Source organism: Streptomyces litmocidini (assembly GCF_014649755.1).
Lineage (GTDB): Bacteria > Actinomycetota > Actinomycetes > Streptomycetales > Streptomycetaceae > Streptomyces > Streptomyces litmocidini.
Window position 1 is genome coordinate 114,121 of record NZ_BMTQ01000011.1, and the last position, 113,606, is coordinate 227,726.

At 72.7% G+C, this 113,606-nt stretch carries 101 protein-coding genes, 4 tRNA genes and 3 pseudogenes (2 of these 108 only partly in view); 45 read left to right on the plus strand and 63 right to left on the minus strand.

Annotated elements, in window-relative coordinates; all coding sequences use genetic code 11:
• The 3 genes from IE180_RS23185 to IE180_RS23195 all read left to right on the plus strand — a co-directional run.
• On the plus strand, positions 1 to 1,098 hold the 3' portion of the coding sequence (locus IE180_RS23185; RefSeq protein ID WP_190158868.1) for an MFS transporter. It extends 450 nt beyond the left edge of the window; 1,098 of the gene's 1,548 nt are visible here — the last part of the coding sequence; the start codon falls outside the window, past its left edge; it ends in the stop codon at positions 1,096 to 1,098.
• A gap of 134 nt (positions 1,099 to 1,232) precedes the next feature.
• A complete protein-coding gene (locus IE180_RS23190; protein WP_190158869.1) occupies positions 1,233 to 1,721 on the plus strand; it encodes a MarR family winged helix-turn-helix transcriptional regulator in 489 nt (162 codons plus the stop codon).
• Positions 1,718 to 2,164: a MarR family winged helix-turn-helix transcriptional regulator gene (locus IE180_RS23195; RefSeq protein ID WP_190158870.1), complete on the plus strand. Its 447-nt coding sequence runs from the start codon at positions 1,718 to 1,720 to the stop codon at positions 2,162 to 2,164. The genes IE180_RS23190 and IE180_RS23195 overlap by 4 nt, the downstream gene beginning before the upstream one ends.
• Positions 2,165 to 2,243: 79 nt before the next feature.
• Here IE180_RS23195 and IE180_RS23200 read toward each other — a convergent pair whose 3' ends face one another.
• Positions 2,244 to 2,432: a DUF397 domain-containing protein gene (locus IE180_RS23200; RefSeq protein WP_190158871.1), complete on the minus strand. Its 189-nt coding sequence runs from the start codon at positions 2,430 to 2,432 to the stop codon at positions 2,244 to 2,246.
• Positions 2,429 to 3,277 carry a helix-turn-helix domain-containing protein gene (locus IE180_RS23205; protein WP_229860777.1) on the minus strand — a complete coding sequence of 283 codons (849 nt, stop codon included), beginning with the start codon at positions 3,275 to 3,277 and terminating at the stop codon, positions 2,429 to 2,431. Before IE180_RS23205 ends, IE180_RS23200 begins: the two co-directional genes overlap by 4 nt.
• 103 nt (positions 3,278 to 3,380) lie before the next feature.
• Between IE180_RS23205 and IE180_RS23210 the strand changes: the two are divergent.
• Positions 3,381 to 3,854, plus strand: a pseudogene (locus IE180_RS23210) (ATP-binding protein); the annotation flags it as partial.
• Positions 3,855 to 3,872: 18 nt separating this feature from the next.
• Here IE180_RS23210 and IE180_RS23215 read toward each other — a convergent pair.
• The 6 genes from IE180_RS23215 to IE180_RS23240 all read right to left on the minus strand — a co-directional run bounded on the left by IE180_RS23215 (position 3,873) and on the right by IE180_RS23240 (position 10,279).
• Positions 3,873 to 4,301 (minus strand): MarR family winged helix-turn-helix transcriptional regulator, encoded by a 429-nt coding sequence (locus tag IE180_RS23215; RefSeq protein WP_190158872.1) that lies wholly within the window; start codon positions 4,299 to 4,301, stop codon positions 3,873 to 3,875.
• Positions 4,301 to 4,717, minus strand: coding sequence for an SRPBCC family protein (locus IE180_RS23220; protein WP_190158873.1), 417 nt, complete (start codon positions 4,715 to 4,717; stop codon positions 4,301 to 4,303). The genes IE180_RS23215 and IE180_RS23220 overlap by 1 nt, the downstream gene beginning before the upstream one ends.
• Positions 4,718 to 5,130: 413 nt before the next feature.
• A complete protein-coding gene (locus IE180_RS23225; RefSeq protein WP_190158874.1) occupies positions 5,131 to 5,499 on the minus strand; it encodes a VOC family protein in 369 nt (122 codons plus the stop codon).
• A gap of 10 nt (positions 5,500 to 5,509) precedes the next feature.
• Entirely contained in the window at positions 5,510 to 6,457 is a 948-nt protein-coding gene (locus tag IE180_RS23230; RefSeq protein WP_190158875.1) for a cellulose-binding protein, read from the minus strand.
• Between the two features lie 131 nt (positions 6,458 to 6,588).
• A complete protein-coding gene (locus IE180_RS23235; RefSeq protein ID WP_190158876.1) occupies positions 6,589 to 9,273 on the minus strand; it encodes an SUKH-4 family immunity protein in 2,685 nt (894 codons plus the stop codon).
• 7 nt (positions 9,274 to 9,280) lie between these two features.
• Positions 9,281 to 10,279 carry an SMI1/KNR4 family protein gene (locus IE180_RS23240; protein ID WP_190158877.1) on the minus strand — a complete coding sequence of 333 codons (999 nt, stop codon included), beginning with the start codon at positions 10,277 to 10,279 and terminating at the stop codon, positions 9,281 to 9,283.
• 278 nt (positions 10,280 to 10,557) lie between these two features.
• Between IE180_RS23240 and IE180_RS23245 the strand changes: the two genes are divergently transcribed.
• Both IE180_RS23245 and IE180_RS23250 read left to right on the plus strand, forming a co-directional pair.
• Positions 10,558 to 11,070 (plus strand): YwqJ-related putative deaminase, encoded by a 513-nt coding sequence (locus tag IE180_RS23245; RefSeq protein WP_190158878.1) that lies wholly within the window; start codon positions 10,558 to 10,560, stop codon positions 11,068 to 11,070.
• Positions 11,071 to 11,079: 9 nt separating this feature from the next.
• The gene (locus IE180_RS23250; protein ID WP_190158879.1) at positions 11,080 to 11,571 is read left to right on the plus strand and encodes an SUKH-3 domain-containing protein; all 492 of its coding nucleotides are present in this window, start codon (positions 11,080 to 11,082) and stop codon (positions 11,569 to 11,571) included.
• On the opposite strand, the gene IE180_RS23255 is transcribed toward IE180_RS23250, so the two are convergent.
• Entirely contained in the window at positions 11,568 to 12,902 is a 1,335-nt protein-coding gene (locus IE180_RS23255) for a sensor histidine kinase (protein ID WP_190158880.1), read from the minus strand. The two genes, IE180_RS23250 and IE180_RS23255, sit on opposite strands and share 4 nt — an antisense overlap.
• A gap of 91 nt (positions 12,903 to 12,993) precedes the next feature.
• On the opposite strand from IE180_RS23255, the pseudogene IE180_RS23260 reads away from it, so the two are divergent.
• The 7 genes and pseudogenes from IE180_RS23260 to IE180_RS23290 form a co-directional block, all read left to right on the plus strand.
• Positions 12,994 to 13,692, plus strand: a pseudogene (locus tag IE180_RS23260) (hypothetical protein); the annotation flags it as partial.
• Between the two features lie 28 nt (positions 13,693 to 13,720).
• Positions 13,721 to 13,792: transfer RNA gene (locus IE180_RS23265), tRNA-Gln, on the plus strand.
• 110 nt (positions 13,793 to 13,902) lie between these two features.
• Positions 13,903 to 15,357: a bifunctional UDP-N-acetylglucosamine diphosphorylase/glucosamine-1-phosphate N-acetyltransferase GlmU gene (gene glmU / locus IE180_RS23270; protein ID WP_190158881.1), complete on the plus strand. Its 1,455-nt coding sequence runs from the start codon at positions 13,903 to 13,905 to the stop codon at positions 15,355 to 15,357.
• A 121-nt stretch (positions 15,358 to 15,478) separates the two neighbouring features.
• Positions 15,479 to 16,453 (plus strand): ribose-phosphate diphosphokinase, encoded by a 975-nt coding sequence (locus IE180_RS23275; RefSeq protein WP_015034148.1) that lies wholly within the window; start codon positions 15,479 to 15,481, stop codon positions 16,451 to 16,453.
• 241 nt (positions 16,454 to 16,694) lie between these two features.
• A complete protein-coding gene (locus IE180_RS23280) occupies positions 16,695 to 17,279 on the plus strand; it encodes a 50S ribosomal protein L25/general stress protein Ctc (RefSeq protein ID WP_190158992.1) in 585 nt (194 codons plus the stop codon).
• A 91-nt stretch (positions 17,280 to 17,370) separates the two neighbouring features.
• On the plus strand, positions 17,371 to 17,967 hold the full coding sequence (pth, locus tag IE180_RS23285; protein WP_190158882.1) for an aminoacyl-tRNA hydrolase: 597 nt from the start codon (positions 17,371 to 17,373) through the stop codon (positions 17,965 to 17,967).
• A 40-nt stretch (positions 17,968 to 18,007) separates the two neighbouring features.
• The gene (locus IE180_RS23290; RefSeq protein ID WP_190158883.1) at positions 18,008 to 18,451 is read left to right on the plus strand and encodes a hypothetical protein; all 444 of its coding nucleotides are present in this window, start codon (positions 18,008 to 18,010) and stop codon (positions 18,449 to 18,451) included.
• Between the two features lie 159 nt (positions 18,452 to 18,610).
• On the opposite strand, the gene ppc is transcribed toward IE180_RS23290, so the two are convergent.
• Positions 18,611 to 21,340, minus strand: a complete 2,730-nt coding sequence (ppc, locus tag IE180_RS23295) for a phosphoenolpyruvate carboxylase (protein WP_190158884.1) — start codon at positions 21,338 to 21,340, stop codon at positions 18,611 to 18,613.
• Between the two features lie 239 nt (positions 21,341 to 21,579).
• On the opposite strand from ppc, the gene IE180_RS23300 reads away from it, so the two are divergent.
• The 4 genes from IE180_RS23300 (at position 21,580) to IE180_RS23315 (ending at position 27,145) form a co-directional block, all read left to right on the plus strand.
• Complete coding sequence (locus IE180_RS23300) at positions 21,580 to 22,560, plus strand: acyl-CoA desaturase (RefSeq protein ID WP_229860781.1); 981 nt, start codon at positions 21,580 to 21,582, stop codon at positions 22,558 to 22,560.
• The gene (locus IE180_RS23305) at positions 22,560 to 23,249 is read left to right on the plus strand and encodes a TetR/AcrR family transcriptional regulator (RefSeq protein WP_190158994.1); all 690 of its coding nucleotides are present in this window, start codon (positions 22,560 to 22,562) and stop codon (positions 23,247 to 23,249) included. The genes IE180_RS23300 and IE180_RS23305 overlap by 1 nt, the downstream gene beginning before the upstream one ends.
• 335 nt (positions 23,250 to 23,584) lie before the next feature.
• Positions 23,585 to 25,240 (plus strand): FG-GAP repeat domain-containing protein, encoded by a 1,656-nt coding sequence (locus IE180_RS23310; protein WP_190158885.1) that lies wholly within the window; start codon positions 23,585 to 23,587, stop codon positions 25,238 to 25,240.
• A gap of 204 nt (positions 25,241 to 25,444) precedes the next feature.
• Positions 25,445 to 27,145: an FG-GAP-like repeat-containing protein gene (locus IE180_RS23315; protein ID WP_229860793.1), complete on the plus strand. Its 1,701-nt coding sequence runs from the start codon at positions 25,445 to 25,447 to the stop codon at positions 27,143 to 27,145.
• A gap of 69 nt (positions 27,146 to 27,214) precedes the next feature.
• Here IE180_RS23315 and IE180_RS23320 read toward each other — a convergent pair whose 3' ends face one another.
• The gene (locus tag IE180_RS23320; protein ID WP_190158886.1) at positions 27,215 to 28,048 is read right to left on the minus strand and encodes a trans-aconitate 2-methyltransferase; all 834 of its coding nucleotides are present in this window, start codon (positions 28,046 to 28,048) and stop codon (positions 27,215 to 27,217) included.
• Positions 28,049 to 28,211: 163 nt separating this feature from the next.
• On the opposite strand from IE180_RS23320, the gene IE180_RS23325 reads away from it, so the two are divergent.
• Positions 28,212 to 28,709 carry a MarR family winged helix-turn-helix transcriptional regulator gene (locus IE180_RS23325; RefSeq protein ID WP_017241145.1) on the plus strand — a complete coding sequence of 166 codons (498 nt, stop codon included), beginning with the start codon at positions 28,212 to 28,214 and terminating at the stop codon, positions 28,707 to 28,709.
• Here IE180_RS23325 and IE180_RS23330 read toward each other — a convergent pair.
• From IE180_RS23330 to IE180_RS23370, 9 genes are all read right to left on the minus strand, one after another.
• On the minus strand, positions 28,668 to 29,471 hold the full coding sequence (locus tag IE180_RS23330) for a response regulator transcription factor (RefSeq protein WP_190158887.1): 804 nt from the start codon (positions 29,469 to 29,471) through the stop codon (positions 28,668 to 28,670). The genes IE180_RS23325 and IE180_RS23330 overlap by 42 nt on opposite strands.
• Before the next feature lie 242 nt (positions 29,472 to 29,713).
• Entirely contained in the window at positions 29,714 to 30,859 is a 1,146-nt protein-coding gene (gene galK / locus IE180_RS23335; RefSeq protein WP_190158888.1) for a galactokinase, read from the minus strand.
• Complete coding sequence (galE, locus tag IE180_RS23340) at positions 30,856 to 31,848, minus strand: UDP-glucose 4-epimerase GalE (RefSeq protein ID WP_190158889.1); 993 nt, start codon at positions 31,846 to 31,848, stop codon at positions 30,856 to 30,858. Before galE ends, galK begins: the two co-directional genes overlap by 4 nt.
• Complete coding sequence (gene galT / locus IE180_RS23345; protein ID WP_190158890.1) at positions 31,845 to 32,888, minus strand: galactose-1-phosphate uridylyltransferase; 1,044 nt, start codon at positions 32,886 to 32,888, stop codon at positions 31,845 to 31,847. Before galT ends, galE begins: the two co-directional genes overlap by 4 nt.
• A gap of 130 nt (positions 32,889 to 33,018) precedes the next feature.
• A complete protein-coding gene (locus tag IE180_RS23350; RefSeq protein WP_190158996.1) occupies positions 33,019 to 33,702 on the minus strand; it encodes a helix-turn-helix transcriptional regulator in 684 nt (227 codons plus the stop codon).
• A gap of 142 nt (positions 33,703 to 33,844) precedes the next feature.
• Positions 33,845 to 35,677, minus strand: coding sequence for an outer membrane protein assembly factor BamB family protein (locus tag IE180_RS23355; protein WP_190158891.1), 1,833 nt, complete (start codon positions 35,675 to 35,677; stop codon positions 33,845 to 33,847).
• Between the two features lie 13 nt (positions 35,678 to 35,690).
• A complete protein-coding gene (locus IE180_RS23360) occupies positions 35,691 to 37,538 on the minus strand; it encodes an outer membrane protein assembly factor BamB family protein (protein WP_190158892.1) in 1,848 nt (615 codons plus the stop codon).
• Positions 37,539 to 37,676: 138 nt separating this feature from the next.
• Complete coding sequence (locus IE180_RS23365; protein ID WP_190158893.1) at positions 37,677 to 39,482, minus strand: ABC-F family ATP-binding cassette domain-containing protein; 1,806 nt, start codon at positions 39,480 to 39,482, stop codon at positions 37,677 to 37,679.
• A gap of 271 nt (positions 39,483 to 39,753) precedes the next feature.
• Positions 39,754 to 41,046, minus strand: coding sequence for an acyltransferase family protein (locus IE180_RS23370; protein WP_190158894.1), 1,293 nt, complete (start codon positions 41,044 to 41,046; stop codon positions 39,754 to 39,756).
• A gap of 271 nt (positions 41,047 to 41,317) precedes the next feature.
• On the opposite strand from IE180_RS23370, the gene IE180_RS23375 reads away from it, so the two are divergent.
• The gene (locus tag IE180_RS23375; RefSeq protein WP_190158895.1) at positions 41,318 to 42,295 is read left to right on the plus strand and encodes a hypothetical protein; all 978 of its coding nucleotides are present in this window, start codon (positions 41,318 to 41,320) and stop codon (positions 42,293 to 42,295) included.
• 33 nt (positions 42,296 to 42,328) lie between these two features.
• On the opposite strand, the gene IE180_RS23380 is transcribed toward IE180_RS23375, so the two are convergent.
• The 6 genes from IE180_RS23380 to rsmI all read right to left on the minus strand — a co-directional run bounded on the left by IE180_RS23380 (position 42,329) and on the right by rsmI (position 47,986).
• Positions 42,329 to 43,234 (minus strand): 4-(cytidine 5'-diphospho)-2-C-methyl-D-erythritol kinase, encoded by a 906-nt coding sequence (locus tag IE180_RS23380; protein WP_190158896.1) that lies wholly within the window; start codon positions 43,232 to 43,234, stop codon positions 42,329 to 42,331.
• Positions 43,231 to 44,127 (minus strand): 16S rRNA (adenine(1518)-N(6)/adenine(1519)-N(6))-dimethyltransferase RsmA, encoded by an 897-nt coding sequence (gene rsmA / locus IE180_RS23385; protein ID WP_190158897.1) that lies wholly within the window; start codon positions 44,125 to 44,127, stop codon positions 43,231 to 43,233. Before rsmA ends, IE180_RS23380 begins: the two co-directional genes overlap by 4 nt.
• A 120-nt stretch (positions 44,128 to 44,247) precedes the next feature.
• Positions 44,248 to 45,558 (minus strand): resuscitation-promoting factor, encoded by a 1,311-nt coding sequence (locus IE180_RS23390; protein WP_190158898.1) that lies wholly within the window; start codon positions 45,556 to 45,558, stop codon positions 44,248 to 44,250.
• Between the two features lie 72 nt (positions 45,559 to 45,630).
• Positions 45,631 to 46,500 (minus strand): TatD family hydrolase, encoded by an 870-nt coding sequence (locus IE180_RS23395; protein ID WP_190158899.1) that lies wholly within the window; start codon positions 46,498 to 46,500, stop codon positions 45,631 to 45,633.
• 40 nt (positions 46,501 to 46,540) lie between these two features.
• The gene (locus IE180_RS23400; RefSeq protein WP_190158900.1) at positions 46,541 to 46,960 is read right to left on the minus strand and encodes a hypothetical protein; all 420 of its coding nucleotides are present in this window, start codon (positions 46,958 to 46,960) and stop codon (positions 46,541 to 46,543) included.
• Between the two features lie 138 nt (positions 46,961 to 47,098).
• A complete protein-coding gene (gene rsmI / locus IE180_RS23405; protein WP_190158901.1) occupies positions 47,099 to 47,986 on the minus strand; it encodes a 16S rRNA (cytidine(1402)-2'-O)-methyltransferase in 888 nt (295 codons plus the stop codon).
• 52 nt (positions 47,987 to 48,038) lie between these two features.
• Between rsmI and IE180_RS23410 the strand changes: the two genes are divergently transcribed.
• From IE180_RS23410 to IE180_RS23430, 5 genes are all read left to right on the plus strand, one after another.
• Entirely contained in the window at positions 48,039 to 49,793 is a 1,755-nt protein-coding gene (locus tag IE180_RS23410; protein ID WP_373302813.1) for a dolichyl-phosphate-mannose--protein mannosyltransferase, read from the plus strand.
• A gap of 128 nt (positions 49,794 to 49,921) precedes the next feature.
• Positions 49,922 to 51,262, plus strand: coding sequence for a PLL family lectin (locus IE180_RS23415; protein ID WP_190158902.1), 1,341 nt, complete (start codon positions 49,922 to 49,924; stop codon positions 51,260 to 51,262).
• Positions 51,263 to 51,358: 96 nt separating this feature from the next.
• Complete coding sequence (locus IE180_RS23420; RefSeq protein ID WP_190158903.1) at positions 51,359 to 53,002, plus strand: penicillin-binding transpeptidase domain-containing protein; 1,644 nt, start codon at positions 51,359 to 51,361, stop codon at positions 53,000 to 53,002.
• Positions 53,003 to 53,055: 53 nt separating this feature from the next.
• The gene (locus IE180_RS23425) at positions 53,056 to 53,544 is read left to right on the plus strand and encodes a YbaK/EbsC family protein (RefSeq protein WP_190158904.1); all 489 of its coding nucleotides are present in this window, start codon (positions 53,056 to 53,058) and stop codon (positions 53,542 to 53,544) included.
• Positions 53,541 to 54,386, plus strand: a complete 846-nt coding sequence (locus IE180_RS23430) for an EamA family transporter (protein WP_190158905.1) — start codon at positions 53,541 to 53,543, stop codon at positions 54,384 to 54,386. Before IE180_RS23425 ends, IE180_RS23430 begins: the two co-directional genes overlap by 4 nt.
• 114 nt (positions 54,387 to 54,500) lie before the next feature.
• Here IE180_RS23430 and IE180_RS23435 read toward each other — a convergent pair whose 3' ends face one another.
• Positions 54,501 to 55,286, minus strand: coding sequence for an SDR family NAD(P)-dependent oxidoreductase (locus IE180_RS23435; RefSeq protein WP_190158906.1), 786 nt, complete (start codon positions 55,284 to 55,286; stop codon positions 54,501 to 54,503).
• 95 nt (positions 55,287 to 55,381) lie between these two features.
• On the opposite strand from IE180_RS23435, the gene IE180_RS23440 reads away from it, so the two are divergent.
• Positions 55,382 to 55,999 carry a LysE family translocator gene (locus IE180_RS23440; RefSeq protein WP_190158907.1) on the plus strand — a complete coding sequence of 206 codons (618 nt, stop codon included), beginning with the start codon at positions 55,382 to 55,384 and terminating at the stop codon, positions 55,997 to 55,999.
• A gap of 28 nt (positions 56,000 to 56,027) precedes the next feature.
• Here IE180_RS23440 and IE180_RS23445 read toward each other — a convergent pair whose 3' ends face one another.
• The 5 genes from IE180_RS23445 to IE180_RS23465 all read right to left on the minus strand — a co-directional run bounded on the left by IE180_RS23445 (position 56,028) and on the right by IE180_RS23465 (position 60,630).
• The gene (locus IE180_RS23445) at positions 56,028 to 56,549 is read right to left on the minus strand and encodes a YbaK/EbsC family protein (protein WP_229860783.1); all 522 of its coding nucleotides are present in this window, start codon (positions 56,547 to 56,549) and stop codon (positions 56,028 to 56,030) included.
• A 52-nt stretch (positions 56,550 to 56,601) separates the two neighbouring features.
• Positions 56,602 to 57,768 carry a serine hydrolase domain-containing protein gene (locus IE180_RS23450; RefSeq protein WP_229860795.1) on the minus strand — a complete coding sequence of 389 codons (1,167 nt, stop codon included), beginning with the start codon at positions 57,766 to 57,768 and terminating at the stop codon, positions 56,602 to 56,604.
• Positions 57,769 to 58,092: 324 nt separating this feature from the next.
• Entirely contained in the window at positions 58,093 to 58,842 is a 750-nt protein-coding gene (locus IE180_RS23455; RefSeq protein WP_190158909.1) for an energy-coupling factor ABC transporter ATP-binding protein, read from the minus strand.
• Entirely contained in the window at positions 58,839 to 59,603 is a 765-nt protein-coding gene (cbiQ, locus tag IE180_RS23460) for a cobalt ECF transporter T component CbiQ (protein ID WP_190158910.1), read from the minus strand. Before cbiQ ends, IE180_RS23455 begins: the two co-directional genes overlap by 4 nt.
• Before the next feature lies 1 nt (position 59,604).
• Positions 59,605 to 60,630 (minus strand): energy-coupling factor ABC transporter permease, encoded by a 1,026-nt coding sequence (locus IE180_RS23465; RefSeq protein WP_190158911.1) that lies wholly within the window; start codon positions 60,628 to 60,630, stop codon positions 59,605 to 59,607.
• A 167-nt stretch (positions 60,631 to 60,797) separates the two neighbouring features.
• On the opposite strand from IE180_RS23465, the gene IE180_RS23470 reads away from it, so the two are divergent.
• A complete protein-coding gene (locus IE180_RS23470) occupies positions 60,798 to 61,160 on the plus strand; it encodes an SsgA family sporulation/cell division regulator (RefSeq protein ID WP_190158912.1) in 363 nt (120 codons plus the stop codon).
• Positions 61,161 to 61,182: 22 nt separating this feature from the next.
• On the opposite strand, the gene IE180_RS23475 is transcribed toward IE180_RS23470, so the two are convergent.
• Both IE180_RS23475 and IE180_RS23480 read right to left on the minus strand, forming a co-directional pair.
• Positions 61,183 to 63,378, minus strand: a complete 2,196-nt coding sequence (locus tag IE180_RS23475; protein WP_190158913.1) for an MMPL family transporter — start codon at positions 63,376 to 63,378, stop codon at positions 61,183 to 61,185.
• A 99-nt stretch (positions 63,379 to 63,477) separates the two neighbouring features.
• Positions 63,478 to 64,050, minus strand: a complete 573-nt coding sequence (locus IE180_RS23480; protein WP_190158914.1) for a TetR/AcrR family transcriptional regulator — start codon at positions 64,048 to 64,050, stop codon at positions 63,478 to 63,480.
• Between the two features lie 152 nt (positions 64,051 to 64,202).
• On the opposite strand from IE180_RS23480, the gene IE180_RS23485 reads away from it, so the two are divergent.
• A complete protein-coding gene (locus IE180_RS23485) occupies positions 64,203 to 67,529 on the plus strand; it encodes a S41 family peptidase (protein WP_190158915.1) in 3,327 nt (1,108 codons plus the stop codon).
• Here the strand turns inward: IE180_RS23485 and IE180_RS23490 are convergent.
• The 5 genes from IE180_RS23490 to IE180_RS23510 form a co-directional block, all read right to left on the minus strand.
• Entirely contained in the window at positions 67,445 to 67,999 is a 555-nt protein-coding gene (locus IE180_RS23490; RefSeq protein WP_190158916.1) for a GNAT family N-acetyltransferase, read from the minus strand. The two genes, IE180_RS23485 and IE180_RS23490, sit on opposite strands and share 85 nt — an antisense overlap.
• 135 nt (positions 68,000 to 68,134) lie before the next feature.
• A complete protein-coding gene (locus tag IE180_RS23495) occupies positions 68,135 to 68,320 on the minus strand; it encodes a hypothetical protein (protein WP_190158917.1) in 186 nt (61 codons plus the stop codon).
• A 110-nt stretch (positions 68,321 to 68,430) separates the two neighbouring features.
• Entirely contained in the window at positions 68,431 to 69,321 is an 891-nt protein-coding gene (locus tag IE180_RS23500) for an SDR family oxidoreductase (protein ID WP_190158918.1), read from the minus strand.
• A complete protein-coding gene (locus tag IE180_RS23505) occupies positions 69,318 to 70,241 on the minus strand; it encodes an alpha/beta fold hydrolase (protein ID WP_373302814.1) in 924 nt (307 codons plus the stop codon). Before IE180_RS23505 ends, IE180_RS23500 begins: the two co-directional genes overlap by 4 nt.
• Entirely contained in the window at positions 70,238 to 71,761 is a 1,524-nt protein-coding gene (locus IE180_RS23510) for a flavin-containing monooxygenase (protein ID WP_190158919.1), read from the minus strand. The genes IE180_RS23505 and IE180_RS23510 overlap by 4 nt, the downstream gene beginning before the upstream one ends.
• Before the next feature lie 235 nt (positions 71,762 to 71,996).
• Here IE180_RS23510 and IE180_RS23515 point away from each other — a divergent pair, with 235 nt between their 5' ends.
• Positions 71,997 to 72,626, plus strand: a complete 630-nt coding sequence (locus IE180_RS23515) for a MerR family transcriptional regulator (RefSeq protein WP_190159000.1) — start codon at positions 71,997 to 71,999, stop codon at positions 72,624 to 72,626.
• Positions 72,627 to 72,897: 271 nt separating this feature from the next.
• On the opposite strand, the gene IE180_RS23520 is transcribed toward IE180_RS23515, so the two are convergent.
• Positions 72,898 to 73,701: an exodeoxyribonuclease III gene (locus tag IE180_RS23520; protein ID WP_190158920.1), complete on the minus strand. Its 804-nt coding sequence runs from the start codon at positions 73,699 to 73,701 to the stop codon at positions 72,898 to 72,900.
• 50 nt (positions 73,702 to 73,751) lie between these two features.
• Between IE180_RS23520 and IE180_RS23525 the strand changes: the two genes are divergently transcribed.
• Positions 73,752 to 74,243, plus strand: a complete 492-nt coding sequence (locus IE180_RS23525; protein ID WP_190158921.1) for a GNAT family N-acetyltransferase — start codon at positions 73,752 to 73,754, stop codon at positions 74,241 to 74,243.
• Positions 74,244 to 74,333: 90 nt separating this feature from the next.
• On the opposite strand, the gene IE180_RS23530 is transcribed toward IE180_RS23525, so the two are convergent.
• The 7 genes from IE180_RS23530 to galU form a co-directional block, all read right to left on the minus strand.
• Positions 74,334 to 74,407 (minus strand) — tRNA-Ala (locus IE180_RS23530).
• A gap of 94 nt (positions 74,408 to 74,501) precedes the next feature.
• Positions 74,502 to 75,536, minus strand: coding sequence for a divisome protein SepX/GlpR (gene sepX, locus IE180_RS23535; protein WP_190158922.1), 1,035 nt, complete (start codon positions 75,534 to 75,536; stop codon positions 74,502 to 74,504).
• A gap of 136 nt (positions 75,537 to 75,672) precedes the next feature.
• A complete protein-coding gene (locus IE180_RS23540; protein WP_093878802.1) occupies positions 75,673 to 76,266 on the minus strand; it encodes a GNAT family N-acetyltransferase in 594 nt (197 codons plus the stop codon).
• Between the two features lie 14 nt (positions 76,267 to 76,280).
• Entirely contained in the window at positions 76,281 to 76,751 is a 471-nt protein-coding gene (locus IE180_RS23545; protein ID WP_190159001.1) for a MogA/MoaB family molybdenum cofactor biosynthesis protein, read from the minus strand.
• Between the two features lie 92 nt (positions 76,752 to 76,843).
• Positions 76,844 to 77,329, minus strand: a complete 486-nt coding sequence (gene moaC, locus IE180_RS23550) for a cyclic pyranopterin monophosphate synthase MoaC (RefSeq protein WP_190158923.1) — start codon at positions 77,327 to 77,329, stop codon at positions 76,844 to 76,846.
• A 59-nt stretch (positions 77,330 to 77,388) separates the two neighbouring features.
• On the minus strand, positions 77,389 to 78,657 hold the full coding sequence (gene glp / locus IE180_RS23555) for a molybdotransferase-like divisome protein Glp (RefSeq protein WP_190159002.1): 1,269 nt from the start codon (positions 78,655 to 78,657) through the stop codon (positions 77,389 to 77,391).
• Positions 78,658 to 78,802: 145 nt separating this feature from the next.
• A complete protein-coding gene (gene galU, locus IE180_RS23560; protein WP_190158924.1) occupies positions 78,803 to 79,714 on the minus strand; it encodes a UTP--glucose-1-phosphate uridylyltransferase GalU in 912 nt (303 codons plus the stop codon).
• A gap of 104 nt (positions 79,715 to 79,818) precedes the next feature.
• On the opposite strand from galU, the gene IE180_RS23565 reads away from it, so the two are divergent.
• A complete protein-coding gene (locus tag IE180_RS23565; protein ID WP_190158925.1) occupies positions 79,819 to 80,406 on the plus strand; it encodes a 5-formyltetrahydrofolate cyclo-ligase in 588 nt (195 codons plus the stop codon).
• On the opposite strand, the gene IE180_RS23570 is transcribed toward IE180_RS23565, so the two are convergent.
• On the minus strand, positions 80,403 to 83,150 hold the full coding sequence (locus IE180_RS23570) for a penicillin acylase family protein (protein ID WP_190158926.1): 2,748 nt from the start codon (positions 83,148 to 83,150) through the stop codon (positions 80,403 to 80,405). The two genes, IE180_RS23565 and IE180_RS23570, sit on opposite strands and share 4 nt — an antisense overlap.
• Positions 83,151 to 83,364: 214 nt before the next feature.
• Here IE180_RS23570 and IE180_RS23575 point away from each other — a divergent pair, with 214 nt between their 5' ends.
• The 6 genes from IE180_RS23575 (at position 83,365) to mscL (ending at position 89,443) form a co-directional block, all read left to right on the plus strand.
• Positions 83,365 to 85,011 carry a potassium/proton antiporter gene (locus IE180_RS23575; RefSeq protein ID WP_229860797.1) on the plus strand — a complete coding sequence of 549 codons (1,647 nt, stop codon included), beginning with the start codon at positions 83,365 to 83,367 and terminating at the stop codon, positions 85,009 to 85,011.
• Positions 85,012 to 85,269: 258 nt separating this feature from the next.
• On the plus strand, positions 85,270 to 86,550 hold the full coding sequence (locus IE180_RS23580; protein ID WP_190158927.1) for an MFS transporter: 1,281 nt from the start codon (positions 85,270 to 85,272) through the stop codon (positions 86,548 to 86,550).
• Between the two features lie 68 nt (positions 86,551 to 86,618).
• Positions 86,619 to 86,948 (plus strand): FmdB family zinc ribbon protein, encoded by a 330-nt coding sequence (locus IE180_RS23585; protein WP_190158928.1) that lies wholly within the window; start codon positions 86,619 to 86,621, stop codon positions 86,946 to 86,948.
• A 229-nt stretch (positions 86,949 to 87,177) separates the two neighbouring features.
• A complete protein-coding gene (locus IE180_RS23590) occupies positions 87,178 to 88,023 on the plus strand; it encodes an S-methyl-5'-thioadenosine phosphorylase (RefSeq protein WP_190158929.1) in 846 nt (281 codons plus the stop codon).
• A gap of 238 nt (positions 88,024 to 88,261) precedes the next feature.
• Positions 88,262 to 88,798: an RcpC/CpaB family pilus assembly protein gene (locus IE180_RS23595; protein WP_190158930.1), complete on the plus strand. Its 537-nt coding sequence runs from the start codon at positions 88,262 to 88,264 to the stop codon at positions 88,796 to 88,798.
• 72 nt (positions 88,799 to 88,870) lie between these two features.
• Complete coding sequence (gene mscL, locus IE180_RS23600) at positions 88,871 to 89,443, plus strand: large conductance mechanosensitive channel protein MscL (RefSeq protein WP_190158931.1); 573 nt, start codon at positions 88,871 to 88,873, stop codon at positions 89,441 to 89,443.
• Positions 89,444 to 89,459: 16 nt separating this feature from the next.
• Here the strand turns inward: mscL and IE180_RS23605 are convergent, their stop codons facing one another.
• Genes IE180_RS23605 through IE180_RS23630 form a run of 6 tightly spaced genes read right to left on the minus strand, consistent with a single transcriptional unit; the run spans position 89,460 to position 94,884 of the window.
• On the minus strand, positions 89,460 to 89,675 hold the full coding sequence (locus IE180_RS23605) for a hypothetical protein (protein ID WP_190158932.1): 216 nt from the start codon (positions 89,673 to 89,675) through the stop codon (positions 89,460 to 89,462).
• Between the two features lie 42 nt (positions 89,676 to 89,717).
• Positions 89,718 to 90,158 (minus strand): hypothetical protein, encoded by a 441-nt coding sequence (locus tag IE180_RS23610; RefSeq protein WP_190158933.1) that lies wholly within the window; start codon positions 90,156 to 90,158, stop codon positions 89,718 to 89,720.
• Positions 90,155 to 90,808: a QcrA and Rieske domain-containing protein gene (locus IE180_RS23615; RefSeq protein WP_190158934.1), complete on the minus strand. Its 654-nt coding sequence runs from the start codon at positions 90,806 to 90,808 to the stop codon at positions 90,155 to 90,157. The genes IE180_RS23610 and IE180_RS23615 overlap by 4 nt, the downstream gene beginning before the upstream one ends.
• A complete protein-coding gene (locus IE180_RS23620; RefSeq protein WP_190158935.1) occupies positions 90,805 to 91,404 on the minus strand; it encodes a 4Fe-4S dicluster domain-containing protein in 600 nt (199 codons plus the stop codon). Before IE180_RS23620 ends, IE180_RS23615 begins: the two co-directional genes overlap by 4 nt.
• A 7-nt stretch (positions 91,405 to 91,411) precedes the next feature.
• Positions 91,412 to 93,736, minus strand: coding sequence for a molybdopterin oxidoreductase family protein (locus IE180_RS23625; protein WP_190158936.1), 2,325 nt, complete (start codon positions 93,734 to 93,736; stop codon positions 91,412 to 91,414).
• Positions 93,733 to 94,884 (minus strand): MFS transporter, encoded by a 1,152-nt coding sequence (locus IE180_RS23630; RefSeq protein WP_190158937.1) that lies wholly within the window; start codon positions 94,882 to 94,884, stop codon positions 93,733 to 93,735. The genes IE180_RS23625 and IE180_RS23630 overlap by 4 nt, the downstream gene beginning before the upstream one ends.
• Positions 94,885 to 95,223: 339 nt before the next feature.
• On the opposite strand from IE180_RS23630, the gene IE180_RS23635 reads away from it, so the two are divergent.
• The 4 genes from IE180_RS23635 to IE180_RS37235 all read left to right on the plus strand — a co-directional run bounded on the left by IE180_RS23635 (position 95,224) and on the right by IE180_RS37235 (position 98,963).
• Entirely contained in the window at positions 95,224 to 96,402 is a 1,179-nt protein-coding gene (locus tag IE180_RS23635; RefSeq protein ID WP_190158938.1) for a low temperature requirement protein A, read from the plus strand.
• Positions 96,403 to 96,723: 321 nt separating this feature from the next.
• On the plus strand, positions 96,724 to 97,800 hold the full coding sequence (locus IE180_RS23640; RefSeq protein WP_190158939.1) for a P1 family peptidase: 1,077 nt from the start codon (positions 96,724 to 96,726) through the stop codon (positions 97,798 to 97,800).
• A gap of 73 nt (positions 97,801 to 97,873) precedes the next feature.
• Positions 97,874 to 98,716, plus strand: a complete 843-nt coding sequence (locus IE180_RS23645; RefSeq protein WP_229860786.1) for a DUF6227 family protein — start codon at positions 97,874 to 97,876, stop codon at positions 98,714 to 98,716.
• Between the two features lie 118 nt (positions 98,717 to 98,834).
• Positions 98,835 to 98,963: a hypothetical protein gene (locus tag IE180_RS37235; RefSeq protein WP_268255487.1), complete on the plus strand. Its 129-nt coding sequence runs from the start codon at positions 98,835 to 98,837 to the stop codon at positions 98,961 to 98,963.
• 65 nt (positions 98,964 to 99,028) lie between these two features.
• On the opposite strand, the gene IE180_RS23650 is transcribed toward IE180_RS37235, so the two are convergent.
• Positions 99,029 to 100,558: an MFS transporter gene (locus tag IE180_RS23650; protein ID WP_190158941.1), complete on the minus strand. Its 1,530-nt coding sequence runs from the start codon at positions 100,556 to 100,558 to the stop codon at positions 99,029 to 99,031.
• Between the two features lie 62 nt (positions 100,559 to 100,620).
• On the opposite strand from IE180_RS23650, the gene IE180_RS23655 reads away from it, so the two are divergent.
• Positions 100,621 to 101,580 (plus strand): helix-turn-helix transcriptional regulator, encoded by a 960-nt coding sequence (locus IE180_RS23655; protein WP_190158942.1) that lies wholly within the window; start codon positions 100,621 to 100,623, stop codon positions 101,578 to 101,580.
• 262 nt (positions 101,581 to 101,842) lie between these two features.
• Here the strand turns inward: IE180_RS23655 and IE180_RS23660 are convergent, their stop codons facing one another.
• Both IE180_RS23660 and IE180_RS23665 read right to left on the minus strand, forming a co-directional pair.
• Positions 101,843 to 102,844: a sigma-70 family RNA polymerase sigma factor gene (locus IE180_RS23660; protein WP_190158943.1), complete on the minus strand. Its 1,002-nt coding sequence runs from the start codon at positions 102,842 to 102,844 to the stop codon at positions 101,843 to 101,845.
• Positions 102,845 to 103,111: 267 nt separating this feature from the next.
• A complete protein-coding gene (locus IE180_RS23665; protein WP_190158944.1) occupies positions 103,112 to 103,954 on the minus strand; it encodes a dioxygenase family protein in 843 nt (280 codons plus the stop codon).
• An 81-nt stretch (positions 103,955 to 104,035) separates the two neighbouring features.
• Here IE180_RS23665 and IE180_RS23670 point away from each other — a divergent pair, with 81 nt between their 5' ends.
• Entirely contained in the window at positions 104,036 to 104,542 is a 507-nt protein-coding gene (locus IE180_RS23670; RefSeq protein WP_190158945.1) for a MarR family winged helix-turn-helix transcriptional regulator, read from the plus strand.
• A 136-nt stretch (positions 104,543 to 104,678) separates the two neighbouring features.
• On the opposite strand, the gene IE180_RS23675 is transcribed toward IE180_RS23670, so the two are convergent.
• Together IE180_RS23675 and IE180_RS23680 are read right to left on the minus strand one after the other, a co-directional pair.
• Positions 104,679 to 106,214: an MFS transporter gene (locus tag IE180_RS23675; RefSeq protein WP_190158946.1), complete on the minus strand. Its 1,536-nt coding sequence runs from the start codon at positions 106,212 to 106,214 to the stop codon at positions 104,679 to 104,681.
• A gap of 82 nt (positions 106,215 to 106,296) precedes the next feature.
• Complete coding sequence (locus IE180_RS23680) at positions 106,297 to 106,959, minus strand: TetR/AcrR family transcriptional regulator (RefSeq protein ID WP_190158947.1); 663 nt, start codon at positions 106,957 to 106,959, stop codon at positions 106,297 to 106,299.
• Between the two features lie 264 nt (positions 106,960 to 107,223).
• Here IE180_RS23680 and IE180_RS23685 point away from each other — a divergent pair, with 264 nt between their 5' ends.
• Positions 107,224 to 108,507: a M6 family metalloprotease domain-containing protein gene (locus IE180_RS23685; RefSeq protein ID WP_190158948.1), complete on the plus strand. Its 1,284-nt coding sequence runs from the start codon at positions 107,224 to 107,226 to the stop codon at positions 108,505 to 108,507.
• Between the two features lie 145 nt (positions 108,508 to 108,652).
• Here IE180_RS23685 and IE180_RS23690 read toward each other — a convergent pair whose 3' ends face one another.
• Positions 108,653 to 110,299, minus strand: coding sequence for a class I adenylate-forming enzyme family protein (locus IE180_RS23690; RefSeq protein WP_190158949.1), 1,647 nt, complete (start codon positions 110,297 to 110,299; stop codon positions 108,653 to 108,655).
• Between the two features lie 289 nt (positions 110,300 to 110,588).
• Between IE180_RS23690 and IE180_RS23695 the strand changes: the two genes are divergently transcribed.
• Positions 110,589 to 110,661 (plus strand) — tRNA-Arg (locus IE180_RS23695).
• 194 nt (positions 110,662 to 110,855) lie between these two features.
• Here the strand turns inward: IE180_RS23695 and IE180_RS23700 are convergent.
• Complete coding sequence (locus tag IE180_RS23700) at positions 110,856 to 111,440, minus strand: SUKH-4 family immunity protein (RefSeq protein ID WP_190158950.1); 585 nt, start codon at positions 111,438 to 111,440, stop codon at positions 110,856 to 110,858.
• A gap of 416 nt (positions 111,441 to 111,856) precedes the next feature.
• Here IE180_RS23700 and IE180_RS23705 point away from each other — a divergent pair.
• Positions 111,857 to 111,919, plus strand: a tRNA-Ser gene (locus IE180_RS23705).
• A 71-nt stretch (positions 111,920 to 111,990) separates the two neighbouring features.
• Here the strand turns inward: IE180_RS23705 and IE180_RS23710 are convergent.
• Positions 111,991 to 112,389 (minus strand): annotated as a pseudogene (locus IE180_RS23710) (tyrosine-type recombinase/integrase); the annotation flags it as partial.
• Between the two features lie 967 nt (positions 112,390 to 113,356).
• Positions 113,357 to 113,606, minus strand: partial view of an antibiotic biosynthesis monooxygenase family protein gene (locus tag IE180_RS23715; RefSeq protein ID WP_190158951.1) — the 3' portion only. The gene runs 44 nt beyond the window's last position; the window shows 250 of its 294 coding nt (coding positions 45-294); the start codon falls outside the window, past its right edge — the gene reads right to left on this strand; its stop codon occupies positions 113,357 to 113,359.

The following is a 113,606-nucleotide window of genomic DNA, read 5'->3' on the forward strand; positions in this document are numbered from 1 at the left end:
CGCCCCAAGATCCAGGCGAGGCTGTCCTCCGTGTGGGCCGCCTCCTCCGTCGCGGGCCCGGCCCTCGGCGGCCTCCTCGCCGGCTACGCCGACTGGCGCTGGATCTTCCTCGTCAACGTGCCCGTCGGCCTGGTCGCCCTCTGGCTCGTCGGCCGCCACCTGCTGGAACCCGCCCGCACCGCACCCCGCGCACGCGTACGGATCGACTGGGCCGGGGCACTCGCGATCTTCGCCACCGGCGCCGCGCTCATCACCGCGCTCGTCCAGGGCGGCGTCGCCTGGCCCTGGCTCTCCGCCCCGTCCCTCGGCCTCCTCGGCGGGGCCGCCGTCCTCGCCGCCCTGACCGTCGCCGTCGAACGGCGCGCGGCCGAACCGATCATCCCCGGCTGGGTCTGGCGCCGCCGCACGATAGCCGCCGTCAACCTCGCCCTCGGGGCCCTCGGCCTGCTCATGGTCGCCCCGACGGTCTTCCTGCCCACGTACGCGCAGTCCGTCCTCGGCCTCGGCCCGATCGCCGCCGGCTTCGTCCTGTCCTCATGGACCCTGAGCTGGCCCGTCAGCGCCGCGCTCTCGAACCGGGTCTACACCCGCATCGGCTTCCGCCTCACCGCGATCCTGGGCATCTCGCTCGCCCTGCTCCTGCTGCTCGCGTTCCCGTTCCTGCCGTTCCCCGGCGAACCCTGGCAGCCCGCGCTCCTGATGCTGCTCCTCGGCGGGGCCCTGGGCCTCTTCCAACTGCCCCTGATCGTCGGCGTGCAGTCGACCGTCCCGTACGGGGAACGCGGCACCACCACCGCGTCCGTCCTCTTCTGCCGCCAGGTCGGCCAGAGCGTCGGCGCGGCGCTCTTCGGCGCCGTCGCGAACGGCGTCCTGGCCGCCCGCCTCGGCGCCGACACGGACCTCGACTCCCTGGCCCGCTCCCTGGACGCCACCGACGGGACCCGCCGGGCGGTGGACGCGGCGGTGGACTGGGTCTACCTGGGCGCGGCGGCAGCGGCGGCCCTCGCCCTCCTGACCCTCCTGACCGTCGCCCCCCGCCGCTTCCCGGTGCTGAAGGAGGAGGAGCAGGGGGCGCCTCGCCAGGACCCGGCCGACTGAGCAGACGCCCGTCCGCCGGGATCCCGGTCCCGAAGGCCGCCGTCGATTCCGGCCCGCGCCTCGCGCGCCCCCTCCCGCCGCACCCCTCCAGAAAATAGTAGCCATGTACATAGTAGCCATGTACCGTATTCGTCATGAGCTCAGCAGCCGAGAGCGCCACCGCCGGTTTCCTGGTCTGGCGCCTGTCGATGAAGTGGCGGGTGGCCGTCGACCGGGCCCTCGCGCCCCTGGGAATGACCCACGCGCAGTACGCCGTGATGGCCTCGCTGCACGGCATGGCCCGCTCCGGACAGCGGCCCAGCCAGCGGCAGCTCGCCGACCACACGGGGCTCGAAGCGCTCTACGTGTCCAAGCTGGCCCGCGCCCTGGAGACCTCGGGGCTCGTCGCCCGCACCCGGGACCCTGACGACCCGCGCGCGATGCGACTCGAACTCACGGAGCAGGGCCGGGACGTGACCGGCCGCGCCATCGAGGTCATCCAGTCGCTGCTGGACCAGCTCCTGGAGCCACTGGGTGGACAACACGGCCCGCGCGCGGACCGGTTCACCCGCGAGCTGGCCACCCTGCTCGACGTGCCTCTTGATCCGACCCGCACCGACGAGAACGAGAAGGAGCAGTCATGACCACCACCGCCTGCACCACCGACGGCCGCGTCATCGCCCTCGCCCACCACGCCGCCCGCGCGGTCCTGGAGAGCGTGCTGACCCGACACGACACCACCTTCCAGCAGAGCGTGACCCTCAAGGCCGTCTCCCTGGCGGGCGGCTCCGTCACCCCGGACCGTCTCGTCACCGACGTCGTCCACTCGTTGAAGACCGAGGAGCCGGCCGTACGGGAGGTAGTCGACGGGCTGACGGCGGCGCGCCTGCTGGAGACGGACCCGGCCGACGCGTCCCGGCTCCGCCTCACGCCCGCCGGACAGGAACTGCTCGACACCACGACCGCCGAGACCGCCGGGATCACCGCCCGCCTCTACGCCGGCATCCCCGCCGAGGACCTGGCCGTCGCGGGCCGCGTCCTGACCCTGGTCACCGAGCGCGCGAACGCGGAACTGGCGCGCGCCTGACGCACCACCGCCCGACCGGAGGGCCCTGCTCGTCCGACGCGGACGAGCAGGGCCCTGCCGCGTACAACGGCGGGCTGTACTACTCCGCCGAGGCGAGCCCGACGAACCCGGCCCACGCCTCGCGCGAGACCCGCAGGCCCGGCCGGGCCACGTCCTTGGAGTCCCGGATGTGGACGGTTCCCGCGCCGGTGGCGACCTCGATGCACTGGCCGCCCTCACCACCGCTGTAGCTGCTCTTGAACCAGGCGAGGGATTCCGTGCTGTTCATAGCTCTCCCAACAACTTCTCGATGAACTCCAGTGACTCCCGCGGGGTGAGAGCCTGCGACCGGATGATCCCATAGCGGGCAGCAGCGAGAACGGCCTGCTTGGGGTCGGTCTCCAGGGCACTGGTGCCCTGGACTTCGGTGTAGACGAACCTCTTCCCGTCCTCACGGGTGACGACGGTGAACGGTCCGTCCCCACCCGCGTTCTCCGCACAGTCGAGCGGCATGACCTGGAGCTCAACGTTTCTCCTCTGACCGATGAGGAGAAGCTGTTCCAACTGCCCGCGCAGCACCTCTCTGCCGCCGAACTTCCGCCGCAGCACCGATTCGCACATGACGAAGCTCAGCAGCGGCGCAGGCCGCCGTTCAAAGATGTCCTGCCGGGCGATACGAGCGGTGACTCGCTGTTCAATGGTTTCCGCGTCGAGCGGCGGACGTCGGTTGCCCACCGTCGTCCGCATGTAGTCCTCGGTCTGCAGCAAGCCGTTGACCACCAAGGTGTCGTACGCGAGCAGTTCTATCGACTGCTTCTCCAGCTGCGCCATCCCCTGGAAGAACGCCGGGTACTGCGCCCGCTCCAACTGGTCCTTCCAGACCGTCAGCAGCCCACCCGCCTCCAGCACCTCGTCCGCCCGGTCGATCGCCCTCGGTGGCGGGATCCTGCGGCCCTGTTCGAACGAGGCGATCGTCGACGCGGAGTAGCCCAGCCGCTTGCCCAGCTCCTCCCGTTCCATCTTCGCCCGCAGCCGCAGGGTCTTCAGGCTCTGCCCGAACGCCGCCACCACGCCCTGGCCGGACTTGTCCGCCGCCGCGGGCTCCGGAACCCCGTTCGCCTGCTCTTCCGTCACCGCGCCCCACCCCTCGTACCGGCACCGACTCCCCGCGTACAAGACCGTCGCGTCAGTGCGTCACCACTGGTCACGCTACGCCACCAAGAGGAGCGTGGGAGGCATGACGAGCAACAACGACAGCACCACCGGCACCACCCAACCCGTGGGTGTCTCCCCTTACTTGAGCAGCCGGATCTTCACCCTGCGGTTCACCTCGACCGCCCGGGGCGCCCGGCTCGCCCGGCGGCTGGTCGCCGTCCGGCTGGACGAGTGGGGCGTGCCGTACGGGACGGAGGCGCACGAGACCGTCGTGCTGGTCGCGGCCGAACTGGCGGCGAACGCGGTGCGGCACGGGCACGTGCCGGGGCGGGACTTCCAGTTGCTCCTGCGGGTCGCGGACGGGCCCCGGCCGGTGGCGCGGGTCGAGGTGAGCGACACGCGGGCGGAGCGCGTGCCGCCCCGGCCCGGCCGCCTTCCGGAGCGGGGGCTAGCGGAAGGGGGCCGGGGGCTGCTGCTCGTCGAGGCGCTCGCCGACCGGTGGGGGTGGTGTCCGAGGCTCCGGGCGCCGGGGAAGACGGTGTGGGCGGAGTGCGCCCTCGCCCGGGGGGCCGGTTCAGGGTTCGGGGTGGGCCAGGCGGCCCAGCAGGGCGATCGCCTCCTCGACGGGCACCGGCTGGAAGAACTCCGCGTCGACGCGTTCGACCGCCGCGATCGCGCGGGGGGCCAGGGCGGCGCCGGCGCCGGTGACGCGCAGTCGCTTGGCGCGGGTGTCCGCCGGGTCGACCTCGCGCTCGACGAGTCCCTTCTGTTCCAGGGTGCGCAGGACCTGGGAGGTCATCTTGACGTCGGTGCCGGCCTGGCGGGCGAGGGCGAGCTGGTTGGGGTGCTCGCCCCGGGTGTTGAGCCACCAGGCGCAGGCGAGCAGGACGAACTGCACGTGGGTGAGGCCGAGGGGGGCCAGGGCGGCGGCGATGTCGCGCTGCCAGCGCAGCGTGGCGTGCCAGAGGAGGAATCCGGGGCTCCGGCCGGTGTCGAGGGCCATCAGCGCCGGGCCAGTTCGATCAGCGCGGCCATGGTGTCGGGCCAGTCGGCGGTGATGCCCGGGCCGATCTGCGGGCCGGCCTCGTCGGCGCCGGCGCCGGTGATCTCCATGCGGTAGACCACCCGCACGCGGTCCCGGCCGACCGGGTCGATCCGGTGGAGGGTGCGCAGCAGCAGATCGCCGAAGCGGGCCTCGTCGACGAAGAGTTCACCCTCGACGACCTCGGCGACGCGCAGTTCCACCGGGTCGTCCCCGGGCGGTGTCATCGTGATCCGCGCGCCCTTCTCGAACGGGCCGTCGATCTCGATCTTCTCGATCTCGGCGTTCCAGGCGCCCCAGTTCTCGACGTCGGCCCAGAGCCGCCAGATCGCCTCGGGGGTGGCGGTGGTCTCTACGCCGTGCTCGTACTTCCACATGCGGGCCTCCTCGACCAGATGATGTGTCCATAGATTATCTCTGCAAAGACTAAATGTCGAGCATCCCGCGCCTCCGCGCCGCCCCCCACGACGGCACCACCGCGAGCAGCTCGCCGATCGCGCCCGCCCGCGGCGCCGTCCGCGCCCCCGCACACCGCCCCACGAGCCCGCCCGCCAGGGCTCCCAGCCCCGCACCACGAAGCGGAAGGTCGCCGTCATCCGGGCGAGGAGCAGGGCCCGGCCGGGGTCCTCGCCCTGCAGACCGGGCTCGGCCCGGGTGCGGTCCCGCAGCACCTCGTGGCGCTGCGGGACGCCGGCCTGGCGACCCCGCACCGCCACCGATGCGAGGTGGACCACCGGGCGAGCGAACTCGGCCGGACGCTGCCCGGGCGGACCTCCCGGGGGCGGGATCCTCAGGCAGCCGGGGCCGTCAGGCAGAACGGGTGGCCCGCCGGGTCCAGGAGCACCCGCCACCGGTCCGGGCGGGGCTGGACGTCCGGAACGGTCGCGCCCCACTCCACGAGGCGAGCCGTGGCCCCGTCCAGGTCGTCGACCTCGAAGTCGAGGTGCAGCTGCTGCGGGACCTCCTGGCCCGGCCAGGACGGGGGGCGGTAGCCGTCGACGCGCTGGAAGCCGAGGAAGAAGCCGTCCGCGCCGCGCAGCCCCGCGAACGCGTCGTCGGACCGGTCGGCGAGCGGGATGCCGGTGGCCCGGTGGTAGAAGGTCGCCAGGGCCATGGGGTCGGCGCAGTCGAGCGTGACCGCCGCCATCTTCATGATCATGGGTGGGAGCCTAGGCGGCACCCTCGGAGTCCCCGGACCCCTCGGAACCCCCGGATCCCCCGTCGTCCTTAGGCTCGGTCTTCTCCCCGGCCCGTTCCGGCGCGGACGGGCGGCCCGTCAGCGCCGCCAGCGAATTGCGGATGTGCTCCATGTGGGAGTGGATCTCGTCCCGGGCATCCTCGTGCTCCCGCAGCACCCGCTCCGTCTCGCGCTCGATCCGCTCCGCCTTCATCCTGGCCTCGGCGAGCAGCTCCGCCGCGCGGGCCTCGGCGTCCTCCTGGCCGTGCCGGGCCTGCTCCTCCGTCTCGGCCAGGGCCCGCTGCGTCTCCGCCAGCCCCGCCTGCGCCACCGCGACCTGCTCCTCGTGCCGGGCGTCCAGGGCCGCCGCCTCCGCCTCGGCCGCACGCTCCGCCTCGGCCCGCGCGGTCCGCTGTTCCTCCCGCTGCTCCGCGAGCAGCGCCTCCGCCCGGCGCCCGGTCTCCTCGAAGAACTCCCGCGCGGCCTCCCGGGCGCCCTCGGCGTCCCGGCGGGCGATCGCCACCATCTCCTCGGCCCGCGCGCGGGCCTCCTCCAGGGCCGCCAGGGCCGCCGCGTCCGCCGCCGCCCTGACCTCCTCCGCGTACGCCCCGGCGGCCTCCGCCGCCTCCCGGGCCGCCCGCTCGGCGGCCTCCGCGAGGGCCTGCGCCTCCGCCTCGGCGCCCCGCACGAGCCGCTCGTCCTCCTGCTCGGCCAGCTCCAGGATCTTCCGCGCGCTCTCGCCGAGGGACTCGTACCGGTGCGGGACGAGCTGCTTGACGGCCAGACGGAGCCCGGCGAGCTCCGTCTCCATCTCCTTCATGAGGACCGTCAGTCGCGCCGCCCGCTCCCAGGCCCCGTCGCGCTCCCGCTCCAGTGCGGCGACATGGCGGTCGACCTGCTCGGGGCGGTACCCGCGCCCCCGCCCGACGGCGAAACTCATCCCTGACGCCCCTTCTCCCTGGCTCCGACCCGTAAAGCCCGACCCGTAAAGAATGCGACATCAGAACGGACAAAAGGCGCCCAACGCGGCCACGCGCCGAGCGCCCTTCGTCACATCCGATCCGTCTGCGCCTACAGCAGACCGTCCCACATCTGCTCGAGCAACACCGACCACCAGTTCTCCGGCGACGACAGCGCCGCCGGATCCAGCATCGCCAGCTGCGCCTGGAAATCGACCGTCCAGCGACCCGCCTGCTCCGGGTTCAACCCGAACCGCAGCCGCCACATCCGGCCGAGCAGCGCCATCGACCGCGCGAACTCCGGCAGCCCCGTGTTCACGAACTGCGGCGGCACCGACTGCCCGCCCGGACCGGCCTCCACCGGCACCGCCACGATGTGCGCCGTCCCGTACTGGACACAGATCGCCCGGCCGAAGTCCGAACCGAGCACCAGGTACGAGCTCGCGTCCGGCGCCGCCTGCACCTGCCGCTGCACCGCCAGCTCCGCCAGCGTCGGCACCACCGGCACCGCGGGCTGCGCCCAGAAGAACGGACCGAAGTCCGCCGGAAGCCCCGCCCACACCAACGTGCGCGCCACGATCTCCGGCACGCCCTGCCGGGACACCGCCCGCTGGTCGAAGCGGAGGATGCCCGGACCGAACGCGCCCGCCAGCTCCTGCGCGATCCCCTCCGGGGGGACCGGCGGCGCCGGCTGCACCTGCGGCAACGGCGCCCGCACCGGGGCCGGACGCGCCGGGCCGTCCGCGACCTGGTGCAACTCGCCCTGATGGGTCAGGAGTTGACGCATGCCCTGCTGCCGGCCCGCATGATCACGGCCGTACGGGGCGATGCTCGTGATCCGCGCCTGCGGCCACGTCTCCCGGATCATCCGCGCGCAGTAACCACCCGGCAGATCACAGGACTCCAGCTCCGTGTGGAGTTCGAGCACCTGCTGCGGCGGCACGTTCAGCGCACGCAGCTCGTGCAGGATCTGCCACTCCGGATGCGGGGTGCCCGGCGCCGAACGCCGGATGATCTGCGCCTCCGAACCGTCCGGCGCCCGATACCGCAGCACCGCCTGATAGCCGGGGCCGACCGTCGGCTGACCCGTCGGATGCGGATAGCCGTACGCCGGAGGAACAGGAGCCCCCGGCACGGGCGCCCCCGGCACGGGACCGTGCGCGGGCGGCGGCGTGTGACCGCCGACCGGCGGCGCCGGAGCGGGCGGGGGCGGCGGAGTCCCCAGACCACCCGGACCGGGGTGCGCCAGCATCGTCGCGGCGTGCGCGACGCCGCCCGCGGGCGTGCCACCCGGCACGCCCGGCGGCGGCGGAGGCGGAGGCGGCGCGCCCGGACCGCCCTGGTTCGGACGCGCCAGCATCGTCGCCGCGTGGTGCACCGGCTGCGGCGGCGTCACGGGACCCGGAGCGGCCGGCGGAGGCGGCGGACCGGGCGGACCCGGCTGCGCGGGAGCTCCGGGCGGGCCGGGCGGCTGGAGCCCCTCCGGCCCGAGCTGCGACACCAGCTGCGTGGGGATGTACGCGTTGCCGCCCGATGAGGCCCCGGGCACACCCGGGGCTCCCGGCGGCGGAGGCGGCGTCGGACCCCGCCCGGCCTTCGGCGGCAGGGCGGCCTTGCTCGTCGCGACGTCCGCGATGTCCCCGGCACCCGGCGCCGAGGGCGCGGGCGGCGGCAGCGGCGGCGCACCCGGACCCGCCTGCGCCGGGGCCGGCGAAGACCCCGGCGCGGGCGGCGACGGCGGGACGGACGGAACCGCGCCCGGGGCCGGCGCCGCCGGATCCAGACGGGGGGCGATCGCGGTCGGCGGCAGCGCGCTGCCGCCCTTCATCAGGGCGGTCGGCGCGTCCGCGCCCACCGACGGCGGCGGGGCGTCCTCGTCGTCCGTCCCCGACAGCGGCGGCGCGAAGACGGTCGCGGGCAGCGGCACCGCCCCGTCCGCACCGCCGGAACTCGCGTTCGCGTCCACCCACGGACCGGACGGCGCGGGAGGGGGCGTGGCGGCGGACGGAGCCGGGGGCGCGACCGGCGGCGCGGGCGGCGCCGGAGGGCTCGACGCGGCCGGGCCCGACGCCGGGACACCGTCCATCGCCGTCGGCTCGTACGCGTCGGCGTCCCGGACAGGAGCCGGGGCGGACCCGGCGGCCGGGGCGGACCCGACGGCCGCCGGTGCGGACTCCGCGGCCGGAACCGGAGCCGTCGCGGCCTCCGAAGACTCCCCGGCCCCCGACCCGGTCACCGCCCCCGACGCCGACGCCGACCCCGCCACAGACCCCGCCACCGACGCCGACGAGTCCGTCGAGACGGAGGAAGCGGAAGAAGCCACCGAAGCCGAAGGCCCCTCCACCCCCACCCCGTCCGACACGTCGTCCACCGGCGCCGACGCACTCACCCCCTCCTGCGAGGCGTGCGACTCCTCCCTCGGCAACCCGATCTTGTCCGCCGCGTCCTGCAGCCACTCCGGCGGACTCAACAGGAACGACGTCTGGTTCAGATCGATCCGCGCCGCCGGCACCGCCGCCTGCGCCGGAACCTCGTCCGTCGCCCCGTACTCCTCCTCGTACCGCCGGATCACCTCACCCACCGGCAACCCCGGCCACAACGTCGCCTCACCGCTGTCCCGCGCGATCACCAGCCGCTGACGCCCGCCGTCCGACGTCGGACCGCCCTCGCGGTCCTCCGCCCACACCACGAACCCCAGCTCGAACTCCCGCACCCGCACCTCACGGTGCTGATAACCCGGCAGATCACCGTTGATCCATTCCTCGGCGCGCTCCTGCGCCTGCGCGAACGTCACCACAGCCAGCTCACTCCCCCACCGGGACCACGGGCACGGCACGCGCGAAGCCGCCGTCCACCATCAGGTTCGCCACCGTCTCCAGCTCCGGCGGATTGCCCGCCAGACGCCCGAGGAACGCGTCGAAGTCCGCACCGCACGGCAGCAGCAACCGCTCCACCCGCTCGCTCACCGTCCACCCGGCCGCCACCTCGCCGGAATCCCGCGCGTCGTCGTACGCGCAGAACCACACCGAACCGACCGCCGCACCCCGCACCTTCAACGCGATCAGACCGCCCTGGACGAAAGCGACGCCCAGGTAGTCCTTCGTCAGATGGTCACGCAGACACTTGTTGACGTAGACGAGGTCATTGACCCCCGCCTCCTCCCGCACCGTGAAGAACGGCTGGTCCACCAGCACACCCAGCTCCGCGTCGAGCGCCGCCCCCACCGGAGCACACCCGCCCGCCGCCTTCAGGAACGAGCGGTACGCCCCCGGCAGCCGATAGCCGAGATCCTCCTCGACACCCTGGAGCTGCGGCTCCGACACCGACACCCGGCCCTTCGGCAGCCCGAAGTGCACCGGCCGGGTCTCCTGCAGCGGACGCGTCCCCCGCTTCGACTGGTCCACCGCCGCCGTCGCCACCCCACCGTGATGCCGGAGCAACGCCTTCACCTCGACGGGCACCAGCTCCATCCGCCGCGAACCCACCACGTGATGCCACGTCCAGCCGTGCGGAGTCGCCACCGACGGAATCGTGTCCCACAACTCATGACCCGTCGCCGCCAGCGCCGCGTTCGCCGACACGTAGTCCGTCAGCCGCAGCTCGTCGACACCGAAACCCTCCGGCGGATCGGCGATCTCCGCCGCCGCTCGCGCGTACGGCGAGAAATCCGGGTAACCACGCTCGTCCACCCGCACCCCTCTCGGGTGACGGGACGCACGGACCGGATCCGGGAAATGCACGACCTGCCCGGCGTAGGCCGCGTTCGGTGGCGCGGTGTCCTGCCCGAGCCGACCTGTCGTCATGGCGGTTGCCCCCTGCATGGCGTCACTGACTGCTTGCTACCGACAGCCGACGACTGCGGCCGACTGATGCCGCACAGCCTATGCGCTGCCACAAGAGGCCGAACCGGACCCGAACCCTCCGCGACCCAGAGTCACCAACTGTCACGACCCCATGACAGGCACACCATGATTCCGACACACCGAAGGCGCGTTTCGCCGCCCCAGCTTCCCCATATGGCTCCCTATTTGGCAGGCTGTCCACGCAACTCGGGGGATTGCAGGAGGGGAAGACCAGCACCATGCACACAGCAACGACGCCCACACAGGGTGACCCACGCCTCAACTGGAGCAGCAGCGCCGAAACCACGCGCGCACCCTCCCTGCGACACCGCCGCGACGGAATCCTCCCCACCGTGGGAGCCGCCCTCTCCGTCCGCGGCGAAACCCTCACGTGCACCGCGGGCCGCGGCGACCGGCCCCCCGCCCTGCACCCCCTCGTCCAGGACTTCCTCGACACCCTCACCAGCAGCCAACGGGAACGCTTCACCGGCCGCTGCCCCGAAGCCATCCTGCTCTCCCGGCACCTCACCGCCACCGAGAACAACCGCTCCAAGCGCGCCCAACGCAAACCACTCACCCACGGCGAAGCCCGCCGCTCCCTCAAACAGGCCAAACTCACCGCCCGCCGCATCCGCGAGGACGGCGACCCCCTCCACGGCAGCTACGCCGCACCCTGCCGCTCCTGCACGGCCATGCTCGCCCACTTCGGCGTCCGCGCCGTCGACCCCACCACACCCGCCGAGAACGGCTGACCCCACCCCATGCCCGACCACCTCAACACCACCCGCTTCCCGGTCAACGTCGACGCCGCCCTCCGCGAAGCCGGCTGGCAACCCGGCCGCTGGGACATCAAACTCGCCGAAGAATGGGCCGACACCCTGCGCGCCCACATCTCCCCCGCCGGCCACCGGCACAGCGTCTTCCCCGCCGCCGTCGAAGCCTGGGCCGAATTCGGCGGCCTGCGGATCACCGCACCCGGCCACGGCCGGCAGATAGCACCCGCGGCCGTCCGCTTCGACCCCCTCGCCGGACTCCACCTCTCCCGCACCCTCGCCGACCTCGGCCGCGCCCTCGACACCGAGATCGCCCCCCTCGGCGAAGAAGGCGACCACCAGGCCGTCCTCGCCATGGACGTCGAAGGCCGCGTCTACAGCCTCGACCACGCGGGCGACTGGTACCTCGGCAAGGACATCGACGCGGCCCTGTCGACCCTGATCACAGGCGCACAACCCACCCGCCTCACGGCCGGCTAATCGACCCGCCGCTCGACCGACCGCTCGACCGACCGCTCGACCGGCGGGGCCGGCAGCACCGCCGACACCCTGAAACCACCCGCGTCCGTCGGCCCCGACACGAACACGCCCCCGAGCCGCACGACCCGCTCACGCATCCCCACCAGCCCGTTCCCCCCGCTCGGCAACCCCACACCGGCCACCGCCGCGTCCGAAGGACCGTTCTCCACCTGCATCGCGACCTCGGCCTCCCGATGCGCCAGACGCACCACGACCTCCGCACCCGCCGCGTGCTTGTGGACGTTCGTCAACGCCTCCTGCACCACCCGGTACGCCGTCCGCTCCACCTCCGGCGCATACGGACGCGCCTCCCCCCTCACCACCAGCTCCACCACCGTCCCCGCCAGCCGCGACTGCTCGCACAACGCCTCCAGGGCGTCCAGACACGGCCCGTCCTCGGCAGCGGCCTCAGCGGCGGCGGCAGCGGCCCGCCCGACGGCGGCGAGGGGCACGGCAACGGGAGCCGCGGGAACGGCCCCCTCCCGAAGCACCCCCAGCATCTCCCGCAACTCCGTCAGGGCCTGCCGCCCCATGTCCCCCACCAGCGCCGCGTTCCTCACCGCCTTCTGCGGATCCTTCAACGCCACCGCCTGCAACGCCGCCGCGTGCACCACCATCAACGACACCCGGTGCGCCACCACGTCGTGCATCTCCCGCGCGATCCGCGTCCGCTCCTCCTGCCGCGCCCACTGCGCCCGCTGCTCCGCCCGGTCGGCCAGCAACGACAGCTCCTGCTCCAAACTGTCCGCCCGCTCCCGCAGGCTCTCCATCAGCCGACGCCGCGCCCCTATGTACAGACCGAAGAGCACCGGCGGAGCGTTGAGCCCGAGCGTCATGAAGAGCGAGACGCTCGGCACGTACCAGCCACTCGGATCGATGTCCTGAGCGACGTCCTGCCGCATCCGCACCACGGTCACGACGAACACCGCGAGCGTCGACATCCCCGCCAGCACGGCCGTGATCCGCCGGGGCACCTCGGAGGCGGCGAGCGTGTACAGCCCGACGATCCCCATCAGGAAACCCATCTCGGCCGGCGCGACGGCGATCGACACCAGCACCACGGCGATGGGCCGGCGACGCCGCACGAGCAGCACGGACCCCACGAGCAGCCCGAACAGCACCCCCAGCGGCACCGGCAACGAAGCCTTGCCGGCGAACCCGACGCCCTCGACGGCACACTCCAGCGCGGACACCAGCGCGAGCACCCCGTCGAACACGGCACTCCGCCGTCTCCCCCACCACCACCAAGTCCCGACGCCCGCGGCGTCCCGGTCTGCCCCCGTTGTGGTCATACCCACCACCCTACGGGCGGCCCCTGCCGTCAATGCGATGAACACCAGTCCCTCGAACAGTTGAATCGTTCTGATCTTCGACCCGGACGTCCGCATGACGAAGCGCCCGAACGCGAAGGACGACCTCCGCGCCCGCGCGAGGGAACTCCGCCTCCAGGGCATGACCTATGACCAGATCCAGGTCGAGCCGGGCTGCTCGAAGAGTTCGATCTCGCTGTGGGTCCGGGACCTGCCGAAGCCGGAACGGAAGCGGACCCGGGAGGAGGCGTCGGAGATCGCGCGGCGGGGTCGGGAGGTCACCCTGCGCCGCCGCGAGGAGGAGCGCCAGGCGGTCAAACGCGCGGCGGCCGAAGAGATCGGGGCGATGCCGGAGCGCGAACTCTTCCTGCTGGGCGCAGGCCTCTACTGGGCGGAGGGCACGAAGGGCAAGCCGCATGCCCGTCGGGAACGCGTGACGTTCGTGAATAGCGATCCAGGGATGATCCGGGTCTTCAGCGCTCGGCTCGACCTCCTCGGCATCGGGCCAGACCGTCGGAGGTACTACGTGATGATCCACGAGACCGCCGACGCAGCCGGAGCCGAGCAGTACCGGGGTGATCTCGTCGGCGCCGACTCGTCGGCATTTGGCAAGACGACCCTCAAGCGCCACAACCCGCGAACCAACCGGAAGAACGTGAATGGTGGCCACCACGGCTGCCTGGCAATCCGGATCCTCGGCAGTGCCGATCTGTACCGTCGCATCGAGGGGGCCTGGTACGGCATAGTAGGGGCGGCCGAGTCGACGGACTGAGCAATTGTCCGTTTCGCGGCATAAGCCATCCCCTGTGGTGTAATTGGCAACACGGGTCACTTTGGATGATTTATTCCAGGTTCGAGTCCTGGCAGGGGAGCAACCTCGGTTCGGGTCCTGACCATCGCGGTCAGGACCCGCACTCATGTCCGCCCCCCTGCCCCCCGGTATCCTTCGTGCGTCCACCACCCAAAGCCGAAGGGCATTCCCGTGAGCGCCAACCGCCCGGCAGCCGTCGTCGTCCTCGCAGCGGGTGAGGGCACCCGCATGAAGTCGAAGACCCCCAAGGTCCTGCACGAGATCGCCGGGCGTTCGCTCGTCGGGCACGTCGTGTCCGCCGCCCGGGAGCTGGAGCCCGAGCACCTCGTCGTGGTCGTCGGGCACGCCCGTGAGCAGGTGAAGGGGCACCTCGACGCCCACTACGCCGGGACCCGGACCGCCGTCCAGGAGGAGCAGAACGGGACCGGGCACGCCGTGCGGATGGCTCTGGAGGAGCTGGGGGAGGCGCCGGACGGGACCGTGGTCGTCGTCTGTGGCGACACCCCGCTGCTGTCCGGGGAGACCCTCCGCGCCCTCGCCGACACGCACGCCGCCGACGGCAACGCCGTGACCGTGCTGACGGCCGAGGTTCCGGACTCCACGGGGTACGGGCGGATCGTGCGGGACGCCGGGGGTGCCGTGACCGAGATCGTCGAGCACAAGGACGCCTCCGTCGAGCAGCTCGCGATCCGCGAGATCAACTCGGGTGTCTTCGCGTTCGACGGGAAGCTGCTGGCCGAGGCGATCGGGCAGTTGCGGACGGACAACAGTCAGGGTGAGGAGTACCTCACGGACGTGCTGTCGATCCTGCGCGGGGCGGGTCACCGGGTCGGTGCCTCCGTGGCCGGCGACCACCGCGAGATCCTCGGGATCAACAACCGGGTGCAGCTCGCGGAGGCCCGTGGTCTGCTGAACCAGCGTCTCCTCGAGCGGGCGATGATGGCCGGTGTCACGGTGGTGGACCCCGCTTCCGTCCTCGTGGACGTGACCGTGACCTTCGAGGCCGACGCGGTGATCCTGCCGGGTACGCAGTTGCACGGTGCGACGCACATCGCCGAGGACGCCGTGGTGGGGCCGAACACGCGTCTGACGGACGTCACCGTGGGCAGGGGTGCCCGGGTGGACAACTCGGTCGCCTTCTCGGCCTCCGTCGGCGAGGGCGCTTCGGTGGGTCCGTACGCGTACCTGCGTCCGGGGACGAACCTCGGGAAGAAGTCGAAGGCCGGTACGTACGTCGAGATGAAGAACGCGACGATCGGTGAGGGCACGAAGGTGCCGCACCTGTCGTACGTGGGTGACGCGACGATCGGCGAGTACTCGAACATCGGTGCGGCGAGCGTGTTCGTGAACTACGACGGTGAGGCGAAGCACCACACCACGATCGGGTCTCACTGCCGTACGGGTTCGGACAACATGTTTGTGGCTCCCATCACCATCGGGGACGGGGCCTACACCGCCGCGGGGTCCGTGATCACGAAGGACGTGCCGGCCGGTTCGCTCGCCGTGGCCCGGGGCCAGCAGCGGAATATCGAGGGTTGGGTGGCCCGGAAGCGGCCCGGCAGCGCTGCCGCGCAGGCCGCTCAGGCCGCTCAGGCCGCCGCTGGGGAGTCCGCCGGCGAAAGCTGACCGGAAACAGGTGCGTCGAACTCGGCGTACCGTGATACGTGCACACAAATTCGGCTGGCACGCACATGCGCTCGACGGGCGTGGGACCGCGGCCAGAGAACACGTCTGAGGAGACAGTGCTGTGACCGGGATCAAGACGACCGGCGAGAAGAAGTTGATGCTCTTCTCCGGCCGCGCCCACCCCGAGCTGGCCGAGGAGGTCGCGCACCAGCTGGGTGTCGGTCTCGTTCCCACCAAGGCGTTCGACTTCGCCAACGGTGAGATCTACGTCCGCTTCCAGGAGTCGGCGCGTGGCGCGGACTGCTTCCTGATCCAGAGCCACACGGCTCCGATCAACAAGTGGATCATGGAGCAGCTGATCATGATCGATGCTCTGAAGCGGGCTTCCGCCCGGAGCATCACCGTGATCATTCCGTCGTACGGCTATGCCCGTCAGGACAAGAAGCACCGTGGTCGTGAGCCGATCTCGGCGCGTCTGGTGGCGGACCTGCTGAAGACGGCGGGTGCGGACCGGATCCTGACCGTGGACCTGCACACGGACCAGATCCAGGGCTTCTTCGACGGTCCGGTGGACCACCTGTCGGCGCTGCCGGTGCTGGCGGACTACGTGGGTGCGAAGGTCGACCGTTCGAAGCTGACGATCGTCTCTCCGGACGCGGGTCGCGTGCGGGTCGCCGACCGCTGGTGCGACCGTCTGGACGCGCCGCTGGCGATCGTGCACAAGCGTCGTGACAAGGACGTCGCCAACCAGGTGACCGTGCACGAGGTCGTCGGTGACGTGAAGGGCCGTGTGTGTGTCCTGGTGGACGACATGGTCGACACGGGCGGCACGATCTGTGCCGCGGCGGACGCGCTGTTCGCGCACGGTGCGGAGGACGTGATCGTGACGGCCACGCACGGCATCCTGTCGGGTCCGGCTGCGGACCGGCTGAAGAACTCCAAGGTCAGCGAGTTCGTGTTCACGGACACGCTGCCGGTGCCGGGTGCGCTGGAGCTGGACAAGATCACGGTGCTGTCGATCGCGCCGACGATCGCGCGTGCGGTGCGCGAGGTGTTCGAGGACGGTTCGGTGACGAGCCTCTTCGAGGAGCACTGAGCCGCACGGAGGTGAGGAAGGGCCGTTTCCCCCGCTCGGGGGGGCGGTCCTTCGTCGTTCCGTCGGGTTGATCCATTTGGGCGGGTGGGGGGCGGCGGGTAGACTGCCGTAGTTGCTCGGCGAGGGAGGCCGGACCCGTGTGGGTCTCGGCGGTCCGTTATCGACGCGCTCTTCGTAGCAGGCCATCGCCAGTCGTGGCCGGGTGACCACCTTTTTCGTCACCTTCTACGAGGAGTGCACCATGTCCGAGGTCAAGCTCGCCGCTTCCGTCCGTACCGAGTTCGGCAAGGGCGCCGCCCGTTCCATCCGTCGTGAGGCCAAGGTTCCCGCCGTCGTCTACGGTCACGGCTCGGACCCGATCCACGTCACCCTCCCGGCCCACGACCTGGGTCTCGCGCTGCGTACGCCGAACGTCCTGCTCTCGCTGGACATCGACGGCACCACCGAGCTGGCGATCCCGAAGGCCGTCCAGCGTGACGCCATCAAGGGCTTCCTGATCCACGTCGACCTGCTCCTCGTGAAGCGCGGCGAGAAGGTCACGGTCGAGATCCCGGTCCAGGCCGAGGGTGAGCTCGCCGCCGGTGGCAACCTGCTGGAGCACGTGCTCGGCACCCTGTCGGTCGAGGCCGAGGCCACCCACCTCCCCGAGGCCGTCACGGTCTCCGTGGAGGGCCTGGAGGCCGGTGCCTCCATCCTCGCCAAGGACATCGCCCTGCCGAAGGGTTCGACCCTGGTGACCGACGCCGACGCGGTCGTCATCCAGGTCCTGGCCGCGCAGGCCGAGGAGCCGGCCGCCGAGGCCGAGACCGAGGGTGCGGAGGCCTGAGCCGTAGGCTCTGTCTGACGTGACGGGGTGACGGGCCGTACGGGCCCGTCACCCCGTTTCTCTTGTACGGATACGAGGAGACCTGACGCACATGACGGACGACGCCAACGCCCCCTGGCTGATCGTCGGCCTCGGCAACCCGGGGCCCGAGTACGCGGGCAACCGCCACAACATCGGTTTCATGGTCGTGGACCTGCTCGCGGAGCGGATCCGCGGCTCGTTCAAGCGGGCGCAGAAGGCGCAGGCTCAGGTCGTCGAGGGCCGGATGGGGCCTCCGGGGCCCGAGAACCGGCGGGTGGTCCTCGCGAAGCCGATGTCGTACATGAACCTCTCGGGCGGTCCGGTGACGGCGCTGCGCGACTTCTACAAGGTGCCGACGGCGCACGTGGTGGCGGTCCACGACGAGTTGGACATCGATTACGGGGTGCTGCGGCTGAAGTTGGGCGGCGGTGACAACGGGCACAACGGTCTGAAGTCGATGACGAAGGCGATGGGTGCCGACTACCACCGGGTGCGGTGCGGGATCGGGCGTCCGCCGGGCCGGATGCAGGTGGCGGACTTCGTGCTGAAGGACTTCTCGTCGGCGGAGCGCAAGGACCTGGGGTGGTTCGTGGACCGGGCTGCGGACGCGGTGGAGTGTCTGGTGGCGGAGGGTCTGGAGCGGGCGCAGTCGGCGTACAACTCGTAGGGCCTGGCGTCGGGAAGGTACGACTGTACGATCGCGGGTCATGACGCACGTCCGTACCGCAGCCATGGCCCTGGTCGCCCTGCTCCTCGTCGTCGCGGGCGCCTGGGCCTCGTGGAACTCCGCCCAGCACGTCCTGCTCGGGAAGGGGCGTGAGCACGGGACGTTGACGGTGACCGACTGCACGGACGAGACGTGCAGCGGGCGTTACGTGCCGGAGGATCCGTCGTCGACGCGCCGGACGTTGTCGATCGCGCGTTCGGTGGCGGCGGAGAAGGGCGTGACGATCCCGGTGGTGGTGAAGCCGGGGACGGGCGAGGGCGTGCGGACGGGCTGGGGCGGGGGGTTGCACGCCTGGCTGCCGCTGGGCGGGGCGTTGTTGCTGGCGGCGCCGTTGGTGGGCGGGGGGATGCGGTTGCCGCGAACGGGGTGGTCGTTGGCGGGGGCCGGGGGTGCGGTGCTGGTGGCGGCGTTCTTCGCGCTCTGAGCCGTTCGGTTCCGGTCGTGGCCGTGGTCGACGGTGTGATCGCGCGGGGCTGGTTCGGCCTGTCCCGCGCGGGTGCGGCCGGGTCGGGTGCCGCTTCCGGGGCACGGCAGAGCCCCCGCCGGTTTCCCGGCGGGGGCTCTGCCGTGCGTGCGGGGGCTGTCAGCCGGTGTTGCGGAGGCCCGCGGCCACGCCGTTGACGGTGAGGAGCAGGGCGCGGGCGAGCAGCGGGTCCGGGTCCTGGCCGCGTTCGGCGTCCGCGCGCTGGCGGGCGAGGAGGGCGACCTGGAGGTAGGAGATCGGGTCCAGGTAGGCGTCGCGGATGGCGAAGGTCTGCTGGAGCACCGGGTTGGAGTCGAGGAGCCGCTCGCCGCCGGTGACCTTGAGGACCTCGGCGACGGTGAGGGCGTGCTCGGCCTCGATGGTGTCGAAGACGTGCTTGAGGTGGTCGGGGACGAGGGTGTCGACGTAGTGGCGGGCGATGCGCAGGTCGGTCTTGGCGAGCGTCATCTCCACGTTGGAGAGGAAGTTGCGGAAGAAGCCCCAGCGTTCGTGCATCTCGCCGAGGACGGCGTCGAGGCCGGCTTCGCGCAGGGCCTTGAGGCCGGAGCCGACGCCGAACCAGCCGGGGACGATCTGGCGGGACTGGGTCCAGCCGAAGACCCACGGGATGGCCCGCAGTCCGTCGAGGGAGACGCCGGAGCCGGGGCGGCGGGAGGGCCGGGAGCCCAGGTGCAGGTCGGCGAGCTGGTCCACCGGTGTCGACGCGAGGAAGTACGTCGGCAGGTCGGGGTCCTCGACGAGGCGGCGGTAGGCGGCGTGGGCGGCGTCGGAGACGACGTCCATGGCCGCGTCCCAGCGGGCGAGGGCCTCGTCGGACTGGCGGGGTGCGGTGTGCAGGGCGGAGGCCTGGAGGGTGGCGGCGACGGTCAGTTCCAGGTTCTCCCTGGCCAGGGAGGGGATGAGGTACTTGTCGGAGATGACCTCGCCCTGTTCGGTCACCTTGATCTCGCCCTCCAGGGTGCCCCAGGGCTGGGCGAGGATGGCGTCGTGGGAGGGGCCGCCGCCGCGGCCGACGGTGCCGCCGCGGCCGTGGAAGAGGCGGAGGCGGACGCCGTAGCGGTGGGCGACGTCGCGGAGCCGGCGCTGGGCGCGGTGGATCTCCCACTGGCTGGTGGTGATGCCGCCGAACTTGGAGGAGTCGGAGTAGCCGAGCATGACCTCCTGGACGTCGCCGCGGAGGGAGACGAGGCGGCGGTAGGAGGGGTCGGCGAGCATGTCGTCGAGGATGACGTCGGCTGCCTTGAGCTCGTCGGTGGTCTCCAGGAGCGGCACGATGCCGATCTTGGCCCAGCCGGCGTGGAGGTCGATCAGGCCGGCCTCGCGGGCGAGGACGGCGGCGGCGAAGACGTCGTCGGCGCCCTGGCACATCGAGATGATGTAGGACTCGATGACCTCGGGGCCGAAGCGTTCGAAGGCTTCCTTGATGGTGTGGAAGACGCCGAGGGTCTTCTCGCCGGCGGCGTCGAGCGGGGCCGGGGTGGGGGCGAGGGGGCGGCGGGAGCGGAGTTCCTTGGCGAGGAGCTTCTGCCGGTAGTCGCGGGGCATGTCCGCGTACCGCCAGGATTCCTCGCCGAGGCGGTCGAAGAGCTGGCCGAGGGCGTGGTGGTGGGCTTCGGCGTGTTCGCGGACGTCCATGGTGGCGAGCTGGAGGCCGAAGGCGGAGAGGGTGCGGATGACCCGGTCCATGCGGCCGTCGGCGAAGAGGGCGCCGCGGTGTTCGCGCAGGGAGGTCTGGATCAGGGTGAGGTCGCGGATGAGGTCGGCGGTGCCGAGGTAGTCGCGGCCTTCCTGGTGGGGGGTGCCGTGGGCGAGGCGCTCGCGGGTGTTGACGAGCTTCTGGCGGATGCAGGTGGCCTTGAGCCGGTAGGGCTCCTCGGCGTTGAGGCGCTTGTAGCGGGGGCTGATCTCCGGGAGGAGGTCCAGGTCGCGCTGGAGGGAGTCCAGGAGTTCCTGGGTGGCTCCGGTGTAGCGGATGGAGTTGGAGAGGAGCCCGCGGAGGAAGTCGATGAGTTCGAGGGCGTCGGTGATGCCGTGTTCGTGCTGGAGGATCAGGACGTCCCAGGTCACCTGGGGGGTGACGTTGGGGTTGCCGTCGCGGTCGCCGCCGATCCAGGTGCCGAAGGTGAGGGGGCGGGTGCCGGAGGGCAGTTCGACGCCGACGCGCTCCAGCTCGGCGGCGAGGTCCTCCAGGACGTCGCCGACGGCGTTCGCGTGCAGCTCGTCGAGGTAGTAGATGGCGTTGCGGGCCTCGTCGGCGGGCTCGGGGCGGACGACCCGGAGTTCGTCGGTCTGCCAGATGAGGTCGATGTTCTCGGCGAGGCGGAGGTCGGTGCGGCGCCGGTCGCCCTGGGTGACGGGGGACTCCAGGAGGGCCGCGATCCGGCGGAGCTTGTTGAGGACGGAGCGGCGGGCGGCCTCGGTGGGGTGCGCGGTGAAGACGGGACGGACGTTGAGGTTCTTGACCGTCTCGCGGACGTGCTCGGGGTCGCCGTCCTTGAGCATGTCGACGGTGCGGGCGAGGAGGCCGCCCTCGGCGGCGCGCTTCTCGCGCAGTTCGCGGCCGCGGTGGACCTGCTCGGTGACGTTGGCGAGGTGGAAGTAGGTGGAGAAGGCGCGCACGAGCTTGGCGGCCGTCTCGAGTTCGACGCCCCGGAGCAGCTCGGCGGCGGCCTCGCCGTCCTCTCGGGTGAGGCGGCGGACCTTCTCGACGAGGTCGAGGAGTTCGTGTCCCTCTTGGCGTACGAGGGTCTCGCCGAGGAGGTCGCCCAGTCGGCGGATGTCGGCGCGCAGCTCGGTGCTGGCGGTGGGGGTCTGGTCGGCACTGCTCACAGGTGCGGCTCCTTGCAGTGTTTGAGCACGTCTGGAGGGGTTTCCGGAGGCTTGCGGACCGCGCTGTCCGACGTCCCCAGGATAGGTGTCCACATGGTGGGCGGTGGGCAGGGGCCTGTTGTGCCCTCTTGCCGCGCGCCACGGCGCTGCCATACTTACGACGCCGTAGGTTACGGATGCGTAGCCACGGATCCGTCCTTCGACGCGTTTCCCTTTCCCCTCACCCCCCAGGGACATCCATGACCATGAGCCCCCAGATGACGTCGGCGCCCGAGGCGCCGGACACCGAGGCGCTGCCTTCCGCCACGCTGGGCGGGGACAGCAAGCGTTCGATCGAGCAGATCACCTTGCTGCTGTTCATCACGGTGCCGTTCCTGGCGCTGCTGGCCGCGGTGCCGCTGGCGTGGGGGTGGGGGGTGAGCTGGCTGGATCTGGGGTTGATGGTGGCGATGTACTACATCGGCTGCCACGGGATCACGATCGGGTTCCACCGGTACTTCACGCACGGTTCCTTCAAGGCGAAGCGGCCGTTGCGGATCGCGCTCGCGATCATGGGGTCGCTGGCCGTGGAGGGGCCGCTGGTGCGCTGGGTGGCGGATCACCGCAAGCACCACAGGTTCTCGGACGCGGAGGGCGATCCGCATTCGCCGTGGCGGTTCGGCGAGACGGTTCCGGCGCTGATGAAGGGCCTGTGGTGGGCGCACATCGGCTGGATGTTCGACGAGGAGCAGACGCCGCAGCAGAAGTACGCGCCCGATCTGATCAAGGATCCGGCGATCCGGGCGATCTCTCGCCAGTTCGTGCTGTGGACGGTCGTGTCGCTGGCGATCCCGCCGCTGGTGGGCGGTCTGGTGACGATGTCGTGGTGGGGCGCGTTCACGGCGTTCTTCTGGGGTTCGCTGGTGCGGGTGGCGTTGTTGCACCACGTGACGTGGTCGATCAACTCGATCTGTCACGCGGTGGGCAAGCGGCCGTTCAAGTCGCGTGACCGTTCGGGCAACGTGTGGTGGCTGGCGGTGCTGTCCTGTGGCGAGTCCTGGCACAACCTGCACCACGCGGACCCGACGTCGGCGCGGCACGGGGTGCTGCGGGGGCAGTTGGACTCCAGTGCGCGGCTGATCCGCTGGTTCGAGCAGCTGGGCTGGGCGACGGATGTGCGCTGGCCGGCGAAGTCCCGCATCGAAGCCCGCCGCCAGGGCGCGTCCGCAGACGCGGCATGATGGAAGACGTGGCGATCGAGGGCAGGACCGGCGGTACTACGGGCGGCGGCGGAGAGCAGAAGCCCCGGCGTGGGCGCCGGGTGCGGATGACGGGCGCGGAACGCCGGGAGCAGTTGCTCGACATCGGTCGCACGCTCTTCGCGGCGAAGGGCTTCGAGGGCACGTCGGTGGAGGAGATCGCGGCGAAGGCCGGGGTCTCCAAGCCGGTGGTGTACGAGCACTTCGGGGGGAAGGAGGGGCTGTACGCCGTCGTGGTCGACCGGGAGATGCGGCAGCTCCTGGACGGGGTGACGGGGGCGCTGACGGCGGGGCATCCGCGGGAGCTCCTGGAGCAGGCGGCGTTCGCGCTGCTCGACTACATCGAGAACTACACGGACGGTTTCCGGATCCTCGTGCGGGATTCGCCGGTGGCGCAGTCGACGGGCACGTTCGCGTCGTTGATCAGTGACATCGCCACGCAGGTGGAGGACATCCTGGGTCTGGAGTTCAAGGCGCGGGGTTTCGATCCGAAGCTGGCGCCGCTGTACGCGCAGGCGCTGGTGGGCAGTGTGGCGCTGACGGGGCAGTGGTGGCTGGACGTCCGCAAGCCGAAGAAGGCGGAGGTCGCGGCGCATCTGGTGAACCTGGCGTGGCACGGGCTCGACGGTCTGGAGCAGAAGCCGCGGCTGATAGGGCACCGCAAGAGCTGAGCGGGCGGGGGCCGGCGGGCCTGGGCCGGGGGCGGCGGCCGGGCGGGTGACGGAGCGGGAAACGACCGGACGGTCGGATTCGGCGAGGTAAACATCTGGTAATCGGCCGCGCCGTGAGTAGACTCGCGTTCAACATCCGGGGGGGTGTTCCGACCGTCCTACGAGGTCGTCTCCGCATGCCTACTGCCCTGCGCTGACGCCGTTCGACGCCTTGTGAACCTCCCCGTTTGGTTCTGTCGAACCTCTGATCCCTGGGGGGGATCTTTTTGTTCTTCCTGCGTTCCAAGCGTGCGCGTCGCCTTGCCGGCTGCACCGCTCTCGCCCTTTCCGCGGGCATGCTCCTCGCGAGCCCGGCGTCCGCCGACTCGCCGGCGCCGCGTCCGGCGGTCGAGAAGCCGGCCGCGGCCGGTGCCGCGTTGCCGAAGCCGATCCTGCCGAAGGCGGACGGTGCCCGGGCCGGGATCGCCGGCGCCGCGGAGGGCGGCACCGCCCTGCGCTCCGACGTGGACGGCGACGGTTACAGCGACGTCCTGTACCGCGGCTACGACGGCGAGGTCTACTCGGTTCCGACCAGCGACGTCGCCGGCTCGATGATCTACCGCGGCGACGGCACCACCGCCTCCGCCAAGGACATCATCCCGATCGGTGACCAGGACCTGAACGGCAGCCGTCCCGAGGTCCTGGTCCTGTCGGCCGACGGTGACCTGACGCTGTACGGCGACACCACCGAGTCCTACGGCGACTTCCGCTGGGCCGGTTCCGGCTGGCACGTCTACAACAAGGTCTTCTCGCCCGGTGACATCAGTGGTGACGGCCGCGCGGACGTGCTGGCCCGGACGCCCTCCGGCGAGCTGTGGGTGTACGTGTCCACCGGCACGTACAACGCCCCGTTCCACGCCCGCCAGAAGGTCGGCAACGGCTGGGGCGCCTACGACCACCTGATCGGTCTCGGCGACAGCGACGGCGACGGCCGGGGCGACTTCCTCGCCCGTACGCCCTCCGGCGTCCTCTTCTACTACGGCAGCACCGGCAGCCCGTACTCGGTGAAGGCGCGCAAGGAGGTCGGTCACGGCTGGGGGGTCTACAACCAGGTCCTCGGCATCGACGACTTCAACGGTGACGGCGTCGGCGACGTCCTCGCCCGTGCCTCCGACGGCACCCTGTGGTCGTACACGGGCACCGGCGGCGGCCACTTCGCCGCCCGCCAGCAGGCGAGCCAGGCCGGCGCCTGGGCAGAAGGCCCCCAGCTGAGCGGCGCGGGCAACGTCCCGGCGTACGGCAAGGAGGGCATGCTCGCCCGCGACAAGGCCGGCACGCTCTTCTGGTACAACACGCGGGAGACCGGCAAGCTGGCCCCCCGTACGCAGATCAGCGACACGGGCGGCTGGGCCGGCGCCACCATCTTCGAGGCCAGCTCGCTGGGCGACGACGGCGTCTCCGACACCCTGGAGATCTACAACGGCCACCTGTACGGCAACAGCACCGACTTCGGCGGCGGCTGGAGCATCTACAACCACCTCGTGGGCGCGGGCGACCTGAGCGGCGACGGTCGCGGCGACCTGCTGGCGCGGGACCGCTCCGGCGTCCTGTACCTGTACCGCGGCAACGCCTACGGCACCGCCGTGGGCGCCCGCGTGAAGGTCGGCGGCGGCTGGGGTGCGTACGACCGCATCGTCGGCGCCGGCGACTTCTCGGGCGACGGTCTGAACGACCTGGTGGCCCGCACCAAGGACGGCTACCTGTACCTGTACCAGGGCACGGGCCAGGCCGGTTACCCGTTCAAGCCGCGCGTGAAGGTCGGCGGCGGGTGGAACGTGTACCCGAAGCTGGTCGCCCCCGGTGACGTCACGGGTGACGGCAAGGCCGACCTGCTCGCGGTGAACTCGGGCGGCGAGCTGTTCCGCTACACCGGCACCGGCGAGGCGGGCTACGCCTTCAAGCCGCGCGTCTCCATCGGCACCGGCTACCAGGTCTACAACGGCCTGTACTAGTCGCAGCGCGTTCCCGGGACGCCCCGCACCGGTTGCCCGGTGCGGGGCGTCCCGCGTCCGTGGGGGCGCGTCACGCCCGGGAGGTATGCTCCCCACACGCCGGGGTGTCCGCCCTTCGTACGCGCTTTCCTCCGTAGCGAGGCGCCGCGGACCCGTTCCCGGTCCGACGACATTCTGATCCCTGGGGGGGATCTCTTGCGTTCTGTGCACTTCTCCCGCGCACGCCTCGGCGCGTGCACCGCGCTCGTGCTCTCCGCGGGCATGCTGCTCGCGACCCCGGCCTCGGCCGGTCAGCCCGGGCCGCGCCCGGCCGCCGAGAAGCCGGCGACCGGCTTCACCGTTCCGCCCCTGAACCGGCCCCTGAGCGGCGCGGCCCGTCAGGATGCCGACGCGACCTCCGGGGTCGGCGCCTCGCCGCAGCTGTCGGACTTCGACGGCGACGGCGGCGGCGACCTGATCTTCCGCGGCGCGGACGGCAAGGTCTACACGTCCACGACCTCCGGCCAGGGCGGTGAGTTCACCTCCGTCACGGAGCCGCCGAAGGACATCGTCCCGATCGGCAACCAGGACGGGAACGCCAGCGGCCCCGAGGTCCTGACGCTGTCCGCGCAGGGCGCGCTCCGGATGTACGCGGACGCCACGCCGACCGGCGGGAGCTACGCCTGGCAGGGCAACGGCTGGAACATCTACAACAAGGTCGTCGCGCCCGGCGACGTGAACGACGACGGCCGGGCGGACCTGGTCGCCCGCGACCTCGACGGCAACCTGTGGCTCTACTACGCCACCGGCGTCCGCACCGCGCCGTTCTCGGCGCGCGTGAAGATCGGCACCGGCTGGAACACCTACGACCAGCTCCTCGGCATCGGCGACGACAACGGGGACGGCTGGGCGGACCTGATCGCCCGCGACACCGCCGGCGTCCTGTGGTTCTACGCCGGCACGGGCGACAAGGCGAAGCCGTTCGCCACCCGCCGGTCGATCGGCACCGGCTGGGGCGTCTACAACCAGGTCCTGCCCGTCGGCGACGACGACGGCGACGGCAACGGCGAGCTGATCGCCCGCGACCTGAAGGGCACGCTCTGGTACTACACGGGCAGGGGCGACGGCACCCTCGCGGCCCGTCAGCAGATCAGTGACCCGGGCGACTGGGCCGGCGTCCCGCAGTTCGGCGGGGCGGGCAACAACCCGGTCACCGGCGCCAAGGACGGCGTCTTCGCGCGGGACACCTCCGGCACGATGTACTGGTACCGCAGCTCGAACACCGGTGGCCTGAGCGCCCGCAGCCAGTCAGGCACGACCGGTGGCTGGAGCGGGGCCAACTTCACGCACCTGTCCACGATGGACCAGGACGCCTCGTCGGACCTCGCGGAGATCTACCAGGGCCGCCTCTACATCGACGGCAAGGACATCGGCGGCGGCTGGGGCGTCTACAACACGATCGTCGGCCCCGGTGACCTGTCCGGCGACGGCAAGGGCGACCTGCTGGCCCGCGACGGCTCCGGCTACCTCTACCTGTACAAGGGCAACGGCTCCGGCACCGCCCTCGCCTCCCGCATCAAGGTCGGCACCGGCTGGGGGATCTACAACAAGATCATCGGCGCGGGTGACTACACGGGCGACGGCCGCACGGACATCGTGGCCCGCACCTCCGGCGGCGACCTGTACCTCTACGCCGGCACCGGCGATCCCGTCACGCCGTTCAAGGCCCGCCAGAACATCGGCACCGGCTGGAACACGTACTCCAAGATCGTCGCCCCCGGCGACCTCGACGCCGACGGCAAGGGCGACCTGCTCGGCGTCACCTCGGGCGGCGACCTCTACCGCTACCTGAACACCTCGCCGGGCAGGTTCACCGCCCGGGTCTCCATCGGCCACGGCTACGGCGTCTACAACAGCATGTCCTGACGGGCCCGCACACGGGGGCGCCCCGCACCGGACCCCTCCGGTGCGGGGCGCCCGCGTCTCCGCCCCCTTTCAGGGTTTCTTGCGGGCGACGGCGAAGATCCGGCGGAAGGGGAAGACCGTGCCGTGCGGGCCGGGCGGGTAGGCCTCGCGCAGGAGCCGGCGGTACTGGGCGAGGAAGGCGTCGACCGCCTCCCGGTCGTCGCCCAGGGTGGTGAGGACGGGCCGCAGGGCGGTGCCCTTGACCCAGTCCAGGACGGGGTCCTCCCCCTGGAGCAGCTGGCAGTACGTGGTCTCCCAGACGTCCGTCTCGCAGCCGAGGTCGGTGAGGCGGGTGAGGTAGTCGGCGGTGTCGAGGACGTGGACGTAGCGGCGGCCCTGGTCGCCGAGGCGGGCCCGCCACTCGGGGGTCTCGCAGAGTTCGCCGAGCAGGGCGTGGCTGGGCGAGGTGAAGTTGCCGGGGACCTGGAAGGCGAGGGTGCCGCCGGGGCGGAGGCCGTCGATCCAGGCGGCGAAGGACTCGGGGTGGTTGGGGACCCATTGGAGGGCGGCGTTGGAGACGATCAGGTCGTAGGGCTCGTCGGGGGTCCAGTGGGCGGCGTCGGCGGGCCGGAAGTCGAGCCAGCCGCCGCCCCGGGTGGTGCCCGCCCAGTCCTTCTCGGCGCGTTCCAGCATGTCGGGCGAGAGGTCGAACCCGGTGATGTGGGCGTCGGTCCACCGGTCGGCGAGGAGGACCGTCACGTTGCCGGGTCCGCAGCCGAGGTCGGCGATGCGGGCGGGGCGCCGCTGGGCGGGCAGCTGCGGTATTCGGGCGAGGAGATCGAGGAACGGGCGGGTGCGGTGGCCGGAGTGTCGGAGGTACTGCTGTGGATCCCAGGTCGGTGCGGCGGTGTCCACGGAATGCATGTTCGAAGCCCCCTTGCTGGCACGAGTTGCCGAAGCGGAACGGAGTTCCGGCGGGGTCCCTTCCCCATAGTCCAGGAAAATATATCTTGATTCCAAGATACTCGACATCGAGAAACTCGAATACAAGAGACTTTATGTCAACAGACCCTCTACACTGATCGTCATGGAGGACGAGGTCGACCGACTGGTCGCAGCATGGCGCCGCGAGCGCCCCGACCTCGACGTGGAACCACTCGAGGTGCTCAGCCGTGTCTCGCGGCTCGCCCGCCACCTCGACCGCGCCCGGCGGCTCGCCTTCTCCGAGCACCAGCTGGAGCCCTGGGAGTTCGACGTCCTCACCTCCCTGCGCCGCGCCGGAGCGCCCTACCAGCTCTCGCCCGGCCAGCTCCTCACCCAGACCCTGGTCACCTCCGGCACCATGACCAACCGCATCGACCGGCTCACCAAGAAGGGCCTCGTCGAGCGGCTCCCCGACCCCAGCGACCGGCGCGGGGTCCTGGTCCGGCTCACCCCCGAGGGCCGCGACCGCGCCGACGAGGCGCTCGCCGGGCTCCTCGCCCAGGAGCGCGCCATCCTGGCCCAGCTCTCCCGCGCCCAGCGCGGCGAGCTGGCCGCGCTGCTACGCCGGCTGACCGCCCCGTTCGACAACATCCCCGGGTAGGGCCCGCCCGGCACCGACCGGCGCCGGCTCCGCCGGGCCCACGCCCGCACGGCGGGCCAGCGCGACCGCCGCGAGCGTCGAGTGCACGCCCAGCTTCCCCAGCACGTTCTGCATGTGCGTCCGGACGGTGTGCGGGGAGAGGAAGAGGCGCTCGGCGACCGCCTTGCGGCCCAGGCCCGCGACCATGCAGCGCAGCACCTCCCGCTCGCGCGGGGTCAGCGACTCCACGAGCCGCTCGCTGTCCGTCCGGTGCCTGCGCGCCTCCGTCAGCTCCCGCAGGACCCCCGTGAGCAGCGCGGGCGGCAGATGCGTCTCGTCCCGCAGCACCCCCCGGACCACCGCGAGCAGCCGCTGCAGCGAGCAGTCCTTCGCGACCCAGCCGGAGGCCCCGGCCTGGAGCGCGAGCGCGGCCCGGCGCGGGTCGTCCCTCTCCGCGAGGACGACCGTGCGGAGCGCGGGCTGCGTCCGCCGTACGCCCACGACCAGGGAGATCCCGTCCACGGCGCCCTCGGCGTCGGCGGACGCCGGGCGGGCCACGGCCGCTCCGGCGGGCCCCGCGCCCAGCTCCGCGTCGACGAGCAGCACGTCGAACCGGCGGCCCTCCGCCGCGCCGCGCTCCAGGCAGCGCAGGGCCGCCGGACCGCTGCCGGCGGCGACGACGTCGACGTCGGGCTCCGCCGCGAGGGCGGCGGCCAGCGATTCGGCGAAGACGCGGTGGTCGTCCACCACCAGGACGCGGATGCGGGCCACGGACACTCCCAAGTGTCGAGGAACGGACCGACGCGGGTACGGCGCCGGAAGCGGGTCCGTCAAGGACACGGCCGCCGCCGTGCGTTGACTGTTGCCCCAGCTCCTGGCGCCGTACCCGACGGGTCTCGCCCCCTGAACGGCACCGGCCCCCACCGGCGCTGCCCCTCAGAGTAGGGGCGGGGCGCCGTGGTGGGGGCCGATTCGCGGAACTGTCCGAAGTCGTGTGATCGCGAGCGGTGGTCCGGGAGGGCCGTTCAGAGGCGGCGCGCGCCCGCCGAGGGGACGGCCGGGAAGATTCCCGGGGTCGCGTACCCGGCCTCGGCGAAGGCCTTCCCGACGGCGGCGGACACCTCCTCCGAGCGTCCGGTCTCCACGAGGACGACGGCGGAGCCGCCGAAGCCGCCGCCGGTCATCCGGGCGCCGAGCGCCCCGGCCGCGTTCGCCGCCTCGACGACGAGGTCCAGCTCCGGGCAGGAGACCCGCAGGTCGTCCCGGAGGGAGGCGTGGCCCTCGGTGAGGACGGCGCCGACCGCGCGGGGGGCCCCGGCGTCGAGCAGCGCGATGGTCCGCTCCACGCGCGCGTTGTCGGAGACGACGTGGCGGACGTACCTCCGGATCGTCCCGTCGCTCAGGCGGTCGAGCGCTTCGGGCAGGTGCGCGGCGCTCACTTCGCGCAGGGTGCGCACGCCGAGCGCCCGCGCGCCCGCTTCGCATCCGGCGCGCCGCTCGGCGTACGCGCCGTCCCCGAGCGCGTGCTTCACGCGGGTGTCGACGACGAGCAGCCGGAGTCCCTCCCCCGCCAGGTCGAAGGGGACCTGACGGTACGAGAGGTCCCGGGTGTCCAGATGGAGGACGTGCCCCTCCTCGGCGCAGGCGGAGGCCATCTGGTCCATGACCCCGCAGGGCACGCCGACGAAGGCGTTCTCGGCGCGCTGGGCGAGCCGGGCGAGCCCGGGGCGGGAGAGGCCGAGCCCGAACAGGTCGTTCAGGGCGAGCGCGGTGACGACCTCCAGGGCCGCCGAGGAGGACAGTCCGGCGCCGGTCGGCACGGTCGAGGCGAGGTGGACGTCGGCCCCGGCGACCGGGTGCCCCGCCTCCCGCAGCGCCCAGACGACGCCGGCGGGGTAGGCCGCCCAGCCGCCGTCGCCGCCGGGTGGCGGCTCCAGGCCCGCGACGTCCAGCTGGACGATCCCGCCGTCGACGTCGGCGGAGTGCAGGCGCAGGACGCCGTCGTCGCGGCGGGAGACGGCGGCGACGGTGGTGTGCGGCAGGGCGAGCGGCAGCACGAAGCCGTCGTTGAAGTCGGTGTACTCCCCGATGAGGTTGACCCGGCCGGGGGCGGCCCAGAGGCCGTCGGGCGCGGTGCCGTACAGCGCCTCGAAGTCGGCGGCGAGGCTCATGCGCCCTCCTCCTCGCGGAGGCGGGCGAAGGCCCAGGCGTCGGCGACGACGTCCGCGAGGTCCGGGCGGGACGGCGTCCAGCCGAGCCGCTCGCGGGCGGCCTCGGCGGAGGCGACGAGGACGGCGGGGTCGCCGGGGCGGCGCGGGGCGGTGACCTCCGGGACCGGGTGGCCGGTGACCTTGCGGACGGTCTCGATCACCTCGCGGACGGAGAAGCCGTTGCCGTTGCCGAGGTTGCAGATCAGGTGCTCGCCGGCCGGGACGGTGTCCGCGGTCATGGCGTCCAGCGCGAGGAGGTGGGCCTCGGCGAGGTCGGCGACGTGGATGTAGTCGCGGACGCAGGTGCCGTCCGGGGTCGGGTAGTCCTCGCCGTACACGGAGATCGCCTCGCGCCGGCCGAGGGCGACCTGGAGGACGAGCGGGATCAGGTGGGACTCGGGCTCGTGGCGCTCGCCGAGCGGGCCGTGGGCCCCGGCGACGTTGAAGTACCGCAACGAGACGGCGGCCAGGCCGTGGGCGGCGCACTCCCCGCCGATCATGTGGTCGACGGCCAGTTTGCTCGCCCCGTACGGGCTGGTGGGGGCGGTGGGCGCGGTCTCGGTGATCGGCACGGTCGCGGGCTCGCCGTAGGTGGCGGCGGTGGAGGAGAAGACCAGCTTGCGGACGCCGGCCGACCGCATGGCGGCGAGCAGGGCCGTGGTGCCGCCGACGTTGTTCTCCCAGTACCTCTCGGGCCGGGCGACGGACTCGCCGACCTGGGAGAAGGCGGCGAAGTGCAGGACGCCGTCGTAGGAGCCGTCGAGCCACCGCGCGGCGTCCTGGACGCGGCCCTCGACGAACTCGGCGCCGGCCGGGACGGCTTCGGGGAAGCCGGTGGAGAGGTCGTCGAGGACGGTGACCCGGTGGCCCCGCTCCAGGAGGTGGGCGGCGACCACGCTGCCCACGTACCCGGCACCTCCGGTCACCAGGTACTTCTTCGTCGTGGTCACTTGCTCGCCACCTCTCGGAGTCGTCGGGCCGCGTCCTCCGGCCGCACGTCGTTCATGAACGCGCCCATGCCGGACTCGGTGCCCGCGAGGAACTTCAGCTTGCCGGAGGCCCGTCGGACGGTGAAGAGCTCCAGGTGCAGTCCGAAGTCCTCGCGCCGCTCGTCCGCGAAGGGCGCCTGGTGCCAGGCGGCGATGTAGGGCGTCGGCGGTTCGTCCGGGCCGAAGATCCGGTCGAAGCGCCTCAAGAGTTCCAGATGGACCTGTGCGCACTCTGTGCGGGCCGCGGCGTCGAGGGCGAGCAGGTCGGGCACCCGGCGCCTGGGGTGGAGGTGGACCTCGTACGGCCAGTGGGCGGCGTACGGCACGAAGGCGATCCAGTGCTCGGTCTCCAGGACCACCCGCTCGCCGTCGGCCCGCTCCCGGGCGACGAGGTCGTCGAAGAGGTTCCGTCCGGTCGCCGCGCGGTGCTCGTCCAGGCGGCGGCGCATGGCGGCCGTCCGGGGCGTGACGTACGGGAAGGCGTAGATCTGGCCGTGCGCGTGGGGCAGGGTGACGCCGATCTCCGCGCCGCGGTTCTCGAAGCAGTAGACCTGCTCGACGCCGGGCAGGGCGGACAGGGCGGCGGTCCGGTCGGTCAGGGCGTCGAGGACGAGCGCGGCGCGTTCCTCGGTGAGGTCGGCGAAGGAGTGCGTGTGGTCGTCGGTGAAGCAGACGACCTCGCAGCGGCCGACGCCGCCGGAGAGGGAGGGGAAGCGGTTCTCGAAGACCGCCACCTCGTAGCTCTCCTCGGGGATCTCGCTCTCGCGGCCCTCCCCGGCGGGGCAGAGCGGGCAGGCGTCGGCCGGGGGGTGGTAGGTGCGGGCCTGCCGGTGCGAGGCGATGGCGACGGTGTCGCCGGTCAGCTCGTCGTAGCGGATCTCGGAGCGGGAGACCACGGGGGTGAGGGGGCGGGGGTCGACGGCGGTGCGGGCGGTGTCGTCGCGCGTGTCGTAGTAGATCAGCTCACGCCCGTCGGCGAGCGTGGTGACGGTCTTCTTCACGGGGAACCCTCCGACAGGACCAAACATAACCACGCACAAAGAATCACATTCGAACATCCCCGTCAATGGCGAAGCGGACCCCGCCCACCGGGGCCCGCCGATGTCACCCCGAAGGGGGAACGGGAAACCCTCAGGAGGAACCGCGCGGCGCCGGCACCGCCCGGTCGAGCAGCCCCGTCCGCGCCGCGAGCGCCGCCGCCTCCAGGCGCGAACCGACCCCCAGCTTCATCAGCACCCGCTGCACGTGCGTCCGCGCCGTGCTCGGCGCGATCCCCATCCCCGCCGCGATCAGCCGGGTGTCCTCGCCCTCCGCGACCCGCACCAGGACCTCCACCTCCCGCTGCGTCAGCAGCCGGAGCAGCCGCTGCGCCTCGTCGTCCGGCTGCGCCGAGGGATGCAACAGCTCCGCGAAGGCCCCCTGGAGCAGCTGCGGCGCCACCGCCGGCTCCCCCGCCCGCGCCTTCACCAGGGCCCGCTCGACGCCCTCGATGCGTTCGTCGTGGCGCACGTACCCCGAGGCCCCGGCCGCGAACGCCGCCGCGATCCCGCGCGGCGACGGCACCGGGCCGAGCACCACGACGGCCACCTGCGGCCGCTCCCGCTTGATCCGTACGACCGGGTCGAAGGTCCCCGGCGCGTCCGGCGTCGCCGTGCCCAGCAGGCAGACCTCCGGCGCCCGGCCCACCACCAGCTCCGCCGCCCCCGCCACCGGCGCGGCCGCCGCGAGCACCCGGTGCCCGCGCAGCTTCAGCGCCGAGGCGAGCGCCTCCGCGAGCAGGCGGTGGTCGTCCACCACCACGAGGCGTACGCCCATCCCGGTCATCCCCCCTCCTCCTGGCCGGCCGGACGCCCCGGCGGCCTGACCCGGCAAGCTACACGCTCCCCCGCCCCGGCCGCCGACATGCGCGAGGGCCCCTCCGGATCACCGGAGGGGCCCTCGGCCGTCTGGCGGGCCGTCAGTGCCCGACGGAGAAGGAGACGAGCAGGTACTCCTTGATGCCGCCCGCCGAGGTCGACTGCCGGGGCTTGCTGACCATCGTCTCCGAGATGAAGAACCGGCCGTCCCGGTAGAGGAGTTCGGCGCCGTTCAGGCTGAAGCTGTTCTCGACGTCGTGGATCGACTTGTCCCCCGGGTTCTCCAGGAGCAGCGTCTCCTTCATCGTGCCGCCGTCGATCGACACGATCCGCCCGCCCTTGTCGTACGGCGGGGCCTTGTAGGCGATGAGGTTCCCGCCGTCCATGCGGAGCGGGACCAGGGTGTACTTGTCACCCGCGTCGGCCTTCTCCGGCACCGTGCGCCCGGTGGCCAGGTCGAAGGCGATGACCTCGTTGGTCTCGTCGCCGTACTCGCCGCTGCTGCCCTCGTGCTCCTCGGTCGGCACGTACAGCCGGCCGTTGCCGACGAGGGCCTGGCTGCAGGACTCGACCTCGGTCGAGCGGCAGCGGGCCGCGTACTGGTCCGCGTCCGCCGTGATCTTCGCCTTCAGCTTCCCGGTCTTCTCGTCGATCGAGAAGAAGTCCGAGATGCCGCTGCCGTCACCGGCGGTGTCGCCGACGTCGGACGCGACGACCAGCGGCTTGGTGGAGACGACCGAGGCGTACTTCGCGCCGGGCGGCATCTGGTACTGCGAGATCGGGGCGCCCGTCGTCGGGTTGAGGTTCTGGATCAGCACCTTCGGGCTGTCGTACTGCCCGCACCTGCGGACCGCGACGAGTCCCTCGCCGCCGCCGTACCCCATGTCGTAGCAGTTCTGGTCGTTGGCCTGCGGCTTCCAGCGCGGGTTGCCGTTGGCGAGGTCGAAGGCGGCGCCGCCGTCGGTGCCGCCGGCCGCCACGGTCGCCCCGCTGAGCGTGACCTCGTTGAACCGCACCTTCTGGTCGCCGGCGGAACCGCCGGTGACCGAGGTCGACCACAGCAGCTTGCCGGTCTTCAGGTCGACCACGCCGACCTCGGTGCACGGCTGGTAGTAGCGCGGCCCCACCCGCTTGGTGGCCTCGAAGAGGATCGGTGCCCTGTCGTCCGCGGTGACGTGGCGCGAGGCGCCGCAGACCTGGCCGGTCAGCGGCAGCGTCCACAGGACGGTGCCCTTGTCCAGGTCGTAGGCGACGAGCGAGTTGACGCCCGGCTTCACGAACGCCTTGTCGGTGATCCAGGAACCGGAGACGTCGGTGATGTCCGCGACCTTCGGCTCCGGCACCTGGAAGGCCAGCTTGGCCCGGGTGTTCGCCGGGGCCTTCTCCTCGCCCCCGCCGCCGAGACCCTTGCCGCCGGTGTCGCCGCCCCCGGAGGAGCCCTGCGAGGTGCCGCCCGTGCCCTTGGCCTCGCCGCCCCCGTCACCGCCGCCGGAGTTGGCGTACCAGATGCCGACGCCGATGATCAGGACCACGGCGACGACCGCCGCGATGACGATCTGGAGCTGCGCCGACAGCTTCTTGCCGCCGCCCGGTGCCGGGGGCGGGGTGGGCTGCTGGTAGCCGCCGTACTGCGGCTGCTGCGGCTGGGTCGGATAGCCGTACGGGGGCTGGCCCGGCTGCTGCGGGGGGTAGCCGCCGTACTGCTGGGGCTGCTGCGGCGCGGTGGGGTGGCCGTACGCCGGGGGCTGCTGCGGGTGGCCGTAGCCCGGATCGGGCTGGGCCGGCTGCTGCGGATAGCCGTAACCCGGATCGGGCTGGGCCGGCTGCTGCGGATAGCCGTAACCCGGCTGCTGCTGCGGCGGCGGAGGCGTCGGGGCGCCGAAGCCGCCCTGGGGGTCCGGCGGTTGGTTCGGCGGCGGGGGTGGCTGCGTCATCGGTCCGTGTACCTCACTTGCTGAAGGCCATCATCGTCTTGACCTGCATCTCGTCCTTGTCGTTGGACGCCGACACACGTCCGCTCGCCACCACGAAGGTGCCGCTGCCGTAGGCGAAGCTCGCGTCGTAGAAGTTGCTCTCGATCTCGGCGGTCGAGGCCGGGTGCTGGAGCAGGATCTTCGGCGCGCCGCCGGTCGGGGCGAGGGTGGCGACGGCGCCGCCCTTGTCGTACGACGGGTCCACGTACAGCAGGACCTGCCCGCCCTCCATGCGCAGCGGGGTCATCGGCTGGTCGCCGGGGGCCTTGGAACGCCACTTGGGCTTGCCGGTGTTCAGGTCGAAGGCGACGACCTCGTTGCCCTTGCCGTAGCCGGTCTCCGTGGCCATGTAGAAGGTGTTCGCGTCGGCCGCGACGCCCGTGCAGCCCGAGAGGTTCTTGCCGAAGATGACGAAGCTGCCGCCGCACGAGGGCGCGAACTTGTCGTTGCCGCCCTGGATCTGGGAACGCAGCTTGCCGTTGGCGTTCAGCGCGAAGACGGACCACTTCTTCTGGTCGCGCTGGGTGGCCGAGACGACCAGCGGGTCGACCGAGTAGACCTTGTCGACCTCCCAGTTCGCCTCCAGCTGGAAGGTGAACCTGGGCTTGCCGGTGGCGGGGTCGACCTCGCCCACCGCCTGGATCTTCTTGGAGGTGCTGCCCGACGGGCAGTCCATGGCGGCGATCAGCTTGCTGCCGCCCGCGTAGGCGAAGGGCTTGCAGCCGCTGTCGGGGCTCTTGAAGAGCTGGTGGCCGTCGGCGAGGGAGAAGCCGTACGCGCTGCTGGAACCGGCGGCGGTGACCGTGTTGCCGCTGATGGCCAGGGTGTTGTCGGAGAAGGCGAAGAAGCCCGTGGCCTTCGGAACGGCCTTCTTCCAGCCGGCCTTGCCCGTCTTGAGGTCGACCTTCTGGAGCTGGGTGCACTTGGCGCCGTCCTTGGCGCTCTCGGCGTACCCGAAGACCATGGTGCCGTCGGCGGCGGGCTGCGGCGGGGCCGCGCACAGCTCGAACGGCAGGTCGACGTGCCACTTGCGCTTGCCGTCGCCCAGGCCGTAGCCGTCGACGCCCTTGTACATCGCCTTGACGACGGTGTCGCCGACGATCCACGGGCCGAAGACGTCGGAGCCGTTGCGGGGCAGGTCGACGTCGTTCTTCAGCAGCCAGTCGACCTTCGCCTCGCCGGCCTGGCGGCCCGCGTTGAGGTCCTCCTCGCCGTTGCCGCCGTCGCCCGTGCCGTCGCCCTGGTCCACCGACTCGGTGGGCTTGGGGGCGCCGGAGGGGGTGGCCGTGGCGGTGGGCTGCGCGACCGGGTCCTTCTCGTCGTCCCCGCCGACGACGGCCCAGGTCGTGACGGCGGCGACCAGGACGGCCGCGGCGGCCACGCCCGCGACGACACCGGTCCGGCCCTTGAACGGACCGCCGCCGGAGGGCGGGGGCGGGGTGGGGGCGCCCTGGTACATGGGCTGGGTCGGGTGGCCGCCGTAGGGGTTCTGCTGCTGACCGTACGGACCGGGCTGCGGCACCTGGCCGGGCTGGCCCTGCTGCGGGTAGCCGTACGGCTGCGGCTGACCGTACGGGCCGGGCTGCCCGTACGGACCGGGCTGCGGGGCCTGGCCCGGCTGCTGCGGATATCCGTACCCCGGCTGCGCGGGCTGTCCGTACGGTCCCGGCGCGGCCGGCGGCGGGGACTGCGGGGCGGGCGGGGTCTGCGGTGCCTGCGGCGGGACCGGCGGGACGGGCGGCATGCCCTGGCCCGGTCCCTGGCCCGGGTCCTGCGGGGCTCCGAAGCCCCCCGGCGGCTGGTTGCTGGGCGGCTGGGTCATCAGCGGTTCCCCCTTGACGTGAACGGGTTTTCTTTCTACCACTCACGCGCTGGCGCAAAAGCGACCGGTCCACCCCTTGTACCCAAGGGAGGACCGGCCTGTGATGCCCTCGTTATGCGTCGCGGATGCGAAGTGCGGCTACGCGTCCTCGGCCAGCTCCAGCCACCGCATCTCCAATTCCTCCCGCTCCCCCGCGAGTTCCCTGAGCTCCGCGTCGAGCTTCGCCACCTTCTCGAAATCGGTGGCGTCGTCGGCGATCTGCGCGTGCAGCTTCGCCTCCTTGTCGGAGAGCCTGTCGAGCTGGCGCTCGACCTTCTGCAGCTCCTTCTTGGCCGCGCGGGCGTCGGCGGCGGAGACGCCCTGCTTCTGCTGCGCGGGCGCGGCGGCGGGTGCCGGGACCGACGCCTCGATCATCTTCCGGCGCCGCTCCAGGTACTCGTCGATGCCGCGCGGCAGCATCCGCAGGGCCTTGTCGCCGAGCAGCGCGAACGTCCGGTCCGTGGTGCGCTCGAGGAAGAACCGGTCGTGGGAGATGACGATCATGGAGCCCGGCCAGCCGTCGAGGAGGTCCTCCAGCTGCGTCAGGGTCTCGATGTCGAGGTCGTTGGTGGGCTCGTCGAGGAAGAGGACGTTCGGCTCGTCCATCAGCAGGCGCAGCAGCTGGAGGCGGCGGCGCTCACCGCCGGAGAGGTCGCCGACCGGCGTCCACTGCTTCTCCTTGGAGAAGCCGAACTGCTCGCAGAGCTGTCCGGCCGTCATCTCGCGGCCCTTGCCGAGGTCGACCCGGTCGCGGATCTGCTGGACGGCCTCCAGGACGCGCAGCGTGGCGGGGAGTTCGGTGACGTCCTGCGAGAGGTAGGCGAGGCGGACGGTCTTGCCGACGACGATCCTTCCGGCGGCCGGCTGCTTCTCGCCCTGGGTGACGGCCGCCTCGGCGAGCGCCCGCAGGAGTGAGGTCTTGCCCGCGCCGTTGACGCCGACGAGACCGATGCGGTCACCGGGCCCGAGCTGCCAGGTGAGGTGCTTGAGCAGCTCCTTGGGGCCGGCGGTGATGCCCACGTCCTCCAGGTCGAAGACCGTCCTGCCGAGGCGGGCGTTGGCGAACTTCATCAGCTCGCTGGTGTCCCGCGGCGGCGGCACGTCGGCGATCAGCTCGTTCGCGGCCTCGATGCGGTAGCGGGGCTTGGAGGTGCGGGCGGGGGCGCCGCGCCGCAGCCAGGCCAGCTCCTTGCGCATCAGGTTCTGCCGCTTGGCCTCCTCCGTGGCCGCGATCCGCTCGCGCTCGGCGCGGGCGAAGACGTAGTCGGAGTAGCCGCCCTCGTACTCGTGCACGGCACCGCGCTGCACGTCCCACATGCGGGTGCAGACCTGGTCGAGGAACCAGCGGTCGTGGGTGACGCAGACGAGCGCCGAGCGGCGGGTCTGGAGGTGGCCGGCGAGCCAGGCGATGCCCTCGACATCGAGGTGGTTGGTGGGCTCGTCGAGGACGATCAGGTCCTGGTCCTCGATGAGGAGCTTGGCGAGCGCGATGCGCCGCCGCTCGCCGCCGGAGAGCGGGCCGATGACCGTGTCGAGGCCCTGCTCGAAGCCGGGCAGGTCGAGTCCGCCGAAGAGGCCGGTGAGCACGTCGCGGATCTTGGCGCTGCCCGCCCACTCGTGGTCGGCCATGACGCCGATGACCTCGTGCCGGATGGTGGCCTTCGGGTCGAGGGAGTCGTGCTGGGTGAGCACCCCGAGGCGGAGGCCGCCGCTGTGGGTGACGCGGCCGGTGTCGGCCTCCTCCAGCTTGGCGAGCATCCGGATGAGGGTGGTCTTGCCGTCGCCGTTGCGTCCGACGACCCCGATCCGGTCCCCCTCGGAGACGCCGAGCGAGACCCCGTCGAGCAGGGCACGGGTGCCGTACACCTTGCTGACGGCCTCGACATTGACCAGGTTGACGGCCACGTTCACTCCTGTACGGGGGATCGATCGACGTCCAAGGGTACGTCGCCGCACTCTCGCCGCCCGACCGGTGGACCCCGCCCCGGATCGCCGTCGAGCCGGTGGCCGGGGCCGTCGTCCACAGCACGGCGGCCCCGCCGGCCGGGGCCGGGTCGCACGGCCACGAGCACGCCGCCGCGACGGTCGCCACGACGGCCTCGTCCTCCCCGGACCGGCCACGGTGCCCACCCCCGACCCGGAGGCCTCGTCGTCCTCCGCGGAGGCCGGGCGGCCGTCATCGCGACCCGATCCGCCCCGCCCGCTCGACGAGCAGCCAGCCCGCCAGGGCCAGGCCGACGGCCGCCGGGGCCGTGACCGGGACGGCGATCAGCGTCGCCGCGTGGCCGTCGAGGAGCCCGCCGAAGCCCGTCAGGGACAGCCCCAGGACGCCGAAGAGGGCGAGGGTGATGCCGAGGGCGGCGAGGGGGCCGCCCTCGCCGGTCGCCGGGGCGGCCGGGACCGGGGCCTCGAAGCGGCGGAAGACGGCGACGAGCAGGGCGGTGAGCAGGCCCGCCGCGAGGAACCTCGGCAGCACCTGGGCCCACCAGGCACCGGAGGCGGGGGCCGGGAGCCCCACGCCGAGGCCGAGCATCGCCCCGTACACGCCGAGCATGGCCGTCAGGTGCCACAGGAACGCCGTCATCGCGATCCCGTTGGCGGCGACCACCGTCCGCCACACCCCGGCACGGGCGACGAGCCGCGCGCCCGGGCCCCTCAGCAGCTCGACCGCGCCGACCAGCCACAGCCCGTGGCAGAGCAGGGCGAGGGTCGGCGGGGCCATGTTCGACACCTTCTCCCCGGGCATGCCCACCATCGACAGCGGGTACGGCCCGAGGGCGACCAGCGCGGTCGCGCCGACGAGGCCCGCGGCGGCGAGCGCGGCCGGGCGGCGGATCATGCCGTCGGCGCGGAGGAAGCCGAGCTGGTGGACGGCGAGCCACACGAAGGCGAAGTTCAGGAACTCGACGAAGGGGACGTCCGCCGCGAACCGCAGCACGTCCACCGCGACCGCGCCGCCGGCGAGCGCGCCGAACGCGCCCCAGCCCCACCGCTCGTGCAGCCGCAGCAGCGGCGGCGTGAAGGCCACCATCGCGAGGTAGATCCCGATGAACCACAGCGGCTGCGTGACGAGCCGCAGCGCGACCCCGGCGAGTCCCCCGTCGGCGCCGGACAGCTGGAGCACCAGCGCGGCCGCGCCCCACACCCCGACGAACACCATCGTCGGCCGCAGCAGCCGCTGGAGCCGGGCCCGCAGGAAGGCCGCGTACCGGGGGCGGGAGCGGTGGGCGAGGGCGTGCGAGAAGCCGCCGACGAAGAAGAACACCGGCATCACCTGGAACGCCCAGGTCACCACCTGGAGCTCCGGCACGACGGCGAGGAGGTTCCCGACCTGCCCGTCGGCGGTGACGGCCGCCATCAGCCAGTGGCCGAGGACGACGACCGCGAGCGAGGCGACCCGGAGCAGGTCGACGTACCGGTCCCGCGACGCCGGCGTGGCGGCGGCGAGTTCACGCGCGCTGATTCCCATGCGGGTACGGTCCCGCGACCTCCCGGTCCGCCGTCAGGGCGCGCATACTCAAACCGGTGGCTGAGTACGGGGGACCGGGCGGCGCGCGGTGCGGAACGGGTTCCGGGCTCCGGCGGTGCGGACGTGGCGCCCCGCCCCGCGCGACGCGCTGCCAACCGGCTCCATGGCGTCGGCCACGCGGGCGACCTCCCGGCCACGGCTGCCGCGCTCCCCGGCCGGTGAACCGCCAGCCTCTCCTCAGACCACCCGCACCCCCCACGAGGAGAAGCCCATGTCGAGACGCCCACGTCTGGTCGCCGTCGCCGTCGCCACCGCGGCCCTCACCCTGCTCGCCGCCGGCCCGGCGTCGGCCGGCGACCCGACCGTGACCCATCCCCGCGTCGTCGCCCACTTCGACTTCGGCCGGGGGGAGACCCCGGAGAACATCGCCCTGGAGCCGGACGGCTCCGCCCTGCTGACCTTCGCCTTCGCCCACAAGGTGGTGCGGGTCGGCAAGGACGGGTCCGGACCGACGGAGATCGCGACCCTCCCCGCGGTGACCGACCCCTCGGGGGCCCTCGTCACGGGCCTCGCCCGCGCCCACGACGGCACCCTGTACGTCGCCTACGTCACCGGCACCGAGGAGGAGAACGGCGTCTGGCGCATCCGCCCCGACGGCGGCGCGCCCCAGCGGGTCGTGAAGGTGCCCGTCGACGGCTTTCCCAACGGCCTCGCCCTCGACGAGAGGTGCGGCACCCTGTACGTCGCCGACTCGGCGCGGGGCGTCGTGTGGACCGCGCCGGTGCCGGACGAGGGCGACGAGGTGGACGCGACGGTCTGGGCCGGCGGCCCGGCCCTCCGGCCGACCGCGGCGCTGCCCTTCGGCGCCAACGGCCTCAAGCTCCACCACGGCGCGGTCTGGGTGTCCAACACCGCCCTCGGCACCCTGCTCCGCATCCCGTTCGAGAAGGACCGCACCGCGGGGGCGATCGAGACCAGGGCGACCGGACTCACCGGGATCGACGACTTCGCCTTCGCGGGGCACGGCGACACGGCCCTCGCCGCGCTGAACACGCCGAGCAAGCTCGAACTCGTCCGGCACGACGGCACCCACAAGACCGTCCTCACCGGCACGGACGGCCTGTCCAACCCGACCTCGGTGGCGGTGCGCGCCAAGACCGTCTACGTGCCCAGCGCGTCCTACTTCGCCCCTGCGGGGCAGAAGGACCCGAACCTCCTCCTGGCCCGCGTCTCCAGGAACAAGCTCTAGGGGACGCCTTGCCGACCGGGCCGGGCTCTCGGGTCAGCCCCGGCCCAGGACGACCGCGCCCGGCGCCGGGGACGTCGCCGTGCGGGCCGTGCGGCAGGTGCCCGAGGCGGTGAGGGCGGCGGCGACCGCGGTCGCCGCCTCCGCGTCCTTCACCAGGAACGCCGTCGTCGGGCCCGAGCCGGAGACCAGGGCCGCGAGGGCGCCCGCGTCGGTGCCGGCCGCCAGGGTCGCGGCGAGCGAGGGCCGCAGGGAGAGCGCCGGGGCCTGGAGGTCGTTGGCGAGGGTGGCGGCGAGCGCGGCGGTGTCGCCGGTCGCCAGGGCCTCCAGGAGGGCCGGCGAAGCGGCCGGCTCGGGGATGTCCACGCCCTCCGCGAGGCGGTCGAACTCGCCGAACACCACGGGGGTCGAGAGCCCGCCGTCGGCGACGGCGAACACCCAGTGGAAGGTGCCGCCGACCGGAAGCCCCGTCAGCCTCTCGCCGCGCCCGGTGCCGAGCGCCGCCCCGCCGACGAGGCTGAACGGCACGTCGGAGCCGAGTTCCGCGCAGATCTCCAGGAGCACGTCCCGGGGCGTGTCGAGGCCCCAGAGCGCGTCGCAGGCGAGCAGCGCGCCCGCCCCGTCCGCGCTGCCGCCGGCCATGCCTCCGGCGACCGGGATGTCCTTCTCGATGTGCAGGTGCACGTCGGGGGCGATGCCGTGCCGGGCGGCGAGCAGCTCGGCGGCGCGCGCGGCCAGGTTGGTGCGGTCCAGCGGCACCTTGTCGGCGTCCGGGCCCTCGCAGGTGACCGTCAGCGCCTCGGCGGGGGTGGCGGTCACCTCGTCGTACAGGGAGACGGCGAGGAAGACGTTCGCCAGGTCGTGGAAGCCGTCGGGGCGGGCCGCGCCGACGGCGAGCTGTGCGTTGACCTTGGCGGGAACCCGTACGGTCACGCCGCTCATGCCGTCGCCTCCGGCGTGTTCACCGGCTTGTTCTCCGCGATCCGCGCGAACTCCTCCACCGTCAGCGACTCGCCCCGCGCCTGCGGCGAGATCCCGGCCTTCACGAGGGCCTCCTCCGCGGCCGCGGGCGAGCCCGCCCAGGTCGCGAGGGCCGCGCGCAGGGTCTTGCGGCGCTGTGCGAAGGCCGCGTCGACGGCCGCGAAGACCTCCTGGCGGCTCGCGGTGGTGGGGAGGGGTTCGGTGCGGCGGACGAGGGAGACGAGACCCGAGTCGACGTTCGGCGCGGGCCAGAAGACGTTGCGGCCGATGGCCCCGGCGCGCTTGACCTCCGCGTACCAGTTGGCCTTGACGGAGGGGACCCCGTACACCTTGTTGCCGGGCTTGGCGGCGAGCCGGTCGGCGACCTCGGCCTGGACCATGACGAGGGTCCGCTCGATGGTCGGGAACCGCTCCAGCATGTGGAGCAGGACGGGCACGGCCACGTTGTACGGCAGGTTCGCGACGAGCGCGGTGGGCGGCGGGCCCGGGAGCTCCTCGACGTGCATGGCGTCGGAGTGGACGAGCGCGAAGCGGTCCTTCTTCTGCGGCATGCGGGCGGCGATGGTGGCCGGGAGCGCGGCGGCGAGGACGTCGTCGATCTCGACGGCCGTCACGCGGTCGGCGGCCTCCAGGAGGGCCAGGGTGAGGGAGCCGAGCCCGGGGCCCACCTCCACGACCACGTCCTCGGGCCGCACCTCGGCCGTGCGGACGATCCGCCGGACGGTGTTGGCGTCGATGACGAAGTTCTGGCCCTTCTGCTTCGTGGGGCGCACGCCGAGGGCGGCGGCCAGCTCACGGATGTCGGCGGGGCCGAGGAGGGCGTCGGGGCTTTCGGGGCCGGTGGTGGTGCTCACCGGTACAGCGTACGGGGCCCCGGTGCGGCCGACCTACGGCTCACCGGTCCGGCCCCGTCCGCCGGCGGGCTCACCGGTCCGGCCCCGTCCGCCGGCGGGCCCACCGGTCCGGCCGCGCGCTCACCGGTACAGCCGGCGGCCGCAGTGGGGCCAGGGGCTCGCGCCCCGCTGCACGTACAGCTTCTTCGCGCGGAACGTCTGCTCGGCGGCGGGCGCGTTCTGGGCGGTGCCGGTGCCGCCGAGGGCGTGCCAGGTGCCGGGGTCGAACTGGTAGAGCCCGCCGTACGTCCCCGAGGGGTCGACCGCGTTCGGGCGGCCGCCGGACTCGCAGGCGGCGAGGGCGCCCCAGTCGAGGCCGTCGGCGCCGGTGACGGAGGCGGGCAGCGGCCGGGTGCCGATCCGCACCTTGCGGCTGACGGGTTCGCGGACGATCTCCTCGCCGGTCCTGCGGGGCCGCTGCGCGACGCCGTTGACCGTGCGCAGGCTGTACGTGACGCGGCGGACGCCCGGGGCGCCCTGCCGTTCGACGACCTCGGTGCCGGCGAAGAGCGCGGGGTCGTGGACCTGCTCGACGGCGTACGGGACGGACTCCTCCCGCACCTGCCGGGAGCCGGTGACGCGCAGCACGTTCACGGTCTGGCCGTCGCGCGGGAAGGAGCCGGCCGGCACGGAGGTGGTGTCCTGTCCGGAGAGCGTGATCCCGGCCTCGGCGAGGGCCTCCCGGACGGTGGCGGCGTTCGTGCGGACGGTCCGCTCGCGCCCGTCGGCCAGGAAGGTGACGGCCCGCTCGGTGCGGACGTCGAGGGCGAGGCCCTGGCGGGAGATCGCGGCGCCGCGGGAGGCCGACAGGTGGGCGCCCTCCGCGCGGACCCCGAGCTGGCGCAGCGCCCCTTCGACGGTCCCGGCGGTCGTCCACACCTGGCGGCGGTGTCCGTCGACGGTGAGGGAGACCGGCCGCCCGTACCGGACGACGACGTCGTCGCCGTCGGCCAGGGCCTGGTGGGGGCCGGGGGCGACGATGTCGTGCTCGCCGACGGCGACGCCCTCGTCGGCGAGGAGCTCGGCGACGTCGTCGGCGAAGGTGTGGAGGGTGCGCGGGACGCCGTCGACGGTGAGCTCGACGGCCTTGTCGTCGGCGACGAAGGCGCTGGTGCCGCCGGCCAGGAAGACGACGACGAGGGCCTGCGGGACGAGCTTCCGCAGTCCTTCCGCGGCGGCTCCGGCGCCCCCGGAAGCCTTGCGGCGGCGGGCGGCGCGGCGGGACCCGGCCCGGGAGCCCTGCCCGGGGACGGCGCCGGGTGCGGGCGCCGCCCCGGGCGCGGGGGCGACGGGGACGACGAGGGGCGCGGTCATGGTCGGCTGCTCGTGCAGGGGCAGCGTGGCGGTCGCCGCCCGCCGTCCGGCCCGGTGACTGCCCTGGGAAGTGCTCACGAGGCCGGGACCCTAGCCCCGGTCCCGGTCACGCTCCACGACGACCCGACTACTCCACGTAACTGTTATGTATCAGTAATCGAAGGCGCGGGCCGTGTTCGCGGCGATCGCCCCGGCCAGCTCGTTCTCCCCCATGCCCCGGACCTCCGCCATGGCCCGGACGGTGACCGGGATCAGGTACGGGGCGTTGGGGCGGCCCCGGAACGGCGCGGGGGTGAGGAAGGGGGCGTCGGTCTCGACGAGGACCAGCTCCAGCGGGGCGACCGCGAGGGCGTCCCGCAGCGGCTGGGCGTTCTTGAAGGTGACGTTGCCGGCGAAGGACATGTAGTAGCCCTTGGCGGCGCAGATCCCGGCCATCTCCGCGTCGCCGGAGTAGCAGTGGAAGACGGTCCGCTCGGGGGCGCCCTCCTCGTCCAGGACGCGCAGCACGTCGGCGTGGGCCTCCCGGTCGTGGATGACGAGGGCCTTGCCGTGCCGCTTGGCGATCTCGATGTGGGCACGGAAGGAACGCTCCTGCGCGGCGACGCCCTCGGGTCCGGTGCGGAAGAAGTCGAGGCCGGTCTCGCCGACCCCCCGGACGTGCGGCAGGGCGGCGAGCCGGTCGATCTCGTTCAGGGCGTCGTCGAGGGCCGCGTCGCCGCCGCCCCGCCGGGCGCCCTGGCGGGACCGGCCGTCGGGGTCGCCGAGGACGATCCTGGGCGCCTCGTTGGGGTGCAGCGCGACGGCCGCGTGCACGTTCTCGTGGGCGGCGGCCGTCTCGGCGGCCCACTGCGAGCCCTTCACGTCGCAGCCGACCTGGACGACCGTGGTCACGCCGACGGCGGCGGCCTTGATCAGCGCCTCCTCGACGGTCCCGGACTGCAGGTCCATGTGGGTGTGCGAGTCCGCGACCTCCACGAGGAGGGGTTCGGGCAGCGGCGGCGGGGCGTCCTTGGCACTCATGGCCCCGATCGTACGAGGACCATGAGTGCCCCCGCGTGGCCTACTGGTGACGCCGGAAGGGGTGGAAGAGGTCCGACAGGTGCCAGTGGTGCGGCACCGGCGGCTTCTCGGGAGCGTCCTCGGTCAGCTCCTGGCCGATGGGACCGGCCGGCGAGACGGGCTTCGTCGCCCGCGCCCCGTGGTGGTGCTTCTCGGTCGCGGCGATCAGGTCGAGCACCGACGACACCTGCCCCGCGCGCATGATGCGGACGACGTGGCCGCCGCAGTTCATGCAGGTGGGACTGGACAGCGGGGACGGTACCCGCTCCCCGTCGGCCTTGTAGACGACGAATTCCTGTCCGGCGGCGTCGACGTGGTGCTCGATGTCGTACGCCTGCTCCCAGCCGTATCCACAGCGCATGCAGGCGAAGGCGTACGCCTCATGGGCGACGGATATGCCGGTGCCGGTGATCTCGCTCATGCCAGCTCCTCTCCACTGATCAGTGGACGCCTTTTCGGGCCGGAGCGCATCAGCGGGGAAGGAACCATGGAAGGCTTTTGGCTCTTCCCTTGCCAAGCGCCCTGGGAAGAGACCCGGCGCCGGTTTCGGCTTTGCCTTTCAGATTAGTCCTTTACCCTTTCCGGGGCCTGATGCGTCCGCGTTCTTTGCCGCGACCACGGCATCGAACACCTCCCGCTTGGGAAGCCCCGCCTCGGCCGCGACGGCGGCGATCGCCTCCTTGCGGCGCTCCCCCGCCTCCTCGCGCACCCGCACCCTGCGCACCAGCTCCTCCGCGTCGAGCTCGGCGGGCCCGGTCTCCGGGGCGCCCTCGACGACGACGGTGATCTCGCCCCGCACGCCCTCCGCGGCCCAGGCGGCGAGCTCGGCCAGCGGGCCGCGCTTGACCTCCTCGTACGTCTTGGTCAGCTCGCGGCAGACGGCGGCCCGGCGCTCGGCGCCGAAGACCTCGGCCATCGCGGCGAGGGTGTCGTCGAGCCGGTGCGGGGCCTCGAAGTACACGAGCGTCCTCCGCTCGTCCGCGACCTCGCGCAGACGTCCGAGCCGCTCGCCGGCCTTCCTCGGCAGGAAGCCCTCGAAGCAGAAGCGGTCCACGGGGAGGCCGGAGAGGGCGAGCGCGGTGAGCACGGCGGACGGGCCGGGCACGGCCGTCACCTTGATGTCCCGCTCGACGGCGGCGGCGACGAGCCGGTAGCCGGGGTCCGAGACGGACGGCATGCCCGCGTCGGTCACCAGCAGCACGCGCGCGCCGCCGGCCAGCGCCTCGACCAGCTCGGGCGTACGGGCGGACTCGTTCCCCTCGAAGTACGAGACGACCCGGCCCGTGGTGTGGATGCCGAGCGCCCGGGTGAGGCCGCGCAGCCTCCGGGTGTCCTCGGCGGCCACGATGTCCGCGCTCTCCAGTTCGGTGGCGAGCCGGGGCGGGGCGTCCGCGATGTCACCGATGGGGGTCCCTGCGAGTACCAGCGTTCCTGTCACACGGAACATCCTCCCAGCCCGGACAGGCGACTCGCACAGGCGCGTTCCCTACGATGGCGCGGTGACCAGTACCGCACCCGAGGCCCTGGAGGGCCAGCACCCCATGGCGGCGCCCGTGGCAGAGCCCTCTTCCTGGCAGCGGAGGCTGCGACGGTTCGGCTACGCGCCGCCGGCCCCGGACACCGCGCCCATCGGGCTGCGCGAGCGGCTCGTCCCCCCGTACACCCGGCCCTCCGCCCGGACGTGGTCGCTGCTCGGCATCGGCCCCGGGCCCGCCGAGCGGCTGTGGCGGCTCCTCGCCTGGGGCGGTCCGCTGCTGGTCACGGCGGTGGCGGGCCTGCTGCGGTTCTGGAACCTGGGCAAGCCGCACGCGGTGATATTCGACGAGACGTACTACGCCAAGGACTCCTGGGCCCTGATCAACCAGGGGTACGAGGGGGCCTGGCCGAAGGACATCGACAAGACGATCCTGAAGGACCCGGGCTCGGTCCTGATCCCGACCGACCCCGGGTACGTCGTCCACCCGCCGATGGGCAAATGGGTGATCGGCGTCGGCGAGAAGCTCTTCGGCTTCGAGCCCTTCGGCTGGCGCTTCATGGTGGCGCTCCTCGGCACGCTCTCCGTGCTGATGCTGTGCCGGATCGGCCGGCGCCTCTTCCGCTCGACGTTCCTCGGCTGTCTGGCGGGCCTGCTGCTCGCCGTCGACGGGCTGCACTTCGTGATGAGCCGCACCGCGCTGCTCGACCAGGTGCTGATGTTCTTCGTGCTCGCCGCCTTCGGCTGTCTCCTGCTCGACCGGGACCGGACGCGGGCGCGGCTCGCGGCGGCGCTGCCGGAGGACGAGGAGGGGGTGCTGCGGCCCGACGCGGAGGTCGCGGAGGCCCTGCGCCTGGGCTGGCGGCCGTGGCGGCTCGCGGCCGGCGTGTCCCTCGGCCTCGCGGCGGCGACCAAGTGGAACGGCCTGTACGTGATGGTCGGCTTCGGCCTGCTGACGGTGCTGTGGGACGTGGGCGCCCGGCGCACGGCGGGCGCGGTCCGCCCGTACGCCTCCGTGGTCAGGAAGGACCTGCTGCCGGCGTTCGTGTCGGTGGTGCCGGTGGCGATCGGGACGTACCTGGCGACCTGGACGGGCTGGCTGGTCAGCGACAAGGGCTACTTCCGCCACTGGGCCGAGGACCACGACAAGCAGGTCGGGGGCGGCACCTGGGGCTGGCTCCCGGACTGGCTGCGCAGTCTCTGGCACTACGAGTCCGAGGTGTACACCTTCCACGTCGGCCTCACCTCGCCGCACACCTACCAGTCGAACCCCTGGTCCTGGATCGTCCTCGGCCGCCCCGTCTCGTACTTCTACGAGTCCCCCGCCCCCGGCACGAAGGGCTGCCCGGCGACCGCGACGGAGAAGTGCGCCCAGGAGGTCCTGGCCCTCGGCACCCCGCTCCTCTGGTGGGCGGCCTGCTTCGCGATCCTGTACGTCCTGTGGCGCTGGGCCTTCCGCCGCGACTGGCGGGCGGGCGCGATCGCCTGCGGCGTCGCGGCCGGCTGGCTCCCCTGGTTCCTTTACCAGGAACGCACCATCTTCCTTTTCTACGCGGTCGTCTTCGTGCCTTTCCTGTGCCTGGCGGTGACCATGATGCTGGGCGCGCTCATCGGCCCCCGCGGTTCATCGGAAAGACGCCGCACATTCGGCGCGGTGGCGGCGGGATGTCTCGTCCTGCTCATCGTCTGGAATTTCATCTACTTCTGGCCCATCTATACCGGCACCCCCATTCCGCTGGACCAGTGGCGGGCCCGGATGTGGCTGGACACCTGGGTGTAGCCCGGCGTCCGGGTCCGAGTCCGGTACAACCTTCCGCGCCGCCACGGAGTCGAACGGGTGCACGGGGAAGCGCCACGGGCGCTTCCCGCAGCACCAGAGGCTCCGCAGCCGGGGCCCGGGAGGTTTTCGTGACACGTGTGCGTACGGCCGTGGTGGCGGCGGCGCTGGTCGCGGCGCTGGCGCCGGTGACGTTCGAGGGGCCGGCGGCGTTCGCCGCGTCCCCCGCGGCGGCGGTCGGAACGGCCGCCGAGGTCGGAACGGCCGCCGAGGCCGGGACGGTCGTCCAGGAGGGCGGCCGGCTGACCGTTCCGGCGGGCGAGGAAGGGCCGGTGACACTGCGGTTCACCGCCATGCTCCCGGCGGGCGTCCAGGGGCCGGTGACCGCCTCCTTCGAACTGGACACCTGGCTGGCGGAGGGCGAGGCGGGCAGCTCGCCGGTGAGCGAGGACGTGATCCGCTCCACCTGCGCGGTCAACGGCGTCCCGTACGGCGCGTGTGCGTGGCACATGCCCTACTTCCCGCCCGAGCTGCCGGACCCGCCCGTCCGCCCCTCCCTCGACCTTCCCGCGGTGCCGGCCGCCGAGACCCTCGCCTACGCCGTCACCCTGGACGCCGACCGGACCGCGGCCGTGCTGGGCCACCCGGACGCTCTCGTCCAGCTGAGGGACGGCACGGGCGCGACCGTGGCCAGGGGCACGCTCGGCCTCGACTTCGTCCCCGGGACGCCCCCCGCGGACCAGCGCGGCGCCCTGCACGCGCGGGACCGGGACGGCGTGCTGTGGCGGTACGAGGGCACGGGCGACGTCTCCCGGCCGTTCGCGACGCGCAAGCGGGTCGGCGGCGGCTGGAACGCCTACACCGCCGTCGTCCCGCTCACGAGCCCCACGGCCGACGGCCGGGGCGACGTCGTCGCCCGCGACAGGGCGGGGGTCCTCTGGTACTACCGGGGCACCGGCAAGCCCTCCGCGCCCTTCGCGCCGCGGCAGCGGGTCGGCGGCGGCTGGAACGTCTACACGGCCCTCGTCGGCGTCGGCGACGGCAGTCTGGCCGCCCGGGACAGGGACGGCGTGCTGTGGCGCTACAAGAAGGAGTACGGCACGCTGTACGGGCCGCGGCAGCGAGTGGGCGGCGGCTGGAACACGTACACCGCCCTGACCATGTCGGGCGCCCGCGACGGGGCTCTGGCCCGGGACGGGGACGGCGCGCTGTGGAAGTACGACTACCGGGGCTCCTATCCCTCCCCGCCCTTCCAGCAGCGCCGGCGCGTCGGCGGCGGGTGGAACACGTACACGGCGATCACGGGCACCGCCGAACTCGGACGTGACGAGAACCCCGACCTCGTCGCACGGGGCGGGGACGGCAGGCTCTGGCTCCACCAGGGCGTGCGCGACCCCCTGTCCGGCCTCGTCCCCGGCTCCTCCCGCTCCCTCGTCGGCGGCGGCTGGAACGTCTACGACCTGATGTTCTGAGCGGTCCGCGTCTGACAGATGTGGCGAAAGTTCCTCGACACGCCTCCACGGCCGCTGATTCACTCGTGGGTCCACCTGGGGAGGGGAGGCGCAGTCATGCGCAGCGGGGCCAAGGTCGCGATCGTCGGGGGCGTGTTCGCCGTCGTGGCGAGCGGCGTCGGATACGGGGGCTACAACCTCTGGAACGGGATCACGGGCGGCGGGACCTCCGTGGACGCCAAGGCCGGTGACGCGCCGAGGACGGGGCCGCTCGGCGCCGAGGAGGTCACGACGGCCGCGAAGGACTTCCTGGCGGCCTGGGCCGCCGGTGAGCCGGAACGGGCGGCCCAGCTGACGGACGACCCGGTCATGGCGGGCCCGGCGGTCGCCTCCTACCGGGAGGACGCGAAGGTCTCGAAAGCGGTCATCACCCCGGGGGCGGCCGTCGGGACGAGGGTGCCGTTCACCGTGAAGGCGACGGTCACCCACGAGGGCGTGTCCAAGGACTGGTCGTACGCCTCCGAACTGACCGTGGTGCGGGGGCGGACCACCGGCCGGCCGCTGGTGAAGTGGCGGCCGGCCGTGCTGCACCCGCGGCTGACGGCGGCGGGGACCCTGCGGACGGGCGTCGCGGGAACCCCGCCCGTGAAGGCCGTCGACCGGAACGGCGTGGAACTGACGGCGGAGAAGTACCCGTCGCTCGGGCCGGTCCTGGAGGAACTGCGCAGGCGGTACGGGGCGAAGGTCGACGGCACGGCCGGCGTCGAGACGTACGTCGACTCGGGCAGCGAGGCCGTCGCCGACACCACGCTCCTCGTCCTGTCGAAGGGAAAGCCGGGCAGGCTGAGGACGACGATCGACGCGGGGGTCCAGGCGGCGGCCGAGAAGGCGGTCAAGGGATTCGGCTCGGCCTCGGTGGCCGCGATCGAGCCGTCGACGGGGGCGATACGGGCGGTCGCCAACCATCCCGTCAAGGAGTTCAACACCGCGTTCATGGGGGCGCAGGCCCCCGGCTCGACGATGAAGATCGTCACGGCGACGATGATGATGCGGAACGGCCTGGCGACGCCCGACACCCCGGTCGAGTGTCCCCCCGACGTCCTGTCGAGGGGCAGGACCTTCCAGAACCTCGACAGGTTCGGCATCACCGGCGGCACCCTCACCGACGCCTTCAGCCGTTCCTGCAACACCGCCTTCATCAAGGCGATCACCAAGCTCAGCGACAAGGGCATCGCGGACACCGCCCTCGGCGCGACCGCCCGCGACTCCTTCGGCATCGGTCAGACGTGGAACATCGGCGTCCAGGCGGCGGACGGTTCCGTACCGGAGTCCGCGGGCGCCGAGACCCCCGCCTCGTACATCGGCCAGGGCAGGATCACGATGAGCGCCCTGAACGTCGCCTCGCTCTCCGCGACCGTGGAGAACGGCCGGTTCCTCCAGCCCTACCTGGTGGCGAAGGAGCTCGACGGCCGCGAGTTCGCCCGGGCCGAGCCGCTCCCCCGCGACGTCGCGAACGGGCTGCGCGCGATGATGAACGAGACGGCCACCAGCCGTCTCGGCACCGCGACGAAGGCGATGGCCGGGGTCCCCTCCCCGAAGGGCGCGAAGACCGGCTCGGCCGAACTCGACGACCAGGCCGTCTCCAACAGCTGGTTCACCGGCTACTCCGGCGACCTCGCGGCCGCGGCCGTCGTCCAGGCGGGCGGGCACGGCGGCGACGCGGCCGGCCCGGTGGTCGCGCAGGTGCTGAAGGCGAGGTGATCCTCGCGCGACCCGGTCGCGTGCCCCGTACACCGACCGCTAGCGTGCGGGCCATGACGACGTCACACGCCGATGCCCACCCCCGGTTCGCCGCCGCGCTCCGGGAGCTGGGGCTCGATGTCGAGATCCGGCGCTTCCCGGACGAGACCCGCACCGCGCGACAGGCCGCCGACGCCATCGGCTGCGAGGTCGCGGAGATCGTGAAGTCGCTGGTCTTCGCGGCCGACGGGGTACCGGTCCTCGTCCTGATGGACGGCGCGTCGCGGGTGGACGTGGAGCGGGTGCGGCAGGAGCTGGGCGCGGAGGAGGTGACCCGGGCGGACGCGAAGGCGGTCCGGGAGACCACGGGGTACGCGATCGGGGGCGTGCCGCCGTTCGGGCACCGGACCAGGACGCGGGTCCTCGCCGACCGGGGCGTCCTCGACCACCCGGTGGTGTGGGCGGCGGCGGGCACCCCGCACACGGTCTTCGCGATGGACCCGAAGGCGCTGGTCGCACATGCGGGCGGCACGCTGGTGGACGTCCGCGAGCCCTCCGCGTGACGCCGCTCGTCACGTTCGCGGTCCTCGTCGCGGCCGTCACGCACGCCGGCTGGAACGCGATCGCGCACGGCGTCAGGGACCAGTTGCTCTCGTTCACGCTGATCGCCGGCGGCGGGGCGCTGATCGGCGCGGTGACGGCCCTGTTCGCCCCGCTGCCGGCGGCGTGGCCGTACCTGATCGCCTCCGCGCTCCTCCACATCGGCTACTACGTCCTGCTGATGCGCTCGTTCACCCTCGGGGACTTCGGCCAGATGTATCCGATCGCACGCGGGACGGCCCCGCTGGTCGTGACCTTCCTCGCGGCGGTCTTCGTCCACGAGGTGCCGGACGGGCGGCAGTTGCTCGGGGTGGCGGTGGCCTGCGCGGGCCTGACGGGCCTCGCCCTGTGGGGCATCCGCGGCAAGGACGCCCGCCCGCACTGGCCCGCGCTGCTCGCGGCGGGCGCGACGGGCCTGGCGATCGCCCTCTACACGGTCGTGGACGGCGTCGGCGTCCGCGCCTCCGGCACCCCGCTCGGCTACATCGCGTGGCTGATGATCCTGGAGGGCCTGGCGATCCCGGCGTACGCCCTCTGGACCCGCCGCGCGGCGCTCCTCCCCCAACTCCGCCCGTACGCGGCCCGGGGCCTGCTCGGCGCGGCCCTCTCGGTGGCGGCGTACGCCCTCGTCCTGTGGGCCCAGACGAAGGCCCCGCTGGCCCCGATCGCCGCCCTGCGCGAGTCCTCCATCATCGTGGGCGCGGCCATCGGCGCCCTCTTCTTCAAGGAACGCTTCGGCGCCCCGAGGGTCGCGGCGGCGGGCCTGATGGTGGTGGGGATCGGCCTGATGCTGCACGCGGGGTGAGCCCCGCAGGGGGCTGCCGACGACGTCGGCCGTCGGCCCCCGTACCGGTCAGAGGACCTCGCACGAGGCCCGGAAGAGGTCCGTCCGGCCCGGCCGGCAGGGCGCCCCCCGGGGTCACCGCTCGCCCAGCACCTCCCCGAAGTGGGTGTTCACCGCCAGCAGGCCGCCGTCGACGCGGAGGGTCGTGCCCGTGATCCAGGAGGCGTCGGTGGAGGCCAGGAAGGCCACCGCCGCCGCCACGTCCTCCGGGGTGCCGACGCGGCCCAGGGGGTAGACGCGGGTGGCCAGGGCCGTGAGGTCGGTTTCCCGGCCCGCCCAGGCCGGGGTCGCGATCGTGCCCGGGACGACCTGGTTGACCCGCACCCCGCGCGGCGCCGCGTCGCCCGCCAGGGTGCGGGTGAAGGAGGCCAGGGCCGCCTTCGCCGCGCTGTACGCGTGGCCGCCGAAGTCCGCCTCCGCGTTGACCGAGCCGATCGTGACGATCGCCCCGCGCCCGCCGGCCGCCGCGAGGTGCGGCATGGCCGCCCGGGCGCAGCGGACGGCGCCCATGAACGTGACGTCGTGCTGGACGGCCCAGGTCTCGTCCGGCTCGTCCTCGAAGCGGTCGCGGTCGGGGGTGACGGGCCCGAGCGCGTTGTTGACGAGGACGTCGAGGCGGCCGAAGGTCCTCACCGCGTACGAGACGGCCGTTTCCACCGAGGCCCGGTCCGCCACGTCGCAGCGCAGCGCCTCCGCCCCCGGGAGCGCCGTCGCGGTCGCCCGCGCCGCCTCCTCGTCGATGTCGGTGACGAGGACCCGCGCGCCCTCCTCCGCGAGCCGCCGGGCGGTGGCGGCTCCGATGCCGCGCCCCGCGCCCGTGACCAGTGCCGCACATCCCCGGAAACGCTCTCTGAGGTCCATGGGCCGATCCCAGCATCCCGGAAAACCCTCCCGCAACGACCCCGTGATCACCTGACGTCGCAAGTCCGGTGTCACCTGAACGAGAAGACGGGAAAATGGGTCAGCTCATCGCCGTGGCGGTCATCACCGTCCTGGCCGTCATCAGCCCCGGCGCGGACTTCGCCATGACCGTCCGCAACAGCTATCTGTACGGGCGGACGGCGGGCGTCCTCGCGGCCGTCGGGATCTCCCTCGGCGTGCTCGTCCACGTCGCGTACACGATGCTGGGCGTGGGCCTGCTCGTGTCCCGTACGCCGGCGCTGTTCACGGCGATGAAGCTGATCGGCGCCGCGTACCTGGTGTACATCGGGTACAGGACCTTCGTCACCGAGTCCCGGGTGGACGTGGACCTTTCGGACGACGCCGGGATGGCGAAGGCCGGGGCGCTGCGCACCGGGTTCCTGACCAACGCGCTCAATCCGAAGACGATGCTCTTCGTGCTGAGCACGTACACGCAGGTCGTCAGCGCCGACACCCCGGTCCTCCAGCAGGCCGGCTACGGCCTGTTCATGTCGTTCGCCCACCTGGTGTGGTTCGGAATCGCCGCCGTCCTCTTCTCCCGCTCCGCCCTGCGGACGCGGCTGTTGCGGCGGCAGGGCGTGCTCAACAAGGTCATCGGGACCGTGCTCGTCGGACTCGGGGCGGCACTGGCGCTGACGCCCGCCGTGGCCTGAGGCCGTCCGGCGGGGGACGCGCCCGCCGTCAGTCCGTGGAGACCCGCTCGACGCGCGGTTCCGCGATCGAGCGGTAGTCCTCGGCCGAGAGGGCGAGCGAGCGGTCGAGCCGGGCCGCGTTGAAGTAGAGCTCCTCGTGCGCCAGGAGGTCCGGGTCGACGAACAGGTCGAGCCGTTCGTCGAAGGCGAAGGGGAGGATGGTGCCGCTCGGGGAGCCCGCGAGTTCCTCGGCGATCTCCGGGGAGGCGAAGGAGACGTACGTGCCGCCGTACAGCGCCTTCACCGCCGCGAGGTCGATGCGCCGGTCACCGGGGACGACGACCAGCGCGAACCGCTTCTCCTTCTTGCCGATCTTCACCATCGCGATGATGCACTTGGCGGCCTGCGCGAGGTCGTGGCCGCGGAGCGCGCTGACCGCCTCGGTGGCGCCCTCGGGGGCGTGCTCGATGACCCGGTAGGAGGCCCCCCGCTCGTCGAGGAGGGCGAGCAGCTTCCCGTACGTGTCGTTCGTGGGGTTCATCGTGTCGGTCGTGGAGTCCACCGTCGTCATGCGTCCGCTCCCCTGCAACTGGTCCGTTCCTCCGGTGCCTCGACCCTACGCGTCAGAGCGCCGCCGTCTTCACCGCGCGCACCAGCGCCTGGGCGCGCGGGTCGGCCGTGACCGTCTTGCGCATGCCGTTGGTGACGTATCCGAAGGCGATCCCCGAGTCCGGGTCGGCGAAGCCGAGGGAGCCGCCGCGGCCGGGGTGGCCGAAGGAGGACGGGCCGAGGAGCGGGGAGGCCGGGCCGTGCAGCATGTGGCCGAGGCCGAAGCGCGTGCCGACGAGGAGGACCCGGTCCGGGCCCGCCGACTCCTCCGCGCGGGCGAGGGCGAGCGTCTCCGGGGCGAAGAGGCGCCCGGCGCCGTCGACGGGGCCGAGGGCGGCCGCGTAGAAGCGGGAGAGGGCGCGGGCGGTGGCGACACCGGCCGAGCCGGGGAGTTCGGCGGCCCGGTAGACGGGGTCGTTCTCGTCGGGCTTGGGGTCGATGACCCCGAAGGCGCGGCGGGTGAGGGAGTCCGGGTCCTGGTAGGCCTCGGCGACGGAGCGCTTGGGGCGGACCTTGAGCGCGCCGCCGCCCGGCGGGTCGATCTCCTCGACGGGGCCGAGCCGGCCGACGCGGTGGGCCTCGGCGTCGGGCAGGCCGATCCACAGGTCGAGGCCGAGGGGGCCGGTGATCTCGTCGGCGACCCAGCGGCCGATGGTGCGGCCGGTGACCCGGTGGACCAGGCCGGAGAGGAGCCAGCTGAAGGTGTGGGCGTGGTAGCCGTGGGCGGTGCCGGGCTCCCAGACGGGCGCCTGGGCGGCCATCGCCCCGGTCGCGGTCTCCAGGTCGACCGCCTCGGCGAGGCTGAGGGGCCGGTCGAGGACGGGTACCCCGGCCCGGTGGGCGAGGAGCTGCCGTACGGTCACCCGGTCCTTGCCGTGGGCCTTGAAGCCGGGCCAGTACGTGGCGACGGGGGCGTCCAGGTCGAGCAGTCCGCGCTGGTGCAGCAGCAGGGGGACGGCGGCGGCGACGCCCTTGGTGGCCGAGCGGACGACCTGGGCGGTGTCGGCGGTCCAGGGGGCCGAGCCGTCGACGTCGCGGGTGCCCGCCCACAGGTCGACGACCTTCTCGCCGTCGCGGTGGACCGTGACGGCCGCGCCGCGCTCGCCCCGCTGCTCGAAGTTGCGCAGGAACGCGTCCCTGACGGGCTCCCAGCCCGCCGCCACCGTGCCCTGGACGTCCACCTGACCCACACTCTCTTCCGTACGACCGGATCCCATGGTGCAACGCGAGGGGGGACGGCCGGATTCCGGGGTCGGGTGGGCGCCCGGGACGGTCGGGCGAGGTGGATCGTGAAGCGCCGCACGTCCGGGGCGATCGTCTCGGCGTGGACCGAGCGGACGACGGTCCGGTCGCCCCGGGCGGGGGCGCCGCCGGGGTTCACGGGGAAGTCGGACCGCTGTGCGAGCCGGCCGATGAGGGTGGTGACCCGGTCCTCACCTCGGTTCCGCCCCCGCGCGGAGCGCCTCGGCACGACCCACCGGCAGGACCGGCCGGTCGGAGCAGAGTCAGGCCACGGAACTCGGCACGAAGCCGAACGGCAGCTCCAGGCGGTGCCGGGCCATCAGCTCCTCGTCGGCGAGGATCCCGGCGGTCGGTCCGTCGGCGGCGATGACGCCCTCGCTGAGGATCACCGAGCGCGGGCAGAGTTCCAGGGCGTACGGCAGGTCGTGGGTGACCATCAGGACGGTGACGTCGAGCGTCCGGAGGATGTCGGCGAGCTCGCGGCGCGAGGCCGGGTCCAGGTTGGAGGACGGCTCGTCGAGGACGAGGATCTCGGGCTCCATGGCGAGGACGGTCGCGACGGCGACCCTGCGGCGCTGCCCGAAGGAGAGGTGGTGCGGGGGCCGGTCGGCGTACTCGGCCATGCCGACCCGGTCGAGGGCCTTGCGGACGACGGCGTCGAGTTCGGCGCCCCGGACACCGGCGGCGGCCGGGCCGAAGGTGACGTCCTCGCGGACGGTCGGCATGAACAGCTGGTCGTCGGGGTCCTGGAAGACGATGCCGACCTTGCGGCGGATCTCGGCCATGTGCTTCTTGCCGACGGGCAGCCCGGCGACGGTGACGGTGCCCGCGCCGCCGGTGAGGATGCCGTTGAGGTGGAGGACGAGGGTGGTCTTGCCGGCGCCGTTGGGGCCGAGGAGGGCGACCCGTTCGCCGCGCCCCACGGTCAGGTCCACGCCGAAGAGGGCCTGGTGGCCGTCGGGGTAGGCGTACGCGAGGCCGGAGACGGCGAGGGAGGGAGGTGGGGTGGTCATGCGGTCGTCCGTCCGAGGAGGCAGATCAGGAGTGCGGAGAGCGGCAGGGCGGCGGCGTACGCCCACTGGGCGCGGGTGGCGGTCGCCTCGTCGATGACCGGCATGGTGCCGGTGTAGCCGCGGCTGACCATGGCGAGGTGGACGCGTTCGCCGCGCTCGTACGAGCGGATGAAGAGCGCGCCGGCGGACTTGGCGAGGACGCCCCAGTGGCGGACGCCCTTCGCCTCGAAGCCGCGCGAGCGGCGGGCGACGGACATGCGGCGCATCTCGTCGGTGATGACGTCGCCGTACCGGATCATGAACGAGGCGATCTGGACGAGCAGCGGCGGCAGCTTGAGGCGCTGGAGGCCGAGGACCAGGGCCCGCAGTTCGGTGGTGGAGGCGAGGAGCACGGAGGCGGCGACGCCGAGGGTGCCCTTGGCGAGGACGTTCCATGCGCCCCACAGTCCGGGGACGCTCAGCGGGAGGCCGAGGACCTCCGTCCGCTCTCCGGGGACCACGAAGGGCATGAGCAGCGCGAAGGCGACGAACGGGATCTCGATGAGCAGCCGCTTGAGGAGGAACCCGGCCGGGATCCGGGCCTTCGCCGCGACGGCCGCGAGGAGCGCGGCGTAGAGGGCGAAGGCCCAGACGGCCTCGCGGGGCGTCGAGACGACGACCACGACGAAGCCGAGGACGGCCGCGAGCTTGGTGTGCGGGGGCAGTCCGTGCACGGGCGAGTGCCCGTGCCGGTAGAGCTTGTGCGCGTGCCCCGCTCCCACGTCAGGCCTCCAAGGCGGCGGTCCTGCGGCGGCGTACGCCCCAGAAGGCGCCGGTGCCGACGGCGAGGGTGGCGCCGACGCCGATCGCGCCGGCGAGGCCGCCGGAGAGGCGGGGGGCCTCGATGCCCTGGACGCCGTAGTCGGCGAGCGGGGAGTCCGCGGCGGCGTGCTCCTCGACGTTCTTGTCGATGCCCTGGTCGGCGGCGACCTTCTCCAGGCCGTCGGGGCTGGCGGAGGCGTAGAAGGAGACGAAGCCGGCGAGGACGAGGGCGGTGACGACGCCGCCGATCCACAGCTTCTTCGGGGAGCCGCCGGCCGCCGGGGCGGCGGCGGGGGCGGCGTCGACGAGTTCGCCGTCGACGCGGAGCTTGAGCGGCGCGGTCAGTCCGCGGGCGCCGTACACCAGGTCGGGGCGGACGGCGACGACGGCGCCGACGGTCAGCATGGTGATGACGGCCTCGCCGACGCCGATGAGGACGTGCACGCCGACCATGGCCGTGAGGACCTTGGGGACGGGGACGTCGGTGGTGCCGCCGATGGCGTAGATGAGGGTGAAGGCGGCGGCCGCGGCCGGTACGGAGACGAGCGCGGCGGCGAACGAGGCCACGGTCACCGAGCGGCGGGTGCGCGGCAGGAGGAGGACCAGGCCGCGGAAGAGGGCGTAGGCGACGACGACGGTGACGACGCCCATGACCGTGATGTTCACGCCGAGGGCGGTGAGGCCGCCGTCGGCGAAGAGGATGCCCTGCATGAGCAGGACGACGGCGATGCACAGGACGCCGGTCCAGGGCCCGACGAGGATCGCGGCGAGCGCCCCGCCGAGGAGGTGGCCGCTGGTGCCGGCCGCGACGGGGAAGTTCAGCATCTGCACGGCGAAGATGAAGGCCGCGACGAGGCCGGCGAGGGGCGCGGTCCGCTCGTCCAGCTCGCGGCGGGCTCCGCGCAGGCCGGCGGCGACGGCGCCGGCGGCGACGACACCGGCGGCGACCGATACGGGGGCGTTGATGAATCCGTCAGGTACATGCACGTTCGAAATGATAGAGCGCTCTTGCGAAGAGCTTGCAAGAGCGCATGGGTCACAGAACCCCGGCGCGTGACCCCGCGCACACCTCCCTCCCCGTACGCATGCACCGCGCACCGGTAGGGAAGGAGTGGGACATTGGTAGACAAGAGGACAAAAGGTGAGGAGTCACCATGGCCGCCGTAAACGAACACGTGATCGACGACCATGCCAAGGGGCGGATCATCAACGACGCCCCCCTCTCCCGCCCCGTCCCCGTGGTCCTGCGCTACGACCCCGACCACTCCCCCGGAACCGTCCGCTTCGTCTTCCCGGGCGCCGTCGAGTGGTCCTTCCCCCGCGCCGTCCTGGAGACGGGGATGCGCACCCCGACCCGCCGCGGCGACATCGGCGTCTGGCCGTGCGGCCGGGTGCAGACGGTCGTCGAACTCCACCGGGACGACGGGGTCACGGTCGTGCAGTTCGACACCACCGCCCTGCTGCGCTTCCTCAAGCACACGTACGCCGCCGGCACGTCGTCGATGACGACGCACTGACGGCGTACGGAGCGCGGGGGCGTCAGACCTTCACGAGGTCCGGCCTCGCGACGCCGGGCCCGTCCTCGGGGCGGGCGAGGCCCTCGCCCTCCACGTCCACGTTCGGCAGGACCCGGTCCAGCCACCTCGGCAGCCACCAGGCCTTGCGGCCGAGGAGCGCGAGGACGGCCGGAACGATCGCCATGCGGACCACGAAGGCGTCGAAGAGGACGGCGGCGGCCAGGCCGAAGCCGATCATCTTGACCATCTGGTCGTCCATGCCGATGAAGCCGGAGAAGACCGCGATCATGATCACCGCGGCGGCGGTGACCACCCGGGCGCTGTGCCGGAAGCCGGTCACGATCGCCTCGCCGGGCCGCTGGCCGTGCACGTACGCCTCGCGCATCCGGGTGACGAGGAAGACCTCGTAGTCCATCGCGAGGCCGAAGACCACGCCCACCATGAAGATCGGCATCATCGACATGATCGGGCCGGTCTGCTCGACGCCGAAGAGACCGCCGAGCCAGCCCCACTGGAAGACCGCGACGACCGCGCCGAGGGCCGCGACCACCGAGAGCAGGAAGCCGAGGGCCGCCTTCAGGGGGACGAGGACCGAGCGGAAGACGAGGGTCAGGAGCACGAAGGCGAGGCCGACGACGAGCGCCAGGTACGGCACGAGCGCGTCGTTCATCTTCTGCGAGAAGTCGATGTTCATCGCGGTGGCGCCGGTGACGAGGACGTCGTCGCCGGTGGCGTCGCGGATGTCGTGGACCAGGTCCTCGGTGGCCGCCGAGGACGGCCGGTCCTTCGGGACCACGGTGATCATCGCGGCGTCGCCGGCCTTGTTGGGCGTCGCCGGGGTGACCGCCGCCCAGCCGCCGAGGCCCTTGATCGTGGAGACCGTCCGGTCGGCGGTCGCCCTGTCGCCGTCCACGACGACGAGCAGCGGGCCGTTGAAGCCGGGGCCGAAGCCGTCGGACAGCGCGTCGTACGCCCGGCGCTCGGTGGTGGAGGTGGGCTTCACGCCGTCGTCCGGCAGGCCCATCTCCAGGGAGGCGGCGGGCACGGCGATCGCGCCGAGGCCGAGGACGCCGACGATCAGCACCATCAGCGGGCGACGGATGACGAAGCGGGCCCAGCGGGTGCCGCCGTTGGGCTTGCCGCCCGCCCCGGCGGCGGCCTCGCCGCCCTGTGCGCCCCCGCCGCCCCTCGCGCCCTTGCGCTGCTTGCGGCTGACGACCTTGTCGCCCGCGAAGCCGAGCAGGGCGGGGATGAGGGTGAGCGCGATGAGGACCGCGATCACGACCGTGCCGGCGGCGGCGAAGCCCATCTTCGTCAGCATCGGGATGTTGACGACGGCCAGGCCCACCAGGGCGATGACGACGGTGAGTCCGGCGAAGACGACGGCGGAGCCGGCGGTGCCGACCGCGCGCCCGGCGGCGTCCTCCTTCGTACGGCCCTCGGCGAGCTCCGCGCGGTAGCGGGAGACGATGAAGAGGGCGTAGTCGATGCCGACGGCGAGGCCGATCATCGACGCGAGCGTGGAGGTGGTGGTGCCGAGGTCCAGGGCCTCGGCGAGTGCGGTGATCGACGAGACGCCGATGCCGACGCCGATGACCGCCGTGAGCAGCGGGAGCCCGGCCGCGACCAGCGAGCCGAAGGTGACGACGAGCACGATGCCCGCGAGGACGATGCCGATGGCCTCGCTCGCGCCCTGCTCCGGCATGGTCTGGAGGGCGTCGCCGCCGACCTCGACGGTCAGCCCCTTGCCCTGGGCGTTCAGTCCGGCCCGGGTCAGCGCCTCGCGCGTCCCGTCGGTCAGCTCCATGGCGTTGACCTTGTAGGAGACCGAGACGTAGGCGGTGGAGCCGTTCTGGGAGACGGCGTGCGCGGTGTACGGGTCGGTGACCTGGACGATCTGGTCCGAGCCGGACCTGAGCGCGGCGACGGTCTCCTCGACGACGGCCTTGTGGGCCGGGTCGGTCATCTTCTCGCCCTCGGGGGCCTTGAAGACGACGCGGGCGGTGGCTCCGTCGGCTCCGGCGCCCGGGAAGCGTTCTTCGAGCAGGTCGAAGGCGCGCTGGGCCTCGGTGCCGGGTATGGAGAAGGAGCTGGAGGTCGCGGTGGGCGCGGTGGCGGCACCGACGCCGGCGAGCGCGAGGAGCGCCACCCAGAGGAGGGCGACGAGCCGTCGGCGCCGGAAGGCGGTGCGGCCCAGCTTGTAGAGGAACGTGGCCACGGGGGCGTACTCCCGGTGTGGGGTGGGACAGGGCATGGGGAGCCGGCCCGACGGCGTGAGCGGTTCGTCGTCAGGGGGAGCGAACGGGGTCGCGTGGGGTCAGACGCCGAGTGAGGGGAGCACGACGGCGTCGACGTAGGCGCTGAGGAACGCGCGGTCGACCGGCTGATCGTCGATCAGCGGCCGGGCGACGAACGCGCCGATCAGCATGTGCGGGACGAGCTTCAGCGCCGGGTTGCCGGCGTCGATCTCCCCCCTGCGGACCGCCCTGCGCAGCACTTCGTCGAGGCCGTTCATCTCGGGTTCGATGAGCAGCTCGCGCAGCGCCCGGTGCAGGTCGGGGTTGGTGTGGACGGCATGGGCCAGGCCCCGCATCAGCGCGGAGTCCTTCTCCATCTGGCAGTCGTCGGTCCTCGCCATGAGCTCGTGGAAGTCGCCGCGCAGGGAGCCGGTGTCGATCTCGGAGAGGTCGGCCGGCTTGTTCGCGCGCAGCGCCCGGGCGACCAGCTCGGGCTTGCTCCCCCACTGGCGGTAGAGGGTGGCCTTGCTGGAGTGGGTGCGGGCGGCGACGGCGTCCATGGTGAGGGCGTCGTAGCCGACCTCGCGGAGGAGGTCGAGCACGGCCGCGTACAGCTCGGACTCACGTTCGGGGGTGAGTCTGCTGCGGGCCATGCGAACCTCCGGACCGAACGAAACGGTTTCGTACAGTACGAAGGTACCCCCGCCCCCTGCGAAACGAAACCGTTTCGCACGTGTCCTGGACCACACCGGGACGAACCGCCGTACGAGTTGCCTCACCCCCTCGGCGCGGAAAGCATGGGGAGGTGAGTGACGACGTCGCGTATCTCCGTTTCCCGCACCTCCACGACGACCTGCTGTGCTTCGCCGCCGAGGACGACCTGTGGATCGCCCCGCTCGTCCCCGAGGGCCACCGCCCCGGCCGGGCCTGGCGCCTCACCGTCGACCGGACCCGGGTCGGCCACCCGCGCTTCTCGCCGGACGGACGGCACATCGCGTACACGAACTGGCGCAGCCTCGACCCCGAGATCCACCTCGTCCCCATAGACGGCGGGACCGCCCGGCGCCTCACCCACTGGGGCTCCACCGACACCCGGGTCTGCGGCTGGACGCCCCCCGACAAGGACGGCCGCTCCGACATCCTCGCCGTCTCCTCGCACGGGCAGCCCTTCTCGTACTACTCCTGGGCCTACACCGTCCCCACCGACGGCTCCCCCGGCCTCCGCCAGCCCTGGGGCCCCGTCTCGGACATCGCCCTCACCGACGACCCCGCCGTCTGCGGCGCCGGCGCCGAGCGCCGCACCCTCCTCCTCACCGGCAAGCCGCCGCACGAACCGGCCTCCTGGAAGCGCTACCTGGGCGGCGCCACCGGCCGCCTCTGGCTCCACGGAGAACGGCTGCTGCCCGACATCGGCGGCCACCTCGACGCCCCCATGGTCGTCGACGGCCGGATCGCCTTCCTCTCCGACCACGAGGGCATCGGCAACCTCTACTCCTGCCTGCCCGACGGCACCGACCTGCGCCGCCACACCGACCACGACGACTTCTACGCCCGGCACGCCTCCAGCGACGGACACCGGGTCGTCTACCAGTGCGCGGGCGAACTGTGGATCGTCGACGCCCTCACCGCCGACTCCCACCCCCGCAAGCTGGAGGTGCGGCTCGGCGGCCAGCGCGTCGGCCGCCGCTCCTACCAGGTGCCGGCCGCCCACCACGTCGACTCCGTCTCCGTCGACGAGACCGGACGGGCCTCCGCCGTCTCCGTGCGCGGCAGCCTCTACTGGCTCACCCACCGCGACGGCCCCGCCCGCACCATCGTCGACACCCCCGGCGTCCGCGTCCGGCTCCCCGAGATGCTCGGCAGCGGCGGCCAGGTCGCGTACGTCACCGACGCCGAGGGCGAGGACGCCGTCGAGATCGCCTACCTGCCGCGCGCCAGCGGCGACCGGCCGCCCCGCAGGCTCGCCTCGGGCGACCTCGGCCGGGTCGAGGAACTCGTCTCCGACCCCGACGGCGAGCGGCTCGCCCTCGCCTCCCACGACGGCCGCCTCCTCCTCCTGGACGCGACCGAGGACTCCAACGGCGAGGTCACCGAACTCATCAGGTCCGTCAACGGCCCCGTCCGCGACCTCGCCTTCTCCCCCGACGGCGACTGGCTGACCTGGTCCCACCCGGGCATCGGCCGCTCCCTGCGCTCCATCAAGATGGCCCGGATCTCCGGCCCCGGCCCCCGCACCGTCGTCGACGTCACCAACGGGCGCTTCGAGGACGAGAACCCGGTCTTCACCCGCGACGGCCGTTACCTCGCCTTCCTCTCCTGGCGCGGCTTCGACCCGGTGTACGACGTGCACACCGGCGACCTGTCCTTCCCGCTCGGCTGCCGCCCCTACCTCGTCCCGCTCTCCTCCGCCACGCCCTCCCCCTTCGCGCTCCTCCCCGACGGGCGCCCGGCGGCCGGCGGCCTCGACCCCGCCGACGACGACGCCGAGACCGCCGACGGCACGGTCACCGTGGAGATCGAGGGCCTTCCCGACCGGGTCACGCCCTTCCCGGTCGCCGCCTCCAAGTACTCGGCGCTGCACCCCGTCAGCGGCGGCGGCCTGGTCTGGCTGCGCTGGCCCATCTCGGGCGCGCTCGGCGAGACCTTCGCCAACCCCGCCGACACCTCCGGCAAGCCCACCCTGGAGCACTTCTCCATCACCAAGGCCCGCAGGAGCGAACTCGCCAAGGACCTCGACTGGTTCGCGGTCAGCGGCGACGGCACCCGGCTCGTCGTCGCCGACGAGGGCGAACTGCGGGCCGTGCCCGCCACGGAGCCGGGCGACGGCGACTCCACCGTCTACCTGGACCTGCGGCGCATCCTGCACGAGATCGACCCCGGCGCCGAATGGCGGCAGGCCTTCGACGAGGCCGGCCGGATCGTCCGCGCCTACTTCTGGGAGCCCGACATGGGCGGGGTCGACTGGACGGCCGTCCTCGACCAGTACCGGCCCCTCGTCGAACGGGTCGCGTCCCCGGACGAGTTCGCCGACCTGCTCCGCGAGGTGATGGGCGAACTCGGCACCTCGCACGCGTACGTCACCCCCGCCCGCCGCAACGAGGGACCACCGCACTACCAGCGGCCCATGGGCCTCCTCGGCGCCAACCTCGTCCCCCGGGAAGCCGGCTGGACGGTCAAGCGCATCCTGCCCGGCGAGTCCTCCGACTCCAAGGCCCGCTCCCCGCTCGCCGGCACCGGCATCCGCGAGGGCGCCGTCCTCACCCACGTCGACGGCCGGCCCGTCGACCCGGTCACCGGCCCCTACCCGCTGCTCTCCGGCACCGGCGGCACCACCGTCGAGCTCACCTTCACCCCCGAGGGCGAAGGCCGCGCCCGCCGCGTCGCCGTCGTCCCGCTCATCGACGAGCGCCCCCTGCGCTACCAGGACTGGGTCGCCAAACGCCGTGCGGTCGTCCGCGAGGTCAGCGGCGGCCGCTGCGGCTACCTCCACATCCCCGACATGGGCGGATCCGGCTGGGCCCAGTTCAACCGAGACCTGCGCATGGAGGTCTCCCGGCCCGCCCTCATCGTCGACGTCCGCGGCAACGCCGGCGGCAACATCAGCGAACTCGTCATCGAGAAGCTGACCCGCCGGATCCTCGGCTGGGACCTCACCCGGAACGCCCAGCCCGTCAGTTACGCCTCCAACGCCCCGCGCGGCCCCGTCGTCGCCCTCGCCGACGAGGCCACCTCCTCCGACGGCGACATGATCACCGCGGCCTTCAAACTCCTCGGTCTCGGCCCCGTCGTCGGACAGCGCACCTGGGGCGGGGTCGTCGGCATGACCGGCCGCCACCGGCTCGGCGACGGCACCCAGATCACGGTGCCGATGAACGCGGCCTGGTTCCCCGAGTACGGCTGGTCCCTGGAGAACCACGGCGTCGAACCCGACCTCGCGATCCTCCGCACCCCCCTCGACTGGGCCGAGGGCCGGCACGCCCAGCTCGACGACGCGGTCCACGTCGCCCTCGCCCTCCTGGACGAGACCCCGGCGGCGAGCCCCCCGGGCTACGAGTCCCTCCCGGACCGCTCCCGCCCGAAACTGCCGCCGAGGCCGGGTTCCCAGGAGACCAGCGCCAGGTCCAGCTCATAGGCGGTGCCCGGTTCGCCGCCGTCGAGGGTCACGCTCCCGACGGCCCCGAAGCCGGCCCGGGCGAGCACGGCCCTCGACGCGTCGTTGCCCAGGGCCACGAAGGCGGTCAGCCGGCTGAGCCCGTACTCCTCGACGGCCAGCCGGCACACCTCCCGCACCCCCCGGGTGGCGATCCCCCGCCCGGTCGCCTTCTCGGCGAGCCGGAAGCCGAGTCCGGCGCTGCCCGCGCCGGCGTCCACGTCGACCAGGTTGACCCGCCCGACTATCTCCCCGCCCTCCGCGACGAGCACGTGGAAGCGGACCTCACCCGCCTCCTGCGCCTCGATCAGCTCCCGGTGCCTGTCGTCGAACTCCTCGAAGTACGCGTCGCCCCGGTCGGGCACCCGCGCGGCGAAGAACCCCCGGTTCTCCCGCTCGAAGGCGAGCAGCGCGGGCGCGTGGTCGGGTCGGAGTCGCTCAAGTACGGCCATGGCCGCCACCGTACGAAGATCCGGTGGGGAACGCGCGGGAGTTACGCGACGAGGTCCGACCACGGGCACGCGCCTCCGCACGCGCGAAGGCGCACCCGGTGTCCCGGGTGCGCCTCCTTCAAGGACGGGCCGGCGTCAGGCGCCGCGCTCCTGGTCCATGTCGAGGTCCATGCGGTCCTGGACCCCCTGCCGGGCGCGGCGGGTCTCCTCGTCGGAGCGCTCGCGGCCCTGCTTGGCGCGCTGGGACGCTTCGTCCTTCGCGCCCTGCAGCTTCTGCTTCGCCTGCTGGGCCTTGCCCTGCATCTCGTCCTTGATGCCCATGCGGATTCACTCCCAAGCGGTGTGAGGGGTGCCGGGGGCGGGGTGCCCCTCCGGCCTCGACCAGCCTCGCACGAGCGAACATTCCACGCATTTCGATCAGTTACGGAGAGCTACCGCGCGGAGGAGCCCTCCGCCCGCGCCTGCTCGTCGGCCGCCCCGCCCGCCCCCACCAGCCCCTTGGAGACCGAGCCCAGGCGCGGCTCGAAGCGCCGCATCTCCCGCTGCCCCACCGCGGCGATCAGCCCCGGCAGATGGCCGCGGACCGACTGCATCCCGCGCAGCCACCACTGGGCGTACACATGGGCCGAGCGCCGCTCGATGCCCGCCACGATCCGGTCGACGGCCGGGCCCAGGGGGTACGTGCGGTTCGAGGGCCACGGCAGCCGCTGCCGCAGCTCCTTCATCACGTCGTCCCGGTCCGCGCCCCGCACCATGTCCGTGTCGGTCCAGGACAGATAGCCGACGCCGACCTTGACGCCCTTGTACGCGACCTCGGCGCGCAGACTGTGCGCGAAGGCCTCGACGCCCGACTTCGAGGCGCAGTACGCCGTCATCATCGGGGCGGGCGTGATCGCGGCGAGCGAGGCGATCTGGAGGAAGTACCCGCGCGACTCCATGAGGACGGGCAGGAACGCACGGCCGGTGACGGCGCCGCCGATGAGGTTGACCTCGATGACCCGCCGCCAGGCGACCGGGTCGGAGTCGACGAACGGACCGCCCGCCGCCACACCGGCGTTGGCGACGACGACGTCGACCTTTCCGAACCGCTCCTTCACCTCCGCCGCGACCCGGGCCATCGCCTCGTGGTCGGTGACGTCGGCGTGCCACCAGTCGGCCTCCGTGTGCAGCCGCCCGGCGACCTCCTTGAGCTGCTCCGGCTCCAGGCCGACGAGCGCGATCTTCGCGCCGCGCGCCGAGAGCTTGCGGGCGAGGAGCTCCCCGACCCCCCGGGCCCCGCCGGTGACGACCGCGACCTGCCCTTCCAGGCTCACCCTGCTCATGCCCCTGCCTCCTCGTTCTCCTTGACGCCCAGGTACGTCAGGGTCAGTTCGCGGATCTGCGCGGTGACGGCCTCCGGGGCCTCCACCGGAGTCATGTGGCCCATGCCGGCCAGCTCGACGAACCCCGTGCAGTGCGGCAGCGCCTCCGCCATCGCACGGGAGTGGACGGCCGGCGTGAGCCGGTCGGCGGTGCCGACGAGCACGGCCACCGGCACCCGGAGCTCCCGCAGCCCCGCCTCCAGGTCGAGCCCGGCCAGGACCTGCGACCAGCCGTACCGGGCGCCGCGCGGGCAGGCGTGCACGATCCGCGCGCAGGCCTCGACCCGTTCGGGTGCCGAACCCGGCCCCATCGTCGCGTACTTCAGGACCTTCTTCGACACGGCGTTGACCGGTCCGAGCGGCGCCTTCGCGCCGAGGACGGCCGCCGTCAGCCGGCTCCGCAGCCCGCCGGGCCGCAGCGGTACGACGGTGGCCTCGGCGGTCAGCCGCGAGGGCCCCGTGGAGCAGAGCAGGACGGCGGCGGCGTGCTGCCGGAAGCCGGGCCGCCCGGCGGCCGCCATGACCGTCATGCCGCCCATGGAGTGGCCGGCCAGGACGGCCCGCTCGCCGGGGCCGAGGGTGGCCGCGAGCACCGCCTCCAGGTCGTCGGCGAGCGCCGTCGTCGAGTAGCCCGCGCCGCCGGTCGCGGCGGGCGCCGGGGACCGGCCGTGGCCGCGCTGGTCGTAGGCGATGACCCGGTGGTCGGCGGCGAGGGACCGTATCTGCTCGGCCCAGAAGGCGATCGAGCAGGTCCAGCCGTGGGACAGGACCACGGCGGGCGCGCCCTCGGGGCCGTACACCTCGACGTGGATCGGGGAGCCGTCGGCGGAGACGGCGGTGAGCGTGCGGGACTCGGGCAGCGGGGTCAGGTGCCGGCTCACTGGGCGGTCTCCTTCTTCTTCGGGGTGCGGCGTTCCGCGGGCGCGGTCCGGGGGGCGCGGATCACCTCGTACTCGGAGAGGTCGACCTGCCGGGTCTCGCGCCGGAACTCGGCCGTGGTGCCCGGCCACAGGGTCGTGTTGCGGCCGTTGGCGTCGAGGTACCAGCTGTCGCAGCCGCCGGCCTTCCACACGGTCCGCTCCATCCGGGACTGGACCTTGCGGTTCCAGGCGTTCACGGCGGAGGGGCGGACGGCGAGGGCGGCGCGGCCGCCGAGGACGTTCAACTGGCGGAGGTAGTCGGCCATGTAGTTCAGCTGGGACTCGATCATGAGGATCATGGAGGAGTTCCCGAGGCCGGTGTTCGGCCCGATGATCATCATCAGGTTGGGGAAGCCCCCCGCGGTGGCCCCGCGCAGCACCTGGACCCCGTCCTTCCAGGACTCGGCCAGGGTGTGCCCCTCGGCGCCGATGACGCGCTCGGCGATCGGGATCTCGGTGACGTGGAACCCCGTGCCGAAGACGATCGCGTCGACCTCGGCCTCGGTGCCGTCGGCGGCGACCGCGGTCGAACCGCGGACCTCGCGGAGGCCGGAGGCGACGACGTCGACGTTCGGTCGGGTGAGCGCCGGATAGTACGTGTTGGACAGCAGGATCCGCTTGCAGCCGATGCGGTACGAGGGCGTCAGCCTGGCCCGCAGCTCCGGGTCCTTGACGGACCGGGCGATGTTGGCCTTGGCGAGCCTCTCGACCAGGCCCAGCTCGCCCGGGTGCTTGGTGAAGGCGCCGACCTGGAGTTCGCGGATGCCCCAGAGGACGCCCCGGCGCAGGGTCGCCGTGACCGGGAGCGCCCGGTGCAGCCGGCGCTCGACGCCGCTGATCGCGCGGTCCATGCGGGGCATGACCCACGGGGGCGTGCGCTGGAAGAGGGTGAGCCTCCCGACCTCGCGCTGGATCTCGGGCACGATCTGGATGGCGGAGGCACCGGTGCCGACCATGGCGACGCGCTTGCCGCGCAGGTCGTAGTCGTGGTCCCAGCGGGCCGAGTGGAAGACCTTGCCGGGGAAGTCGGCGAGCCCCGGGACGTCGGGGATCTTGGGGTCGGAGAGCGGCCCGGCGGCGGAGACGAGGACCTCGGCGCTGAAGGTGCCGCCGCTGGTCTCGATCTCCCAGCGCAGCGCCTCCGCGTCCCACCGCGCCTCCAGCACCTCGTGGTTCAGCCGGAGGTGCGGCCGGATCCCGAAGGTGTCGGTGACGTGTTCCAGGTAGGCGCGGATGTGGCGCTGTCCGGAGAAGGTCCGGGGCCAGTCCGGGTTGGGCGCGAAGGAGAAGGAGTAGAGGTGGGAGGGGACGTCGCAGGCGCAGCCGGGGTAGCTGTTGTCGCGCCAGGCGCCGCCCACGGAGTCGGCCCGCTCCAGGACGACGAAGTCGGTGATCCCCTCGCGGCGCAGCCGGACGGCGGCCCCGATGCCGCCGAACCCCGATCCGATCACCGCCACCCGTACGTGCTCGTGCTTCGCCATGCCGCCTCCCGTGCGCCCGGCCAAGATTCCGCCAGCAATCACTGGCACAGTCGGGACTGTAGAGCAGCTCCCTACCGAGCGGTAGGGGTACGACGAGGGAAAGTTACCGGCGGTACAACATAGGCTTGCGGCTGTGGCAGAAGGATCACGTCCCGAGACGGGCGCACAGGACGACCCGCGCGAGGCGGCGAACGACGGCGCGGGCGACGGCGCGACCGCGCCCCGCGAGTACCGCATGGACGAACTCGCCGCCGCCGCCGGCATCACCGTGCGGACCCTGCGCTTCTACCGCGAGCGGGGCCTGATCCCGCCGCCCCGCCGCGAGGGCCGGATCGCCTGGTACGACGACGACCACCTGGCCCGGCTGCGCACCATCGCCGCCCTCCTGGAGCGCGGCCACACCCTCAACGGCATCGCCGACCTCACCACCGCCTTCGAGAGCGGCCGGAACGTCCGCGAGGTCCTCGCCCTCCCCGCCCCCTCCGAGGAGGAACCGGTCCGCCTCACCCCCGAGGAACTCGCCGACCACTTCGCCGGCGAGGTCACCGCCGAGAACCTCGCCGCCGCCCTCGACCTCGGCTACCTCGTCACCGACGGCGAGGAGATCATCCACATCAGCCGCCGGCTGCTCGACGTCTCCGCCGCCCTGGTCCGGGAGGGCGTCCCGCTCGCCGAGGTCCTCAAGGCGGGCGCCCGCGTCCGCGAGCACGCCGACGCCCTCGCCGCGCTCTTCACCGAACTCCTGCGCGCCCACACGGCCGAGGACGACCTGGGCAGGCTGCGCCCGCTCGCCAAGAGCGTGGTGGAGGCCGAACTGTCGATGGCGCTCGACCGGCGGCTGAACCCCGGGAAACCGGGCTCATGATCGCCTGACGGGTTCTTCGAGGGACCTTCACCACCTCCGCCCCACGGTCGCCGCACCCACCGGGGGACGGGAGGACCGAGGGGGACCGACCGGGCGCCGACGGCCGCCGCGGCGGCGGTCACGGCCTTCGCGCCGACCGGCCGCGGCGGGGGCGGGGGCGGGGGCGACGGGGCCGGGAGGATCCCGACGGCCGGCGACCGCACCACGGGGAGCGGAGCCGGCGAGGGGACGGGCACCGCACCGCGCGGGAGGAACCACGAGCGGGAGGGAACTACCACTCGTAGACGGCGGTCACGGGCGCGTGGTCGCTCCACCGCTCCCCGTGGGTCGCGGCCCGCTCGACGTACGCCTTGACGGCCTTGGCGGCGAGTCCGGGGGTGGCGATCTGGTAGTCGATGCGCCAGCCGGCGTCGTTGTCGAAGGCGCGCCCGCGGTAGGACCACCAGGAGTAGGGCCCCTCCTGCTCGGGGTGGAGCTCCCGCACGACGTCCACGTACCCCCCGTCCCCCTCGTCGAGGACCCGGGAGAGCCACTCCCTCTCCTCGGGCAGGAAACCGGCGTTCTTCTTGTTGGCCTTCCAGTTCTTGAGGTCGGCCTCGCGGTGGGCGATGTTCCAGTCGCCGCAGACGACGACCTCGCGCCCGTCGGCGGCGGCGCGGGTCCTGAGGTCCTTCAGGTAGGGCAGGAACTCGCCCATGAACCGGTACTTCTCGTCCTGGCGCTCGGTGCCGACCTCGCCCGAGGGGAGATACAGACTGGCGACGGTCACACCGGGCAGATCGGCCTCGACGTACCGGCCGCCGGCGTCGAACTCGGCGGACCCGAAGCCGACGCGCACGGCGTCGGGCTCGCGGCGCGTGTAGAGCGAGACCCCGGCGCGCCCCTTGGTGGCGGCGGGGGCGTGGACGGTGAACCAGCCCTCGGGGCTTCGCACCTCCTCGGGCAGCTGCGCCTCCTCGGCGCGCACCTCCTGGAGGCAGACGGCGTCGGCGGAGGTGCCGGCCAGCCACTCGACGAAGCCCTTCTTGGCGGCGGCGCGGAGGCCATTGACATTCACGGAGGTCACGGTGAGCATCCCGGGAGAATACCGACACCCGGCAATCGCATACATGTACGATCCGCCGTATGGACATCCGGCCCACGCCCTACGACCACCCCGACGCCGTCGCACTCGACGCCGCGGTGCAGGCCGAGTACGCCGCCCGCTACGACGACGAGGGCGACGTCACACCGCTGGACGCCGGCATGTTCGTCCCGCCCCGGGGCCTCTACCTCCTCGCCTACGACCCCGGGGGCCGCCCGGTCGCCACCGGCGGCTGGCGCACCCAGGACGCGAACGACGAGGGCTACGCGGACGGCGACGCCGAGCTCAAGCGCATGTACGTGATACCCGGGGCCCGCGGCCTGGGCCTGGCCCGCCGCATCCTCGCGGCCCTCGAAGCCGACGCCCGTGCCGCCGGCCGCGTCCGCATGGTCCTGGAGACGGGCGTCGCCCAGCCGGAGGCCATCGCCCTCTACACCTCGTCCGGCTACGAGCCCTGCGCCAAGTTCGGCCACTACCGCGACCACCCCACCAGCCGCTGCTTCGCGAAGCCCCTGACCCGAGGCCGCCCCTGACCCGCGCTCAACGGGCGCGGGCCCGCGCGCCGCACCCCGGAAAGCAGAGATCCCGCCCGATCTTGCGATCGGACGGGATCTCCGTGTCTGTGGACCTGTGGGGATTTGAACCCCAGACCCCCTCGATGCGAACGAGGTGCGCTACCAGACTGCGCCACAGGCCCTTGCGACGTGTGAAACATTAGCATCCCGATCGGGAAGAACAAAAATCGCTTCCGCCCCAGGTCAGCCGGGGCCGTCGCGGGCCCCGGCCGGAGGTCATTCGTTGGCCGCCCGGGGGCGGTCGTCGTCGGCGTACTGGTCGAAGAGCGGGGTGCGGCCGTGGTCGCGGCCGCGGCGGGGCTGGGCGGTGCGCTGGCGGGGCGCCGGGGGCGGGGTGGGGGCCGGATCGGCCGCCGTGGAGGAGCGGGCCGCGCTCCAGGTCTCCGGGTCCGTGATGTCGATGCCGCTCGTGGCGCGCGGGGCGACCGGGGCGGTGACGTACGTGGGGAGCGGCACCGGGACCGGGTCCCAGCTGTCGCCGCGGGCCGGCCCGCGGTCGCGCTGCTGGTCCACCCACTCCGCGTGGTCGGTCTGTTCGACCAGGGCGCGCCGGTCCGCCTCCTGCGGGGAGACCGCCGGGACCACCGGGGCCGGGTCGGCCTCCGGCTCCGGGGTCGGGGCCGGGCGGCGGCTCTCGCGCAGACGGGCAGCGGCCGCTTCGGCGCGGCGCCGGTCCATCACGTACACGAAGCGCCGTCGCTCCTGGATCCGCAGGTGGACGATGTACGCGCTGAGGAGCAGCGCCGGGACCGCCGGGGCCCACAGGAAGGCGACGCCGCCGACGGCCGCGACGACCGCGCCGAGGGTGAAGGCGGCGAAGAGGAGCGTCGTGGTCCGGCGGCGCCGGGCGAGGACCTTGCCCCGGCGGGCGCGTTCGGCGGCGCCCGGGGCCGGGCGGGCCGGTGCGGTGCCGGGTGCCGGTTCCGGTCCGGGTTCCGGGAGTTCCAGGCGCGCTTCCGTCCTGGCCGCGGGCGCGGAGAAGGCCCGGACGTCGACCGAGCTCAGATGCTCGGTCTCCGCGTCCGGGTCCACGTCGGGCGTCGGTCCCTCCGCCGTACGGTCCCGCTCCTTGAGCTCCTTGGCGTACCGGCGCTCCATGCCCGCCCGTCCGGAAAGCAGCCGGATGGCGGTGCTGAAGCGTTCCGTCGGACGGGCTTCGTTCAGCTCGTCCTGCCTGCGGAGCCACATCGGCACCAAGTAGGCGGCCCAGGCCCCGACGATGACTGCGTAGATGAGGCCGCTGCTGCTCACGCCTCACACGGTAGAGGGGTTCCGCAACACGCATCGGCCAATTGGCCCGGTGTGTCGCACGATCTGGCTGATATCACTGAACTTTTTTGTGATTGTTCAGATCGATTGACGCCAACTGACGATTAAATTCGAACACTTATTGCATTCTTGCGTGGTGCCAGCGCCTCAAGAGCCCCTCCGGCACCTCCTCGGCCGTCAGCGCGAACACCAGATGATCCCGCCACGCCCCGTCGATGTGGAGATAGCGGGGCCGCAGCCCCTCCTCGCGGAAACCGAGCTTCTCCACCACCCGGCGCGAGGGCCCGTTCTCCGGACGGATGCACACCTCCATGCGGTGCAGCCCGACCACGCGGAAGCAGTGGTCGACGGCGAGCGCCACCGCCGTCGGCATCACCCCGCGCCCGGCCACCTCGCTGTCCACCCAGTACCCCACGTGCCCCGAGCACATCGAACCCCAGGTGATCCCGGCCACCGTCAACTGGCCGACGAGCCGCCCCCGGTACTCGATCACGAACGGCAGCATCCGGCCGGCGTTCGCCTCCGACCGCAGATGGCGCACCATCTGACGGAACGTGGGCCGCTGCGCGACCGGAGCGCCCGGAGGCGCCGGCGGAACCGTCGCCTCCCAGGGCCGCAGCCACTCGCGGTTGCGCCGGTTCACCTCGCGCCAGGCCGCCTGGTCGCGCATCCTTATCGGTCGGAGCAGCACCTCGCCGTCGACGAGGACCACCGGCCAGGACGGGATCACGACGCTCTCGGATGGTCGCCGCCGCGGATCTGGTCGATGGCATGGCGCAGGAGCGGCTCCAGTACGGCGAGCCCGTCGCGCACCCCGCCCGGGGACCCCGGCAGGTTCACGATCAGCGTGCCGCCCGCGACCCCGGCCAGACCGCGCGAGAGCGCCGCCGTCGGGACCTTCTCGCGGCCGTACGCGCGGATCGCCTCCGGAATGCCCGGGATCTCCCGCTCCAGCACCCGGCGGGTCGCCTCCGGGGTCTCGTCGGTGGGCGAGATGCCCGTGCCGCCGGTGGTGACGATCACGTCGTACCCGGCGGCCACCCCGGCGCGCAGGGCCTCCTCCACGGGCGCCCCGTCCGGGACGACCCGCGGGCCGTCCACGGCGAACCGCATCCGGGTCAGGCCCTCGGCGATCAGCGGACCGCCCTTGTCCTCGTACACCCCGGCCGAGGCCCGGTTGGAGGCGGTGACGACCAACGCGCGGTGGGCCGCCGCGGGAACCTCCTCGGGCCCGCCGGACGGCGCCCCGTGCTCGTGCTCGTGCGCTCCGGCCACCCGGCCCGCGCGCGTCACGCCTCGGCCCTCGTCCAGTGGCCCGACTTGCCGCCCGTCTTCTCCTCCACCCGCACGTCGGAGATGACCGCGCCCTTGTCGACCGCCTTGACCATGTCGACCACGGTCAGGGCCGCCACCGAGACCGCCGTGAGGGCCTCCATCTCGACGCCCGTGCGGTCCGTGGTCCTCACCGTCGCCAGGATCTCGACCGCCTCGTCCGTGACCGCCAGGTCCAGCGTCACGCCCGAGACGGCCAGCGGGTGGCAGAGCGGGATGAGGTCCGGGGTCTTCTTGGCGCCCATGATCCCGGCGATCCTGGCGGTGGCGAGCGCGTCGCCCTTCGGGACGCCCTCGCCGCGCAACAGCTCGATCACGCGCGGCGAGACGAGGACCCGGCCGCTGGCGCGGGCGGTGCGGGACGTGACGTCCTTCGCCGATACGTCGACCATGCGGGCCGCGCCCGCCTCGTCGATGTGGGTGAGACCTTGCTGCGTGCTCATGGCCGTGACACTCCCGGTCGCTGTGTGAAGGACGACACCGTACCCCCAGCGTCGCCCCCTCAGCCGAGGAGGACCACTTCCAGCTCGTCGCCCGGCTCCACGCCCTCCGTCTCCTCCGGGACCACGAGCAGGCAGTCCGCGTGCGCGAGGGCCGCGATCAGGTGGGAACCGGCACCGCCCACGGGTGTGACGGTGCCCGCCTCCCGGTCGTACCTGCCGCGCAGGAACTGGCGGCGGCCGGCCGGGGACGACAGGGCCCGCTCCGCGTCGAGCACCGCCCGGACCCGCGGCCGGTGCAGGTCCTCCACGCCCATCAGCGCGCGGATCGCGGGGCGCACGAACAGCTCGAAGGAGACGTACGACGAGACCGGGTTCCCCGGGAGGGCGAGCAGCGGGATCTGTTCGGCGCCGATCGCGCCGAAGCCCTGCGGCTTGCCCGGCTGCATGGCCAGCTTGCGGAAGTCGACCTGCCCGTCGGCGGTCAGCGCCTCCTTCACCACGTCGTACGCGCCGACGCTCACCCCTCCGGTGGTCACGATCAGGTCGGCCCGGATGAGCTGGTCCTCGATGGTGGAGCGCAGCGACTCCGCGTCGTCGGCGACGGCCCCCACCCGGTAGGCCAGGGCGCCCGCGTCCCGGGCGGCGGCGGCGAGCGCGAAGCTGTTGGAGTCGTGGATCTGGCCCTCGCCCAGCGGCTCGCCGGGCTGGACGAGCTCGCTGCCGGTGGAGAGGACGACGACCCGGGGGCGGGGGCGGACCTTCACGGTGCCCCGGCCGATCGCGGCGAGCAGGCCGATCTGCGGTGGTCCGAGGACCGTGCCCGCCTCCAGGGCGAGCTCCCCGGCCCGTACGTCGCTGCCCGCCCTGCGGACGTGGGCTCCGGCCTCGGCGGCCCGGTGGACCCTGACCTCGCCGCCGGCCCCCTCGGGGGCAGTGCTCGCGGCGGTCATGCCGGTGGCCGCGCCGCCGCCCGTGCCGCCGTCGGTCCACTCGACGGGGACGACGGCCTCGGCGCCGGGCGGCAGCGGGGCGCCGGTCATGATCCGGGCCGCCTGGCCGGGGCCGACCTCCGGCAGGCCGCCGGCGCCCGCGGCGACGTCGCCGATGACGGTGAGGACGGCGGGGAACTCCCCGGTGGCACCGGAGACGTCGGCGACCCGGACCGCGTACCCGTCCATGGAGCTGTTGTCGAAGGGGGGCAGTGCGACCGGCACCGTCACGTCCTCGACGAGGACGCAGCCCTGGGCGTCGAGGAGTTGCAGCTCGATCGGTTCGAGCGGGGCGACCGTCGCGAGGATGTCGGCGAGGTGCTCGTCCACCGACCACAGGCCGCGGGCCGGGCCCTCGCAGGGGTCCGCGGAGCCCTGCCCGTGGTCGTGCCCGTGGTGCCCGTCGCCGCCGTGGTGCCCGTCGTGGCCGTGGCCGTCGTGCTCGTCGTGGGACGGCGACGGTGCCTCGCTGCTGCTCAAGGTGCTACATCTCCTCGCTGACGTATCTCCGGAGCCAGGCCCGGAAGTCCGGTCCCAGATCTTCACGTTCGCACGCGAGTCTGACAATGGCACGCAGATAGTCCCCGCGGTCGCCGGTGTCATAGCGGCGCCCCTTGAACACGACGCCGTGCACCGGGCCGCCGATCTTCTCGTCCGAGGCGAGTTTCTGGAGGGCGTCGGTCAGCTGGATCTCGCCGCCGCGGCCCGGCTCGGTCTCCCTGAGCGTCCCGAAGACGGCCGGATCCAGTACGTAACGGCCGATGATCGCGTAATTGCTGGGCGCCTCGCCCGGGTCCGGCTTCTCGACCAGGTCCGTCACCTTCACGACGTCCGGGTCCGCGGTCGCCTCGACCGCCGCGCAGCCGTAGAGGTGGACCTGCGCGGGCTCGACCTCCATCAGGGCGATGACGCTGCCGCCCTCCCGCTCCTGGACCTCCACCATGCGCGCGAGCAGCGGGTCGCGCGGGTCGATCAGGTCGTCGCCGAGGAGCACCGCGAAGGGCTGGTCGCCGACGTGCGGGGCGGCGCAGAGCACGGCGTGGCCGAGGCCGCGCGGGGCGCCCTGGCGGACGTAGTGCATGGTGGCCAGGTCGCTGGACTCCTGGACCTTGGAGAGGCGTTCGTCGTCGCCCTTCCGGGTCAGAGCTTCCTCCAGCTCGTAGTTCCGGTCGAAGTGGTCCTCCAGGGGCCGCTTGTTCCGGCCGGTGATCATCAGAACGTCCGAGAGCCCGGCCGCGACGGCCTCCTCGACGACGTACTGGATCGCCGGCTTGTCGACGACCGGCAGCATCTCCTTCGGCGTCGCCTTGGTCGCCGGGAGGAAGCGGGTGCCGAGACCGGCGGCCGGGATGACAGCCTTGCTGATCCGGCCGAGCCTGGGGAGCGACTGATTCATGCCGTGAACCTTAGTCGTTCGTAATGAGAAGAAGATGTGCCTTCGGTTAACTTCCTTCACATAAAGACAGTTAAAAGAATTTCGTACCTGTACACGAGGCCGTCATGACATCCGAGTTGTCCGAAAAGACCCTGCTGCGCAGCCGACTTCTGGCCGCCCGCGCCGCACTGACCCCCGCGTTCCTCGCGGCCTCGGCCGAATCACTGGCCCGGCGGGGCATGGAGCTGACCGAACTCGCCGAGGCGGCCACCGTCGCCGCCTATGTGTCGGTGGGCCGCGAACCGGGCACGCGCGCGCTGCTCGACGCCCTCCACGCGCGCGGGGTGCGGGTCCTGCTCCCCGTCCTGCTGCCCGACAACGACCTGGACTGGGCGGCGTACGAGGGACGCGGGGCCCTGGCGAAGGCCGGCCGCGGCCTCCTCGAACCGACCGGGCCCCGGCTCGGCCCCGAGGCGGTGTGCGCCGCCGACGCCGTGCTGCTGCCCGGTCTCGCCGTCGACGGGCGCGGGATGCGGCTCGGGCGGGGCGGCGGCTCGTACGACCGGGTCCTCGCCCGGCTCGCACGCGCGGGCGTGGATCCGGCCCTGGTGGTGCTCCTCTACGCCGACGAGGTGGTCGCCCGGGTCCCGGAGGAACCGCACGACCACCCCGTGCACGCGGTGGTGACCCCGGAGGGGGTCACCCGCTTCTAGGGCTTGAGGACCAGGGTGTCCTTCGCCGCCGCGTCGACCGCCGCCCTGCCGTAGGCCCAGTCGTACAGCTCGCCCTTCGCCCAGGCGTCCGTCTGGTCCGTGTAGTTCGAGTGGAAGGCGTGGCCGGAGGCGCCGGTCAGGTTGACCCACCGGGACTTGTCCCAGTCGCCGACGTTGACGACCATCCGCATCGACGGCACCCAGATGACCTCGTAGCCGCCGGCCGCGTTCCAGCCGGTGGCGTCGACGGCCGCCTCGCCGCCGCCCAGGTTCCACGGGCCGCGGTTGAGGAGCTTCTGCACGGCGCCGGGGCCGGCGGTGCCGAGGGTCTGGTTCTTCAGGGTCAGCTGGTGCAGCCGGCCCCAGCTCCAGGTGGAGACGTCCTTGCCGAGCTTGGCGGTCAGCTCCCAGCGGGCGTCCTTCATGGCGCGGGCGAGCAGCTGGTCACGGGTCTCGGTGGGCGGGTCCAGGCGGTTGCCGGGGGTGGTCCACCACTCGTTCTTCTCCTGCTTGAGGAGCGGGCGGACCACCTCGTACCACCGGTCGCCGCCGTCCGGCTGCGCGGAGTCGGGGTCGCGCTCGCCGCACTCGCGGACGAGCTTGTTCTGCTCGTCGACGGGGCCGGTGGCCTCGGCCGGGCGGACGCTGATGCAGTCGCCCTCGGCGCGCAGCTCCTTGGGCAGCTTGTTGCCGAAGGCGAGCTTGAGGACGTTGCGCCAGACCGCGTTGAAGTAGGCGGCGGCGGCCGAGTCGGGCTCCTGGGTGTAGTCCCAGCCCTCCAGGAGCTTCTGCGCCTCGCGGACGTACGGATCGGAGATGTCGATCTTCAGCAGCAGCGGGTTGAGCAGCGTCGCGATCTCGCTGCGGTTGTCCGTCTGCATGGTCCGCATGTCGTCCGACGAGATCTTGCCGCCGTCCTTGGTCTTCGACTCGATGAGGTCGTTGATCCGCTGGCTGCGCGAGCCGTAGCCCCAGTCCTTGGTGAGCAGGTCGGGGTAGGCCTTGTCGTCGATGACGGCCTGGTTGGCGGTGACGATGTAGCCGCGCTTCGGGTTGTACTCGTAGGGCAGCTTCTCGAAGGGGATGTAACCCTTCCACTTCCACGAGGAGTCCCAGCCGGGCGCGGGCAGGGTGCCGTCGCCCTTGGTCCGCTGCGGGATCTTGCCGGGCGACTGGTAGCCGATGTTGCCGGCGGTGTCGGCGTAGATCAGGTTCTGGGACGGGACCTCGAAGTTCTCGGCGGCGGCCCGGAAGGTGGTGAAGTCCTTGGCGCGGTCGATCGCGAAGATCGCGTCCATCGAGCGGCCGGGCTGGAGGGCGGTCCACTGGAGGGAGACGCCGTAGCCGGTGCCGCGGTCGGGGGCGGCGTTGCCGACGGGGGCCTTCTGGCCGACCGTCTCCAGCTCGGAGGACCGGTCGGAGACGAGCGGGCCGTGCTCGGTGGAGCGGACGGTGATCTTGCGGTCGCCGCCGCCGGCGACCTTGATGGTCTCCTCGCGGCTGGTGAACGGCTTGACCTTGCCGTCGACGAGGTAGCCGTCGGGGCCGATCTTCTCCAGGTAGAGGTCGGTCACGTCGGCACCGAGGTTGGTGAGGCCCCAGGCGATCTTGTCGTTGTGGCCGATGATCACGCCCGGCATGCCGGAGAAGGTGTAGCCGGCGACGTCGTAGCGGCAGGTGGCCGAGACCGAGCGGCAGTGCAGGCCCATCTGGTACCAGAGGGACGGCAGCTGGGGCGCGAGGTGCGGGTCGTTGGCGAGCAGCGGCTTGCCGGAGGTCGTGAGGCTCCCGGAGACGACCCAGGAGTTCGAGCCGATGCCGTTGCCGTTGGGGCCGAGCAGGGCGGGGACGGCGTCGAGGACCTCGGAGAGCGCGCCGAGCTGGGAGGAGACCCCGCTGCTCGAACCGCCCGGGCCGGCGCCCGGGGTGTCCCCGGTGGTCGTCCCGTCGCCCTCCGCCGCGTCGCCCTTCGGGTCGAACGCGCCGTCGGCGCCGACCGCGCCCTCGTCGACGATCGGCTGGTGGAGCGCGTACGGGTACTCCGGGTACAGCTGCTTGATCTGCCGCGCGTTCAGCCGGCTCGTCATCAGCGAGCGGTCGATCTCGTCCTGCATGTTGCCGCGCAGGTCCCAGGCCATGGCCTTGAGCCAGGCCACCGAGTCGACCGGGGTCCACGGCTCGATCGCGTAGTCGCCGGTGAGGGCGAGCGCCGCGTACTCGACGGAGACGTCCTTCGGGGCGCGGTCCTTCAGGTAGGCGTTGACGCCGTCCGCGTACGCCTGGAGGTACTTCTTCGTCTCCGGGGACAGGACCTTGTCGTACTCCTCCTGCGCGACGCGGCGCCAGCCGAGGGTGCGCAGGAAGGCGTCGGTGTCGACCTGGCTCTCGCCGAACATCTCGGAGAGCCGGCCCGCGGTCACGTGCCGGCGGACGTCCATCTCGTAGAACCGGTCCTGCGCCTGGACGTAGCCCTGGGCGCGGAAGAGGTCCGTCTCGTTGTCGGCGTAGATCTGCGGGACGCCGTTCGCGTCCCGCTTCACCTCGACGTCGGCGGAGAGCTTGTCGAGGCGGATCTCGCCGGTCGTCTGCGGGAACGAGGCCCGGACGGTGCTGACCCCCCAGTACCCGCCGAAGCCGACGCCCGCGACCAAGGCGAGGACCAGGACGAGGAGGAGCAGGCGGGCGCGCCGCCCTTTCTTCTTGGCGGTCTTCGTGCCGGGGGGCGCGGTCGTGTTGGAGGGCATCGCTGTCCTTCGAGGGGCAGGGTGGTCCTGGAGTACGGGAGCAACCTTAGGCGCAGCGTCCGGGCGGCCCGGACGCGGTGTCAGGAAGAGAACCGTACTGGTGAGCGAGGAGACGCAAAGGGAGCGTCAAGAAAACGTTAAAGATTAGGTAAGGTAACGAAGTACCGGCCGCTGGAGGAACGCTCCAGCCGCACGTGAGGGGAAGGAACGGCCACTGACTGTCCACCAGCTCAACGAACTCCTGCTCATCTGCTCCCTCGTCCTGCTCGTGGCCGTCGCGGCCGTGCGGATCTCCTCCCGGAGCGGGCTCCCCAGCCTGCTGCTCTACCTGGGCATCGGCGTCGCCATCGGCCAGGACGGCATCGGCAACGTCGCCTTCGACAACGCGGAACTGACGCAGGTCATCGGCTACGCCGCCCTCGTCGTGATCCTCGCCGAGGGCGGCCTCGGCACGAAGTGGAAGGAGATCAAGCCGGCGCTGCCCGCCGCGGTCGTCCTCTCCACCCTCGGCGTCGCCGTCAGCGTCGGCGTCACCGCCGCCGGCGCGCACTACCTCGTCGGCCTCGAGTGGCGGCAGGCCCTGATCATCGGCGCCGTCGTCTCCTCCACCGACGCCGCGGCGGTCTTCTCCGTCCTGCGCAAGGTGCCCCTCCCCTCGCGGGTCACCGGTGTCCTGGAGGCCGAGTCCGGCTTCAACGACGCCCCCGTCGTCATCCTCGTCGTCGCCTTCTCCACCGCCGGACCCGTCGACCACTGGTACCTCCTGGTCGGCGAGATAGCCCTCGAACTCGCCATCGGCGTCGCCGTCGGCCTCGCCGTCGGCCTCATCGGCTCCTACGGACTGCGGCACATCGCCCTGCCCGCCTCCGGCCTCTACCCGATCGCCGTCATGGCCATCGCCGTCGCCGCGTACGCCGCCGGCGCCCTGGCCCACGGCTCCGGCTTCCTCGCCGTCTACCTGGCCTCGATGATCCTCGGCAACGCCAAGCTGCCCCACGCGCCCGCGAACCGCGGCTTCGCCGAGGGACTCGGCTGGATCGCGCAGATCGGCATGTTCGTCCTGCTCGGCCTGCTCGTCACCCCGCACGAGCTCGTCCACGACTTCTGGCCCGCCGTCGTCATCGGCCTCGTCCTGACGGTGGTCGCCCGGCCCATGGAGGTCCTGGTCAGCCTGCTGCCCTTCCGGATCCCCTGGCAGGAGCAGGCCCTGATGTCCTGGGCCGGCCTGCGCGGAGCCGTCCCCATCATCCTCGCCACCATCCCGATGGTGTCGAAGATCGAGGGCAGCGAGCGGATCTTCAACATCGTCTTCGTCCTCGTCGTCGTCTACACCCTCGTCCAGGGCCCGACGCTGCCCTGGCTGGCGAAGGCCCTCAAGCTGGGCGACCCCTCCGAGGCCGCCGACCTCGGCGTCGAGTCCGCCCCGCTGGAGCGGCTGCGCGGACACCTGCTCTCCGTCGCCGTCCCGGAGGGCTCCCGGATGCACGGCGTCGAGGTCGCCGAGCTGCGCCTCCCGGCCGGGGCCGCCGTCACCCTCGTCGTACGGGAGGACGCCAGCTTCGTACCGGGGCCCGCGACCGTCCTGCGGCACGGCGACGAACTGCTCGTCATCGCCACCGATCCCGTACGGGACGCCACCGAGCGACGGCTGCGGGCCGTCGGCCAGGGCGGCAAGCTCGCCGGCTGGCTCGGCACCGGCGGCGCGACGGCGGCCTCGCCGCCGGCCGCCACGGGACGCTTCCACCTGCCGGGGAGCGACCGCCGCCCGTCGGGGAGCGACCGCCGCCCGTCGGAAAGCGGCCGCCGCCCGTCGGAAAGCGGCCGCCATCTGCCGGAGAGCGGCCGCCGCAAGGAAACTTAGGGTTGATCCCAGGCATTGATTGGGGTGCGGGAGCGTTTTCCCAGGCGGGAAGACGCTCTTCCCTGTACCATGAAGGCACACCTGATCGAACCAACTCTGCCTGACGCAGAGCTGGCGCGACCGTATGGCGGCCGTGGCGCCCCTCCGCAGTGGGGCCGGCCCGGTATCTACCGCAGTAACGCGCATGAGGACAGCTCTCGGCGACACCCGCACCACCGTGCAGGGAGCGCGCTACCAGGCGGCAGAAAGGCAAGGACCGTGGCGTCCACGGTCATCACGGACAAGCGACCCGGCTACGGGCAGCTGCTGCGCACACCCGGCGCGCTGTCCTTCCTGCTTCCCGGCTTCGCCGCGCGGCAGCCCTTCGCGATGCTGACCATCGGCATCGTCCTGCTCGTCCAGCACACCACCGGCTCCTTCGGCAGCGCCGGCGCCGTCGCCGCCGTCACCGGCGTCTCCATGGCGCTCTTCGCCCCCCAGAGCGGCAAGCTCGCCGACCGCTTCGGCCAGCGCGCCGTCCTGGTCCCCGGCGTCCTCGTCCACACCGCCGCCGTCTCCCTGCTCGTCGCCCTCGCCCTGGCCGGCGCCCCGCTGTGGGCGCTGTTCCTGGCCGCGATCCCCGCCGGCGCCTCCGTGCCCCAGGTCGGGCCGATGGTCCGGGCCCGCTGGGCCGCCAAGCTGGACGGCACCCCGCTGATGCCGACGGCCGCCGCCTTCGAGTCCGTCACGGACGAGTTCACCTTCGTCGTCGGCCCCGTCCTCGCCACCGCCCTGTGCACCGGCGTCCACCCGGCCGCCGGTCTGATCGCCGAGGCCGCCCTCACCCTCGTCGGCGGTCTGTTCTTCGCCGCGCAGCGCGCCACCCAGCCCGCCCACGGCCTGTCCGCCGCGGCCGGTCACCACGGCGGCGAGCCCCACCGCTCGGCCCTGTCCGTCCCCGGCGTCCGCGTCCTCATCGTCGCCTTCCTCGGCATCGGCTCCGTCTTCGGCGGCATGCAGGTCTCCCTCACCGCCTTCACCGAGGAGATCGGCAACCCCGGCGCCAACGGCCTGCTGTACGGCGTCTTCGCCGCCGGCAACATGCTCGCGGGCATCGCCATGGGAGCCGTCGCCTGGAAGACCGGCCCCCGCCGCCGCCTGGTCCTGGGGTACGCGGGCCTCACCGTCGCCGCCTCCCTGCTGTGGACCGCGCACTCGGTGCTGCTCCTCGGCGCCCTGGGCCTGGTCGTCGGCCTGTGCATCGCGCCCGCCCTGATCACCGGCTACACCATCGTCGAGACCCTGATCCCCGCCTCGGCCCGTACCGAGGCCTTCACCTGGCTCACCGGCGCCGTCGCGCTCGGCCAGGCCGCGGCCGTCACGGTCGCCGGCCGCCTCGCCGACGCACACGGCGCGAGCACCGGATTCCTGGTGCCGATGGTGGGCACGGCCCTCGCCCTGGCCACGCTGCTCGCCCTGCGCTCGCGGCTGCGGCCCCGCGAGGCGAGCCGGGTCGCGGCACGTGGTATCGGTCACCGCGTGCCGGTGACGGTGGACTGATCCCACGGAATACGTCAGTATGGATCGTCGTTAGCACTCGATGAGTGTGAGTGCCAGGAGGAAGTCAAGTGCCGACCTACCAGTACCAGTGCACCGAGTGCGGCGAAGGCCTCGAGGCGGTGCAGAAGTTCACCGATGACGCCCTGACCGTGTGCCCCGGCTGCCAGGGACGCCTGAAGAAGGTGTTCTCGGCCGTCGGCATCGTCTTCAAGGGCTCCGGCTTCTACCGGAACGACAGCCGCGGCTCGTCGTCCAGCAGCTCGCCGGCCTCGTCGAAGTCCTCGACCGCGTCGTCCGCCCCGTCGTCCTCGTCGTCCTCCTCGGACTCGAAGCCGGCCGCGTCGACCGCTTCCTCCTCCTCGACGTCCTCGTCGAGCACCGGAAGCTCGGCCGCCTGACCCGCTCTTTCCCGAGGGCCCCGTCGCCGTGTGCGACGGGGCCCTCGGCGTTTCCGGGCGCGGGGGGGGCGAGGCCCGCTCGGCGTTTCCGGGCGCGGGGGGCAAGGCCCGCTCGGCGTTTCCGGACGTGGGGGGGGCGAGGCCCGCCCGGCGTTTCCGCGTGACCCGTGCAGACACCGTGCGCGACGGGCGCTCGGCGTTTCCGGGCGCGCTGCGTAGGGTGACCGGCATGGCCAACCATGACGTGTACGCGGACATCGGCGTGATCGGCGGCTCCGGGTTCTACTCGTTCCTGGAAGACGTCACCGAGGTGTCCGTCGACACCCCGTACGGCAGCCCCAGCGACTCCCTCCTCCTCGGCGGGATCGCCGGCCGGCGGGTCGCCTTCCTCCCCCGGCACGGCCGCGGCCACACCGTCCCGCCGCACCGGATCAACTACCGCGCCAACCTCTGGGCGCTGCGCTCCGTGGGCGTGCGCCAGGTCCTGGGGCCCTGCGCCGTCGGCGGGCTGCGCGAGGAGTACGGGCCCGGCACGCTCGTCGTGCCCGACCAGCTGGTCGACCGCACGAAGACCCGGGTCCAGACCTACTTCGACGGGGAGCGGCGGGCCGACGGGGCCGTGCCGAACGTCGTCCACGTGACCTTCGCCGACCCCTACTGCCCGGACGGACGGCGGGCCGCGGTCAAGGCCGCCCGGGGGCGGGGCTGGGAACCCGTCGACGGCGGCACGATGGTCGTCGTCGAGGGCCCCCGCTTCTCCACCCGCGCCGAGTCGCGGTGGCACGCCGCCGCCGGCTGGTCGGTCGTCGGCATGACCGGGCACCCCGAGGCCGTCCTCGCCCGCGAACTGGGCCTCTGCTACACCTCGCTCGCGCTCGTCACCGACCTGGACGCGGGCACCGAGACCGGTGACGGCGTCTCCCACACCGAGGTCCTGCGGGTCTTCGGCGAGAACGTGGAACGGCTGCGGGAGGTGCTCTTCGACGCGGTCGGGGCACTGCCGGCGACCATGGACCGGGACTGCCTGTGCACGCGGGCGCACGACGGCTGGGACCTGGGGATCGAGCTGCCGTGAACCACCGGCCGGAACCGTCGTGAACCACCGGCCGGAGCCACCGTGAACCACCGGCCGGAACCGTCGTGAACCACCGGCCGGAACCATCGTGAACCACCGCGAGGGCCGCTGTGAATCGCCCCTGGGGGTGAGGAGGTTGTCCACAGGCGCCGGGTGATCCCCAGGCCGGAGCGGGACGGTGGCGGAGTCGGGAGAGTGGGAGCACATCCCGTTCCGACCAGGACAGGCGGTACCCCGCATGACGACCACCCCCTCCTCCTCCGTCCCCGCGCCCTGCACGGTGCCGGCCTTCGAGCCGCTACGGGTCCGGGACGCCCGGCACCGGCTGCGGCGGGCGCTGCGGCGCGGGCGGCGCGCGCCGGCTCTGCTCCTGGCCCTGACGGCGGGCGCGCTGGCCGTCGCGACCGCGGCGCCGGGGTCTTCGCGCGAGGAGCCGCCGCGGGCGGCCACGACCGCCCGCGCGCGACCGCCCGCAGCCGTACCGCTGGTGTCCGCGCCGGTACGGATCGCCGACGCCGCGACCGTACGGCTGCTGCGACCCGGCGACCGGGTCGACGTGATCGCCGCGCCCCCTCCGGCACCGGGCGGGGAGAGCGAGGCCCGGGTGGTCGCCAGGGGCGCCCGGGTGGCGGAGGTCCCGCGGCCGGACGAGACTCGGGCGGACGAGAGCCGGGCGGACGGAGGGGCGCTCGTCGTCCTGTCCGTGCCACGGTCGACGGCGGCGGAGCTGGCGGGTGCCGGTGTCACGTCCCAACTGGCGGTGACGATGTGCTGATTCGCACTGACTCGCTGTCAAGTCACCGTCCCGTGTGTACGGATTGGACGGCCTTGCGCCGCTCACGGCCTAATGGCTCCGCACGCAGCGGTACACGCGACATCACACGCGACGAAAGGCACCCCGGTGGCCGAGAAGAAAGAAACTTTGCTGGGAGGCTTCAAGGCCTTCCTGATGCGTGGCAACGTGATCGACCTGGCGGTGGCGGTCGTCATCGGTGCCGCCTTCACGAACATCGTGAACTCGGTGGTCAAGGGCGTCATCAACCCGCTCGTCGGCGCCTTCGGCACGAAGGACCTGGAAGGCTACTCGTCCTGCCTCAAGGCCCCCTGCAAGGTGGTCAACGGCGAGATGCAGGGCATCCAGATCCAGTGGGGCCTGGTCCTCAGCGCGGTGCTGAGCTTCCTGATCACCGCGGCCGTCGTCTACTTCCTCATGGTCCTGCCGATGGCCAAGATCCTCGCCAAGCGCGCCGCGCACGACAAGGCGAGGGAGGGCGTCGAGGAGGTCATGGAGGTCAGCGAGCTGGAGGTGCTCAAGGAGATCCGCGACCACCTGGTCTCCCAGCGCGGCCACGTGAACAACACGACCCCGGGCTCGGCCGTCCCCGGCGGTGGGACCACGGGGGCGCACTCCACCTCCTGACCGGCGCGGGCCGGTTTCAGAGGTGGTGCGGCGGCTTCTCGTCGAGGAAGCGCGCGAGGTCGGCGGCACTGTCGCCGCCGGCCGGAGGCCGCTCGCCCCATCCACGGTCCGTGTCGTCCGCGGATTGCTGGTCCAGCGGATCGTCGAAGACGAGTACCGGCTTCGGAGTGTTCTCGGAATCGGTGCCGGTTCGCTTCGCGTCTCGCGGTCCGTGGGCGGGGGCGGTGCTCATCTCTTCAGGGTACGCCCGCTCACCCGTCCCGTACCCCCCTGATCAGCGGTCCTTCGGGTCGATCAGCCACAGCCCCAGCACCACCAGGAACGACAGGACGAGGAAGCCCGCGCCCCACCAGGCGGTGCCGGTGTCGCCCGCCATCCACTCGTCCACCACGACCGTCAGGCCCCACAGCTGGCCGATGACGACCGTGAGCGCCAGCGCGAGGCGGGCCGAGAGCTTCGAGGAGCGTTCCGGCTCCTGTTCCGTCCCCGCCCCGGGACCCGGCCCGGTGTGCCGGATCCGCGGGTCGCCGTAGCCGCTGGTGGGCCGGATCTGGGGATAGCGCTCGTGCACGGGCCGGTTCAGACGCGGCTGCGCGCTGCCGGGGACGTACGCGGGCGGGCCCGGGGGCGCCGCCGGCCCCGGGGCCTCCGGAGTCCTCGACGCCGCCGCCGGATCCGGGGCTTCGGGATCCCGGGGGAACGCGCTCTCGCTCATGTCCGCTCGCTCCTCTCGGACCGGTCGGGCGTCTTGGGGCTCCTGTTCTCCAGCCGGGCGCAGAGGGGACCTCCCGCGCCGCGCTCGCGGCAGTAGCCCTCCTGGAGGGTCTCGCCGGAGCGGGCGGTGCCGACGGCCCAGACGGAGCCGTCGGGCTGCTCGGCGAGGATCACCTTCGGCAGGCCCCGAGGAGGCGGGCCGGCGGTGACCTCTCCCGTACGGGCGTCGAAGACCCCCTCGTGGCAGGGGCAGTACAGCTCGCCCTCGCTGCCCCGTTCCTTGCGCCACAGCACGGCGCAGGCGAGGTGGGTGCAGACGGCGGAGTAACCGGCGAGGGTGCCGTCGTCCATGCGGACGGCGATCGCCCGGTCCTCGTCGCCGGGGTAGCGGAAGGCGAGCGACTCGCCCGGTTCGATCCGGTCGGCGACCTTCTTGAGCGGGGGGACGCCCTCGCTGTCGCCGTGCCGGTGCAGGATGCCGGAGGCGACGCCGATGCCGCCGGCGGCGAGGCCGCCGGAGACGGTGGCGACGATCCGCAGGTAGTCGCGGCGGCTGGTGAGGGAGTCGGCGGCGATCCGGTCGCGGAGCGCTTCCTGGGCCGCGTCGGCGCGGACGCCCGGCGCGGGCGGCTCGGGGTCGGTGACGCTCAACGGACGTCCCTTCCGTTGATCTCGACGACGGGGAGGCCGCCGGGCACCGGCCACTGGACCTTGTCGGCGGGGACGACCATCGCCACTCCGGTGGAGACGGTGGTGGTGCCGAAGGTGAAGGAGTCGGCGACCTGGACGCCGGGGCGTTCGGCGCGGAGTTCGTCGAGGGTTCCGTAGAAGAGGGCTCCGGTGGGGCAGACGGTGGCGCACATGGGGGCGAGGCCGTAGGCGGTGCGGTCGTAGCAGAGGTTGCACTTCATCTGGAGCTTCGCCCGGAGGTCGATCTTGGGGACGCCGAACGGGCAGGCGTTGACGCAGTTGGCGCAGCCGATGCAGCGGGTGGTGTCGGCCTGCTGCACGACGCCGTCGGCGGTGACGAGGATCGCGTCGGCGGGGCAGACCTCGGCGCAGGGGGCGACCGGATCCTCGCAGTGCATGCAGACGGTGGGGAGGGAGGCGACGGAGCGGCCCTCGTCGGGGTAGTCGAGGTGGATCATCGACTTGCCGCGGTGCGAGTCGCATTCGCGACAGGCGGAGACGCAGGCCTGGCAGCCGATGCAGCGGCCCGGGTCGATGAAGATCGTGCGGCCCATCATGTGCGGGTCAGCTCCTCTCCGCGGTGCCGCGGCCCTGGGGGGAGGTGGGGGGCAGCGGGTCGGTGCGGGAGGCCTGGGTCTCCGGATAGGCCTGCCGGCCGGGGGCGGTGGGCGGGGCGGGGACCTCGTCGACGCGTTCGGCGGCCTCGATGCGGGCGGCGCACACCTTGTACTCCGGGATCTTGGAACGCGGGTCGAGGGCGTCAATGGTGAGGGCGTTCGCGGCCGTGGGGACGGGCCAGTGGTACGGCACGAAGACGGTGTCGGGGCGGATGGCCTCGGTGACGAGGGCGGGGAAGACCTCGCTGCCGCGGCGGGTGACGACGCGGACGGGGTCGCCGTTGCGGAAGCCGTGCGAGGGGTGGACCTCGACCCAGGGACGGGGGGTCTGTTCGACGAGGGCGCCGAGGCGGCGGGTCTGGTTGCCGGAGAGGAAGTGGGCGACGGTGCGGCCGGTGGTGAGCGAGAGGGGGTACTCGTCGCTGTACGGGTCCATGGGCGGGTGCCACGTGACGGCCTGCAGATGGATCTTGCCGTCGGGGTGGTAGGTGCGGCCGTCCTCGAAGAGGCGTGGGGTGCCGGGGTGGTCGGTGGTCGGGCAGGGCCAGGCGATGCCCCCGGTCTCCTCCAGGCGCTCGTACGTGATGCCGTAGTAGTCGTTGACGGTACCGGCGGAGGCGGTGCGGAGTTCCTCGAAGACGGAGCGGGAGTCGGGGAAGGCGAACTTGTCGCCGGCGCCGAGCCGTCGGGCCAGTTCGCAGATGACCCAGGTGTCGGTGCGGACGCCGGCCGGTGGTTCCTGGGCCTTGTTGTGCTTGACGACCCGGGCCTCGGCGTTGGCCATGACGCCCTCGTCCTCGGCCCACACGGTGACGGGGAAGACCACGTGGGCGTTGGCGGCGGTCTCGGAGAGGAAGAAGTCGAACTGGGCGTGGAACTCGAGTGCGTCGTAGCCGTCCTTGACGGTGGCGTAGTGGGGGAGGGAGACGAAGGGGTTGTTGCAGATGCCGACGAGGCCGCGGATCTCCTTCCGTCGCATCTGCCAGACCATCTCCATCATGGAGGTGCCGGCGGGCGGGAGCTCGGCTTCGTCGATGCCCCAGATCTCGCAGATCTGGCGACGGTGCTCGGGGTTGGTGATGGAGCGTCCGCCGGGGAGGAGGTCGGACTTCTGGCCGTGTTCGCGGCCGCCCTGGCCGTTGCCCTGGCCGGTGATGGTGCCGTACCCGGCGCCGGGCCTGCCGATGTTCCCGGTGGCGACGCACAGGTTGATGATGCTGAGGCAGTTCTCGACGCCCTGGGAGTGGTGCTCGACGCCGCGGGCGTGCCAGGCCATGGCCTTGCCCGCCCCGGCGAACATGCGGGCGACCTGGACGATCTGTTCCTCGGGGACGCCGCAGATCTCGGCCGCGCGGGCGGGCGGGTGATCGGCGACGGTCTTCCTGACCTCGTCCCAGCCGGTGGTGCGGGCGGCGAGGTAGGCCTCGTCGGTGAGGTCCTCGGCGACGACGACGTGCAGGACGGCGTTGAAGAAGGCCGAGTCGGTGCCGGGCCTGAGGGCGACGTGGACGTCGGCGGTGCGCGCGATCGCCGTCTCGCGGGGGTCGACGACGATGAGGGTGGCGCCCCGGTCGCGGGCTCCCCACAGGTACTGGGTCATGACGGGGAAGCATTCGCCGACGTTGGAGCCGGCGATGAGGAGGCAGTCGGTGAGGAGGATGTCGGAGAAGGGGTTGCCCGCGCGGTCGATGCCGAAGGCGAGCTTGTTGGCTCCGGCGGCGGAGACCATGCAGAGGCGGCCGTTGTAGTCGACGTGCCGGGTCTTGAGGGCGACGCGGGCGAACTTGCCGACCAGGTAGGTCTTCTCGGAGAAGAGGCTGGCGCCGCCGAGGAGCCCGAAGGAGTCGTTGCCGTACGCGCTCTGGATGCGGCGGATCTCGGCGGCGGTGTGGTCGAGGGCCTCCTCCCAGCCGACCTCGCGGAACTCCTCGTCGCGGTTCCGGCGCAGGAGGGGCGCGGTGAGCCGGTCGGGGTGGTTGACCTGCTGGTAGGCGTTGATGCCCTTGGGGCAGAGTCGCATCCGGTTGATGTCGTGGTTGCGGGGTTCGACGCCGAAGACCTTGCCGTGGTGATCGACGCGGAGGTACATGCCGCACTGGACGCCGCAGAAGCAGCAGTGGGTGGGGACGAGGGTCTCGCCGTTCTGGTCGGCGTGCCAGCGGTCGGCGGGGATGCCTCCGGCGTCGCGGAACTGCCGGGCACCGGGCGGGGCGAGGGAGGGGTCGAGCGGCACCGGCCGGCCGGGGGTGGTCGCGGGGTCGGTCGCGGTCACTTGAAGCCCTTCTTCACGTGGTCGAGGTAGGCGGTGCCGCGCAGGACCCGTTTGCAGCGGGGGCAGTACTCGGCCCACTCGTCGAAGCCGAGGTCGAGGTCGCGCATGGTGCCCCGCAGGTTCGCCACGTACGGGGCGATGTCGATGGGCTCCTGGCAGCGGCGGCAGGCGAGGATCTCGGCGCCGGCCTCGTCCTCGCGGCGGGAGGTGTACTTGAAGAGCTGCATGCCGACGGCGGCGGGCCGCTGGACGATGTGGAAGAACTTCCCGAAGGGGATGTAGATCAGGGTGAAGACGACGGACACCATGTGGAGGACGGCGAGGAGCTCGTAGCCGCCGCCGTGCAGGAAGACCGACGAGAAGGTCAGCAGCAGTCCGGTCACCGAGACGACGACGAGGGCGATCAGGGGCACCAGGTCGTAGGCGAAGCGCTGGCCGGTGATGGCCCCCCGGTCCTTCATGCGGCGCCAAAGGAAGTAGACGGCGCCGGCGATGACGAGGACGGCGGCGATGTCCAGGCCGTGGAACATCAGCCACCCGAGCACGCCGAGGGCGTCGAATCCGGCGATCTCGAAGCCCCAGATCCGCATCTCGTAGCCGGGGCCCGAGCCGGTGGCGGAGGTGAAGGTGAACCAGCCCCAGGTGAGCGGGAAGGTGATGGCGGCTGCCAGCAGGCAGCCCCAGAAGACGAGCTGGTGGGCGATCCAGCGGGCGTGCGAGCGGGCGCCGAGGAACTTCTGGAGGCCGAGGTAGGTGGCGATCATCTTCGGCAGGGCGGTGGGCGCCTTGCGGAAGTTCTCGGCGGAGAAGAAGGAGCGCCAACCCTGCCGGAAGAGGCGCCGGGCGCCGGGCGCGGAGATCCAGACCGTGTAGCGGTGGGCGACGCCGAAGGCGAGGAAGACGGTGGCCACGGCGTAGGGCAGGAGGGCCGAGTCGAAGTCGCGGAGCAGGCGGCTGCCGAGGACGATCGCGAGGATCAGCAGGGCGGAGACGGCGACGCCGGTGAGGGCGGCGCGGCGGCGCACGGCGGCCGGGGTCCGGGGCGCGGGGCCGTCGGCCGCCGTGGCGCCGGGTGCGGGGCCCGGTGCGGGGGCGGGTGCGGAGCCGGACGCGGAGGTCGACTCGGCTGTCTGCGGGGGCTCGGTCACGCCGTCACGGTAAAGCGGCATGACCCGCTTAGTCCTGTTTTGACCGCTCCGGGGGTGACGGACCGGCCGGGCGGCACACGGGCCGATGACGGGCCGGTCGACGACATGCGGCCCGGCGAGGAGCCGGTCGGGGACATGCGGCCCGGCGAGGAGCCGACCGAGGACATGCGGGCCGGCGAGGGGCCGACCGACGACGACGCGGCGAGGCGCGGTGCCAGGCGCCGCGAGCCCGGCCCGCTCGGCACGACACCCCCGGGCCCCGGCGGTCGCGGGCCGCGGGGATCCCGCAGGGCGTGGCACGTGCGGGGGCCCGCCGCCCGTTCTGCTCTGCTGGGGCCCATGACACAACCGTTCCTGCCCCTCACCGCTCGCTCCCGCGAGGAGTCGCACCGGGCCTCCACTCCCCTGGAGCTCTTCTTCGACCTCTGTTTCGTCGTGGCCGTCGCCCAGGCCGGTGCCGAACTCGTGCACGCGGTCGCCGAGGGCCACGCCGGCGAGGGCATCCTCGACTACGCGATGGTCTTCTTCGCGATCTGGTGGGCCTGGATGAACTTCTCCTGGTTCGCCTCCGCCTACGACAACGACGACGTCCTCTACCGGGTCGTCACCCTCGTCCAGATCGCCGGCGTGCTCGTCCTCGCCGCCGGCGTCTCGCGCGCCTTCGAGGAACACGACTTCCTCGTCGTCTACCTCGGCTACGTCGTGATGCGGCTCGCCATGGCCTCGCAGTGGCTGCGCGCGGCCCACCACGCCACCACCCCGGCCGAGCGGACGATGTGCCGCCGGTACGCGGGCGGGGTCCTCGCCGTCCAGGTCGGCTGGCTCGCGCTGGTCCTCGCCCCCGAGCCGGCCCGCCCGTGGGTCTTCCTCGTCATGGCGCTCGCCGAGATGGCCGTGCCGGTGTACGCGGAGAAGGCCGCGCCCAGCAGCTGGCACCCGCACCACATCGCCGAGCGGTACGGCCTGTTCACCATCATCGTGCTCGGCGAGACCGTCGCCGCCGCGACCGTCGCCGTGAAGACCGGCATCGTCGAGAACGACGCCCTCGGCGAGGTGCTGCCGATCGCCGCGGGCGGTCTGCTGCTGGTCTTCGCCGCCTGGTGGATCTACTTCGTCGTGCCCGCCCACGACCGGCTGACCTCCAGCCGGCAGGGCTTCCTGTGGGGCTACGGCCACTACGTGATCTTCGCGTCGGCCGCCGCCGTCGGGGCCGGTCTGGAGATCGCCGTCGAGCAGGTCGTGGGCAAGGCCCACATCTCCACGCTCGCCGCCTCCGCAGCCGTGACGATCCCGTCGGCCGTGTTCCTGCTGTCGGTGTGGCTGCTGCACGCCCGCTACTTCAAGGTCGGCATCGCCCAGCAACTGGTGCTTCCGGTCTCGTCGTTCGCGATCCTGATGTGCTCGTTCGCGGGCCGCTGGGCGGTCCTCGCGGCCGGGCTCGTCGCGACGGCCACGGTCATCGTCGGGGTCTCCCTGACCGCCCGCGACCCCCGCACGCGCGCGAGGACGGCGACCTGAGGCCCGGCGGACCCCGGAGGCCGGAAGACCGGCCGTTCGCCGGGGACCCGACCGCACTCGTACGGGAGCCGGAGCGGTCGGTGCTGCTGATCGTGGACACCTGCGAGCACGTCGCCGCGGAGACGGCGCTCCTCGCACGACGGCTGCTCGCCGCCTGCCCGGGGCTGCGGATGCCGACGGCGAGCCGGGGGGCGCCCGGCGTCACCGGGGAGTCCCTGCCGCCGCTCGGCGCGCTCGCGCCGCCGGTACCGTGCTCGACGCCTCGGGCGGCACGTGTCTCGGTCCCAGGCGCCGAGCCAAGCCCCGTGGTAGGCAGGGGACATGACACCGCCCGCGGAGACGAAGCGCCAGGACGCCCTCACCGACGTCAGCGGGCTGCGCGTGGGCCACGCGCGCGTGGCCGGCCCCGGGGCGTTGAGCGGCACCACGGTGGTCCTGGCCCCGGAGGGCGGGGTCGTGGCCGCCGTGGACGTCCGGGGCGGCGGGCCGGGCACGCGGGAGACGGACGCCCTGGACCCGCGGAACGTGGTCCAGCGGATCGACGCGGTCGTCCTGACGGGCGGCAGCGCGTACGGCCTGGACGCGGCCGCCGGGGTGATGGCCTGGCTGGCGGAGCGGAACCGGGGCGTGCGGGTGGGTCCCGATCCGTCCCACGTGGTGCCGGTGGTGCCCGCCGCGTGCGTCTTCGACCTGGGCCGGGGCGGCGACTTCGCGGCCCGTCCGGGCGCGGCCACGGGCCGGGCGGCGGTGGAGGCGGCCGCCGCGAGCGGGGACCACGCGCGCGTGGGGACGGGCGCGGTCGGCGCGGGCACGGGGGCCGTGGTCGGCGGCCTGCGGGGCGGGGTGGGGACGGCGAGCGCCGTCCTGGAGTCGGGGGTCACGGTCGGCGCGCTGGTCGTGGTGAACGCGGTGGGTTCGGCCGTCGACCCGTCCACGGGCGTCCCGTACGGCAGCTACTTCGAGGCCGGCCGGCCCGCCTTCCCGGACCCGGTGGTCCACGAGGCGGCCCGGCGGCGGCTGGCGGAGGCCCGGAGGGCGTCCGCCCCTCCCCCGCTGAACACCACGCTCGCCGTGGTCGCGACGGACGCGGCGCTGACCCGGGCCCAGGCGCGGAAGGTCGCGGGCACGGCGCACGACGGCATCGCGCGCGCGGTGCGGCCGGTGCACCTGATGAACGACGGGGACACGGTCTTCGCGCTCGCCACCGGGGCGCGGGAGCTGCCGGGGGAGGCGGGGCCGCTCGCCCTGAACGAGATCCTGGCGGCGGGCGCGGACCTGGTGACCCGGGCGATCGTCCGCGCGGTCCTCGCGGCTCCGGGCGGTCTGCGCGGCCCGGGGGGCGACTTCCCCTCGTACGGTGAGCTGTACGGACCGGATGCGGACGCGTACTCCCGGTAAGAGGGCGGGAGTTGGGGACGAACCGCGGGAACTTCCCCGGAGGGCCCTTCGTTTTGCCGGAACCCCGGACACGATGTCAGCCCCAGGGACTACGTTAAGCAAGCATCAAGTGACATGCGGCGACGGCCTGGAGACCCTCTTGAACGATCCGCAGGATCCTCACGATCCGTACGAGACGACCGAGACGCACCTTGAGCGGCTCCTCGGCCGGGCGCTCAACTCCTTCGACCTGCCCGACTCGACCGTCGAGCGCCTCGGCACGGCGCTCGCCCACTCCAGTGCGCTGCACTCCTCGCACCACAGCGCGTCGCTGCACCGCACCACCCACCGCCACACCTATCTGCTCGCCGACGGCAGCGCGCTCAGCCTCTGGGAGCTCGTGCACAACGCCGGCCGGGACGGCGCCCGGCAGCACGAGCTGTACACGGAGGAGTCGGAGGCGCGGCTCGCCGCCTCCCGCCTCCCGACCGGGCCGCTGCAGGGCTGGACGGCGGAGCGCCCCGACGGCCGCGTCCGCGACGAGGACGACGACCTGGAGCTGCTGAGCGCCCTGCTCGCCCGCCCGATACCCGCCCAGCCCCGGATGTACGTGCCGGACAACTCCGCCGACCACGCGCGCCGCGTCCTGCGCCGCGCGGAGAACGCGGACCGGCCGGGCGAGCGTACGGCCCGCCGCCTCCGGCTGGCCTTCGCGCACCACATCACGCAGGCCTTCGGACGCCACTGCGCGGTGGAGGGCGGCCGGGACGCCGGCTTCACCCTCTACGAGCACCAGTTCCTGCTGCTCGACGGCAGCGAGGTCAGCCTCTGGGAGGTCGAGCACACGGCGACGCCGGACGGCCGGCACATGTGCGAGGTGTACGAGGACGAGCACACGGCCCGCCGTGCGATGGAGTCCCGCTCCCGCGTCCGCTGACGGCCGGCCCGCCGGTGGAGGGCACCGCCCCTGCTCCGTCCCGGTCTCCTCGCGCGCCGACGACGTCTCGGTCCGGGTGCCGACCGCGGACGGCAGGACGTACGGGACCGTGTGCTCCGTGGACACCGACACGGACACGCTCACGTGCGACGAGGTCCGGACGCCGCTCGACAGTGCCGCGCAGGGCGCCCCGAAGGGGCAGGAGGACGCCGCGCCCCGCATCCCGGCGGAACGGAAGAGCCGCTGATCGAGCGGTGACGAAGGGCCCCGCCCGGGACGAATCCCGGGCGGGGCCCTTCGACGAACCGTGCCTCAGTGCGTCAGCACCGGTTCCTTCCCGATCTCCGCGGTGACGTCCTCGACGGCGTCGCCGCCCTCCAGGTGCTGCTTCGGCTTCGCCGGCAGCGCGAACATCACCAGGAAGATCGCGGCGAGCACACCGACCGCCCAGCCCAGCGAGTTCTGGAAGGCGTTCGTGAACGCCTCCCCCACCTCGGCCGGGGCCTTGGCGAGCCGCTCGTCGTCGATCTGGCCGAAGAAGACCACCGACACCAGGCCGAGGCCCAGCGCGTTGCCCATCTGCCCGGTCGTGTTGATCAGGCCCGAGGCCGAGCCGGCGTGCTCCTTCGGCACCTCCGAAAGCACCGCGTCCGTCAGCGGCGCCACGATCAGCCCCATGCCGAGACCCATGACCACCAGCGGCGGGATCATCTGCCAGGGGTGGATCCCGGTCCCGTACCGTCCGGCCGCGAAGGAGTAGAGCAGGATGCCCGCGATCATCGTCAGCGCGCCCGCCTGGAGCACCTTCCGGCCGAAGCGCGGCACCAGCTTCTGCACGGACATGCCGGCGGCCACCGAGACCGAGATCGAGAACGGCACCCCGGTCAGGCCCGCCTTCAGCGGGGTCCAGCCGAGCCCGATCTGCATGTAGAGCGTCCAGACCAGGAAGAAGATGCCGAGCACGACGCCGAAGGTCAGCTGCACCGCGATGCCGGCCGCGAAGCTCTTCACCTTGAACAGCGACAGCTCGACGAGCGGCGAACCGTCCTTCTTCGTCTTGTGCTTCTCGTACGCCACGAGCGCCCCGAAGACGAGCAGGCTGCCGGCCATCATCAGGTGGCCCCACAGCGGCCAGTCCAGCTCACGGCCGCGCGTCAGCGGGTAGACCAGCATCAGCAGCGCGGTCGTCACCAGGAGCACACCGACCATGTCGAGCCGGAGCGCCTTCGGCGCCTTCGACTCGACGATGAACTTCCGGCCCAGGAACAGGGCCGCGACGCCGACCGGCAGGTTGATCAGGAAGATCGGGCGCCACTCCAGGCCCGCGATGTTCCACTGGGTGAGCAGCGCGCCCAGCAGCGGGCCCGAGACCGCGCCGAGGCCGATGATCGCGCCGAACATCCCGAAGACCTTGCCGCGCTCGTGCGCCGGGAAGGTGACGTGGATGATCGACAGGACCTGCGGCACCATCATCGCGGCCGCCGCGCCCTGGAGCAGGCGGGAGCCGACCAGCATCTCCTGGTTGGCCGCGAAGCCGCAGAGCGCCGAGGCGAGGGTGAAGCCGGCGGTGCCGAGGAGGAAGAGGCGCTTGCGGCCGTAGATGTCCCCGAGCCGCCCACCGGTGATCAGACCGGCGGCGAACGCGAGCGCGTACCCGGCGGTGATCCACTGGATGGCCCCGAACGAGGCCCCCAGGTCCTTCTCGATGCTGGGGATCGCGATGTTGACGATCGTGGCGTCGACCAGGTCCATGAAGGCGGCGGTCATGACGATGGCGAGGGCGATCCAGCGCCGTCTGTCGCCTGCCGCGGCCGCTTCGGTGGCGGCGTCGTGTGAACTCATGTGAAGAAGATAGAAGTCATGTAGGTCAGGTCATGGCCTAGATGGCGCGCATCCTGGAAGACATGACGGACACTCCGGCACGACTCCTGAATCTGCTCTCGCTCCTCCAGACGCCGCGCGAGTGGCCCGGAAGCGAGCTCGCCGAACGGCTCTCGGTCTCCCCGCGCACCATCCGCCGGGACATCGACCGGCTCCGCGACCTCGGCTACCCCGTCGAGGCGACCATGGGCGCCGTCGGCGGCTACCGCCTCGTCGCCGGTACGGCCATGCCGCCGCTGCTCCTCGACGACGAGGAGGCCGTCGCGATCGCCGTCGGCCTGCGGGCCGGGGCCGGGCACGCCATCGAGGGCGTCGAGGAGGCGTCCGTACGGGCCCTGGCGAAGCTGGAACAGGTGCTGCCGGGGCGGCTCCGGCACCGGGTCTCCGTCCTCCAGAACGCGACGATGCCGCTGGTCCGGGGGGACGGCGCCACCGTCGCCCCCGCCACCCTGACCACGCTCGCGAGCGCGGTCACGGGACACGAGCGGCTTCGGTTCGGCTACCGGGCGGGGGACGGCGCGGAGACGAAACGGCTCGTGGAACCGTACCGACTGGTGTCGACCGGACGGCGCTGGTACCTCGTCGCGTACGACCTGGGGCGCGAGGACTGGCGGACCTTCCGGGTGGACCGGGTGAGCGAACCGCTCGCGACGGGCGCGCGGTTCACTCCGCGCGAACTGCCCTCGGGCGACGCCGCGACCTATATGGCCCGCTCCATGGCGCGGGCCCAGGGCGAGGTCGACCTCGACGTGACGTTCGCCGCGCCGGCCGAGTTCGTCGTGGCGCGCCTCCCGTCCCACCTCGTGCCGGTGGCCACGGGGCCGGACCGCTGCCGGTTGCGGGCCCGGGTCGCGGACTCGGTGGAATGGCTGGCGCTGCGGCTCGCGCTGATGGACGTGGACTTCACGGTCCACGGGCCGGGGTCGCTGATCGCGTACATGCGGGAGTTGTCGACGAGGCTCGCCGCGGCGACGGTCGGATGAACCGAGCGCCGGGCCGGCGCCCCCGCCGTCACGGGCGGTCCCCTGCCGGGACGGCACCCGCCCCGCACCTCCGCCGTGGGCGCCCGCCGGCCGGGGCGGCGCCCGTCCCGGCGGGACGGACGCCCACACGGGGGCGGGCGGGAGCGCCGCCCAGCCGGGCGCGGGCGGGAGCGCCCCCCGTCAGGCGCGCGGGCCCCGCACGGGCGCGGGCCCGCACGGGCTCGGGCCCCGCGTCGGTGCGGTTTCCGCTCGGCCGGCCGCTCTAGGCCACCGCGTCGAAGCCCGTGTCGCGCGCCATCTTCTTCAGTTCCAGCAGCGCGTGCTTCTCGATCTGGCGGATGCGCTCGCGCGTCAGCCCGTGCTCCTTGCCGACCTCCGTCAGCGTCCGCTCGCGGCCGTCCTCGATGCCGTACCGCATGCGGATGATCGACGCCGTCCGGTGGTCGAGCTTGTCGATGAGGTCGTCGAGCTCCTCGCTGCGGAGCAGGGTGAGGACCGACTGCTCGGGCGAGATCGCCGACGTGTCCTCCAGCAGGTCGCCGAACTGGGTCTCGCCCTCGTCGTCCACCGACATGTTCAGCGAGACGGGGTCGCGCGCCCAGTCCAGGACGTCGGTGACGCGCGCGGGCGTCGAGCCGAGTTCGGCGGCGATCTCGGCGGGCTCGGGCTCCCGTCCGTTCTCGCGGTTGAACTCGCGCTGCACCCGGCGGATCCGGCCCAGTTCCTCCACCAGGTGGACGGGGAGCCGGATGGTCCGGGACTGGTCGGCGATGGACCGGGTGATGGCCTGGCGGATCCACCACGTGGCGTACGTGGAGAATTTGAAGCCCTTCGCGTAGTCGAACTTCTCGACCGCGCGGACCAGGCCCGCGTTCCCCTCCTGGATCAGGTCGAGCAGCGGCAGCCCGCTGCGCGGGTAGCGCCGGGCGACGGCCACCACGAGCCGCAGGTTGGACTTGATGAAGAGGTCCTTGGCCCGCTCGCCCTCGGCGACCAGCGCTTCGAGCTCCTCGCGGGTCGCCCCGCCGGCCTCGCTCTCCACTTCTCCGTCGAGGATCTCCTGGGCGTAGACGCCCGCCTCGATCGTCTGGGAGAGCTCGACCTCCTTGGCGGCGTCGAGCAGGGGCGTGCGCGCGATCTCGTCGAGGTACATGCCGACCAGGTCGCGGTCGGCGATCTCCCCGCCCACGGCGCGAACGCTGCTTGCCCGTGCGGCCCCGCTCTGGGCGGAGGTCTGACGACGGGCGACGGCACGGGTTGCCATGCGTGCTCCCTTGCTGAGTAGGTCGCGACACCCTTACGGGTGCCCTGCATCCGACGGAAACAACGACTGGAATCAGGACAGAATTCCCACCCGTCGCATGGATTTTCGCGATCATGCAGTATCCTGCGCCGCCGCCACCCCCGCGGGCACGCCGCGGGCACCCACGGAGGCGCAGGTCAGACCGGGCACGGAGGGCGGAACGGCGCCCCTCGCGGGATCCCCGACCGCGCCGTCGGCGAGACCGCGATCACATGCGGCGCCATCCCTTCAGACGCCGCGGCCCGATCCGCGGTTGCCTCCGCCGGACGGACCCGCGGCGGGTCGGCCGAACTGGACGGACCGCTTGGCGAGTCCCATCCAGAAGCCGTCGATCACCGAGCGCTCCGCGTCGAGGTCGCCGGCCGCGTCCGCCGCGCCCATGGTGACGAAGAGCGGGGCGAAGTGCTCCGTACGGGGGTGGGCGAGGCGGCCGGCGGGCGACTTGTGCGCGAAGTCCAGGAGGGAGTCGACGTCGTGCGCGGCGAGCGCCTCGCTGCCCCAGGCGTCGAACTCGGCGGACCAGCCGGGGACGCCGGGGCCGGTGTGCCGGAGGGCGGCGAGGTTGTGGGTGAAGAAGCCGCTGCCGACGATCAGGACGCCCTCGTCGCGCAGCGGGGCGAGCTTGCGCCCGATGTCCATGAGCCGGCGCGGGTCGAGGGTGGGCATGGAGATCTGGAGGACGGGGACGTCGGCACCGGGGAACATCTCGACGAGCGGCACGTACGCGCCGTGGTCGAGGCCCCGGTCGGGGATGTCCTGCACGGGGGTGCCGGGCGCGCGGAGCAGCTTGCGGACGGCCTCGGCGAGCCGGGGGGCGCCGGGGGCGGCGTACTGGACGCGGTAGTAGTGCTCGGGGAAACCCCAGAAGTCGTACACGAGGGGGACGGTCTCGGTGGCGCCGAGCGCGAGCGGGGCCTCTTCCCAGTGGGCGGAGACCATGAGGATCGCCTCGGGGCGCGGCAGGCCGGCGGACCAGGCGGCGAGTTCGCCGGGCCAGACGGGGTCGTCGGCGAGCGGCGGGGCGCCGTGGGACAGGTAGAGGGCGGGCATCCGTGCCGACGTGGCGTCCATGACGGCCTCCATTCTTGAAACTTAAAGCTTCTGGTTGCAGCGTAAACCTACATAGTTCAACTTTCAAGAATGAGTCGTACGATGGGGAACATGGGAGACATGACCGAGCCCCGCTGGCTGACCGACGAGGAACAGCGCGTCTGGCGCGCCTACCTGCATGCCACCACGCTCCTGGAGGACCACCTCGACCGCCAGTTGCAGCGCGACGCGGGGATGCCGCACGTCTACTACGGGCTCCTCGTCCAGCTCTCCCAGGCCCCGCGCCGCCGGCTGCGGATGACCGAGCTGGCCCGGAGCGCCAAGATCACCCGCTCCCGCCTCTCCCACGCGATCGCCCGCCTGGAGAAGAACGGCTGGGTACGGCGCGAGGACTGCCCCTCCGACAAGCGCGGGCAGTTCGCCCAGCTGACGGACGAGGGCGTGGAGGTCCTCCGGCGGAACGCGCCCGGCCATGTGGCGGCCGTCCGCCAGGCCATGTTCGACCGGCTCTCCCCCGAGCAGGTGGAGCAGCTCGGGGCGATCATGCGCGTCCTGGCCGAGGGCCTGGAACCGGCGGACGCGGGCGCGGACCTGCCCTGGCTCCGCTGAGCCACCCCGCCGGAAACGGGTCCGCCCCGGCTCCGCCGCGAAGCGGAGCCGGGGCGGACCCGTACCGGAAGGCGCCGAGGCCCGTACCGGAGGGCGCGGAGGCCCGTACCGGAGGGCGCGGAGGCCGGGAAGGCCGTCAGTGCGCGATGACCGGCACCTTCACCTCGTCGGCCAGGTCCGCGCCCTCGCCGGACCGGACGACCGGGCCGCTGCCCGGCTTGCCGGTGTTGATGAACACGAAGGCGATCGTGGCCGAGACGGCCAGGATGCCGACCGCCCACCAGATGGCCGCCGCGTACCCCTCGACCATGCTCTGGAGGTGGAGCAGCTTCTGCGCGGCCGGAGTGGTCGCGCCGGCGGCGTGGTCGGTCAGGTAGGCGGTGGTCGCCGAGGCGGCGATCGTGTTCAGCAGGGCCGTGCCGATGGCGCCGCCGACCTGCTGCGAGGTGTTGACCATCGCGGAGGCCACGCCGGCGTCCCGCGGGTCCACGCCGATCGTCGCGAGCGACATGGCCGGCATGAACGCCGTGCCCATGCCCAGGCCGAGGAGGAGCTGCGCGGGCAGGATCAGCCCGGCGTACGAGGTGCCGACCTCCAGCTGGGTGAGGAGCAGCATGCCGACGCCGGCGGTCAGGAAGCCCGGGGCCATCAGGAACCGCGGCGGGACGCGGGTCATCAGGCGCGTGCCGATCTGGGTCGAGCCCGTGATCATGCCCACGATCATCGGCAGGAACGCGAAGCCCGTCTTGACCGGCGTGTACCCCTTCACGACCTGGAGGTAGTACGTCAGGAAGAGGAACAGGCCGAACATCGCGATGACGGCGAGGCCCAGCGAGAGGTAGACGCCGCCGCGGTTGCGGTTGGTCACGACGCGCAGCGGCAGCAGCGGGGACTTCACCCGCGACTCGGTGAGCGCGAAGGCGAGGAGCAGCACGCCGGAGGCGACGAAGAGGCCGATCGTGCCGGCGTCGCTCCAGCCCGCGGACTCGGCGCGCGTGAAGCCGTACACGAGCGAGACGAGGCCGAGGGTGGAGAGGATCACGCCGGGGATGTCGAGCGGCGAGCGGTTGCGGCCGCCCGCGGGCTCACGGACGACGAGGTACGCGCCGACGGCGGCGACCACGGCGAACGGGATGTTGACGAAGAAGGTCCAGCGCCAGTTCAGGTACTCGGTGAGGAAGCCGCCGAGGATCAGGCCCACGGCGCCGCCGCCACCGGCGATCGCGCCGTAGATGCCGAAGGCCTTCGCGCGCTCCTTGGCGTCGGTGAAGGTCACGGCGAGCAGCGAGAGCGCGGCGGGCGCGAGGAGCGCGCCGAAGGCGCCCTGGAGCGCGCGGGCACCGAGCATCATCGCCTCGCCGGTCGCGGCCCCGCCCAGGGCGGAGGCGGCGGCGAAGCCGATCAGGCCGGTGACGAAGGTCCGCTTGCGGCCCCACAGGTCGGCTATGCGGCCTCCGAAGAGGAGCAGGCCGCCGAAGGCGAGGGCGTAGGCGGTGATGACCCACTGCCGGTTGCCGTCCGAGATCCCCAGGTCCTGCTGGGCGGAGGGCAGGGCGATGTTCACGATCGTCGCGTCGAGCACGACCATCAGCTGGGCGAGGGCGATGAAGATCAGGGCTTTCCAGCGGCCGGGGTCGGCCTGGACCGCGGTCGTCTCGGGGATTTTCGGCATGGGGGTAGCCACCTCTTGGCGCGTACTGGTGAAAAAAGGGCGTGAGGAAGTGCGGGTTACGTAAGGCGGGGGTCGGGTCGGGTCACGAGGAACAGGATTCGCGCCTCAGGTCCTCCAGGGTCGCGGCCTTCCCGGGCAGCTCGGAGCGCGCGGGCAGCTCCAGGCCGTCGAGGAAGATCTGCAGGTGGCGGTGGACGAACTGGTCGAAGGAGCCGCAGCCCGCGCCGGGCAGCGGACGGGTCAGCTGGGAGAGCGCCACCATCAGGTCTCCGAGACCCACGTCGGTGCGCATCCGGCCGGCGCGCTGCGCCCGCTCGATGAGGCCCTGGACGACCTCTCCCAGGCGGTCGCGCCCGGCGATCAGGTCGGGGTGGTCCTTGTCGAAGGTGCCCTCGAGCATCGGGCACAGGGCCCCGACGCGCTCGTCGGCGGCGCCGTGGACGAAGCGGCGGAGGGCGGCGAAGGTGTCGTCCTCCTCCTCGGCGGCCCTCTCGGCGACCTCGATGACGCGGCCCATGAGCGAGAGGACGACCTCGTGGACGAGGTCGGCGCGCTCGGGAAAGTTCCGGTAGAGCGTGGCGTTCCCGACTCCGGCCCGGCGCGCGACCTCGTCGTACGGCACCTGGGAGCCGAACTCGACGAACATCTCGCGGGCCGCCGTCACGAGCCGCTCGCGGTTGCGCAGGGCGTCCGCCCGCGGGCGCGGTACGCGGCGGGCGGGCGCGGTGTCGGGGGTGCTGGTCACGCCACGACCTCCTCACAGTCATCCAGGGGAACATCCGGGGAGTGAGTCCCCACTTGCTTCGACACAGGCGTAAACGGGGACCTGCTCCCCGGTTATTTCCCGGGCTTCCTGTGACCTGCCTCACAAGCCGCCCGGCCCCGCGGAATACCCACGATCGGGCCACCCGGCGCGCGCGCCCCGACCCCGCGCCCCAGGCTGAATCGCACAGCGCGGACCCGCGGAAGGGGTCGCGGCGCCGACCTGCCCCCACCGGAGAGGCGACGCATGGAGCACCCCCGGCAGCACCCCCGCCGACGGATACGCAGACCCGTCGCCCTGGCGGCGGCCACGGCGGTCTCCCTCGCCCTGCTCGCCTCCGCGAGCACCACCCTCCCCCGGCCCTCCCCCGCCTCGGCCGGCCCCGTGGCCGCCGCGCCGACCGGCGCCCAGCTGGGGCCGTGCCGCATCGCCACCACGATGGGCGTGCAGATGTCGGAGGGGCTGCCCACCGCTCCCGGATACGTGCGTTCCACGGGCCGCGTCAGGGCCCTCAACCTGATGGTCGACTTCCCGGACGCCCCCGGGGACGGCACGGCGATGAGCCGCTTCCGGGAGTTCTTCCCGCAGACCGCCGACTGGTTCCGCACCAGCTCGTACGGGCGGCTGCACTACCAGCCCGAGGCCCCGATACCCGACTGGCTGCGGATGCCCCGGCCGTTCTCCTCGTACGGCATCGAGCGCGGCTCACCGTACGAACCGGGCTACCGCTCCCTCGTCGAGGACATCGTGAAGGCCGCCGACCCCCGGGTGGACTTCAGCGCCTACGACCTGGTCAACGTCCTCGTCACCCCGAACGCCGGGCCCTCCGCCCTCGACACCGTCCTGTCCGTGACCTTCTCCGGCAACGACGACGCCCCCTACGCCGACGGCGTGCCGCTCGCCAACACGTCCTTCGTCTACAGCCGCCAGGACGACGGCTCCGGCAGCTTCGCCGAGACCGGCTACCGCGTCCTGCCCCACGAGAACGGCCACGTCTTCGGCCTGCCCGACCTCTACACCTCGGACGGCGGCGGCAGCGTCGGGCACTGGGACATCATGTCCGAGGACTGGGGCGCCAACAACGACCTCCTCGGCTGGCACAAGTGGAAGCTGGGCTGGCTCGACAACGACCAGGTCAGCTGCGCCTCCCGGCCCGGGACCGGGGACTACAGCCTCACCCCGCTCGCGGTCCCCGGAGGCCCCAAGCTCGCCTTCGTCCCGCTCTCCGGCACCTCCGGCTACGCCGTCGAGGTCCGCAGCAAGGGCGGCAACGACGAGGCCGTCTGCGAGCAGGGGGTCCTCGTCTACCGGGTCGAGTCCGACGTGGACACCGGCCACGGCCCGGTGACCGTGGCCGACAGCGACCGGGCCAGCGGCGGCTGCACCCGTCGGGCCAACGTCCACGCGGAGCTGTCGGACGCCCCGTACGGCCCCGGCGAGAGCTTCACGGACCACGCCAACGGCATCCGGATCACCGTCCTCGACAAGGACGAGAACGGCACGTACCGGGTCCGCATCACACGACGATGAGGCCCGGCCCCGCCGACCGCACCCCCGGCCCCCGGCCCCCGGCCCCCGGCCCCCGGCCCCCGGCCCCCGGCCCCCGGCCCCCGGCCCCCGGCCCCCGGCTCCCGGCTCCCGGCCCCCGGCTCCCGGCTCCCGGCTCCCGCAACCCCTACAACTCCCGCAGCTCCCGCAACTCCCGCAGCTCCCGCAGCTCCCGCTTGAGGATCTTCCCCGTCGGATTCCGGGGCAGCTCCTCCGTCCGTACGAGGATCCGGGCGGGCACCTTGAAGGCGGCGAGGCGCGTCCCCACGTGCGCCCGCAGCGCCTCGGTCGCCCCGGCCCCCGTCCCCGCGCCGGGACGCAGCCGCACCACGGCCACGACCTCCTCCCCGAGCAGCGGATGCGGCACCCCGAACACGGCGGCGTCGACGACGTCCGGGTGCCCGTTCAGCACGGTCTCGACCTCGACGCAGTACACGTTCTCGCCGCCGCGGATGACCATGTCGGTGAGCCGGTCGACTACGGCGACCCGCCCGCCCGCGTCGACGCGGGCGAGGTCGCCGGTCCGGAACCAGCCGTCCGGGGTGAAGGCGGCACGGGTGGCGTCCGGGTCCCCCCAGTACCCGCGGACGAGGCACTGCCCGCGCAGCCACAACTCCCCCACGCCCCCGGCGTCGGGCCGGTCGATCCGCACCTCGGTGACGGGCGAGGGCCGGCCGACGCTCCCGGGGTGGGCGCGGTACTCGGCGCCGACGTTCGACAGGACCCCGCCGCAGGTCTCGGTCAGCCCGTACCCGTTCCGGGGCTCGATCCGCTCCCCGTACCCCTCGGTGAGCCCCGCGACGATCCCGGGCGGGGCGGCGGCGCCCCCGGTGCTGAGGAGCCTGAGGCTCGTCAGCGGGTCCCCGGTGCGGCGGGCGAGATCGAGCAGCTGGAGCGCGGTGGTGGGAACCCCGGCGAAATGGGTGACGCCCTCGTCCCGCATCAGTTCGAGGGCGAGCCCGGCGTCCCACTTCCGCATCGTCACCAGGGTCCCGCCGGCCGCCATGACGGCGTAGAACGAGGTGAACGCGGCGACGTGGAAGAAGGGGAACGCGGTCAGGGACACCATCGCGGGCCCCGTCCCCGGCACCTCGCCGCGCGCGAGGGCCGCGGCGGCGGCGAAGTACCGCGGGTTCATGGCGGCCCCGACCTGCGCACGGTGCGTGGCGACGGCCCCCTTGGGCCGCCCGGTGGTGCCGGAGGTGTAGATGATGGTGGCGTCGTGCTCGGGCAGGACGTCGACGTCCGGCGGCCCGAGCAGGGGATCGGTGTCGGCGGCGTACGCGACGAACCCCGCCTCGGCCTCCCCCCGGAAGACGATCCCCGGCACGCCGTGCCGGACGGCCCACGCCCGCACCCGCCCGACCCGCTCCCCGTCGACGAGCAGCACCCCGGGCGAGCAGTCGTCGAGCGCGTACGCGAACTCGTCCTCGGTCCACCAGGCGTTGAGCGGTACGGCGACGAGCCCGGCGAGCTGCGCGGCCCAGAAGGCGATCTGCCACTCGGGCAGGTTCCGCATGGCCACGACGGCCCGGTCCCCCGGCCTCAGCCCGTACTCCCCGACGAGCCGGCGCGCGAGCCCGCAGGCGGCGTCGAAGAACTCCCGATAGCCCATCCGCACGCCCTCGGCCACGAGGAACGTCCGGTCCCCGTAGCCCCAGGTCACCTCGACGAACTCCCGCAGCGTCCGCGGACCGCCGACGTACGCCCCGTCCTCGACCGCGAAGGGCGCCCCGGGCGCGAGGAGCCCCTCCAATCCGTCTGCCGCCGCCACAAGGACCTCCCGTCCGGACCGGAGAACACGACCGGCCGCCGACCGAACCGGAAGCCGCCCGTCATCCTGACGGGATCGGTGGTCGATGTCCACGCCCGCCGTTCCCGCGGAGGGCGACCGCCGCGAAGGGAGGGAGCCGGTCGGACATCCCCCGCCCCCGGCAGCACGCCGCCCACGCCCCACCACCGGCTCAAGATCCCGACAGCGCGACATCTCCCCGTACACCGAGCACGCCACCCGCTACACTGGCGGCGGCGAACAGGCCCTCACCGGCCACTCACCAGGCCCGGCCTTCGTAGCTCAGGGGATAGAGCACCGCTCTCCTAAAGCGGGTGTCGCAGGTTCGAATCCTGCCGGGGGCACAGACAGAAGGGCCAGCTCAGGAGGGGTTTCCTCCAAGGCTGGCCCTTCGGCGTTTCAGGGGTTGTGCCACAGGCGTGCCAGTACGCGCACTGACGAGCCAGTTCATGGCGACGTGTCACCCGACCATGATCCACCACTCAAGATCATTTGAAGACACTGCCTAGGAGCCCCCCCGGGAATGTCCGGCCCCTGCTCACACCAGGCACTCGAAGATGCCGTCCCAGAACGCGGAGCCGTCCACGTTCAGATCGCGGGCGATCATGCGCTCGCGCAGATCGGCGGCGACGGCCGCGCGTGCGGTGTCGTCGGCCGATTCCAGTTCGGTGCTCGACTCGGCGATGAGCCCGAGGAGCACTGCCAGGTCGGGAAGGGAGTCGGCGGCCGGGCCCTTCCACCCGGCACCATGGTCCCATCCGTTGGGGTCGTAGTGGGTGATGTCGCCCAACTCCCCGCCGAGCATCAGCTGCTGGTCGAACCAGGTGGCCACGGTGAAGGCGAAGTTCGTGGGCGGGGAGTCGTCGTCGGGGTAGCGTTCCCCGTAGATCTCGTCGGCATCGCACGGCTCCAGCCCGTCCTCGTCCCACAGGTGCCTCGTGTCGATCCCCACGATGTCGAGGTGGACTGCGGGAAAGCCGACCGTCAGCAGGAACTCCCTCGATGCGGTGTGGGTCAGCTCGGCCGGCAGAGCGGCCTCGTCCGGCCGCCAGAGCGAGCCTTCGCCCAGCCGTTCCTCCAGCCACAGCGCGTCCGGTATCAGCGGAGTGTCGTTGCTCTTCACTGCGTAGCCCCCGATGGTGCGAGTCGTTCCGTCATTGCCCGGCCCCAGTCAACCGCATGACTGGGGCCGACGAACGGGGCGGCCTCCGGAGCCGTTGCCGCGTGCAGGAGACTGAGAAGGTTCGCGCGTGGCCGGCGCCGGCAGGGCACTCTTGGCCATCGGCGGAGCCTGGCCGTCGGCTGGGTCCCGGGCTTGCACCGGGCCGCCCCCGGGTAGAGCCAGGGATACAACTGCACTACCGAGCTGGGCACCTCGGAAGCCGACCGCGCGCAGGCGGACCCTGTCCCGAGGCACTGCCAGACGCCGGCGAAGGCCGTGCCACATCCGTGCCAGATCGGGCGGGGAACCACGGGGAACGAGGGGCGTGTTCGGGTTCTGGGATATCGATCAGCTCTTGCATCGTCTATGCAGGTCAAGCCGAGGTTCGCCCTACCGCTCCCCCAAAGCGGGTGTCGCAGGTTCGAATCCTGCCGGGGGCACAGGACAAAAGGCACTTCCGGATTCTCCGGAAGTGCCTTTTGGCATCCACGGCCGACATCGACGACGCCGGTCAGGGACGACCGGGCCGCCTCTTGAGCAGCCGGTCCATGTGACTGATCGCCTCGCGCTGGGTGTCCTGGACGACGTGCGTGTACACGTCCATCGTGATGCTGATCTGGCTGTGCCCGAGGATCTCCCTCACGACGCGGGGCGCGACGCCGGCGGCGGTGAGCAGCGTCGCGCGGCCGTGCCGGGCATCGTGGAGCCGGATGGCACGGAGCCCGGCGGAGGCGGCGACGCGGGCGAAGGAGCGGTACGCGTTCCGAGGCTCGACCGGTCTGCCCGTACGCGTAGTGAAGACGCGGTCGCTCCCCTTCCACTCCTCCCCCGCCTTGACCCGCTGATCGTTCTGCCGCGTCCGGTGCCAGACGATGCCTCCGGCGGGGGCTCTCAGGCTCCGGGACGGAGGGGACCCGTGCGCGGGTGCCGGCCGGTGGGGTGTGGCGGTGGGATGAGGCTGATGCGGCCACGCCGGAGGAGTCGAAGTGCCCTTTGGCGAGCTTCAGGCACGTAAAGGCGGCAGCGGGTCGCCGAGACCCGCTGCCGCGGAAGGTGTTCCCCTTCTTGCGTCATGTGAGGTCAGTTCTGTCCGGGTGGGGCGTGGCCGGCCGGGTTCTGGTTCTCGCTCTCCTGCGTGAGCCCGCCGCCCGTACAGCTCGGCTGCTGGCCACCGGGCTGGTGACCGCCGTTGTTGGTGCATTGGGTGTCAACCGGCTGGATCTTGGCGTCGGCGACACTAGCGCCGCCGAGGCCCAACGCGAACGCTGCGGCGCCCGCGGCAAGTGCAGCTCCCAGCCGTCTGGCTGTCAGTCTGCTCGGCATCTCGACTCAGCCTCCTTCTCGGCTGCACGACAAAGTCGTCCGTCGCTTGTCCTTGGCCACGCTTATAGCGCCTATCGGGCATGTCAAATCGAAGGCCACATTGTGGATGGATCATCTCATGGTGGACGTACGGGAGGGTCCTTGCCTGCGCGGCATCCGGATCGAGAAGCGGCGTCACCCTTCACGTAGGCCGCTCTTGCCGCAGCTCTCGACTCGGCGAACCAGCCGGCCGCAGTGATCATCGTGCCGCTGCTCGCCGGAGCCCAGCAGCCTTGCCCGCGATCGGGCCGCCAAGCCAACCCGTGACGCCTGACATCCACGGCTGACATCGACGACGCCGTACGGAGGCACACGCGAGCGTCCCGGTACGGCAGCCGTGCCGTCGGGCGAGGCGGCCGTCGTCGGCTTCCGGTCGAACTCCTCGAGCGGGCGTCGCAGGTTCGAATCCTGCCGGGGGCACAGGGAGAAGGGGCAGGCACCGCTTTCGGTGCCTGCCCCTTTCCCATGAGGGTGCTCGCGCCCCCCGTGCGGGTGCGCGGGGGGCCGGTGCGTCCCTAGCGGACGACGACGTTGTGGGCCGGGATGACCGTGGGCTGCAGGTCGGCGTGGCCGAGGGCGGCCAGGACCGGGCCGAAGGTCTTCGCGTGGGCTTCAAGGGCCTCCGCGCTCTCCCAGACCTCGGTCACGCGGAACCCTCCCTCGGCCGGTCCCGCCGCGTGGGAGATGAGGCCGGGGCTCCCCACGTCCGCGAACCGAGTGAAGCCCTTTCCGTCGGTCACCCGGTCGATGACCTCGTCGTAGAGG

Excerpts from the sequence above, each read along its gene's own strand:
- IE180_RS23685 (WP_190158948.1), top strand. The coding sequence starts at position 107,224 with ATGGAGCACCCCCGGCAGCACCCCCGCCGACGGATACGCAGACCCGTC.
- IE180_RS23190 (WP_190158869.1), top strand. The coding sequence starts at position 1,233 with ATGAGCTCAGCAGCCGAGAGCGCCACCGCCGGTTTCCTGGTCTGGCGC.
- IE180_RS23325 (WP_017241145.1), top strand. The coding sequence starts at position 28,212 with ATGGAGGACGAGGTCGACCGACTGGTCGCAGCATGGCGCCGCGAGCGC.
- IE180_RS23420 (WP_190158903.1), top strand. The coding sequence starts at position 51,359 with ATGCGCAGCGGGGCCAAGGTCGCGATCGTCGGGGGCGTGTTCGCCGTC.
- IE180_RS23490 (WP_190158916.1), bottom strand. The coding sequence starts at position 67,999 with ATGGCCGTACTTGAGCGACTCCGACCCGACCACGCGCCCGCGCTGCTC.
- IE180_RS23440 (WP_190158907.1), top strand. The coding sequence starts at position 55,382 with ATGGGTCAGCTCATCGCCGTGGCGGTCATCACCGTCCTGGCCGTCATC.
- IE180_RS23500 (WP_190158918.1), bottom strand. The coding sequence starts at position 69,321 with ATGAGCAGGGTGAGCCTGGAAGGGCAGGTCGCGGTCGTCACCGGCGGG.
- IE180_RS23570 (WP_190158926.1), bottom strand. The coding sequence starts at position 83,150 with ATGCCCTCCAACACGACCGCGCCCCCCGGCACGAAGACCGCCAAGAAG.
- IE180_RS23255 (WP_190158880.1), bottom strand. The coding sequence starts at position 12,902 with ATGACCACAACGGGGGCAGACCGGGACGCCGCGGGCGTCGGGACTTGG.
- IE180_RS23230 (WP_190158875.1), bottom strand. The coding sequence starts at position 6,457 with ATGAGTTTCGCCGTCGGGCGGGGGCGCGGGTACCGCCCCGAGCAGGTC.
- IE180_RS23225 (WP_190158874.1), bottom strand. The coding sequence starts at position 5,499 with ATGATCATGAAGATGGCGGCGGTCACGCTCGACTGCGCCGACCCCATG.
- IE180_RS23435 (WP_190158906.1), bottom strand. The coding sequence starts at position 55,286 with ATGGACCTCAGAGAGCGTTTCCGGGGATGTGCGGCACTGGTCACGGGC.
- IE180_RS23510 (WP_190158919.1), bottom strand. The coding sequence starts at position 71,761 with ATGGCGAAGCACGAGCACGTACGGGTGGCGGTGATCGGATCGGGGTTC.
- IE180_RS23455 (WP_190158909.1), bottom strand. The coding sequence starts at position 58,842 with ATGACCACCCCACCTCCCTCCCTCGCCGTCTCCGGCCTCGCGTACGCC.
- galU (WP_190158924.1), bottom strand. The coding sequence starts at position 79,714 with ATGAATCAGTCGCTCCCCAGGCTCGGCCGGATCAGCAAGGCTGTCATC.
- IE180_RS23250 (WP_190158879.1), top strand. The coding sequence starts at position 11,080 with ATGCCCGACCACCTCAACACCACCCGCTTCCCGGTCAACGTCGACGCC.
- IE180_RS23665 (WP_190158944.1), bottom strand. The coding sequence starts at position 103,954 with ATGGACGCCACGTCGGCACGGATGCCCGCCCTCTACCTGTCCCACGGC.
- IE180_RS23360 (WP_190158892.1), bottom strand. The coding sequence starts at position 37,538 with ATGACCCAGCCGCCCAGCAACCAGCCGCCGGGGGGCTTCGGAGCCCCG.
- rsmI (WP_190158901.1), bottom strand. The coding sequence starts at position 47,986 with ATGTTCCGTGTGACAGGAACGCTGGTACTCGCAGGGACCCCCATCGGT.
- IE180_RS23650 (WP_190158941.1), bottom strand. The coding sequence starts at position 100,558 with ATGAGTTCACACGACGCCGCCACCGAAGCGGCCGCGGCAGGCGACAGA.
- IE180_RS23525 (WP_190158921.1), top strand. The coding sequence starts at position 73,752 with ATGGACATCCGGCCCACGCCCTACGACCACCCCGACGCCGTCGCACTC.
- IE180_RS23640 (WP_190158939.1), top strand. The coding sequence starts at position 96,724 with ATGACACCGCCCGCGGAGACGAAGCGCCAGGACGCCCTCACCGACGTC.
- IE180_RS23395 (WP_190158899.1), bottom strand. The coding sequence starts at position 46,500 with ATGAGTGCCAAGGACGCCCCGCCGCCGCTGCCCGAACCCCTCCTCGTG.
- IE180_RS23305 (WP_190158994.1), top strand. The coding sequence starts at position 22,560 with ATGGAAGACGTGGCGATCGAGGGCAGGACCGGCGGTACTACGGGCGGC.
- IE180_RS23370 (WP_190158894.1), bottom strand. The coding sequence starts at position 41,046 with ATGGGAATCAGCGCGCGTGAACTCGCCGCCGCCACGCCGGCGTCGCGG.
- IE180_RS23290 (WP_190158883.1), top strand. The coding sequence starts at position 18,008 with ATGACGCACGTCCGTACCGCAGCCATGGCCCTGGTCGCCCTGCTCCTC.
- IE180_RS23660 (WP_190158943.1), bottom strand. The coding sequence starts at position 102,844 with ATGGCAACCCGTGCCGTCGCCCGTCGTCAGACCTCCGCCCAGAGCGGG.
- galK (WP_190158888.1), bottom strand. The coding sequence starts at position 30,859 with ATGAGCCTCGCCGCCGACTTCGAGGCGCTGTACGGCACCGCGCCCGAC.
- IE180_RS23595 (WP_190158930.1), top strand. The coding sequence starts at position 88,262 with ATGACGACCACCCCCTCCTCCTCCGTCCCCGCGCCCTGCACGGTGCCG.
- IE180_RS23610 (WP_190158933.1), bottom strand. The coding sequence starts at position 90,158 with ATGAGCGAGAGCGCGTTCCCCCGGGATCCCGAAGCCCCGGATCCGGCG.
- IE180_RS23300 (WP_229860781.1), top strand. The coding sequence starts at position 21,580 with ATGACCATGAGCCCCCAGATGACGTCGGCGCCCGAGGCGCCGGACACC.
- IE180_RS23400 (WP_190158900.1), bottom strand. The coding sequence starts at position 46,960 with ATGAGCGAGATCACCGGCACCGGCATATCCGTCGCCCATGAGGCGTAC.
- IE180_RS23590 (WP_190158929.1), top strand. The coding sequence starts at position 87,178 with ATGGCCAACCATGACGTGTACGCGGACATCGGCGTGATCGGCGGCTCC.
- IE180_RS23220 (WP_190158873.1), bottom strand. The coding sequence starts at position 4,717 with ATGTGGAAGTACGAGCACGGCGTAGAGACCACCGCCACCCCCGAGGCG.
- IE180_RS23480 (WP_190158914.1), bottom strand. The coding sequence starts at position 64,050 with ATGGCCCGCAGCAGACTCACCCCCGAACGTGAGTCCGAGCTGTACGCG.
- IE180_RS23520 (WP_190158920.1), bottom strand. The coding sequence starts at position 73,701 with ATGCTCACCGTGACCTCCGTGAATGTCAATGGCCTCCGCGCCGCCGCC.
- IE180_RS23200 (WP_190158871.1), bottom strand. The coding sequence starts at position 2,432 with ATGAACAGCACGGAATCCCTCGCCTGGTTCAAGAGCAGCTACAGCGGT.
- IE180_RS23355 (WP_190158891.1), bottom strand. The coding sequence starts at position 35,677 with ATGACGCAGCCACCCCCGCCGCCGAACCAACCGCCGGACCCCCAGGGC.
- IE180_RS23605 (WP_190158932.1), bottom strand. The coding sequence starts at position 89,675 with ATGAGCACCGCCCCCGCCCACGGACCGCGAGACGCGAAGCGAACCGGC.
- IE180_RS23245 (WP_190158878.1), top strand. The coding sequence starts at position 10,558 with ATGCACACAGCAACGACGCCCACACAGGGTGACCCACGCCTCAACTGG.
- IE180_RS23635 (WP_190158938.1), top strand. The coding sequence starts at position 95,224 with ATGACACAACCGTTCCTGCCCCTCACCGCTCGCTCCCGCGAGGAGTCG.
- IE180_RS23195 (WP_190158870.1), top strand. The coding sequence starts at position 1,718 with ATGACCACCACCGCCTGCACCACCGACGGCCGCGTCATCGCCCTCGCC.
- IE180_RS23375 (WP_190158895.1), top strand. The coding sequence starts at position 41,318 with ATGTCGAGACGCCCACGTCTGGTCGCCGTCGCCGTCGCCACCGCGGCC.
- IE180_RS23670 (WP_190158945.1), top strand. The coding sequence starts at position 104,036 with ATGGGGAACATGGGAGACATGACCGAGCCCCGCTGGCTGACCGACGAG.
- IE180_RS23310 (WP_190158885.1), top strand. The coding sequence starts at position 23,585 with ATGCTCCTCGCGAGCCCGGCGTCCGCCGACTCGCCGGCGCCGCGTCCG.
- IE180_RS23620 (WP_190158935.1), bottom strand. The coding sequence starts at position 91,404 with ATGATGGGCCGCACGATCTTCATCGACCCGGGCCGCTGCATCGGCTGC.
- pth (WP_190158882.1), top strand. The coding sequence starts at position 17,371 with ATGACGGACGACGCCAACGCCCCCTGGCTGATCGTCGGCCTCGGCAAC.
- mscL (WP_190158931.1), top strand. The coding sequence starts at position 88,871 with ATGGCTCCGCACGCAGCGGTACACGCGACATCACACGCGACGAAAGGC.
- IE180_RS23215 (WP_190158872.1), bottom strand. The coding sequence starts at position 4,301 with ATGGCCCTCGACACCGGCCGGAGCCCCGGATTCCTCCTCTGGCACGCC.
- IE180_RS23655 (WP_190158942.1), top strand. The coding sequence starts at position 100,621 with ATGACGGACACTCCGGCACGACTCCTGAATCTGCTCTCGCTCCTCCAG.
- IE180_RS23645 (WP_229860786.1), top strand. The coding sequence starts at position 97,874 with ATGTCAGCCCCAGGGACTACGTTAAGCAAGCATCAAGTGACATGCGGC.
- IE180_RS23425 (WP_190158904.1), top strand. The coding sequence starts at position 53,056 with ATGACGACGTCACACGCCGATGCCCACCCCCGGTTCGCCGCCGCGCTC.
- moaC (WP_190158923.1), bottom strand. The coding sequence starts at position 77,329 with ATGAGCACGCAGCAAGGTCTCACCCACATCGACGAGGCGGGCGCGGCC.
- IE180_RS23380 (WP_190158896.1), bottom strand. The coding sequence starts at position 43,234 with ATGAGCGGCGTGACCGTACGGGTTCCCGCCAAGGTCAACGCACAGCTC.
- IE180_RS23470 (WP_190158912.1), top strand. The coding sequence starts at position 60,798 with ATGGCCGCCGTAAACGAACACGTGATCGACGACCATGCCAAGGGGCGG.
- IE180_RS23240 (WP_190158877.1), bottom strand. The coding sequence starts at position 10,279 with ATGACGACAGGTCGGCTCGGGCAGGACACCGCGCCACCGAACGCGGCC.
- IE180_RS23495 (WP_190158917.1), bottom strand. The coding sequence starts at position 68,320 with ATGGGCATCAAGGACGAGATGCAGGGCAAGGCCCAGCAGGCGAAGCAG.
- IE180_RS23280 (WP_190158992.1), top strand. The coding sequence starts at position 16,695 with ATGTCCGAGGTCAAGCTCGCCGCTTCCGTCCGTACCGAGTTCGGCAAG.
- IE180_RS23320 (WP_190158886.1), bottom strand. The coding sequence starts at position 28,048 with ATGCATTCCGTGGACACCGCCGCACCGACCTGGGATCCACAGCAGTAC.
- IE180_RS23445 (WP_229860783.1), bottom strand. The coding sequence starts at position 56,549 with ATGACGACGGTGGACTCCACGACCGACACGATGAACCCCACGAACGAC.
- IE180_RS23565 (WP_190158925.1), top strand. The coding sequence starts at position 79,819 with ATGACATCCGAGTTGTCCGAAAAGACCCTGCTGCGCAGCCGACTTCTG.
- IE180_RS23515 (WP_190159000.1), top strand. The coding sequence starts at position 71,997 with ATGGACGAACTCGCCGCCGCCGCCGGCATCACCGTGCGGACCCTGCGC.
- IE180_RS23675 (WP_190158946.1), bottom strand. The coding sequence starts at position 106,214 with ATGCCGAAAATCCCCGAGACGACCGCGGTCCAGGCCGACCCCGGCCGC.
- IE180_RS23350 (WP_190158996.1), bottom strand. The coding sequence starts at position 33,702 with ATGGGCGTACGCCTCGTGGTGGTGGACGACCACCGCCTGCTCGCGGAG.